Source organism: Pedobacter sp. AC464, assembly GCF_979253075.1.
On sequence record NZ_CEEDBV010000002.1, the window covers coordinates 57,672 to 173,014 of the forward strand.

A 115,343-nucleotide genomic window follows, 5' to 3' on the forward strand; every position below is an offset into this window, starting at 1 on the left:
ATTGCTTCAAAAGCGAAATCACCAGTTCCGGTAGCCACATCGAGCATAATTCTCGGATGGATGGAAACCAATTCTTTAATCGCTTTCTTACGCCATAAAACATCAATTCCGAGCGAAAGGAAATGATTCAAAAAATCGTAAGTGCCAGAAATGTTATTGAACATGGCTGCAACCTGCTCTTTTTTAGTTGCATCCTCTACTTGGTATGGTGTAATATTCTGATTCATGTTGTGTGGCAAAGATAACTTTATTGTTTAACTGTTTAAATTGTTTTAATCGGTGAAATGTCAAATGCGCAGCAGTAAAGCAGTTAAAAAACATCAAACGTTAACCATCCTCTCAAAATTACTACCTTTGTAACATGATTATCAAAACGGCAACATTTGTTTGCAGCAACACCCAAATCTCGGCTTTACCAGCGCCAACAATGCCCGAGTACGCATTTATCGGCCGCTCTAACGTGGGTAAATCTTCTCTAATTAACATGTTGGTTAACCACCACGGACTTGCAAAAACTTCCCAGCGCCCCGGCAAAACACAATTAATAAATCACTTCTTAATTAACGAAGCCTGGTACATTGTGGATTTGCCCGGCTACGGTTATGCCAAAGTTTCAAAAACCAGCAGAGAGAAATGGGAAAAATTTATCCGTGCATACATCACCAAAAGAGAGAGCCTTCAATGTGTTTTTGTTTTGATAGATAGTCGTTTAACACCGCAGCAAATAGATATTGAGTTCTGTTACTGGTTAGGTGAAAAACAAATTCCTTTTGCGCTTCTATTTACCAAAGCAGATAAGCAAGGCATGAATGAATCGCTGAAAAATGTTGCTGCTTTTAAGAAAAAGCTGGGCGAGTTTTTTGAAGAAATTCCAACCACTATTGTAACATCCGCAGAGAAACAAACCGGAAAGGAAGACGTTTTGAATTTCATTTATGAAGTGAATAAAGACTTTGTAAAACCTGTTATCAGCAAATTTTAAGCAGTCTGCCGCTCCATAAATTTCGTACATATATAAAAATGAAGAAATACTTTTCACTTGTACTTTTCGCACACTCGGTATTCGCGCTACCGTTTGCCATGATTGGATTTTTTTTAGGTGTTACCACAACAGATGCCCCTTTTAGATGGGAAAAACTACTATTGGTTTTGCTTTGTATGGTCTTCGCACGCAATTCGGCTATGGCCTTTAACCGCTATCTGGATAGAAATATTGATGCAAAAAACCCACGGACTAAAATGCGTGATATTCCGGCCGGAAAAGTATCGGCCAATGAAGCGTTAATCTTTGTTATCGCCAATTGTGTATTGTTTGCCGTAACAACATATTTTATAAATCCGCTTTGCTTTTATCTATCGCCTGTTGCGTTATTTGTTGTTTTGTTTTACAGCTATACAAAAAGATTTACTGCGCTTTGCCATTTGGTGTTGGGCCTGGGTTTATCGTTAGCGCCAATTGGTGCATATATTGCTGTTACAGGTCATTTTGCCATAGTTCCCGTTTTATATTCTTTAGCAGTACTTTTCTGGGTTAGCGGTTTCGATATTATTTATGCCTTGCAGGATGAAGATTTCGACCGTGAAGAAAAGCTGCACTCTATTCCATCTGCGCTTGGTATAAAAAACGCATTAAATGTTTCTGTTTTATTGCACATATTTTCAGCCTTGTGCGTAATCTTACCAATATTTTTTACTGAATTTAGCTGGGTTTATTACGTAGGCATTGTATTTTTCTGTTCAATGCTGGTTTATCAGCACCTGCTTGTAAAACCGAACGACATCAGTAAGGTAAACAGGGCGTTTCAAACCTTAAACGGCTATGCATCAGTAGTATTTGCAATTTGCTTTTTAATAGATGCGTATATAAGAAACAAATGATGAAATGAGCGGATGTTTTCCACCCTTTACAAAGCTTTGCTCCATCATTCAAAAATCACTTATTCAATAGTTTTAAAATTATGATTATCAATAAAAAACCCCGAACATATATTCCCGAAAATTTAACCATTACCTGGGAAGCCTTGGAACCACTTTTTACCGAATTGAAAAACCGGGAAATCAACAGTGCTGATGAATTGGAGCATTGGTTAAAAGATCGGTCAGAATTAGAAGCGGCCTTAGAAGAAGATTTCGCCTGGAGGTACATAAAAATGAGCTGCGACACAGCAAACGAAGAGTTGGTTAAGAATTTTCAATACTTTGCTGAAGAAATAGAGCCAAAAATTTCGCCTTTATCCAATGAATTAAATAAGAAATTTGTTGATAATCCTTTTATGGATGATTTGGACAAAGAAAAATTCTTCGTTTACAGCCGGGCAATTAAAAAAGCACTCGAGCTTTATCGCAGTGAAAATATTGAATTATTTACGGAATTACAGGTAAAGCAGCAGAAATATCAGGGCATAACCGGTGCAATGAGTGTAGAAATTAACGGGCAGGAATATACGCTTGAACAAGCTTCGATTTTTTTAAAGGATTTAAGCCGCGAGGTGCGTGAAAATGCCTGGAAAACTATTCAACAAAGAAGGCTTATCGATAAAGATGATTTGAATATTCTTTTTGATGAATTGATAAAGTTAAGAAATCAGGTTGCGCTGAATGCCGGTTTTGAAAACTACCGTGATTATATGTTTCAGGCTTTGGGGCGATTTGACTACACACCGCAGGATTGTTACGACTTTGCAAACGCAATTGAAAAAGAAATTGTTCCGATTTTAAGAGAGCAGGCCGAAAAACGCCGCGAAGCTTTAGGATTAGAAGTGCTAAATCCCTGGGATTTGGAAGTTAGCGTAAGCGGAAAGCCTGCTTTGAAACCTTTTAATAATGGCGAGGAGCTTATTGATAAAAGTATTGCCTGTTTTGACGCGATTGATACAAAGCTTGGCGAGAAACTTGCAACCATGAAAGCGAACAAGCTTTTTGATGTTGAGAGCAGAAAGGGAAAAGCACCAGGTGGCTATAACTATCCTTTGGCCGAAACAGGTGCACCTTTTATCTTCATGAACTCAGCTAATTCACTTCGAGATTTAACGACAATGGTTCATGAAGGCGGCCATGCAATACACACCTTTTTAACGGCGAATTTGGAGTTGAACGATTTCAAACATTGCCCATCGGAAGTAGCCGAACTCGCATCGATGAGTATGGAACTGATATCAATGGATAACTGGAATGTTTATTTCGATAATGAAGAAGATTTAATCCGTGCTAAAAGAGAACAACTTGCCGACGTTTTGAAAACATTGCCTTGGGTGGCCGTGATAGATCAGTTTCAACATTGGATTTATACAAACCCAAACCATACAGCAGCCGACAGAGAGGAAACTTTTAAGCAAATTTACAATCGTTTTGGTGCGGGTTTCGCCGATTGGACAGATTTAGAGCAGGAGTTCAGAAATGGTTGGCAGAAACAACTGCATTTATTTGAGGTTCCTTTCTATTATATCGAATATGCAATCGCTCAGCTTGGTGCCATCGCCGTTTGGAAAAATTATAAGGAAAATCCTGCTAAAGCGCTAGATCAGTACCTTGCTGCACTCGCATTGGGTTACACCAAACCGATGAATGAAATTTATGAAACAGCGAGCATAAAGTTCGACTTCAGCGCTGAATACGTAAAAGAGTTAGCTGCTTTTGTGAAAGAAGAACTTGAAAAATTAGGCTAGAACAGTCAATTTTTAATAGAAAAGTCGCGTTGTGCTAACGCGACTTTTTTTGTGGGCTAATTTTTTGTGATTTCGTATTTGTGCTGAAGGTTTAGAATAGCCGCCATCGGGCGATGTATGTTCAGGGTTAATTTCCCGCTGATTAAAAAATCAGCTAACTAATCTTCGGCTTCATCCTGTCTTCTGGTTTTCATAATTAAAAACATCACCAAAACTGAAATCACAATCATCACCAGATAACTAAAACTAAGGTTCCTTTCATCCTTTGCCGGAAACATATTAACAATACCATAACTCAGAAATGACACGATTACGTAGGTGATCCCTCCGGTTAAACCGCCGGCGATTCCAGCATTTTTGGGGAATTTGCTCAGACAAAAGGTAAAATAATTGTTAAATGTAAATCCTGCGCCAATGTGAATAATGAAGGCGAAAAAAATTAACGAAAAGAGGTTGCTAACAAAGTTTAAGCTTAAAATCATTAAAATAACGAAAGCCAACTGAAGTGCAGAATTAATAGCTAAACGTTTAAAAAAGGGACGGTTAATTGTAGCCTTGCCAATAAAACCACCTACCATCCAGGCAAAGCCCAAAACCAAAGAGCTGTACCCGGCAATAACCGGAGAAAATTTTAACTCATGCTCGATTATAAATGGCCCGGTCATGTTGTAAACCATAACCATGCAGTAGGCCAACCCGAGCATTACAATACCCAAGGTAAAACTTGTGGTTTTAATCATATCGGTATAAATGCTGATAATTTTTCGCAGCTGAAAATCGGTGAAGTGACTTAGGGTTTCGCCACTAAAAACATACTCGAGAATAGCGAAAACTAAGGCAAAACCGGCCAAAAAGTAAAAGTTAGATTCCCAACCGAAAGCGGTTTGTAAATAACCACCTACAAAGGGCGCCACAATTGGGCCGGTAGACCATATAATCGAAAACAGACTTAGGTAATGTTTCAGTTTATCGCCCGAAAAAAGATCTACAAAATAGGCACGTTTGGCCACCACAATTGCACCCACAGAAAGGCCGTGGATAATTCTCATCAAATAAATTAGATAAATGTTATGAGTTGTTGCAATAATAATACTGGCTGCAGTAAATATCAATAAGCTGTACAAGCAAATTTTGTATCTACCGAAACTATCGAGAATACTACCAACAAAAAGTTGCGCTACCCCATAACTTATCAAAAAAATACTCAGTGTAAGTTGCACCTGAACGCTGCTAACGCCCATTTCTCCTGACATTGTCGGTAATGAAGGTATGTAAATGTCGGTAGCGAAACCAGATAAAGGAATTAGAGCGAACGCTAAAATTGTAGCAATGCCCTGGTTTTTCTCTTTAATGTAGGATGTTTGTTTAGTAACCATTTCGGAATATGTTTAAAATCAAACAGAAGAATCTTTAAAAACTCCCTTCTGATTTAATTCTACGGCAAAAGTATACTTTTAGTTAATTCGACAATTATGCCATTCAAATAATCGCTTATGCTTTGCAAATATTCTGGAATTTTTACATTGCAACAATAAAAATGTCCTCCTAAGGGACGCTTTGCGAAGCTCCAAAAGAAATTTATATCCTGCTTTAAACGTTTTTAACTGATATTTTTTTAAGTTTGAGGAATACAACAAACCAAAACAGATGTTCGAGAAGCTATTCAGGAAGAAATCAATTTCCAAGATATTACAAGATGCAGCAAAAGGTTATGGCGACCATGAAAGTTCGTTGCATAAAACACTTGGCGTTCGCGATTTAACTGCTTTCGGCATTGCCGCTATTATTGGTGCGGGCATTTTTAGTACCATTGGTAAAGCCAGTGCAGATGGTGGTCCGGCGGTAATTTTTCTGTTTATTTTCACGGCAGTTGCCTGTAGTTTTGCTGCTTTTGCCTATGCAGAGTTTGCCTCAATGGTGCCGGTTTCTGGCAGTGCATATACCTATTCGTACGTTGCTTTTGGCGAATTAGTAGCCTGGATTATTGGCTGGTCGCTGATTATGGAATATGCAATCGGAAATATTACGGTCGCAATTTCATGGTCTGATTATTTCACGGGGCTACTCTCCTCCATCCGAATACCGGCATTAGGCATAGACGGAATTAATATCCCCGATTGGGCAACAATGGATTACCTGACTGCATTTAATGGCCATAAGCACGCCGAAGCGCTACTAGCAGCAGGTAAGAATATTGGCGGACTAGACGCTGCCACTGCGGTTGCAAATAACGCCTGGTTAACTGCTCCAAAAATTGGTAATTTTCACCTAGTTGCCGATTTACCCGCATTGGGAATAATCATCTTTATAACCGCTTTAGTTTACCGGGGCATGAAAGAAAGCAGAAATGCAAGTAACGCAATGGTTGTTGTAAAGCTTGCGGTTATTCTGTTGGTTTTATCAGTGGGCATCTTTTACATCGATACGAAAAACTGGAATCCATTTGCGCCTAATGGCGTTTCTGGAATATTGAAAGGCGTTTCTGCTGTGTTTTTTGCGTACATCGGTTTCGATGCAATTTCTACAACCGCAGAGGAATGCAAAAACCCACAACGTGATTTACCCCGAGGGATGATGTGGGCAATTATTATTTGCACAGTTTTGTATGTTGCAATTGCCCTGGTTTTAACTGGCATTGTAAAATCAGATACGCTCGCAGTTGGCGACCCGCTGGCATTCGTTTTCGACCAGATAGACATGAAATTGATGAGCGGAATTATTGCAGTTAGTGCCGTGTTTGCAATGGCAAGTGTTTTATTGGTGTTTCAAATGGGGCAGCCCCGCATTTGGATGAGCATGAGTCGCGATGGTTTACTTCCGAAATCATTTTCAAAGATTCATCCAAAATACAAAACGCCATCTTTCGCAACTATTGTTGTGGGTTTTGTTGTCGCCGTACCATCACTGTTTATGAACTTAACCATCGTAACCGACCTTTGTTCTATAGGTACTCTATTTGCCTTCGTGCTGGTTTGCGCCGGAGTTTTAGTACTTCAAAACAGGCCTGATGTACAACGCGGAAAGTTCAAAATACCTTATGTAAACAGTAAATTCATAGTTCCGTTAGCTTTTATCGCGGCTATCGCTTTCGCGTTTATAAAGTATAATAAAGAAACCAAAGCATTTATATTAAACACTCCAAAAACAATTGAAACGGTAACTTTTGTTACTTCATTAAATGGAGATGAGCTAAAAATTATCAAAGAGGAGATTGTGAAAAACGTGGCGCCGCAAATTATCCTTACAGAGAAAGTTGATGCAGAATCATATTTGAGTAATTTACCTGCCGATAAATATGAGCAGTTTATTTCTGCTTCAAATATTCCGGTAGAAAAGAAGTATGAAAGTGGCTGGAGCTTGTTCAAACACAAAATACCGATGTGGATTTTTCTCATCATTTGCGTGTTTATCGCATACTTCAGCATTACTAAAAATCTATCTCTCATCCCTGTTTTAGGCTTAATTAGTTGCCTTTACATGATGTGCGAACTTGGAATTTCAAACTGGATAGGTTTTAGCATCTGGCTTGTAATTGGGTTAGTGGTCTACTTTGCTTATGGCTTTAAACATAGTAAACTGGGCCAGGAAGCCATCAGTTAATATTTTGTTAGTATAATCACAAAAAAAATCCCTCATGCTTTTAAGCCTGAGGGATTTTTGTTTTACAAGAACTTATCAAACTTTCTTCTTTACAAAGGCCATAACTGTTATCAGCACCAGACCAGCAAATGAGGCAATAATATATTTGTCTTCATTTGGCCAATGCAAAACCTTTGCCGCAGGGCCGATAAGAAAAAGGCAAATCGCAAGAATTAAAAAAACGCTCCTCATTTAAACCGGCAATCTGTGTAATTCAATATCATCCGGAGTTACAAAAATTAGAGGCACTTTTTCTACATCTACGTAACTGCTATCCAAGCCAAAACTTCTTTCTTCGGATAAACTTAACTTCTTCAAAATGAAGTAATAATCCATAATCTGGCGCTCATAGAAACTTAGTTTCGTAAACTTAGATAAGTGTTTTTCCAGGAGGACAAAGCGGAAATCACCCGCAATTTTATGTTTGTTTAATGAGGTGTATTGACTCGTAATATCGATTTCGCCATTCTTAACCAGTTCTTCTACAACTTTACGGTAAAGCAAATTCACACGTTGTTCTATACGGAAACCTAATCTAAAATCAATACGGATCAATTTACCCGGAATCAGGAATTCTACCTTATAATCGAGGGTATAGGGCTCATCCATTACATCTACGTGTACCAACCAATAAACATCAGCACGCTTAGGTTCTTTTTGTATAATCGAATAAATAATTTTCGATTCTATTTCTGTTTTGAAGTTCGCACTTGTTAAATAAACCAGCTGTGAAGAATATTTTGGAACCGATTCATCACTACTCAATTCGGTTAAAATCTGATAGTAATCTTCAATTTCGACATATTTAACAAAACGATTCTTAATTTTTCTGGCTACGAACCAACTCCACATTATCGTAAACAATAACGAACCAATCATTACTGTAACCCAACCGCCGTGCAAAAATTTGGTTAGATTACTGATCAGGAAAGTGCCTTCAATAATAACATACGTAAAAAAGAAAGTCGCTATTAAATACTTAGGAAAACGCTTACTCCGCAAATAGAAACTCACCAGAATGGTTGTCATGAGCATGGCAATCGTTATCGATAAACCATAAGCCGCATCCATCCTTTCTGCCTTTTGAAAAAGCAGAACAATTCCACAGCATCCAATCCAAAGCATCCAGTTTATAGACGGCACATACAGTTGCCCTTTAGAAACTGAAGGATAAACAATTCTGATTTTTGGCCAAAGGTTTAAGCGAACGGCTTCGGCAATAAGCGTAAACGACCCGCTTATTAAAGCCTGACTGGCAATAACAGCTGCCATCGTTGCCAAAATAACCATTGGTACCTGAAAATGGCCCGGCACAATTTGGAAAAAAGGGTTCATTTTGGCACCCGGAATATAAGTTCCGCTATTTTGAAGAATCCAAACACCTTGGCCAAGGTAATTTAAAATCAGGGTCAGTTTCACAAAAATCCAGCTGATGCGAATGTTATTTCTACCGCAATGACCTAAATCGGAATACAATGCTTCCGCCCCTGTAGTACAAAGAAAAACGCCACCAAGAATTAAGAAAGCAAGTTGATTGGTAACTAATAAGTGTATCGCATAATAAGGATTAAATGCTTTAAGGATACTGAAATCCTTTACAATAAAAGAAATACCCAACACGCCCAAAACGGCAAACCACACAAACATTACCGGCCCAAAGAGCTTACCTACCAGGTTGGTACCAAACTGTTGGATGATGAAGAGAATTGTTAAAATGGTGAGTACAATTGGTATTACAGGTACATCAAATTTGTTTGTTAAGCCTTCAATTGCCGAGGTTACGGTAATACTCGGCGTTATAATTCCATCGGCAAGCAACGCACAACCACCAACAACTGCGGGTACAACCAGCCATTTGGCTTTTTTCCTTACCAACGAAAAAAGTGAAAATATGCCCCCTTCACCTTTGTTATCTGCCCTTAGGGTAATTATAACATACTTTATTGTGGTTTGTAAAGTTAGTGTCCAAATGATGCAGGAAAGCACACCCAATACATTTGTTGGATTTATATCTTGCTTTCCTCCAAGTATCGTGGTAAAAATCGCGTTTAGTGTATATAGTGGTGAAGTACCGATGTCGCCGAAAACAATTCCTAAACTAATCAGAACTCCGCCGGCAGTTAGCGCATTTACATTTTTATGATTTGACACTTCTTTATATTTTTAGTGCGGCAAAAGTAAACTAACTATAACAATTTAACAACCAATTTATTGTGTATTTTACACACCATGAAATTTAAAATTTATTGTTAAATTGTGTTAAATAATGGCTTTTAAACAAAATGTTTAATTTCTTTGTTTTAAATTAATACATTTGCTATACAATTTGATGAAACTCTACCCAAAGATAACGCTTCTCTCAACAATTGCCTGCATTCTGTGCATGCTAATGTTCTGCGGGATGAATTCTTGGGCTCAACAAACCGACAGCATCCGGATTAGCCTCAAAACGAGGACAAAAAAAGCAAGTAAAATTCCAGAGATAAAAGCCAATATCCAGCCTTATAAACCTTTGTATATGTCGGTTGCCGGCGGGAGTATGTTTAATAGTTACTCTGCAACAAGCAAAAGTACGGCCTTAGTTTCTAAGGATAAGTTGTTAACTATCGTAAAAATTTATCCAAATCCGGTTGAAGACCAATTGAACATCATCTTATCAATTGGAAAAGATGGAACACAAACAACCATCAAAATAATTGATTTATTGGGCAATGAAGTTGTTACGCTAGCCAACGAACGATTAAACTCTGGTGAGCAAACCAAAAGTTTTGTCATCCCATCCCGCCTAAATGCAGGCATCTACTTTTTAAGGGTAGTAGCCGGATCAGAAAGTCAGGTTAAACGCATATCTGTTTTATAACACCATTTTCTTTTCTATTTTTGAGTCGATTTGAAGATTTCAACTCACCATTAAATTTCATATCCAAAGCAAATGAAGATAATCGCCATTGGCCGAAATTACGCCGAACACGCAAAAGAATTAAACAATCCTGTTCCAACCACGCCTGTAATATTTTTAAAACCAGATACCGCTTTATTAAAAGACAATAAGCCATTCTATCATCCCGATTTCTCTGAAGATGTTCATTACGAACTGGAAGTTGTTCTAAAAATTTGCAAGGAAGGTAAACACATTGCCGAAAAATTTGCCGCAAATTATTACGATGAAATTGGTTTGGGCATTGATTTCACTGCCCGCGATATTCAGGCAAAACACAAAGAAAAAGGTCTGCCCTGGGAACTGGCGAAAGCTTTTGATAACTCTGCTCCCGTTAGCATCTTCTTACCGAAAACAGATTTCGAAGATATGTATAATTTAAGTTTCGAGCTAAAAGTTAATGGCGGGAGCAAACAAAACGGGCATACTAAAGACCTGTTGTTCTCGTTCGAAAAGATAATCAGCTTTGTTTCCAAATACATTACACTAAAAAAAGGCGACCTGATTTTCACCGGAACGCCGGCTGGTGTTGGAAAAGTTAACAGAGGTGATAAATTGGAAGCTTGGCTTGAGGGCAAGCAAATGTTAAACTTCGATGTTAAATAACCGGATGCAAAAAAAACCGATTTCTACTTTTAAATACTACGCTTCCATTTTTTGTTTTTTGCTTTCTGCGACTTCAACTTATGCTCAACAAATATTTAGTTCCAACAAATATCCGCTAACTTATTTCAGGCAACCGCTGGACATTGCACCGCCGGCACTTGCTGGTTCTTTCGGCGAAATTAGAGGGAATCATTTCCACTCCGGCATCGATTTCAGAACCAATCAACGTGAAGGCTATCCTGTTTATGCAGTGGCAGATGGGTACATTGCACGACTTAGGGTTCAAAACAGTGGTTTTGGACAGGCGCTCTACATTAACCATCCAAATGGCTTTACCTCTGTGTACGGGCATTTACAGAGATTTGCACCAAAAATTGCAACGATTGTAAAAAACCTGGAGTATGAAAAAAAATCATTCGAGATTGACGAATTCCCTAATGAGACTTTAATTCCCGTTCGTAAAGGCGAGGTAATTGCCTGGTCGGGCAACAGAGGCAGCTCGGGTGGCCCGCATTTACATTTCGAAATAAGAGATACAAAAACCGAAGAAACCATAAACCCGCAATTTTTTGGCATTGATATTCCTGATAACATTCCGCCGGTTATTTATAGTTTGTACGCTTACCGCCTAAATGGGAAGGTTTTTAATGAATCTACACCCAAACAGGCAATTGCAATTAGTGGTTCGAACGGCACTTACAAAGCAACTGCGCCAATAATCCTCACCGGCGAAGTTGGCTTCGGAGTGGTAACAACCGACAGGCACAACGGTTTATCGGGCACCAATGGCGTTTATTCCATCCAATTAGAACTTGATGGCAAAATGATTTATACTTCGGCACTGGAGCGCTTTGCTTTCGAAGATAGCAAGGCCATTAACTCCCATATCGATTATCCCACCTATCTTAATACGAAGAGAAGTATACAAAAAAGCTTCGTAGAGCCGGGTAATCCACTAAGCATTTACAGCAACCTGGTAAACAGCGGACGGATAAATTTTAATGATGGTGAAATTCATCAACTTCGCTACATCATAACTGATTCGAAGGGAAATCCATCGACACTATCCTTTTCTGTGCACGCAGGTTCGGCACCAGCGATTTCGCCGGTTGTTCAACCCGGTATCATTTATCCTTATAACAAAACAAACGAATTTAATACTGACGATATCAAAGTAGTTTTCCCGAAAGGAACCTTATACAGTGATTTGAATTTTACGTACAAAAAGTTGCCCAAACCGCAGGCAAATGCTTTTTCAAGCCTACATCAAATCCATAACCGCTATACACCGCTGCATATTGGTTTCGACTTATGGATTAAAGCTGACAACCTGCCCGAAGGCTTGAGAAGCAAGGCGCTCATCGCAAATTCAAATGGCTCATCGCAAGGCGGAAACTTTGAGAATGGTTACGTTAAGGCGACACCGAGAAATTTTGGAAATTTCTACATTGCTGTTGATACAATTGCGCCGAGAATTGTTCCGGTTAACATTTCTGATGGGAAAAATATGGCAGGATTGTCGAAAATAATATTGCGACTAAGTGATAATCTTTCGGGTATCAAAAGTTTTAACGGCTACATAGATGGGAAATGGGCGCTAATGGAGTTCGACACTAAAACGGCAACCCTGTGGCATACGTTCGACGAGCGCACCACCTCGGGCAAGCATCTGCTCGAGCTTGTTGTTGTTGATATGAAAGACAATACAAGAAAGTATTCAGTAAGCTTCTACCGGTAAAAAAGGAAGATTCTAGAAATTTGTGCGCTGGGAATATTCTTTAAAACCATCATTTTATGATTATATATGATAAACTTAAAACTGTCATATTTTAAATAACGATGAACACAATAATGACTTAAACTGTTTACATTGCAAATTGAACCAATTACCTATTCAGAAATCAATAAAACAAATATGGCAGAGTTAAAAGAAGGTGATGTTGCTCCTGCAATTACCTCGAAAGACCAGAATGGAGCAGAAGTTTCTTTAACGGATTATAAAGGACAAACTGTTGTTTTGTATTTTTACCCAAAAGATGACACACCCGGTTGCACTGCCGAAGCATGCGATTTCAGAGACAACTATCAAGGTTTGCAAGCTAAAGGAATTGTTGTTTTGGGCGTTAGTGTTGATGATGAAAAGTCGCACCAAAAATTTGTTACGAAACACAACCTGCCCTTTACTTTACTTGCAGATACCGACCAAAAAATTGTGAACGATTACGGTGTTTGGGCGGAGAAAAACATGTATGGAAAGAAATATATGGGTACAGTTCGAACAACTTTCATTATCGATGGCGAGGGAAAAATTTCGTACATTATTAAAAAGGTTGATACAAAAAACTCAACTCAACAGGTACTCGATTTAATCAATAACTAATTATGATATAGCAGGTAAAATATTACCTTTGCTATGTAACACAACTCTTATTTTAATGAAACATACGATAAAAGAATTAGAAGATATTGCTTCGCAGATAAGACGAGATATTGTAAGAATGGTTCACGGATGCCAGTCTGGCCACCCAGGTGGTTCATTAGGCTGCGCCGATTTTTTTACAGCGCTATATTTCGAAGTTCTAAACTACAATACAGATTTTAAAATGGATGGCGTTGGCGAAGATTTGTTCTTCCTGTCTAACGGCCACATTTCACCTGTGTGGTACAGTACATTGGCACATGCAGGCTTTTTCGATAAAAGTGAATTGGCAACTTTCCGCAAGTTAGATTCAAGATTGCAGGGCCACCCAACTACGCACGAAGGCTTACCAGGCATTCGTGTAGCTTCAGGGTCGTTGGGCCAAGGCATGTCTGTAGCCATTGGTGCAGCGTTAACGAAACGTTTAAATGGTGATAAATCTTATGTTTTCACTTTGCATGGTGATGGTGAGTTACAAGAGGGTCAAAACTGGGAGGCTGCAATGTTTGCGCCTTTTCATGAATTAGACACCTTAATTTGTAGCGTGGATTATAACGGACAGCAGATTGACGGGCCTACTAAAAAGGTACTTTCGTTAGATAGCTTACAGGCTAAATTCGAGGCTTTTGGATGGCATGTAATCAATACAGACGGCAACGATATGCAGGCGATAGTTGAAGGCTTACATTATGCGAAAACCTTAACAGGAAAAGGCAAGCCAATTTTAAACCTGATGAGTACCCAAATGGGTGCTGGTGTAGATTATATGATGGGTTCTCATAAATGGCACGGAACGGCGCCTAATGATGAGCAATTAGCGGCTGCATTAGCGCAATTACCAGAAACTTTAGGAGATTATTAATTTCCCCAATCTCCGCTAATGGGGATAAAAAATTTACATTTTACACTAACAAATAAAGCTCCTTTAGGGGTTGGGTTTATGAAAAACTGCGAGGCAAACTTGTAACGCAGATAATTTAAAAATATAAAACCGTGAAAAAATACACATATACAGAGAAAAAAGATACACGTTCAGGTTTTGGTGCCGGTTTACACGAAGCTGGTAAAAAAAATGAAAATGTTGTTGCTTTGTGTGCCGATTTAGTTGGTTCATTAAAAATGGATGCTTTTATCAAAGATTTTCCCGAGCGCTTTACACAAGTGGGTATTGCTGAAGCAAATATGATTGGTATTGCCGCAGGTATGACAATTGGCGGAAAAATTCCATTTACAGGAACTTTTGCCAATTTCTCTACAGGTCGTGTTTATGATCAAATTCGCCAGTCGGTAGCATACTCAAATAAGAATGTTAAAATTTGTGCATCACATGCTGGTTTAACTTTGGGCGAAGACGGTGCAACGCACCAGATTTTAGAAGATATTGGTTTAATGAAAATGTTGCCGGGCATGGTGGTTATTAATCCTTGCGATTACAACCAAACAAAGGCAGCAACCCTCGCAATTGCAGAATACGAAGGCCCGGTTTATTTAAGATTCGGTCGCCCGGTAATCCCGGTATTTACCGATCCTGACCAAAAATTCGAAATCGGAAAAGCCTGGATGGTTAATGAAGGCACAGATGTAACCATTATTGCAACCGGCCATATGGTTTGGAAGGCAATCGAAGCTGGCGAAAAGTTGGCAGAGCTTGGTATCGATGCAGAAATAATCAACATTCATACCATTAAGCCTTTGGATGATGAAGCGATCTTAAAATCGGTTAAAAAAACAGGTTGTGTAGTTACCTGCGAAGAGCATAACAAATTTGGCGGGTTAGGCGAAAGCGTTGCCCGTTTACTAACTACTGAACTACCTACGCCACAGGAGTTTGTTGCTACAAATGATACTTTTGGAGAAAGCGGAACGCCTGACCAGCTGATGTCTAAATATGGTTTAGATGCAGTAAACATTGTGGAAGCCGCTCAGAAAGTAATCGGCAGAAAGAAATAATATATAAACAGCCTACGTTAAAGACATAAAGAACACAAGGAAATATCCAAACCTTTGTGTACTTTGTGTCTTTATTATTTAATTCCTAATCGTTTTTAATGAAACAAGTTGAAGATTCAGAAATTCTCGCAATGTTTGCCGTAGAGCGTACTCGCAATGAAGCTTTTAATTTGTTATTAAAAAAATACCAGCAAAAAATATATTGGCACATTCGGCGTTTGGTTCTAAATCATGATGATTGCGATGATTTGATACAGGAGGTTTTTGTTAAAGTTTGGAAAAACCTCGATAAATTCCGGTCAGATTCCCAGCTTTACACCTGGATTTACCGAATTGCAACAAATGAATCCATTACCTTTTTAAATAAGCAAAAGCAGCGAAATAATACACCTATGGACGAGGTTTCTGCTGAGCTTGCTGAGAATTTGGTCGCTTCCTCCTACTTTAATGGTGATAAGCTGGAATTGAAACTTCAAAAAGCAATTCTTACCCTACCCGAAAAACAGCGAATTATTTTCAATATGAAATATTTTGACGACATGAAGTATGAGGAAATCTCTGAAGTCCTCGGAACGTCGGTAGGTGCCTTAAAAGCATCATTTCACATCGCTGCTAAAAAAATCGAAGCTTTTATCACAAATGATGAAATAGACTATTAAACCTTTTCACTTTAATTGTATCATATATCTGTGATGAATGAAAATTTAGAAAATAACGATTGGATTAAAGATGCGCCTACCCTTGCCGCAATGGCGAGGCGCAATCCCTTCTCCATTCCTGCCGGCTATTTCGACAATTGTGAGGAGGCTTTTTCCAGCTACATTTATTTAGATGGCTTGAAACGAAATACTACTGAAAATGCATTCCTTGTTCCGGAAAATTATTTTGAGGAGCTGACGGAAATGATTGAGACCCGGATTGCTATTGAGCATTCGCTTAAAGCGGATAATAAATTTGCAGTGCCGGAAAATTACTTCGAAACTTTACAAAGCAGAATTACTGCTAAAATTGAATCAGAGCAGATCATTAACAAAGAAGCGAAAATTATTCCATTATGGCGACGAAGCTTTGTTAAATATGCAAGCGCAGCTTGTTTTGTAGTGATTTCTTCATTTGGCGTTTATTTTTATCAAAACAACCAAACGGAAGCTAATGTTAATATTCCGCAAATGCAGTCTGCCGACTTAGCTAGCGAACAAATGCTTTACGATATCGATGAGACTACAATCATAGATCATTTAGAGGCACAAAATATATCAAATACAAATACAACTTCTGCCTCAGATACAGAAGTGGAAAACTACATCCTGAATAATTATTCGTCGACGGATTTGGCTCAGGAATTATAAAAATTACTAAAAATGAGAAATTTATTTTTCGCCGCTCTATTGTTTCTTTTACCATCAATGCTTTGGGCACAAAGGCCCCGGGGCGAGGAAATAGAATCGTTGAAGATTGCTTTTTTCACTAAGAAATTAGACCTTTCGCCAGACGAAGCAAAAGTTTTCTGGCCTATTTATAATGATATGCAGGCAGAACAAAACGGGCTTCGTAAAGAACGTTTTCAAAAAATGATTTCGTTTAGAAAAGTTACAGAAATTGATAATTTAACTGATGCGCAAATTCAAAGCTTAATTACCAGCGAATTCGATTTCAGACAACGCGATTTAAACATTGAGAAGAAATATTACAATAAATTTAAAGCAGTATTGCCAATTAAAATTATAGGTAAATACTATCGGGCTCAGGAAGCGTTTAAGCGAGAATTGCTGAACCGTTTTAAGGATAAACAATAGATAAAAGTTCTTGCAGGTAAATCTGTAAGACTTTTTTTTTCTAGTGCCTAAAGTGCTTTATTGAATTATACTCATTAATCTCTTCCTGCTTTTTTAATTCAGGATATTTCAACGATAAACACTTGGTGTTGAAAAACAATTTCATCATTCCCGTCGGCGGAAACTACAGAGCTTTGTTTTCAAAATTAATAAAGAAAAACTAATCAACCGCAAAACAGAATTCCATTTCATTTTCCGTATTTTTGCATCATGTTAACACAACGCCAGTTGTTTCTGCAACACAATGCACAAACGTCTCCAGAGCCATTAATGCTCGAATTTGTAAAAGCCAGCGGTGTTTATATTTATGATGCACAAGGCAAAAAACACCTGGATTTAATTGCAGGCATTGGGGTAAGCAATGTTGGACATTGCCATCCGGCAGTGGTTAAAGCAATACAGCAGCAGGCGGAAACCTATATGCATTTAATGGTGTACGGAGAGTACATTCAAAGCCCGCAGGTTAATTTCGCAAAGGCTTTGGCCGATATATTACCCGAAAGCTTAAGCTGTACTTATTTTTTAAATTCGGGAACTGAAGCTGTTGAAGGCGCCATGAAATTAGCTAAGCGTTACACGGGAAGAAAAGGGTTTATAGCTTGTAAAAATGCTTACCACGGCAGCACGCACGGGGCGGAAAGCTTGATGGAAAGCGAATTTTACTCTTCAGGATATGGTCCTTTTTTACCAAACGTTAGCTTTATCGAGCATAATAATTGCTCCGATTTAGACAAAATTACCACAGACATTGCTGCTGTTTTTATCGAACCTATTCAGGGCGAGGCCGGCATCCGGGTTGCAGATTTAGCTTACATGCAGGCGCTGAGGGATAAATGCAATGAAACCAAAACGCTGTTAATTTTTGATGAAATTCAATCAGGTTTCGGGCGGAGCGGTAAAATGTTTGCATTTGAACACTATAACGTTGTGCCAGATGTTTTGCTTTTAGCTAAGGGGATTGGCGGCGGAATGCCGATTGGAGCATTTATCAGCTCGCTCGAAATTATGTCGGTACTCTCTCATACGCCCATTTTGGGCCATATGACAACCTTTGGCGGTCACCCGGTATGTTGTGCAGCCGGTTTGGCAACTTTGAGAACTTTGGTCGACAATAAAATAGTTGATGAAGTTGAAGAGAAAGGCCAGCTTTTTAAAAAATTGCTTATTCATCCGGAAATTAAAGAAATTAGAGGCAAAGGCTTAATGCTGGCGGTAGAATTTGAAAACTTCGAAATCAACAAAAAAATTATAGATGCCTGTATTTTAGATGGGCTACTTTCTGATTGGTTTTTACACTGCAGTAATTCTATGCGGATAGCTCCCCCATTAATTATAACAAAAGCAGAAATCGAAGAAGCTTGCCAAATCATCCTTAAAAATATTAACTTAGTTCTGGAAAAAAAGTGATCAATCGGTGTTAAGAGCCAAAGTTATGTAATAACCGGAAAGACTTTTAATATCCTGCTCGTGATACCAAACACCTGACACTAAACACCCGTACCTGATACTTAACACCAAATACTTGATGCTAAAATGAACGTTCTAATAGTTGAAGATGAAAAGAGCCTGGCGCTCGAAATGGATGAGTTTTTAAGTAATGAAGGGTTTATTATAGAGCACGCCTGGAAAAAATCGTCGGCAGAAGAGAAAATTTTCGTTAACAGTTACGATTTTATTCTGTTGGATTTGGGTTTGCCAGATGGTGATGGGTTTGAAATTCTGAAACAGCTTAAAGCACTTAAAGATCGAGATGACGCGGTTATTATTTTAACAGCCAGAAGTGCGGTAGATGATAGAATAAAAGGTTTGGATGAAGGTGCTGATGATTACTTGCCGAAGCCATTTTCATTAAACGAATTGTTGGCCAGGATGCACGCAATTATCCGCAGAAAGCATAAACTCGAGAAAAACGAAGTCGACATTCATGGGTTTCTACTCAATATTCAAAACAGAACCGTTTCATTTTCTGATGAGCGCCTTAATCTTACTAAAAAGGAGTTCGAGATTTTTAATTACCTCGTGTTAAACAAAAACCGGGTGGTTTCGAGAATGAGTTTAACCGAGCATGTTTGGGGCGACATACTTGAAGTAAATTCCGATTCAAATTTCGTTGATGTTCACGTTAAAAATCTGCGTAAAAAATTATCAGCCGTTAACCAAACCGAGTGGTTCGAAACCGTTAGAAGTATCGGTTACCGGATAAACTGTTAGCTGGTAAGTTAATGAAACTACAAATCAAGTTTTCCTTATACAATGCAATCACTAAAATAGCCATTATTTTGGTGTTGGGCGCCATTATATTGTTTTCATTGGATAAGATTGCTTACAATCAGCTCGACAATCGTTTAATAAAGAAAAAGGGGAAAATTATTAAAAACCTTAACGACGCAGAAATTGATAGCCTGCTTAGTAACGAACAGAGTTTTACTGATTATAACATTTTAAAGGAAGAATTTATAATACTTACAGATATCCCCGACAACCAGATAGATTCAGTAGCAAAAATAATTACCGAAAAGCGGGAGATTGAAGGCGATGTTGAATTTTATCGAATTTTAAATTACAAGTTTCTTTATCATACAAACTGGTATAAACTGGAGCTGGGAGAAAGTATGACCGCAATGCAGTCTATAAAAAACTCGATAAGGTTTTATATGCTGGTTGTGCTTTGCGCCTCGCTACTGGTTACACTTTTAACCGATTTTGCTTTTACAAATTTTCTGCTTAAACCGTTTTATCTAATAATTGATAAAAAGATTAACAAGGTTGACGACCCAACTCATTTTAATTATCAGAACATTAGAACAAATACTGATGATTTTAAAATTTTAGATAACAGTATAAACTCGCTGATGCGGAAGATAAATACACTTTTCGCTTTAGAAAAACAGTTTATCGCTAATGTTTCTCATGAGCTTTTAACACCGATTTCGATTCTAAGTACAAGGTTCGAAAACATGTTAAGTACGCCCAACATTCCGGTAGAACACGAAAATAAAATTTTCGCATCATTAAAAACACTGAACCGGTTGAAGGTTATCATCAACAGTTTGCTTTTAATTTCAAAAGTTGAAAACAATCAATATTTAAAAACTGAAAAAATAAACATCAGGGAAGAGCTAAACGATATTTATGATGATTTGGAAGATAGAATCATTGATAAAAATTTAAAGTACAACATAGATTTGAAAGGCGAATTCAGTTTTAATGGCAATAAGGCACTTATGCACACCTTGCTCGTTAATATTTTAAACAATGCCATCAAATACAATAACGATGGCGGCGAAATCAATGTTCAGGGCGAAAGCAAAAATGCCCGCTATAATTTAACAATAGCAGACAGTGGCAAAGGGATGAGTGATGATTTACTCCAGAATGCCTTCGACCGATTTAAGAGAGGCAACACCGAAGAAAATGGCTTTGGCTTAGGTTTGGCAATTGTACAGAGTATCGCGAAGTTTCACAAAATAGACGTGGAAATTAATTCAATTGAAAATCAGGGAACAAGCATAAATTTGATTTTCCCCGAGACGGTATAAATCAGCAAACGTTAAATTTTTAGAGCGCAGGTTCTAAAAAGTCTCATCAGCAATGTTCGTTTTATAATCCGTTTGCGCATTTTTTTTTATCTTGCAGAACCTTCTAATTATAAATCACCCTAAAGCGAATGAAGAAATTTGTAGCAGCAATTGCGATAATCACCTCAATAATGGCATCTTGCCAAAGCGATGATAAAAAATATACAACGGTAGATTCTACAATAATGAGTGAACAACAAGGTGATTACAAAGCGCCAGATGAGTGTTTCACTTATAAAGATAAAGACGGCGGAACTGCATCGCTGGTAATTTACGGTACCGGATCAAACAAAGTATTAGGCAAATTAAACTATATACTTGCCGGCAAAGATAGAAACGATGGGCAGTTCTACGGTTTTATGAAAGGCGATACGATAATTGTTGATTACAAATTCGAGTCAGAAGGCGTATTTTCTACCAGGCAGGTAGTTTGGCTTAGACAGGGCGATAAGATTTTGGAAGGTTTCGGCGATGTTTATGAAGCTAACGGAAATGTTAAGTTCAAAAATATAAAGAAATTAACGTTTGGTAAATCTATAATTTTCGAAAAAACTGATTGCAAATAAGCAGGCTTACAAATTTTCAAACCGCTCCCAAAATCCATCAATAGGGAGTTTTGCAAAAATATTTACCGGTTCTTTTTTAACCGGGTGCAAAAACCGCAACCGCCTTGCATGGAGGCAGATGCTGCCTTTTCTACTGCCTCTTGGGTAGCCATATTTGTTATCGCCCACTATCGGGCAGCCCATTGATGATAGCTGAACTCTGATTTGATGTGAGCGGCCGGTAAGTGGATCAACTTCTATCAAAAAATATTCGCCAACCTGGGCCAAAAGCCGGTAAGAAAGTTCGGCCCGTTGCGAACCCTGTACTTCTGTATTGTAATAAGTTACTACATTCTTCTGAGGATTTTTAACCAGCCAGTGAACCAGCGTTCCCGATTCGTTTGCGGGTTTATTTTTTACAACGGCCCAATAAGTTTTCTTAACCTCGCGGTTTTTAAAAACGGCGTTCATGCGTTCTAATGCCTTGCTGGTTTTTGCGAAAAGGATTACGCCACTAACAGGCCTGTCAAGCCGGTGTACTACGCCCAAAAAGGCACCGTTCGGCTTACTGTATTTTTTAGCGATGTATTTTTTTACCTGCTCATCCAGGGGCTCATCACCCGTTTCATCAACCTGTACAATATCGCCAGCCCTTTTATTAATGGCGATTAGGTGGTTATCCTCAAAAAGTATGTCTGTATCGTTAATTGGCATTATTGGCTAATGGCTTTATCTGCTTGTTAGTGTTTAAACAGAAAACTAAACTTAATATTGTTCTTTTTCGTTAGGGAAGTCATTTGCTTTAACATCGCGGATATAAGACTGTGCAGCACCTAAAATTTCATCATATAAATTAATATACTGCCTTAAAAAGCGGGGCTTAAATCCCTTGGTTAAACCAATCATATCGTTCACAACCAGAACCTGCCCGTCGCAATCTCCCCCAGCGCCGATACCGATTGTTGGAATATTTAAACTTTGCGAAACCTCTTTACCAAGCGCCGCTGGTATTTTTTCGAGTACTATAGCAAAACAGCCTGCCGCTTGCAGGGCAAGCACATCTGTTTTTAACTTATTTGCCTCTTCTTCTTCCTTTGCACGTACGGTATAGGTTCCAAATTTGTAAATCGATTGAGGCGTTAAACCTAAATGCCCCATTACAGGAATACCCGCAGTGATGATTCGCTGAACAGATTCGATAATTTCTTCACCTCCCTCCAGTTTCACCCCGTGCGCACCAGATTCTTTCATAATTCTGATTGCCGAATTTAAGGCTTCTTTAGAATTTCCCTGGTAAGAACCGAAAGGTAAATCGACTACAACGAAAGCACGCTTTACCGCTCTTATTACCGATGCAGCATGATAAATCATCTGATCTAATGTTATGGGCAAAGTGGTTTCATGGCCTGCCATAACGTTTGAAGCAGAATCTCCAACAAGTAAAACATCCAGTCCGGCATCATCCAAAATGGTTGCCATAGAATAATCGTAGGCAGTTAACATTGATATTTTTTCTCCCCGCTGTTTCATCTCTTGCAAAATGTGCGTGGTAATGCGTTTAATTTCCTTATGTACCGACATGGACTTTATTTTGTTGAGCCAAAAGTATAAAGTTATAATTTAAATTATGCAGTTTAACTTGTGTTAAAATTTAATTGTTAGTGTTGTTACAAAAAACTGATGAAAACTTTAAACTTTTATCGTCGAAAACGCTATCTTTGTACCCCGAAATGGAAGGGATTTATTCATCTTTTTTTGCCCCTAGCAAACACGGCTCTTATGCCGAAAGCCTCCCGTTTTTTAAGTCTTTTTTAAATCATAATCCATATTGTAATTACCATGACTAACTACACCAAGTTACCTGCGATTCTATTACTTGCCGATGGCACGGTTTTTTACGGCAAAGCCGCCGGAAAAATTGGCACTACAACCGGCGAAATTTGTTTTAATACAGGGATGACAGGTTACCAGGAAATTTTTACTGATCCGAGCTACTTCGGGCAGATTATGGTTACCACAAATTCGCACATCGGAAACTATGGTATTCAAAAAGAAGAAATTGAATCTGACTCGATTAAAATTGCTGGTTTGGTTTGCAAAAACTACAACATCGTTTACAGTCGCAAGCAAGCTACAGAGTCTATTCAGGATTACTTTCAAAATGATAACCTTGTAGCCATTTCAGACATCGATACACGGGCTTTAGTTCGTCATATCAGAGATAAGGGCGCAATGAATGCGATAATTTCTTCTGAGATTACTGATTTAGACGAATTGAAAAAGAAGCTTGCCGAAGTGCCTTCAATGGAAGGTTTGGAGCTTTCGTCGAAAGTAAGTACAACAGAACCGTATTTTTATGGCAATCCTGAAGCGAGCTTAAAAGTTGCAGCTTTAGATTTAGGTATCAAGAAAAACATTCTACGCAGTTTCGAGAACCGCGATATATATGTGCAGGTTTTTCCGGCTAAAACAAAGTTTGCTGAAATGGAAAAATTCAGTCCCGATGGCTATTTCATTTCAAATGGCCCTGGCGACCCATCGGTAATGCCATATGCAGTAGAAACAATTAAAGAAATACTCGCCGAAGACAAACCGTTGTTTGGTATTTGTTTAGGTCATCAGTTATTGGCAGAAGCCAACGATATTGGCACAATGAAAATGTTTAATGGCCACCGCGGTTTAAATCACCCGGTTAAAAACATCATTAAAAACCACTGCGAGGTAACTTCTCAAAACCACGGCTTTGGTGTAATTCCTGATGAGGTTAGAAACTCTGACAAAGTGGAAATTACACATGTAAACCTGAACGATAAATCTATCGAAGGTATCCGTGTTAAAGGAAAAAAAGCATTTTCAGTTCAATATCACCCAGAATCTTCACCTGGTCCGCATGATTCCCGTTACCTTTTCGATGATTTTGTTGATGTAATGAAGGGCGAATTGGTTTGGTAAAACTGAATCGGGACTGGCTGGTTTTCAAAGACTGCGCAATTACCGGAACCAGTAACAAATATTAATAAAAATGCGAACCGACAGAGGTTCGCATTTTTATTTTACGCAGCGTTCACCTGCTGAAAACATCATTTTACCGACATTTTAAAAGTTTGTAAATAAATTAATTTCAAAGGTTATTACATTCGCAGTATGGAAAAAAACAAAGCCATCATCAGTGTTAAAAACCTGGTAAAAAAATACGACGATTTTGTAGCTGTACAGGATTTAACTTTTGATGTTTTTGAGAATGAAATTTTTGGTCTGCTCGGCCCAAACGGCGCAGGCAAAACAACTACACTCGAGATAATAGAGACTTTACGCGACAAAACCTCAGGCGAAATCATTGTTGATGGCTTTTCGGTTGATAAGCAGGCACATGAAATTAAGCAAATTATCGGTGTACAACTCCAGGCAGCCGGCTATTACCCAAACCTTAACTTAATCGAACTAATCGAACTTTTTGCGGGCCTTTACGGTGCCAGCATTAAGCCAATGGATATGTTGGAAAAGGTAAATCTTCAGGATAAGGCAAAGGCAAAATACAAAGCCCTCTCTGGAGGCCAAAAACAACGTTTCTCCATTGCAACAACATTAATTAACCAGCCAAAAGTTATCTTTCTCGACGAACCAACCACCGGCTTAGACCCGCAGGCCAGGCGCAACCTTTGGGATCTGATTACCGAGATAAGAAACCAGGGCACAACCGTCGTAATCACTACACACTACATGGATGAAGCCGAGCAGCTTTGCGACAGGGTTGCTTTTGTAGAACGCGGAAAACTTATCGCCCTGGATACACCCGATAATTTAATAGATAAACTTGTAGCTTCAGGTTTTGAACGTAAAAAAGAAGTAAAAAAAGCCAATCTGGAAGATGTTTTTATCAATTTGACAGGTAAAGAGTGGAGAGAATAGTGATTTTAAATTTCTTTGAAAAGCACTGCCAGCATTTCATTTAAAGCCACTCCCGCTTTTTGCTATAGTCCCGATGAAAAATCGGGAGCTGCCGCTTCAATCGGGTTTAACAAAATAAAACAGTACAACTATTACAAAACTTACATGCAAAAATACAGCAATACAACAGCAACATTAGCATTGGCGAAGGCGAGTTTCCGCTCTATTATGCGCAGTCCATCGGCAGTGGTTTTTACATTGGCTTTTCCCATAATATTTATTGTAGTTTTTGGCTTTCTTGGTGGTAAAGGTACACACATCGATGTTGGCATTGCCCCTGGCTCGGATGTAAACAATCCTATAACGGCCATGCTGGAGAAGACAGGAATGATAAGGCTGGTAAAAAATAAATCGAAAGCCGATTTTGACAAGCTGTTGGAAAAAGGGAATGTTGATGCGATGATCGACATACACAAAAAACTAAACTCTGTTGCCTACTCTGTTAATGTTGTTTACACATCCGCATCTATGGATAAAGGGAACATTCTGAAATCTGTTTTAAACAATCTTTTTTACAACAAAACATTAAAGCCATCAGTAGCTGAAATAAAAGAAAGCACGGTTCATGGCCGGGAATACAAAACCATCGATTTTATTTTGCCCGGTCAGTTAGGGTTTTCGCTGCTAAGTACAGGTGTTTTCGGAACTGCATTTGTGTTTTTAAGCCTACGCCAAACGCTGGTAATTAAGCGGTTTTTTGCTACGCCCGTGAAGCGTTCGAGCATCGTTATTGGCGAAGGCGTAGCCAGAATAGGCTTTGCATTACTCGGCGCATTGTTTATCATAACGTTAGGTCACATATTTTTCGGTTTTACCCTGGTTCATGGCGTACTCACCGTTGTGAACATGCTTATTTTAGCAACGCTCGGTATAATTGTGTTTATGGGCTTTGGTTTCATAATATCAGGCATCGCAAAGAATGAAAGCATGGTTCCGCCAATATCCAATATTGTAACGTTGCCTCAGTTTCTGTTATCAGGAACTTTTTTTTCAATAGACGCTTTTCCAGGCTGGCTACAACCAATAAGTAGAGCACTACCACTAACCTACTTAAATGATGCAATGCGGAAAGTGGCCTTTGAAGGCTTAAACTTGTGGGATGTTAAATTCCAGATAATGATTTTAGTAATTTGGGGAATAGCAATTTACGCAGTTGCCGTAAAAGTATTTAGGTGGGAATAGCAAGGTTCTTGTATTAAAAAAGGGGATAATGCAACAAGCATTATCCCCTTTTTTGATTTTGTAATGTACTAAAGTGCTGCCTTCACCAAGAAAGGTAATATTTCCTTCTGGAAACTTACAAAGTTCTTACGCACGTCAGAATCACTAACGGATGTAAATGCAAAAGAGAAAACAATGCTTTTGCTCGCCTTGAGTAAAAAGGCTAAACCTTCTCTTCTGGCCGGGTTATTTTTGAAATTATCGAGTTGTAAATATGCTGCCAGTAATAATGCTTCTAACTGATCGGACAGGTGCTTTAAAAATTCCTGAGAGTTGGCATTTTCGCGAACAAAATCCCAACCTATAAATTCGTTACAAGCCGTAAAAGAAAGTCGGCTGGTTTTCATAACCAGCGCCTTTAAATGCTCTTCTTCTGAAGCATAACTTACCTTGTTCTGCAATATTTCGTGTAAGTTCTGATCCAGATAATCCATCAGGATACTATCCAGAACCTGTTCTTTACTTTCAAAATATTTATAAATTGTTGCTTTCGCGATGCGGGCTTTTTTAGCAATTTCGTTTACACTCGTTTTGTGGTAACCATATTTTCTAAACAGTTCTTTCGCTGCTTTTTTTACAGTCTCCTTAATCTTTTCGGCTTCCATTTTAGTTAGTTACATGTAAATTAAGACCGGAAATGGCCACTGTATATTGTTTTAATCCTCTAACGGCCGGCGCTTTTACCGGACTACCATCCTCAAGTAAAAACTTAGCGCCAGAGCATTGATCGGTAACCGTTAACGTTGGGTCATCTAAAGTTACGGCGCATTTTTGTTCGGGATTAACCGTACTGCAACGATCGAATGCAACGTAACCATTGTCCGTTCTGCGGTAAAGCACTAAACCAGCAACACCATAGCCACTTATTAAAACTGCCCCACCAGGACTGCTTAATCTGCTTAAACGCGGATCAGTTAGTGGCAAACTGAAATTCACCCCAACCTCTGGAATATATCCTGTGTCTTTTCCGCAACCTGTTAAAAGCACAAGAACAAATAAAAAGCTATATACTCGCTTCATCATTAAATTAAAGCAGATTTATATTGCTTAAGGAAACGGACATCATTCTCAGAAAACAATCGCAAATCTTTAATCACATATTTTAAATTCGCGATGCGTTCAATACCCATTCCGAATGCAAAACCACTATATTTTTTTGAATCTATACCGCAGTTTTCTAAAACATTCGGATCGACCATTCCGCAGCCTAAAATCTCTACCCATCCGCTATGCTTACACAACTGGCAGCCGGCTCCGTTACAAATGGTACAGGAAATATCCATTTCGGCTGATGGCTCTGTGAACGGGAAATATGAAGGGCGGAAACGAACCTTGGTACCTTCGCCATAAAGCTCCTGCACAAAATAAAATAAGGTTTGTTTCAAATCCGCGAAGGAAACATTTTCATCAACATATAAACCTTCTATCTGGTGGAAAAAGCAATGCGCCCTTGCTGATATCGCTTCATTACGGTACACCCTGCCGGGCATAATTGCCCTAAAAGGCGGTTGCCCCTGCTCCATCATACGCACCTGAACGGAGGATGTGTGTGTACGCAAAGCAATGTCGCCCTTTTCACCACCTTTTTTAATAAAGAACGTATCTTGCATGTCTCTTGCAGGGTGCTCTTCGGGGAAATTTAAAGCAGAAAAGTTATGCCAGTCATCTTCGATTTCAGGTCCTTCGGCTACTGTAAAGCCAAGTTTTGCAAAAATCTCTACAATTTCCCGGCGTACCAAAGCCAAAGGATGGCGTGAACCGATTTCAAAACCTTCGCCAGGCAATGTTAAATCCTGGGTATGTGTAGCGCCCTGAACTTGTGAGGCTTCAGCTGCTTCTTTTAGAGTTAAGTATTTCGATTCTGCAAGCTGTTTAAACTCGTTAAGTACTTTTCCTAACGATTTCTTTTCCTCAACAGAAACAGATTTGAAGTCGTCAAAAATTTCTTTAATTACGCCCTTGCTTCCTAAATACTTGATACGAAACTGTTCTAATTCATCTGCTTTTTCTGTTACGAAAGCATTAATTTCTTCAGTGTATTGTGTTATTTTATCCTGTAACATGGCTTCAAATATACGTCAAATTATCTTATATTTTAAATGTGTGCCGGTTCAAAAAATCTGTTTACAATACCATTATAAAAGAAAATGAACCCGAAAACAAAAAAAGCCGCAAATTACTGCGGCTTCAAAAATCTCTTAGAGTTATCAGGAATTAAATTACGCCTAATTCTTTGCCAACTTTAGTAAAGGCTGCAATTGCGGTGTCTAAGTGGTGCTGTTCGTGGGCTGCCGATAACTGCACACGAATTCTTGCTTTTCCCTGTGGTACAACAGGATAGAAAAATCCTATCACATATATACCTTCATCGAGCATTTTTGCAGCAAATTCCTGTGCAACCTTCGCATCGTAAAGCATAACCGGAACAATTGGATGGAAGCCTGGCTTGATGTCGAAACCTGCTTCGGTCATTTTTTCGCGGAAATATTTTGTATTTGCCTCCAATTTATCTCTCAATGATGTGGTTTCGCTTAACATATCCAATACCGCAATGGATGCACCCGCAATTGCCGGGGCCAAAGTGTTTGAGAACAAATACGGACGGGAACGTTGGCGTAGCATAGCGATGATTTCTTTTTTACCCGAAGTAAAACCACCCGACGCACCACCTAAAGCTTTACCCAATGTGCCAGTAATAATATCTATCCTATCCATCACATTGAAATGCTCGTGCGTACCACGACCATTTTTACCAATAAAACCAGTACAATGCGATTCATCAATCATAATCAGCGCTTCATATTTATCGGCCAAATCGGCAATTTTATCCAAAGGCGCAACAGAGCCATCCATAGAGAATGCGCCATCTGTAACAATGATTCTGTGTCTGCAGTCTTTCGCGGCAATCAACTGCCTTTCCAAATCTTCCATGTCGGCATTTTTATAACGGAAACGTTGCGCCTTGCACAAGCGTACGCCATCAATAATAGATGCATGATTTAGTTCATCAGAAATAATTGCGTCTTCAGCATTAAACAAAGGCTCAAAAACACCACCATTGGCATCAAAGGCAGCGGCATATAAAATTGTATCTTCAGTACCTAAAAACTCAGAAATTTTTGCCTCCAGCTCTTTGTGTACATCCTGTGTTCCACAAATAAACCGAACAGACGACATGCCATAACCATGATTATCGATTGCCTTTTTTGCAGCTTCGATAACTTTTGGATGGGAAGAAAGCCCTAAATAGTTGTTTGCACAAAAATTAATTACTTCTGCACCACTGCTAACTTTTATATCTGCGCCCTGTGGCGTAACAATAATTCTTTCGCGTTTAAATAATCCTGCGTTTTCAATTTCTTCTAACTCTTTTTGAAGTACAGGTTGTAATGTTTTATACATGGCCTTAATGTGTTGATTGCTTTCAAAGTTATAAAAATGCCGGAAGAAAAAGGGTCGAAAATGAAAAATGGGCATTGTGTGCTCAAAATTTCCGGCTGAAAACCGAATGCCTGCTTACATTTATTTCTATATTAACAAACTTTAACACCTGCCTGTATGTATAGTGTAAAAACTTATTCGATATTTATAGCTTAACCGGTAAACACCTATGATAAAATTCTGCGCACTCGTAATCTTTTGTTCCATTACCAGCTTTGTTTTTGCACAACAATTTACAATTGCAGGCACCATAAAAGATATCAGCGGGCAACCGGTTCCTTTCGCATCTGTTTACATCAAAAGTACCACTAAGGGCACCTCGGCCAATGTGGACGGCAAATACGAAATCAAATTAAACAAAGGTGAGTACACGCTAACTTTTAGGGCTGTAGGCTATAAACAGCAGGAACACATCCTAAGGGTTGCAGAATCGTCAACGCTAAACGTTTCTTTAACATCAGAAAGCTATACCTTAGAGAATGTTACCATTCGGGGCAATGCTGAAGACCCAGCTTATGAAATTATCCGCAAGGCGATAAAACAGCGGAAAGTACACTTAGAGGAAGTAAACGCTTTTACCTGCGATGTTTACATTAAAGGTGTGCAACGTTTAAAAAGCGCACCAAAAAAGTTTATGGGTCGCGATATCAGGAAGGTAATGGAACTCGATACAAACCGACAGGGCATTATCTATTTATCCGAATCGCAAAGTAAATTCAGCTTTAAGAGGCCAAATGAAGTGCACGAAGAGATGATTTCATCTAAAGTAGCCGGGAGAAACAATGCCTTCAGTTTTAATAAGGCATCTGATTTGATTATCAATTTTTATGATAATTACCTGCTCGAAAACAAACTCAGTGCCCGAGGCTTCATTTCGCCAATTGCAGACAATGCTCTTTTTTATTATAAATACAAATTACTTGGTCAAACGCAGGAAAATGGCGAAACCGTAAACAAAATTGAAGTTATTCCCCGCCGCCCAAACGACCCGGTGTTTAGAGGTATCATTTATATTATTGATGGCAGCTGGCGGATCTACAGCACAGATTTATTCCTCACTAAAAATGCCGGAATCAACTTTATCGATACCCTGAGCATAAACCAGGAATTTACCAAAGTAAATGAAGCTTACATGCCAACAGCTGTAAATTTTCAATTTAATGGAAATGTGCTGGGGTTTAAGTTTGCAGGCTATTATGTTGGTATTTACAGCAATTACAACATCTCCCCTGTGTTTCCAAAAAACTTTTTCAGCGGTGAAATTTTAAAGATTACGAAACTGGTTAACAAAAAAGATTCTATTTACTGGAATACAAACAGGCCGATTCCGCTCACTCCCGACGAAAAAATTAATTATGTTGTGAAAGACAGCATTGCAAAAAGAAAGGAGTCGAAAACTTACCTAGACTCGCTGGAAAAGGAAAACAACAAATTTGGTGTCGGAAAGCTTTTATTGAGGGGTTACAGCATCAACGACAGATATGACAGCGTTTACATTTCGTTTGACCCAGTATTGCGCTCTTTGTTTTACAACACGGTAGAAGGCTTTGCAATTAAATATGGTGTTACCTATCGAAAAGTATTTGGCGACAGACGTTCGTACAGCATAAGGCCAGAACTGCGCTATGGTTTCGCAAACCAGAAACTCACCGGGAGCCTCACCGGAAGTTATTTCTATGATCCGCTTAAGCGGGCAAGCATCGGTGCTTCCTTTGGTAACGGTATTTTCGATCTTAATAATTTAGGCTCGATGACCTTACTTGGCAATACGATTAACACCTTGTTGTATGAAAAAAACTTTCCGAAGTTCTACGAAAAATCGTTTTTCAACTTTAACACAACCAGGGAAATTGCGAGCGGGCTGCAGGCATCTGTAAGTTTCGATTATACCAGAAACCACACGCTCACAAATACTACCGATTTTAAACTCTTCGACAATAAAGAACGGGAATTTACCTCAAATAATCCCTTTTATCCAAATACTGAAACACCACTGTTTCCAACGTATACCTCGGCAAGTGCTTCAGCCAGCCTAACATACACCATTGGCCAAAAGTATATCACCCGGCCTGATGGGAAATTTTATACAGAATCACGATTTCCCCGGATAACAGTTTTATATAAGAAAGGCTTTAACGGATTACTGGGCAGCAATATCGATTACGACTTTGTAAAAGCAGAAATTTATCAGGACAGAATTGGCTTGGGCTTATGGGGATATACGTCGTTTCTTGTTGGAGCAGGGAAGTTCTTAAACAACGCTAAAATGTATTATCCTGAATACAAACATTTTGCCGGTAACATTTCTACAATTTTTCCTCCAAACTTAAGAAAGTTTCAATACCTGGAATTTTATCAGTTTAGTACCAATCAGCAATATTTCGAGGCGCACCTTGAACACAATTTCGCAGGTTTTTTCTTAAACAAAGTTCCATTATTACGCAAAGCGAAGCTTGAAGAATTTGTTGGTGGAGGATATTTGTCATCGCCCGAAAAGAGAAATTACAAAGAGTTTTATTTTGGTTTGCAGCGCCTTGTTTTAAGGGTAAGTTATGGTTTCGCTTATGATGGTGCCAAGAAAATATCGCAGGGTTTTAGAATCAGTTACGGCTTTTAAGTTTTAGGAGTAAGTTTCAAAGCCTTTAGCTTCTACCTTTTTTTATTATCTTTGTAACGCTTTAAACGCCGTTTGCAACGGTATCAATGCGTTATGAAAAAATATCAGACACTACTTTACTATTGCTATAGTTACATAGCAGACGCGGAACAATTTGCCGCCGACCACTTAAAATTTTGTAAATCGTTAGATTTAGTTGGCAGAATCATCGTGGCCGACGAAGGTTTAAATGGTACTGTTTCGGGTACGGCGGAAGCTTGCCAGGCTTATATGGAAGCCATACATGCCGACCCCCGTTTCGCTAAAACTGAATTCAAAATTGATGATGTGGAAGGACCTTCTTTCCTTAAAATGCATTGTCGTTATAAATCAGAGATAGTCTATTCAGGTTTAAGAGATACGTCCATTATTAATCCAAATGAGAAAACCGGCAAACATCTCGAGCCAGTCGATTTTATGAAAATGAAAGATGATGATGATGTTGTTATCTTGGATGTACGTTCTAATTATGAGCATAACTTAGGGAAATTTAAAAATGCAATAACACTTGATATTGAAAATTTCCGAGATTTCCCTGAACAGATAAACCAGTTGGCCCAGTACAAAGACAAAAAGATTTTAACCTATTGCACAGGAGGCATTAAGTGCGAAAAAGCATCTGCATTGTTGCTTCACCACGGATTTAATGACGTATACCAGTTACACGGCGGAATCATAAAATACGGTAAAGAAGCCGGCGGTAAAGATTTCGAAGGTAAATGCTACGTATTTGATAACAGAATCGCTGTAGATGTTAATGCAGTCAATCCGTCAATTGTTTCGGTTTGCTTTAATTGCGGAAAAACGACGCCAAAGATGATAAACTGCGCAAACCCCGAATGCAATGAACACATTACGCAGTGCGATGATTGTGGCGAAACCTTAAAAGGCTGTTGCTCCATTGCCTGCACAACCAATCCACGCAAACGATCATATGATGGCACTGGCTATTACGTAAAAGTTCCTCAACCGGTAACAAAAAAAGCTGAAATTGTAGGGTAAGCCTGCTCCTGCTTTATTTACACCGATGACCTTACATTAGTTTTCAATCGTATGTAACTATCAGTCTAAAAAGAAGATTTCAGCACGAGCCTTTTTTTAACGGGTTTAACGCAGATTGTGCTAAAAACTTAAGCCTCGTTTGCATTCATTACTTGTTAAGCCTAAATTGCACACGATAATTCGGCTGGCAATGCCCGTTTAGAAATATTTGATTTTAATGACTTCCCTACATTTTCATTTTTTTGGTAAAAAAGGTGTTGACGAAAATTTATAAATGCGAAAGATACTGAGTTGCCTTTTCTTATTTTTAATCCTCATTGCAAAAACTTATGCCGCTGACATAAAAAGCATCGGTGTGCCTTACATAGAAAATTACCCTAAAGCCGTATACGCATCTGGCAACCAAAACTGGAGTATTGCAAAAGATAAAAATGGTGTGATGTATTTCGGCAATGCCGAAGGCCTTCTAACCTATGATGGCCGCTACTGGCAAAAGTATAAAATGCCGAACAACCAAATTGTTCGCTCGGTTGCAACAGATGAAAATGGAAAAATTTTTACGGGTGGCTTTGGCGACTTTGGCTACTGGTCTTTCAAACACAATAAACTAACATACACATCACTAACCAAGCTCATTCCCAAAGCTAATCAGTTAAAAGATGAGATTTGGAAAATTCATATCTACGGCAATAAAGTTATTTTTCAGTCTTTCAGCACCATTTACATATATGCGAACGGGAAAATTACAGTCTTGAAAAATGCCAGCAATTTTCTGTTTTCTTATAAAATTGGTAATCGCTTTATTGTTGAAGACAAAGGCTTGTATGAACTAAAAGGCACTAAACTCGAATTTATTCCGGGCAGCGATGTAATATGCAAAACCGGGGTGCTTTCCATCCTGCCATTTAAAGAGAATACGTTACTTATCGGTACAGGCAAAAACGGATTGTTTTTATTCGACGGGAAAACATTTAAGCCTTTCAATACACCGGCAAATTCATTTTTATCGGCATTTCAATTAAACAACGGGGCGAAAATTCTCGATAAATATTATGCTTATGGAACCATTTTAAATGGCATAATCATTATCGATGAGGCAGGAAATATCATCCAGAGGATTAATAAATCGAGCGGACTGCAAAATAACACAGTTTTAAGCCTGTATAGCGACAATGAGCAAAATCTTTGGGCTGGTTTAGATAACGGCATCGACAGGATTGAACTTAACTCGCCCCTATACTTCTACCTGGATAAAACCGGCGTTTTCGGAACCGTTTATTCGAGTGTTATTTTCAAAGGAAAAATTTATCTTGGCACAAATCAAGGCTTGTTTTACAGCGAATGGAAAGATGCTGGCCAGTTTTCCGATTTAAGCTTCAGGCTTATACCTAATTCTCAAGGGCAGGTTTGGGAGTTAAACATTATCGATGACCAGTTGCTTTGCGGCCATAATAATGGAACCTTTAATGTAGTGGGCGATAAAATCGAAAAACTAACCACTTACAGCGGTGGCTGGACAATTAAAAAATTAAACAGTAACCCAAATTTACTTATCCAGGGAACTTACACGGGCTTGTTGCTCTTCAATAAAAATGCATCAGGAAAGTGGCAGTTTTTCAAGAAAATCGCGAATTTCAGCGTTCCATCCAGGTATGTTGAACAAGACAATAAAGGAGAAATTTGGGTTAGCCACGCCTACAAAGGCCTTTACAAGCTGAAATTGAGCAGTGATTACAGTGCTGTTGTATCAAACAAGTATTATGATGAAAAAAGCGGCTTGCCCACAAACTATAATCTAAACCTTTTTAATTTAGAAGATAAAATTGTTTTTGCCAGTGAAGCCGGATTTTACACCTACGACAACTTAAGCGATCGGTTTTCGAAATATACGGTATTAAACAAAGCACTAGGATCTTTCGCCTCTTCGAACAAAATTATCGATGCGGGCTCAAAAAAATATTGGTTTATTAACCATGGCAAAACTGCCCTTGCCAATTTTGGTGTGCCGGGTAAAATTTCCATAGACTCTAATCGCTTTAGTGTGCTTGATGGTAAAATGGTTCAATACTATGAAAACATAAGTCGGATTAGCAGTTCAATCTATTTAATTAGCGTAGATGATGGATTTGTGTTCTACAATGCAAATCAAAAGATACAGTCGCAAGCCAATAGACTTCTACAAAATGTATTAATAAGACGTATAGAAGACATAACCGACAAATATTCGATAATAAGCGAAAATGGAAATGACGGTTCTGAAATTGAAATTAAAAACAACAGAAACAACATCCGGATTTCTTTCTCATTACCTTATTACAGGCAAGCGAAAATAAAATTCCAATACTACCTGGAAGGCTACTCCAAGGATTGGTCTGACTGGAGTTATGCAACTCAAAAAGATTTTACAAACTTGAGTAGCGGAAAGTATAAGTTTATGGTTCGGGCTAAAATAAACGATTCTTCGGTTACTGAAGTTACAACTTTCGAATTCAGAATCCTGCGTCCATGGTATTTTAGTAACCTGGCGCTGCTGTTTTATGCACTAATAATTATCGTAGCCTTAATAATGGGTAAAAGAATTTACGAAGCAAAATTGCGGAGAGACAGTCAAAAAATAAGCGACAGATTACAGGCCGAGCAGGATGAAATTTTGAAGCAGGAATCGGAAGCGAATGAAAAGCAGATTACCAGGTTACAAACGGAAAAGTTGCAGGCAGAGCTGGCCTCAAAAAACCGCGAGCTGGCTAATTCTGCTATGACTCTGGTGTACAAAAATGAGTTGTTGCAAAAACTAAGTGAAGAAATCCTAAAACTTAAAGATGAAAATGGCAAAAAGCTGGCTGATGAACAGGTTCGAAGAATTCAAAAAGTTATAAACGACGGCATGAATGATGAACGTGACTGGCATTTGTTTGAAAACAGCTTTAACGAAGCACATGAAAGTTTCTTTAAGAAACTAAAAATCGGTCACCCTGATTTAGTTCCGAACGACCTCAAACTGTGCGCATACCTGAGGATGAATATGAGCAGTAAAGAAATGTCGTCATTGCTAAACATCACCCTTCGAGGCGTCGAAATTCGCAGATATCGCCTGCGGAAAAAACTGAATGTTCCTCACGACAAAAACCTTACAGAATTTTTGATGGAACTTTAATCATCAACTATTTCCGCTTGAAAAGTTCATCGGTCAGAAATACACAACTCAGATTTTTAACAGCGATTTAACATCTTTCATCATTTCAACACTACATCATTACCTCTCATAACAAGTTTTCAACCCTTTCAAAACACTTCGTGTACATTCTACACTTGTGTAGTCGTAATTAATCAGTTACAATCCAGAAAAGTGCGTTTTCAGGCTGTTTCGGCAATTGGTATATCAGTTTGAGATACTACACATTCACGTATGATGTATTAATGTAGAGGTGCAATTGCTTGCACAAGCGGAAAAACAACCTCACATTTATCCTAACAATTAAACTAAATTTTAATAAAGCATGAAAAGAATTTTTACAAGAATTTCTGTTCTGGCCGGAATTTGTTTACTCGCAATTAACGTAGCATTTGCGCAAAACATTACCGTAAAAGGTAGGGTTACAGATGGAGGCGACAAAACCACCATCCCGAGCGTAAGCGTGTTAGTAAAAGGGACACAAATTGGCACTCAAACAGATGCATCAGGAGCGTACAGCATTAGCGCACCGGCAAATGCAACTTTAGTATTTCAATACTTAGGTTACACCCCGCAGGAGATACCTGTTAATAACCGGACAACCATTAATGTAGAATTGGCATCATCCTCACAGCAGCTCGATCAGGTTGTTGTGGTTGGTTATGGTACACAGCGCAAAATTGATGTGACTGGTTCTGTTGCAACAGTAAAAGGTGATGACATCGCTAAGCAGGCCTCAACAAATGCCATTAGTGCCTTGCAAGGTAAAGTGGCCGGTGTATCTATCACGAACAACGGTGCACCAGGTTCTTCGCCTCAAATTACCATTCGTGGTACAGGTACAATTTATGGTAACACAGGTGTACTTTATGTTGTTGATGGTGTTTGGTACGATGAAATTAGCTTTTTAAACCCTGCTGATATCGAAAACTTAAGTATTTTGAAAGATGCATCGTCTCAATCTATTTATGGTATCAGAGCGGCAAACGGTGTTGTATTAATTACAACCAGAAAAGGTAAAACCGGCGAACCTGTAATCAGCTACAATGGATCAATCGGATTTAAAGCGGTGACAAACCAGGTAGAGATGGCCAATGCGACTGAATATGCAACCATCATCAATGAATTATCTGCTTCTAACGGCGCAAATGCATTATTTGCAAATCCTTCATCTTTCGGTACAGGAACTAATTGGTACAACCAGGCATTTAGAAATGCATTGCAAACCAATCACCAGGTTTCAGTAAACGGTGGAACGGAAAAAACAACTTATAACTTCTCATTAGGTTACACAAATGAGGATGGTATTGTTAAAACGCAGAATTACCAACGTTATACTGCAAAACTTTCTAATGATTTTCAGCTTGCAAAACCTTTGAAAGTTGGTTACACAGTTTCAGGAACTGCTATCAACACAAACGATATCGATGGCGGTATTTTCCGTCAGTTATATGCGGCCGGCCCAGTAGTTCCAGTTTATTATGCTGATGGTAGCTATGGCGATGCGAATGATTTTAGTTTAGGCGGTGGTAACAACTTCAACCCTCAGGTTACGCTGGATTATTTTAACCAGAAATCTAAAAATTATAGAATGACTGGTAACGTTTATGCAGAATTAACATTCTTGAAAAACTTTACTTTCAGAACCAGCGCTGGTGGCGATTTCGGCCAAAATGAAGTAAGAGGCTACACACCTGTTTATTCAGCAACACAAGGGCAGAGAACAACACAAAGCACCCTAAACATTAACAGGTCTGAAACCAGAAACTGGATTTTAGAAAACACGCTAACCTATAAAAACACTTTCGGCGACCACAACATCACCGTTTTAGCAGGTACAACGGCTCAACGTAGAAAATCATATTTCATCAATTCTACTGCATTCGACGTTCCTTACACAAGTGATGGTGATTTGTATCTTTCTTTAGGTACAGCGGCAACCCGAACAGTTGTTGATGGTGGTAGTTTAGCTACATCGAACTCTTATTTCGGTCGTGTAAATTACTCTTATAAAGATAAATATTTGTTAAATGCGACACTTCGTGGTGATGCCGCTTCACAATTTTTCGGTGGTGGCGACCTTTGGGGTTACTTTCCTGCAATCGGTGCTGGCTGGGTAATTACAAACGAAAATTTCATGAAAGACCAAAAAGTAGTTAACTATTTAAAGCTAAAAGGTTCTTGGGGTAAAGTAGGTAACGCAGGTGTACCGGTTAACCCAACTACTTTAACGGTAGCGCAGGGCGGTAATTTGGTTGCCTTCTTTAATGGTGTAGGTTATACTGGCGCTAATGTTAACTCTTTGGTACCTTCTTTCTTAAATTGGGAGCGCACAACCGGTACAGATATCGGCATTGAAGCCAGATTCCTCGATAATAAGTTAAGTATTGAAACAGGTGTTTACAATAAAAAAACCGAGCAGGCGATTTTCGCAATTCCAATCTTATCGTCTATTGGAACAAGTTCTGGTACTCAGATTGGTAATCAGGCAGATTTTCAAAATCGTGGTTTCGAATTTTTAGCTACCTATGCTGATAAGACAAAAAGTGGCTTCAGCTATTCAGTTAGTGGTAATATTGGGATAAACAATAACAAAGTTCTTTCAGTTGTTACAGGCTTAAACCCAATTTACGCTGGTGGAGCGGGTATTGCAAATGGTGCTTTGGCAACACGTACCATTCAAGGTGGTGCAATTGGTGAATTTTACGGTTATAAAGTGGCTGGAATTTTCCAAACCGCAGCAGAAGTTACTTCTTCAGCGCAACCTGGCGCTAAACCTGGCGATTTTAGATACATTGACCAAAATGGCGATGGTGTAATTGATGGAAAAGACCGCGTTGTGTTAGGTAATCCAAATCCAAAATTTAACTACGGCATCAACACAACCTTCGGCTACAAAAACTTTGATTTAACAGTAGATATCCAAGGTGTTGCGGGCGTTGATGTTTACAATGCAAATATCGCTTACCGTTTTGGTAATGAAAATTTCAGCAAAGACTTTTATGATAACAGATGGCATGGTGCTGGAACTTCTACTACCTATCCTTCTGCTAATGTAGGGTCTAACTCAAACTCGGCTCCAAACTCATTCTATGTAGAAGATGGTTCATATATCCGTGTGAGAAACATCCAGCTAGGTTATGCATTACCGTCAATGTTAATGAGCAAATGGAAAATACAAAGAGTTAGGGTTTTTGTTGATGCACAAAATGCGATAAACATATTCGGTTACAAAGGCTTCACTCCAGAAATTGGTGGTACGCCAACCAATGCAGGAATTGATGCAAGTGTTTATCCTTTGTCAGCCATTTATAGATTCGGTCTACAAGTTACTTTCTAATAAACAAAGCAATGAAAATTTATAAAAATAATTATATACAAAAGATAGGCCTTATTGCTTTATGCTCTGGTCTGTTGATATTGCCTGCATGTAAAAAAAGCTTTTTAGATGTAGACCCACAAGCACAACAACCTGCTGTTAGTTTTTGGAAAACACAGGATGATGCAACTAAAGCGGTAAATTCTATCTATGCCAACTTAAGAAGCTGGGAAAATACAGCATTCCCGGCACTTGCAGTTGAAAGCATTGCAGGTGATGACGCTGAAAAAGGAAGTTCTGCAAATGATGCAAGCTATCTAAATGGCTTCGATTCGTTTACAGTTACATCAACCGAAGGCCAGTTGCAAGGTTTCTGGACAGGTCAGTATCAAAACATCAACCTTTGCAACCAGGTTTTGGATAACATTCCGGCAATCACCATGGATGCGAACCTTAAGGCCCGCTATATCGCGGAAGCTAAATTTGTTCGTGCTTATTCGTACTTCAGGTTAGTGCGTGCTTTTGGTGACGTGCCTTTGCGTTTAAAAGTACCAAAAGATGCAACTGAATTTAACATCCCAAGAACACCTAAGGCGCAAGTTTGGGCTGCTATTGAGCAAGATTTGAACGATGCTGCAGCAACTCTGCCACAAACCTATCCGGCAACAGATTTAGGTAGGGCAACAAAAGGTGCCGCACTGGCTTTACATGCAAAAGTTGCTATGTATCAGCAAAAATGGGCAGATGTACTTGCTTATACCAATACAGTTATGACCATGGGTTACGGTCTTGTTCCAAATTATGAGCAAAGTTTCCGTTTGAACAATGAAAACAGTGTTGAATCTGTTTTCGAAATTCAGTGTGAAATCAGACCGGCGATTGCAGGTTCAGCAACTTCTCAGTATAGCCAGGTGCAAGGCGTAAGAGGTAGCGTTGGAGGTTGGGGTTTCAATGTACCTACCGCCGCATTAGCTGCAGCTTACGAACCAGGCGATACAAGAAGAGATGGAACAATTATTTTCAGAGGTGAAACTACTCCTGAGGGTGACGCCATTGACCCAACTGGTGATAATCCAATGTATAACCAAAAATCTTACGTTCCGTTTAGTTTAATTATAACTGGCTTTAACGAAGGTGCACAACAAAATGTGCGGGTTTTACGCTACGCAGATGTTCTGTTAATGAACGCTGAGGCTGCTAATGAGCAAGGCAATCCAACTTTAGCTAAATCATCTTTAAATCTGGTTCGTGCACGTGCCAGAGGTGGTGTAGCAGGCGTTTTGCCTGATGTTACCACATCTGATAAAGATGCGCTACGTACCGCTATACAAAAAGAGAGACAAGTTGAACTGGCAATGGAATCCGATCGTTATTTCGATGTAATCCGTCAGGGCCGTGCGGCCGCGGTATTTGGTCCGAAAGGCTGGAAAGCTAACAAAAATGAAGTATGGCCAATTCCTTCAACAGAAATTGATTTAAGTGCAGGTACTTTAACACAAAACCCAGGTTATTAATCGCTTAATTTAAAAAAATGAAAACAAAATATTTTTTATTGATGGCTGCTGTAGCCCTGGGCTTATCATCTTGCCAAAAAGAATTTGAGCCGTCTAGTTATGCGCCAGCTTTAAATATTGGTGGTTACACCAGTGCAAAACAAGTTGCGCCCAGCAGTTTAGCTGCTTACTGGGCTTTCGACGGAAGTTTGATTGATAGCGTATCAAACGGTGGAGGAACTAACACTGGAACGAGTTTTGGAACAGGCATCAAAGGTAAATCTCTACAAGGCGCTGCCAATAGCTATGTGCTTAGTGCGCCATCTGCAAAAGTAACGGGGCTTACAAGTTTCACCTTAACAGAGTGGATTAATACCCCGCCACCTTCAAATGGTATTGTTGGTTTATTCAGCCTTTCAAACAAATCTGAATTCTGGGGAAATATTGAAGTCTTCGTGGAAAACGGAAGTACCAACGAAAATGGAAAATTAAGAATCCACATTAACAAAGGCGGAGATAAAACTTACGCTGCCGATAATGTATTAAACCTTTTCGGAAAATGGACAGCTTTAGCCATTTCTTACGATGCAACTACAGGTTCGGTTAAAGTTTATGTAAATGGTTCGAGAGTTAGCGCTGGTACAGTTACTGGCTTAACTGGGCCGTTAGCTTTTACCAATTCAGGTAATCTGGTTTTCGGAACGGTTCAATTTCAAACCAATCCAAGCCAAACAACAGGCACGGGTAAACAAGACTGGGCTAGTTTCTTAACAGGCCAGATTGATGAGGTTAGGTTATACAATAAAGCATTATCTGACGAAGAAGTTGGATACCTTTCGAAATTAGAAGCAAGAGGCAAATAATTCTTTTATCACTCAAGCTGAAGGCAATTAAACAATGAAGGGTTGTCAAAATTGACAACCCTTTTTAATTCTACACCATGACAAAAACATTTCCTTATTTACTGGTTGTCTTACTTTTTGTTTTTGGATGCAAAAAAGGAAGTACGCCAACACCAGTCGATCCACCCGTTACACCCACGTCTTTTTCGTTCTCCGACTTGAAAGTAAACGGCACTTTTACCGGCTTTACTTACTATGGATTAAACAATTCCCCTGTCGTTAAAATAACCTTTTCATCTCCTATCAATCTTTCTTCCGTTGCCGGCAACGTTACATTTACCGACGCAGCAGGAACGGCAATTTCCTTTACCTCAACTTTAGAAAACAACGATAATACGGTTGTGATTACCCCAACTGCGGCTTTACAACCCATTACAAAATATACTTTAACGGCCACAACAAATCTACTGTCGAAAACCGGAAGTAAGCTTCAAAGCAGTGTAGCCGTTAACTTAATTACAGCAATTGATGAAACCGATAAATTTGCCAGAATAAGCGATGATGAATTGCTAACCCTGGTTCAAAAGCAAACCTTTAAATACTTTTGGGATTTTGGTCACCCAACAAGCGGACTTGCACGCGAACGGAATACCGCTGGCAACATGGTTACTTCCGGCGGTTCTGGATTTGGTATAATGGCCATAGTTACGGGCATTAGTCGGAATTTCATTAGCCGTGCCGATGGTTTGGCGAGGCTGCAAAAAATGGTCGCTTTCTTAAAAACTGCTGAACGATTCCACGGCGCCTATCCACACTGGCTAGATGGAAATACTGGAAAAGTTATTCCTTTTAGCACAAAAGATAACGGTGGAGATTTGGTAGAAACATCTTATCTGATGGCAGGGTTGATAACTGCCCGTCAGTTTTTTAACGGCGCAGACGGCAACGAAACCGCTTTAAGAGCTGATATCAACAACATTTACAATGGTGTAGAATGGAGCTGGTATCGCAAAGATAACAGTAGCACACTTTACTGGCATTGGAGCCCAAATTATAACTGGGATATGAATTTGCCAATAAAAGGCTGGAACGAGTGCCTGGTTACTTATGTTATGGCTGCTGCCTCGCCTACTTTTTCAATTCCAAAAACTGTTTATGATGCCGGTTGGGCCCAGAATGGTGGCATGAAAAACGGAAATACCTATTACGGCGTTCAACTTCCATTAGGGCCAGCCAATGGCGGTCCGTTATTTTTCTCGCATTACTCATTTATGGGCATCAACCCAAAGGGATTGGCGGACGCCTATGCAAATTATGAAATCCAAACCAAAGCCCACACTCAAATCAATTATAACTACTGCGTTGCAAACCCACTGGCATATTATGGATATGGACCGAACTGTTGGGGTTTAACTGCAAGCGACATCAAGGGAGGCTATACAGCAAGTGCACCCGGAAATGATGTGGGCGTTATTGCCCCTACTGCAGCACTTTCGTCTTTTCCATACACACCTACTGAATCTATGCAGGCGCTAAAATATTTCTATTACAAACTTGGCAATAAAACCTGGGGCGATTATGGCTTCTATGATGCCTTTTCTCTGCAGGATCAGTGGTTTGCTTCATCTACTCTTGCTATAGATCAGGGACCAATTATTGTCATGATAGAAAATTACCGTACAAATTTAATCTGGAATCTATTCATGAGTGCGCCTGAAGTAAAGACCGGGATGCGTAATTTAGGTTTCAGTAGTCCAAACCTTTAAAATACCTTCTACCAAATGAAATTTATATTCAGAACTCTTTTCGTTATTTTAATTACTTCAGGTATTCAATGCACAACCAATGCACAAACCTTTGAAACGATAAAAACTGCACCTCCAATTAAAAAAGGTTTATCAGACGATGCTTTGCTTGATGTAGTTCAAAAACAAACCTTCCAGTACTTTTGGGATGGCGCCGAACCCAACTCTGGCGCTGGCCGGGAACGGTATCACGCAGATAACATTTACCCCGACAACGATAAAGGTACGGTTGCAACAGGTTCTACCGGCTTCGGTTTAATGGCTATTTTGAGCGGAATACATAGAGGCTATGTAACTAAACAACAGGGTTTTGAGCGTTTAAACAAAATCCTGAGTTTCCTTGAAAAAGCAGATCGTTTCCATGGCGCCTGGCCACACTGGATAGAAGGGCGCACTGGTAAAGTTCGTCCGTTCGGTAAGAAAGACAACGGCGGCGATTTGGTAGAAACTTCCTTCGTTGCCCAGGCATTAATCTGCATAAAAGAGTATTACAAAAACGGAACATCACAAGAAAAAATGCTTTCTGAAAAAGCTAATGAACTTTTTAGAGGTATCGATTTCAGCTGGTATCGCAATGGCGGACAAAATGTGCTTTACTGGCATTGGTCGCCGGCATATGCCTGGGAAATGAATTTCCCGGTTAAAGGTTACAACGAATGCTTAATTATGTATGTAATGGCGGCGGCCTCTCCTACACATACCATACCTGCAGAAGTTTACCACGAAGGCTGGGGCAGAAATGGTGAAATTAAAGCAAAATTTAGTGTGTATGGCCATCCATTCACAATGGACTACCAGGGGCAAAAAAATTCCGTCGGACCGCTATTTTGGGCCCATTACTCATACTTGGGTCTAAATCCGAAAGGTTTAAAAGACAGCTACGCAAACTACTGGGAAAATAACGTTAACCACACGCTCGCCATCCACGATTATTGCGTTGCCAACCCTAAACATTTTAAAGGTTACGGCGAAAACAGCTGGGGCTTAACAGCAAGTTACTCGGTTAGAGGCTACGCAGCGCACAATCCTCAGGAAGATTTTGGTGTGATTTCGCCGACAGCGGCAATTTCGTCAATTCCATATACACCAAAAGAATCTATAAAATTTATCAGGCATCTTTACGAAGATTTAGGTGATAAAGTTTGGGGTAAATATGGTTTTTATGATGCTTATTCTGAAACCGACAATTGGTATCCAAAAAGATATTTGGGAATAGACCAGGGACCAATGGTTGTGATGATGGAAAACTATAGATCTGGTTTGCTTTGGAAGTTATTTATGCAAAACCAGGATGTAAAAAATGGTTTAACAAAACTCGGATTTGAGCACCCAACATTAAAAAAATAGCATGAAGAAAACGTTGCTCTTACTTTCAGTTACGCTGATTTGTTTTATAGCCGCGGCTCAAAAACAGAAAACATACTGCAACCCAATCAACATTGATTATGGTTACACGCCTTTCGAATCTTTTACGGAATGGGGAAAGCATCGTGCAACTGCCGATCCTGTAATTGTTAATTACAAAGGCGATTTTTACCTGTTCAGCACCAACCAATGGGGCTACTGGCATAGCCCGGATATGTTGAACTGGAAATTTGAAGAAAGAAAGTTTCTTCGCCCATGGAATAAAACGAAAGATGAACTTTGTGCACCTGCTGTTGGTATCCTCGGCGATACAATGGTTGTTTTCGGTAGCACTTATACAAAAAATTTCACCCTGTGGATGAGTACAAATCCGAAAGGAAATGAATGGAAACCGCTGGTAGATTCATTGGAAATTGGCGGTTGGGACCCTGCTTTTTTTACTGATGATGACGGACGCTTTTACATGTACAATGGCAGCAGTAACAACTATCCGGTTTATGGTGTAGAGCTTGATAGAAAAACTTTTAAACCCATCGGAACGCGAATGCCGATGTACATTTTAGAATCCTGGCGCTATGGCTGGCAGCGTTTTGGAGAAAATATGGATAATACTTTTCTCGATCCTTTTATTGAAGGCGCCTGGATGACTAAGCACAATGGAAAATATTATTTTCAATATGGGGCACCCGGAACCGAATTTAGTGGCTATGCCGATGGTGTTGTAGTTGGCTCTAAACCATTGTTTTACGATACTCAATTTACGCCACAATCAGACCCGCTGAGCTTCAAAGCGGGCGGCTTTTCTCGAGGGGCCGGGCACGGCGCAACCTTTGAAGATAACAGCAAGCAATACTGGCACGTTTCTACGAGCATTATCTGTGTTAAAAATACCTGGGAACGCAGAATAGGAATCTGGCCGACAGGCTTTGATAAGGACGATGTGATGTGGACGAATACCGCCTTCGGCGATTACCCGCTTTACCTTCCTTCTGAAAGAAAAGAAGGCGGTGCGGCAGGGCCGGGATGGATGCTAATTAACTATAAAAAGCCGGTAACCGTTTCTTCAACATTAGGTTCTTTCAATGCAAATAACGCAGTAGACGAAAGCATAAAAACATATTGGAGTGCAAAAACCGCAAATAATGGAGAGTGGATTCAAACAGATTTGGGAAGTTTGGCCACAGTAAATGCAATCCAGATTAACTATGCAGACCAGGATGCAGAATTTATTGGCAAACAAACCGGAATATACCATCAATACAAGATTTTATCATCAACTGATGGAAAAAAATGGACTACTTTGGTTGATAAAAGCAAGAACAAAACTGATGTTCCTCATGACTATATCGAGTTGGAGCAACCAGTAAAAACCAGATTTATCAAAATGGTAAACATCCATATGCCAACAGGCAAATTCGCCATTAGCGGATTAAGAATTTTCGGCAATGGAAATGGTGCCAAACCCGGTGAGGTTAAAAATCTGATTGTGCTGAGAACCGAAAAAGATAAACGAAGTGCTTATATCAAATGGCAACCGGTTGATAATGCTTTTGCATACAATCTTTATTACGGCACCGCACCAGATAAACTTTACAACTGCATCATGATTCATGATTTAAATGAATATTGGTTTAAAGCAATGGATCTGAAAAAAACATACTATTTCAGCATTGAAGCAATTAATGAAAATGGCGTTTCAAAAAAGACTGACGTAAAAACAGTTGAATAAATTTAAAAGAACAAACACACGAATACTAATGAGAAAAGCGAACATCCTATTTATTTTACTTGCGGCTATAGCCGTTAGTTCTTCAGCGCAAACCAAAAAACCCATTTCCGACGATGAGGCAAAAATGAACACTTTTATTTCTAACCTGATGGCGAAAATGACCGTCGATGAAAAAATCGGTCAGCTAAATTTACCGAGCTCGGGCGACATTACCACCGGACAGGCGAATAGCAGCGATATTGGAAAAAAAATAAGGGCCGGACAGGTTGGTGGATTGTTTAACATTAAAGGTGTCGACAAAATTTCAGCCGTTCAAAAGATTGCGGTTGAAGAAAGCAGAATGAAAATCCCTTTGCTTTTTGGGATGGACGTTATTCACGGCTACAACACCGTCTTTCCTATTCCGTTGGGCATGAGTGCAACCTGGGATATGTATGCGGTTGAAAAATCTGCAAGAATTGCAGCAGTTGAAGCGAGCGCAAGCGGTATAAACTGGACATTTTCTCCAATGGTTGATATATCCCGCGATCCGCGTTGGGGCCGTATATCTGAGGGCAATGGTGAAGATGCTTTTTTAGGTTCTGCGATAGCTAAAGCTATGGTTAAAGGTTATCAGGGCGATCTTAAAGCGAACAACCAGATTCTGGCCTGCGTAAAACATTACGCACTATACGGTGCAGCAGAAGCCGGTCGCGATTACAACACCACTGATATGAGCAAGGTTAGAATGTATAACGAATATTTACCGCCATACAAAGCCGCTGTTGACGCCGGCGCAGCAAGTATCATGGCTTCATTTAACGAAGTTGATGGCATTCCGGCAACCGGAAGCAAATGGTTAATGACCGAGGTTTTGCGCAATCAATGGGGTTTCAAAGGTTTCGTGGTGACAGATTATACAGGTATCCCTGAAATGATTGCACACGGTATGGGCGATTTACAAACCGTTTCTGCCCTGGCTTTAAACGCAGGTGTAGATATGGATATGGTGGGTGAAGGTTTTCTGGGAACGCTTAAAAAATCTTTAGCAGAGAAAAAAGTAACAATTGAACAGATTAACAGTGCCTGCAGATTAATTTTACAGGCAAAATACAAGCTTGGATTATTTCAAAATCCATACAAATTTTGTGATCCGAAACGTGCAGAAACAGAGGTTTTTACTCCGCAAAACCGCCAGGCTGCAAGAGAAATTGCTGCAGAAAGTTTTGTTTTGTTAAAAAATCAAAATAATACTTTGCCACTAAAAAAATCAGGCACAATTGGTTTAATTGGCCCGCTTACAGATAATACAGCCAACATGTATGGAACCTGGAGTGTTGCTGCATTATTCGATAAATCGGTAACGGTTTTGCAGGGCATGAAAAATGCTTTGGGTGAAAATGCTAAAATTTTAACCGCTCGTGGTTCTAATTTCCTGGCAGATTCGGTTGCAGAACATCGTTACGTTAACATACACAACAATACTTATACCCGCGATTCGAGAACTGAAGAAGAACTGATTAAGGAAGCCGTTAATGTTGCTAAAAAATCCGACGTGGTCGTTGCTGTGTTGGGAGAAGGCTCGGAATTTACCGGCGAAAGCAGTAGCGTTACTGACATTCAGATTCCGCAGACGCAAAAGAATTTGTTAAAAGCCCTGGCACAAACGGGCAAACCGATAGTATTGGTTTTATTTACCGGGCGGCCTTTGGCTTTAAACTGGGAAAATGAAAATATTCCTGCAATATTAAATGTTTGGTTTCCTGGAAGTGAAGCCGGAAATGCCATTTCCGATGTCCTTTTCGGTGATGTAAATCCATCAGGAAAACTTAGCGCAACTTTTCCTCAAAATGTTGGTCAGGTGCCAATTTTTTACGCACACAAGAACACGGGGCGCCCACTTGCAGAAGGCAAATGGTTCGAAAAATTCCGCTCCAATTATTTAGACGTAAGTAATGAGCCACTTTATCCGTTCGGCTACGGCTTAAGTTATACAACTTTTACCTATGGTGATATTAAGTTAAGCTCAAATACGTTAACGAAGGGCAAAAGCATAACCGCGACAGTAGCAGTTACAAATAATGGCTCTGTTGGTGGTAAAGAGGTTGTGCAACTTTACACCAGAGATTTAGTCGGCAGCATCACCAGACCGGTTAAAGAACTGAAAGGTTTTCAAAAAATATACTTCAAAGCAGGGGAAACTAAAAATGTAACCTTCTCCATTTCTGAACAAGATTTGAAGTTCTATAATTCAGATTTAAAATTTGTAGCAGAACCAGGAGACTTTAAAGTCTTTATTGGTTCAAACTCCAGAGATGTTAAAGAGGCATCTTTTTCATTTAAGTAAAGCGTTAAAGAATGGTTAGTTAAACCCCAGACTATTGCAAAATGGCTGGGGTTTTTTAATTTTGTGTATGATGAAAACATTTCTAACCTTATTTCTGCTATCATTTGTACTTTCTACTAAAGCACAGGATTTTAACAAATACGAAAAAGGAAGTTACATAAAAGGGAGCGATTCGATCTATTACAGAGTTCTTTTCCCGGAGCAATTTGACCCGTCTAAAAAATATCCGATACTATTTTTTCTACATGGAAGTGGCGAAAGAGGAAACGATAACGAAAGTCAGCTGGTTCACGGTGGCAAACTATTTCTTAAGGATGAGGTTAGAAAAAACTTCCCGGCGATTATTGTCTTTCCTCAATGCCCCGCAAATGATTATTGGGCAAATGTAATAATCGCACCAAATGCCCAGGGCAAAAGAAGTTTCAGTTTCGTTGAAGCGGGCAGGCCTACAAAAGCCATGCATGCATTGCAGGCAATGGTGAAAGATTTTCTCAAAAAACCTTTTGTAAACAGAAATCAGGTTTATGTTGGTGGGCTATCTATGGGAGGAATGGGAACTTATGAATTGTTGAGAAGGCAGAGAAAAACTTTTGCTGCTGCCATCGCCATTTGTGGTGGTGACAACACTAATAACATCAACAAATACAAAACCGTGCCTTTATGGATTTTCCATGGCGCAAAAGATGATGTTGTTGATCCGGCCTTTTCAATCGCAATTTCTGAGCGGTTAAAAGTAGTGGGCGATGAGGTAAAATTTACGCTGTATCCGTTAGCTAACCACAACAGCTGGGATAGTGCATTTGCCGAACCGGAGCTATTGCCCTGGTTATTTTCGCACAAAAAAAATTAGGAAACAAAAAAAGCTCCGGAGATCAATAATTCTGGAGCTTTTTTTCTTTGATTTGGTTAATCTATTCTGCCATGTTATGGTAAACAGCCTGAACGTCGTCGTCTTCTTCAAGCTTATCGATTAATTTCAAAACATCAGCGGCCTGTTCTTCAGTTACCTCGTGGTGCGACAATGCAATACGCTCCAGTTTTGAACTTTTCAATTCAATGCCTTTTTCTTCAATGGCTTTTTGAAGCGAACCAAAGTTTTCGAAAGCACCCTGAGCAACTGCAACATCGTTTCCATCTTCATCAGCCTCTACGTACAATTCCTCCAGGCCGGCGTCAATTAGCTCAAACTCTAATTCTTCAAGGTCGAGCCCTTCTGCAGGTACAAAACGGAAAACAGATTTACGGTTAAAAACGAAATCCAAAGAACCTGTTTTACCTAAAGAACCATCGGTTTTATTAAAATAGCTACGAACATTCGCAACGGTACGGTTGGTATTATCAGTTGCGGTTTCTATTAATACAGCAACACCATGTGGCGCATATCCTTCGTAAACAATTTCTTCATAATTAGCCATCGATTTATCGGAAGCACGCTTAATAGCCGCCTCTACCCTATCCTTAGGCATATTTACAGCCTTGGCATTTTGCATTGCTGTACGTAAACGCGAGTTAGTTTCAGGATTTGGACCCGATTCTTTAACAGCCATTACAATGTCTTTACCAATTCGGGTAAATTGTACAGCCATTTTAGACCAACGTTTAAATTTTCTTTCTTTTCTAAATTCGAATGCTCTTCCCATTTTTTAGTATCACTATTTGGTATTTAGTATCAGCTCGTTGGCATCAGGTATCGGTTAAACTCGCTAAGCCTTTTACCCAAAACCATTTACCCTATTTTTTTAAGTTATTTAACATGTCAATAGTTAGTTTCGATAAATCGAATGCCGGTTTCCAGTTCCAGTCATTCCTTGCCACGCTGTCATCTATAGAACGTGGCCAGCTATCGGCAATTTGCTGACGTGGATCTTTGTCGCTGTAAGTTAATTTAAATTGAGGAATATGTTTCCTGATTTCGGCAGCTAAAATTTCTGGCGTGAAGCTTACACCGCCGAAATTGTAACTGCTTCTAACCGAAATCTGGTCTGCAGGCGCATCCATCAATTCGATTGTTCCTCTAATTGCGTCTTCCATGTACATCATCGGCAGTTCGGAACCGGCATTTAAAAAACTTTGATAATTACCTTTTTTCAATGCATCATGGAAAATATGGATTGCGTAATCTGTTGTCCCTCCACCCGGAGCTGCTTTCCAGCTAATTAAACCGGGATAACGAATGCTTCGTACATCCAAACCGTATTTCTGATGATAATACTCACACCAACGTTCTCCTGCAAGTTTACTAATACCATAAACCGTATTAGGATCCATAGTGCAATATTGCGGGGTACCATCTTTTGGCGAATTCGGACCGAAAACAGCGATAGAACTTGGCCAATAAACTTTTGCAGTTTTATACTCTAATGCTAAATCTAAAACATTTAGCAAACCGTTCATATTTAAATCCCAGGCAAGTTTGGGGTTTTGCTCACCAGTTGCAGATAATAATGCAGCGAGCAGATAAACCTGAGTTGGTTTATATTTTTGGAAAATGCCTTTAATCATTTCCTTATCTAACACGTTAACGAACTCAAACGGTGCCGAGTTTTTGATATCATAATCTGGCCGGCGAATGTCGCAGGCAACAACATGATCATCACCATATATTTTACGTAACATGGTAACCAATTCCGTTCCAATTTGCCCGTTAGAACCTAAAACAACTATATTTTCCTGCATATTTTTTCTAAAACTTGAGCAAAGGTAAAAAATTGAGATAAAAGCACTGTAAAATATTTAAAGTAAGTAGATCCTTCACATCTATTTTTTCCAATAAGCCACCGGAAACATTTTAAAAGCGTTTCTACGCAATAAATAAAGTCCAGAAGAAAGAATTTAGTACACTTACTTAGAGTCAAATATAATACGAGACCTCTTCAACCCGAAGATTTTACAGATTTAGTAAATCGCCTTAAGTTAGGAGAAGTGGCTACGTATGGAAAGATTTTATTAAGTTTCAGTTCAGAATAATTCTCGCAGGCATACCAAAAAACGGGAGATAAGATTATTACCCGGGAACCTGTTGAAAACATTTTTATTTCGTTGTAGGAAAAACTTGAAACCGCAGCCATAAAAGAAATTACTTGTTTGGAGCCTTAAAATTAGTGGTGAAAAACCACATAAGAGCCGAAGTAATTGCCAACAAGTGAATCGAACGTGAACAAATTGCTTACAGGCAAAACAGCCTCAAAAACCGCAGGTATAGAATAAATTTTTGCAGAAAAGGATTTAGTGAGAAAAGACGTTTATCAAAGCATTACGGAAAGCTACAATCACATTAAAAATTAGTTGTTAGTTTAGCAGCCTGAGCATGTTAATTAAACGAAGGGAAATTTATTAGTAAACTATAATTTCATTAGCGCTAAATGTAATTTTTACACCAAGTTAAGATTGTTCAAAAAGGCCTTTAAAGATAGTTTAGAGCAAATAATTTTTTGCTATTTAGAACAATTCCATTCGGTAACAATCGCATTGCAGACAAGTAATTTACCAAAATTTTAACAGTATTTATCCCATATTTTCATTAATATTACCAACCAGTATATAGATAATAAATATATAAAATACACATAAACGATGCATAGAAGAGAAGCACTAAAAAACGTTGCATTTCTACTTGGAGGAGCGATTTCTGCAAGTACGATGGGCGTTTTGTTCGAAAGTTTTACGCTCCCTGAAAACGAAAAGAACTTCGTATCCTATTCTTTACAGGATGAAAAGATTTTTGCCGAATTTGCCGATGTAATTGTTCCCGCTACTAAATCATCTGGCGGAGCGAAAGCTGCAGGATTGGGCAAATTTATTCCAATGATGATGCAGGATTGTTACCCGAAAACGATGCAAACATCGTTCGCTAACGGCTTCAAAGCGCTTCAGGAAAAATCGATGAAAGATTTTAAGAAAAGTTACGCAACATTAACAGCTGCTGAACGAACCAAACTGATGGTTGATTTAAGAACAATGGCATTGGCGCAAAAAGAAACTAAATCAGAAGAAAACAAGGATTTGGTCTATTTCTTCGTTACCGCCAGGGATTTGACTTTATTAGGTTACTATTCTTCAGAAATTGGCTGTACTAAGGCACGCGAGTATGTGCTTATTCCTGGTCGCTATGATGGTAGTGCACCATTAAAGCCAGGCCAAAAATCCTGGGCTACTTAATTTCTAACCACAACAACAAACATCATGAATTTAAATACAAATTTAAAAGCTGAAAATACTTACGATGCTATTGTTATAGGATCGGGGATTAGTGGCGGCTGGGCTGCAAAAGAACTTACAGAAAAGGGCCTGCGTGTTTTAATGCTCGAGAGAGGAATGAATATCGAGCACATTACGGGATACGAAACTGCAATGAAAAATCCATGGGATTTTAAACATGCCGGTAGGTTAACCGAAGAACAAAAACGCACACACCCTGTTCAGAAACGAGATTACCCATACCAGGAGGCGAATGAAAAATGGTGGGTAAACGATTTAGAATGTCCATATACAGAAGATAAAAGATTCGACTGGTATCGTGGTTTTCACGTTGGTGGAAAATCATTAATGTGGGGACGCCAGAGTTATCGCCTTAGTGATCATAACTTTGAAGATAATGCTAAAGACGGGCATGGCAGTGACTGGCCTCTTCGTTATGCAGAGCTTTCACCATGGTACGATTACGCGGAAAAATTTGCGGGAATCAGCGGCTCAAAAGAAAACTGGCCAACCTGCCCTGATGGCGAATTCTTACCACCAATGGATTTAAACGTAGTTGAAAAATCGGTTAAAGCCCGCGTGGAAGAGCATTATAAAAGAGAAAGAATTATTATGATAGGCCGGGTTGCAAATTTAACCGTGCCGCATAAAGGCCGTGGCAACTGCCAATATCGTAATCTATGTAGCCGTGGCTGTCCTTTCGGTGCCTATTTCAGCACACAGTCTTCTACACTTCCTGCGGCAATGGCAACAAAGCGGTTAACCTTAAGGCCATATTCTATCGTGAACCACATCATTTATGATAAGGACACTAAGAAAGCTAAAGGGGTAATGGTAATTGATGCGGAAACCAACAAAACGATGGAATTTTATGCAAAAATCATCTTTGTAAACGGGTCTACATTAGGTACTACATTCGTTTTGTTAAATTCCACTTCAGAAGCACATCCAAACGGATTGGGTAATTCAAGCGGCCAGTTGGGTCACAATTTAATGGATCACCACTTCCGCTGCGGCGCATCTGGCGAGGCAGAAGGTTTCGACGATAAATACACTTATGGCCGCCGTGCCAACGGAATTTATGTTCCAAGATATCAAAATATTGGTAATGATAAACGCGATTACCTGCGTGGCTTTGGCTATCAGGGCGGCGCCAGCCGTTCAAACTGGCAAAGCGATGTTGCGGAACTTTCGTTTGGTGCAGGCCTGAAAGAGAAAATGACCACACCAGGAAACTGGACAATGGGCTTGGGTGGTTTCGGCGAAATGTTGCCTTATTACGAAAACAAGGTTTACATCGACAAAACTAAAAAAGACAAATGGGGACAGCCGGTATTGGCAATTGATTGCGAATACAAAGAGAATGAGAAAAAAATGCGTATTGATATGATGAACGATGCTGCTGAAATGCTGGAAGCTGCGGGAATGAAAAACATCAAAACGTATGATAACGGCTGCTATCCAGGCATGGCAATCCACGAGCAAGGCACAGCAAGAATGGGTAACGACCCGAAAACTTCTGTACTCAATAAATGGAATCAGATGCACGAAGTAAATAATGTTTTTGTTACCGATGGAGCATGTATGCCATCTATTGCATGCCAAAATCCATCATTAACATTTATGGCCCTAACTGCACGTGCGGCAGATTATGCAGTAAAAGAATTAAAGAAAAATAACATTTAACAAAAAGTTCAATGCAAAAGGTTTAAGGTTTGTGGAAGCGTTCCATTTACCTTAAGCCTTTTGTCATTATCTTATACCTTATGCAAAGAAAACTTAGAATGGGCATGATAGGCGGTGGAAAAGACGCCTTTATCGGGGCCGTACATCGCCTTGCAGCTAACATGGATGGTTTAATTGAACTATCTGCGGGTGCTTTAAGTGTAAATCCTGAAGTTGGATACGAATCAGGTAAAATGCTGTTCCTTCCTGACAGCAGAATTTACAAAAACTATGAAGAAATGTTGTCTAAAGAAAGTGAATTGCCTGCCGGTGAGCGCATTGACTTTGTGACAATAGTTACCCCGAATTTCGCACATTTTGCACCCGCAATGATGGCGCTGGATTTAGGCTTCAACGTAGTTATAGAAAAACCTATGACCTTGACCCTGGAAGAGGCTAAACAACTTGACGCCAAAGTTAAAGAAACTGGCCTGACACTTTGTTTAACTCATACCTACTCTGGCTATCCAATGGTTAAGCAAGCAAAACAGATGGTTAGCGAAGGCATGCTAGGGGCTGTTAGAAAGATTGTTGTGGAATACCCTCAGGGATGGCTAAGTACACTTTCCGAAAGAGAAGGAAATGCACAAGCCGCCTGGAGAACTGACCCGTCAAAAACCGGAAAAAGTGGTAGCATGGGCGATATTGGTACACACGCAGCACATCTGGCTGAATACATATCAGGACTAAAAATTGCTAAAATCTGTGCTGATTTAAGCATCGTAGTACCTGGAAGAGCAATAGACGACGATGGAAATGTTTTGCTCAAATTCGACAACGGCTCAAACGGCGTTTTAATTGCTTCACAAATTGCAGCTGGAGAAGAAAACGCATTAAGGATTAAAGTATACGGTGAAAAAGGCGGCTTGGAATGGCATCAAATGGAACCAAATACCTTGATTGTTAGATGGTTAAACGAGCCGGCTCAGATTTATAGAACAGGTAACGGATATATGGGCAGCTTCGCTAAGCACAATACACGTACGCCAGGTGGACACCCTGAGGGTTATTTGGAAGCCTTCGCAAATATTTATAGAAATTTTGCGTTAACAGTTGATGCTAAGTTGAATAACCAGCAACCAACACCAGAAATGTTGGACTTTCCGAATACCGAAGATGGTGTCAGAGGAATGGCTTTTATCGAAAATGTGGTAAATTCCAGTAATGCTGACCAAAAATGGTGGGACTATAAAATTTAATTGATTATGACTACAATAAAAGGACCTGCAGTATTTTTGGCTCAGTTTATTAGTGATGAAGCTCCCTTTAATTCATTAGAAAGTATCTGCGAGTGGGCAAAAGGATTAGGTTTTAAAGGTATCCAGATGCCAACACTAGATTCGAGGTTTATCGATTTACAGAAGGCTGCAGAAAGTAAAACTTATGCAGACGAGCTTAAAGGTAAAATTGCGTCGTATGGTTTGGAAATTACTGAACTATCTACACACCTTCAAGGCCAGTTGGTTGCCGTTCATCCGGCATACGATGATTTATTCGATGCCTTTGCGCCGAAGGCTGTTCATAAAAATCCTGCTGCAAGAAAAGAATGGGCTGTGCAACAGATGAAATATGCAGCAAAAGCATCACAAAACTTAGGCTTAAACGCACACGCTACTTTTAGCGGATCGTTGCTCTGGCAATACTTTCACCCCTGGCCTCAGCGCCCGGCGGGATTAGTTGAGGAAGGTTTTGCTGAACTGGCAAAAAGGTGGACACCAATTTTAAACGAATTCGATAATTGCGGGGTTGACGTTTGTTACGAAATTCACCCCGGAGAGGACTTATTCGACGGAGAAACATACGAAATGTTTCTTTCTGCTGTGAACAATCATCCTCGGGCATGCTTATTGTATGATCCTTCTCACTTTGTGTTGCAACAATTAGATTACATTCAATACATCGATTTTTACCACGAAAGAATCAAGGCTTTCCACGTTAAAGATGCAGAATTTAATCCTACAGGCAAACAAGGCACTTTTGGTGGATACCAAAGTTGGGCAAACCGTGCCGGCAGATACCGTTCGCCTGGTGATGGCCAGGTTGCTTTTAAAACCATTTTTAGTAAATTAGCTCAATATGATTTTAAAGGCTGGGCTGTTATGGAGTGGGAATGCTGCATAAAAAATCAACAGGATGGTGCCCGAGAGGGTGCAGAATTTATCAAAAACCACATTATCAAAGTAACTGATAAGGCTTTTGACGATTTCGCAGCATCTGGAAGCGACGCTGAATTCAACAAAAAAATATTAGGTTTATAAATAAAATAGAAAACACACACAATGAAAACTTGCAAAATCCTTTTTTATAAAACGATTTAGGCAAGCTGAATACCTTTAAAAACAATACACACACATGAAAAAAACATTTTTAATTTTAGGCGCAGTGGTCATCTTCATGGCGTCTTTCTCGAAAGCAGATTTAACAAAGGAAAAGGCTGTTGCAGCAATCGCAACAAAAAGCAACCATGCTGTTTTTCAGGTATCACCTGGCGAAAAACTCATTAACAAGTCGGATTGCCTGGGATGCCACAACAAGACCAATAAAATTATAGGTCCGGCTTATGTAGACGTTGCAAAGAAATATCCTGCAACAGAAAAAAACATAAATTATTTAGCTGATAAAATTATTAAGGGCGGAACAGGTGTTTGGGGTACAATGCCAATGACAGCGCATGCAACCTTAAAAAAGGAAGATGCTAAATTAATGGCAAAATACATTTTATCATTAAAAAAGTAACAACCTGATAACAAACCCTATTGAATAATGAAAACAGAGCAAGAAAATAAAAACACGGGTAACCGCCGTGATTTTATTAAAACCAGCGCCATCGCTGCCGCTGCATTTATGATTGTTCCACGCCATGTTTTAGGTGGAAGAGGATTTTTAGCACCAAGCGATCGCTTACTCGTTGCCGGTATCGGTGCGGGTGGTAAAGGGCAAAGTGATATCGCAATGTTTGCGAAAAGCGGCAAGGCCGATATCGCCTTCTTATGTGATGTTGATGATAGAAGAGCTGCAGCAAGTGTAAAAGCTTTTCCGAAGGCAAAATATTATAAAGACTGGAGAGAATTGCTAGATAAAGAACATAAAAACTTTGATGCAGTTTCCGTTTCTACGCCTGATCATAACCATGCCGTTCAAGCTCTGGCGGCGATGCAGCTGGGTAAGCACGTGTACGTGCAAAAGCCACTAACACACGATATTTACGAAGCTCGTATTTTAACCGCAGCAGCAAAAAAATACAAAGTAGTAACTCAAATGGGTAATCAGGGTGCATCTAATGATGGTCCCCGCCAAATGAAGGAGTGGTATGAAGCCGGGCTTATTGGCGATGTACACACGGTTTACGCATGGACAAATCGTCCGGTTTGGCCTCAAGGTATTCCTTGGCCCGATAAAAAAGCAGAAATTCCAAAAGAACTGGACTGGAACTTATGGCTTGGAACGGCTCCTGAGAAAGACTATGTTGATAAACTGGTTCCATTTAACTGGCGTGGCTGGTGGGATTACGGAACCGGCGCTTTAGGCGATATGGGCTGCCACCTGATTGAGGCTCCATTTAGTGTATTAAATTTAAAGTATGCAAAAGAAGTTGAAGCCAGCGTTGGCTCTGTTTACGTTGATGAGTTTAAACGCGGTTACTTTCCGGAAAGCTGCCCGCCTTCTAGCCATGTAACTTTAAAATTCCCTAAAACCAATAAAACCAAAGGCGATGTAACATTGCATTGGATGGACGGGGGTATCCAACCAGAACGGCCTCAAGAGCTTGAAGCAAACGAAACCTTTGGCGATGGTGGAAACGGTACACTGTTTATCGGTACGAAAGGTAAAATGATGAGCGAAACGTACAGTGCAAATCCGAAACTTTTACCGCTAAGCAGAAATAACGACATCAAAGTAGCCGCAAAATATGCACGAGTTCCCGATGGCGCAAACGGACACTATAAACAATGGGTAGAAGCTGCAATTGCTGGTTACGGCAAGCAGGAAGTTAGTTCTCCATTTGAAATTGCCGGCCCGTTAACAGAAGCATTACTAATGGCGAATTTAGCGATTAGAAGTTTCGATATTCAAAAAACCGTAAACGGGAAAGTTACCTATCCTGGTCGTTACATGAAAATGCTTTGGGATAATGATAACATGAAAATTACCAATTTCGACGAAGCCAACCAGTTCGTGAAACGCGAATATCGTAAAGGCTGGAATAGTTTAACACTTTAATAAAACCACCTTATTTACAACTTACCGGGCAACCTAACTTTATTTTTGCCCGGTAAATTGTAGTAACAGTAAATAAATTACAATGAAAAAAATATTGTTTTCTGCCTGTATTTTATTGGCAGTAACCCAAATATCGCGTGCTCAAAAAGGCTTTAAGCCATTATTTGATGGCAAAACGACTACCGGCTGGCATACTTATAACAAAGCCACCGTGGGCAGTGCATGGCAAGTTCAAGATGGCGTATTGCATCTCGATTTAGCCACAAAAGGTAAAGATGGCGGCGGCGATTTGGTTACAAATAAAGCCTACGGAGATTTTCACCTGAAGTATGATTGGAAAGTTGCTCCAAAAGCGAACAGCGGTTTAATCTTTTATGTTCACGAAGATCCTAAGTTTGGCGCAACCTATTCAACTGGTTTGGAAATGCAGGTTATCGACAACGATGGCCATCCAGATGGAAAAATTACAAAACACCGTTCAGGTGATTTATACGATTTAGTTAAAAGTTCTTCTGAGCCCGTTAAGCCAGTTGGCGAATGGAACTCTGCAGAAATCATAAGCAAAAAAGGTAATTTAACCTTGATATTGAATGGCGTTACCGTTGTAAAAACCACATTGTGGGATGACAACTGGAAAGCGCTGGTTTCAGGAAGTAAATTTGCAACCTGGAAAGATTGGGGCACTTTTAAAACAGGCAAAATCGCCCTGCAAGATCATGGCGACGAAGTTTGGTATAAAAACATTTCAATAAAAGAACTATAACAAAGACATTTAAGTGGCGGTGCTCATAAACTGAGTTGCCGCCCTTATACCTCTATTAACTTTTTCTAAACCAAATAACCAAATGAATAGCACTACTCGCTTTAAACTCTCTTTTATGATGTTCCTGGAATTTTTTATCTGGGGCGCATGGTTTGTTACTTTAGGCACTTTTCTGGGTAACAACTTAAAAGCAACCGGTGCTGAAACCGGCGCTGTATTTTCAACGCAATCCTGGGGGGCAATTATTGCGCCTTTTATTGTCGGCTTAATTGCTGATAGATATTTTAATGCAGAAAGAATTTTAGGTGTTTTACACATTATTGGTGCAATTTTGATGTATCAAATGTATAATGCCACGGAAATTAGCGTCTTTTATCCTTACGTTTTAGGTTACATGATTTTGTTTATGCCTACACTCGCACTGGTTAATTCTGTTTCATTTAATCAGATGAAAGACCCGGAAAAAGAGTTTTCTAACATTCGCATCTGGGGAACTATCGGCTGGATTGCAGCTGGATTACTTATCAGCTTTTTCTTCCACTGGGATTCGAAAGAAGGAACTGAATCGGGACTGTTGAGAAACACGTTTCTAATGGCTGGCATCGTGTCGTTGGTTTTAGGACTATTCAGCTTTACGCTGCCTAAAACACCACCAAAAGTTACTGGCGAAAAAATTACGGTTTCTGATGTGTTAGGCTTAGATGCATTGAAACTATTGAAAGACAAAAACTTTCTAATCTTCTTCATTTCATCGATATTGATTTGTATCCCGCTTGCTTTCTATTACCAAAATGCCAACCCATTCCTATCGGATATCGGTATGGATAATCCAACCGGAAAAATGACGATTGGTCAGGCGTCGGAGGTAATTTTCTTATTATTTATACCAGTGTTCTTTAAGCGGTTCGGCTTTAAAATGACCATTTTGGTTGGTATGTTGGCCTGGGCGGTACGTTATGCCTTGTTTGCCTACGGAAACGCCGGAGAATTAAGCTTTATGCTAATTTTAGGGATTGCTTTACATGGTGTTTGTTATGATTTCTTCTTTGTATCCGGCCAGATTTATACCAACTCTAAAGCCGGCGAACGCTTTAAAAGTTCTGCGCAAGGCTTAATTACGCTGGCTACATATGGTGTTGGCATGCTTATCGGATTTGCCGTGGCAGGAAAAATTTCAGATGCCTATAAATCAGCCGAAGGTGTTATCGATTGGAAAATGGTTTGGATAATCCCGGCCGGTATCGCTTTGTTAGTATTTATACTTTTCGCATTGGTTTTTAATGATAAAACTAAAGCCGAAATAGAGCCTAAAACAATTTAAAAATGCAATCGAAATTAAACAGAAGAAACGCCTTGAAAAATATCATTGCCGGTACAGCCGCAATAGGTGTTACTTCCGGTTTTTCTGCATTGGCTATGGCTGAAGAAGATTTAACTACACAATCCAGATTGAAAGGAAACATTAATCACGCTGTTTGCAGGTGGTGTTTCAGTAGTCTGGATGTGGAAACACTTTGCATTGAAGCAAAAAAGCTCGGTATAACCGGAATAGACTTGGTTGGACCTAAGGATTGGCCTACGTTGAAAAAGCATGGCTTAACATCGAGTATGTGTAATGGCGCAGAAATCAACCTTGTTGATGGTTTTAACGATAAGAAATTTCATGACCAGCTAATTGCCAGTTATACGGAGATGATCCCGTTGGTGGCGGCTGCAGGTTACAAAAATCTGATTTGCTTCAGTGGAAATCGCCGGGGCAAAGATGATGAAACGGGATGGAACAATTGCGCTGAGGGATTGAAAAAGCTAATGCCACTCGCCGAAAAACATGGTGTTATTTTAGTGATGGAGCTTTTAAATAGCAAGGTTAACCATAAAGATTATCAATGCGATACTACACCATGGGGCGTAGAACTCTGTAAACGTGTAGGTTCTGAGAACTTTAAACTGCTATACGATATCTATCACATGCAAATTGATGAAGGTAATGTTATCAGTACAATCAAAAGCAGCCATAATTACATTGCTCATTACCACACGGCCGGCGTTCCTGGCAGAAATGAAATTGATGATACCCAGGAACTTTACTACCCCGCAATAATGAAAGCCATATTCGAAACAGGCTTCAAAGGTTTCGTAGCACAAGAATTTATACCTAAAAATGCAGATAAACTGGCTTCGCTAAAAAAAGCCATTTCAATTTGCGATATTTAAAAATTATGATATCCAGAAGAAATTTTTTACTAAATAGCAGCATGGTGGCTGCAGCTGCACTTTTAGCGCCTTCATTTGCATTTGCTGCACGCGAACAGGTTGTCGGACTTCAATTGTACTCACTTCGTGATGATCTTCCAAAAGATGTAAAAGGTGTTCTGGAAAAAGTAGCTAAAGCTGGGTTTAAGGAAGTAGAAACTTACGGTTTTTCTATAAAAGATCAATTTTGGGGCTTAACGCCTCAGGAATTAAAAAAAATCCTGGACGACAACGGTCTGAAAGCTGTTAGTGGCCATTATAGTTATCTAATTAATGATAATGAAGCAGAACTTAATGCCGCGATAGCCGCTGCAAAAGTTTTAGGAAGTGAATATGTTACTGTTCCATGGTTGGATGAAAGCATTAGAAAAACGGCCGACGACTATAAAAAATTAGCAATAAAAATTAATAAAGCCGGGCAGGTTTGCAAAGATGCAGGAATTCGTTTGGCCTACCATAACCACAACTTCGAGTTTGATAAACATGGAGACACAACTGGTTATGAGATTTTATTAACCGGAACCGATAAAAGCCTTGTTGATTTTGAACTGGATTTGTACTGGGTTGTCCGCTCTGGAAAAGATCCGATAAAACTTTTTCAGGAAAACCCGGGCCGCTTTACCATGTGGCATGTTAAAGACATGGATAAAAACAAAAAAGAGTGGAACACCGAGGTTGGTCAAGGTTCTATTAACTTTAAAAGCATTTTCGCCGCAGCAAAGCTTTCCGGCATGAAGCATTTCTTTGTAGAGCACGAAACCAATTATAAGCCAAATCCAATCGAATCCGTTGCTGCCAGTTGTGCCTACATAAAAAAAGAACTGATTTAATTTAAGCCTACCATGAATTCTAGAAGAACATTTATAAAACAGGCCGGCTTAGCGGCAGGCGCAGCATTGCTGATACCATCTTTCGCATTTGATAAAGTGAAGAAAAATGTTGGCTTGCAATTATATTCTTTGCGCAAAGAGTTACCTAATGATGTACGGGGTGTAATTGAAAAAGTTGCGCAGGCTGGTTTTAAGGAAGTTGAAACCTATGGGTTTGCTAATGGAAAATTTTGGGGTTTAACACCTAAAGAGTTCAAAACTTTGTTAAAGGACAACGGTTTGAAAGCACCTAGCGGCCATTACGGTATGGATGAATTCAGCAAAACCGGCAATACAGATAAACTTAAAGCTGATATAGAATCTTCAGCTGCACTTGGTGGAAAATACTTCACCATTGCTGGTGCGCATGTAGATATGGCTAAGGGCATCGATGGTTTTAAAAAAGTAGCAGATGATTTTAACAAAGTTGCTGCCTTGGCAAAGGAATCGGGACTGAAGTTTGCATATCACAACCACGATTTTGAATTCAAAAAGCTTGGTGATACAACAGGTTATGATGTTTATTTAACCGAAACAGATAAGAATCTTGTTAATTTCGAGCTTGATTTGTACTGGGCCGTACGCTCTGGAAACGATCCGCTTGCGTTGTTTAAAAAATATCCGGGTCGCTTTACGATGTGGCACGTTAAAGATATGGACAAGGCAAAACCGGAATGGAACACTGAAATCGGTAAGGGTTCGATTGATTTTAAGGCAATCTTTGCTGAGGCAAAACTCTCGGGCATGCAACACTATTTTGTAGAGCACGAAACAAATTATAACCCAAATCCTATTGTATCAGTTGCTGCGAGCTGCGCATACATTAAAGCTAATCTAATATAATATTGATTACTTTGAGGAGTTTGCAGTTGCGTCGGCAATGCAAACTCCTTAAAAATTAATAATTTGGCTAGCTTGCAAATCTGAATGCTACTTGTTTAATTTTCCTGCCAACACACAGGTATTTTTAAAGCGATGCGTGTTCCCATTCAGATCGAAAATATCAAACAGTACAACATAAATTCCAATCGGTGCCGCCTGGCCGGTATCCGTAAAGCCATCCCATCTTAAAATGCCTTTCGTACCGATGCTTTGATTTCTCAGCAAACTTTTTACTAAGCGCCCTTTGTCTGAATAGACAGCGACAGTTGCAAAAGTAGAATTTTCGGCGACTTGATAATCGAGAACCAGTACATCTTCAAAATTATCGCCATCGGGCGAAAAGGTTTTACTCAAAAGTTTAACGAATCGCTCCTCTCCATTTGTTTTCTGTGAATTTTTGTAAGTTGGTGTACCAAACCCTGCTGATGCAGCAGCAGATGTAAAATTTCCCGGCTCATTTGCGCCTCTTGTAAACGAAATCCGTTCTAAAGACACACCGTTCGGGTCTTGCAGCAACGCAATGTGCATATTTTCTGTGTAGTCAAATCTATCGAGCTGAAGATTATTGCTTAATAAAACTACAGACCCTTTATCATTATTATAAGATGGGAGCGCATTTAACTGGACAAAATTGTCGGGGTTTTCGCAGGTGTAGCCAGCCTTAACGCTACTCGTATTCGTACTTGCAACCCAGTAGGTTTTTGGCAACATAAGTGTAGTTTTAACAGATAAATTTTTAATGTTGGCCGCCTTCCCATCGGCACCGAGATTAGCTAGTTGCACGTCTTTTAAGTCCAGGACTTGATTTGAATTATTGTAAATTTCTACAAAGTCTACACCTCCAACTTTTGGATTGAACAGCACCTCAGAAAGCAGAATATCATTTAAAGCAATCTTCTTTGCTATGAAGAGTTTTGCTGTATTTTCTGTTGCACTAATAACATTCCCGGCGCAGTCTGTAAGTTTTGTAAGCGTTAATGTATGCTCTACTCCTCTTGTGATTTGAGACGAAAATTTGAGGATTGCCACATTAAAGCCGGCTTCAATTGTGGCAGACTTTGGGTTGCCAATACCATTGTTTATTGAATAACTAGCAGGATTAGCTGCCGACAAGCTGTCGATAGCCTTGGAAAACTCTACCCTGACGGTTATACTATCGATTACGCTTGCCGACAATAATTTTGGAATTTCGCTGCTTATCTGGCTACGGTAAACCGAGTTCGGTTTTCCGGGGGTGCCACCCGAAACATCATTTGAGGCCGACCAGTTTTGCGTGCCACCACAAACATTTTTCGGGTCGACTAGCTCTAAGCTATAGCCGCCCTTTTTCTTTTGCTCATCTTTATACCAAATATCGAAGTAAGCAACTTTATCAATAAGTTTACCCGTGTTGTCAGTTAGAGTAAGTACATCTTTGTCATTATTTAAACTTGGCCATGGCGAAATTCCAATGGTTTTCCCATAAGGTTTAAATAGCAATTCATCGGCTTGTGCCGTAAGAATAAAGTGTTGATTTGGCTTAATCGTGTCGCGAAGAAAAGTATAGGTTGAGGTTTGGTCGGCGTATTTCCAACCTGCTGGCAAAATGTATTCACTTGTAGTATTCCAGATTTCAACAAATTCTTTCTGCGGCAAGGAAGGGCTTCCCGAGGGATTGGCAAATATTTCGTTAATAACTAAATCGCCATATTTTGGCGTGTAAGTTTTAATGTGAAAAAAGTTGATTAAACTATTTGCCGCAATCCCATTACCGGTTACATCTTTTACATTATTAACCCCCAACGTATAGTTGCCAGAAATTAATTCTTTCGGGAAAGTTAGCCTGTAAACATTGGCTAATGCAGTAGAACTAGCACTTGTTGGAACACCATAAGCACCAGATAAGTTATAGTTAATTGCAGCGCTGGCCGAACTTAAATCGACAGGTTTGGAGAAAGTAATATCCAGATTGAAACCATCAACAACAGATACGCTTTTAATTGTTGGCGGTGTTGTATTCGCAGTTAAATCATCGATGCTAAAATCGTCAAATATGAACTGGTTGTATCTCGATGCGGTGGCATATCTGCAAACGAGACCTGAGAAGCTCGAGGTTACGAAACTTTTGTCGACCACACTTTTATCGAGGGTGAAGTTATTGCCACCGGTTATGTCGGTGAATAAATCCCATTTACCAAACGCGTCTCTGGTCACTTTTATCCTTGCTAAAAAAACACTCGCACTCGCCCTGGTTTTTTGATTTCCTGTAAGGATACGTACGGTAGAGGTTCCCGTTTGCTTGTACAAGTGGCAGGCATCGGCCGCTCCCGTCTCCCCTATCTGAATAAAATAACCATTTAAGCTGCCCTTCAGGTTTTCTTTGTCGGAACTGAGGTAAATCCGTACAAAATTAGTTGTGCTCGGGTTAAAATTTAACCGCACTAAAAAGGTCCAGCTTGCGTTTAAACTTAATTGATTTGCCGTGGAAAGCGAAATGGATTGCGAGGCAAGCTGTTGCCCTTGCGATTGCAATTGCTTTTGAGGATTAACCTGAAAGTAACTTACATCACCGTTCCAGTGTGGATTTTGAGAGAAATTGCCGTCAGAAAATGAATCATTAACCTGGCAAAAGATAGTTTTGGAAAATAACAATAGGGATATAAGCAGAATTTTCTTCATATTTGGGCTTATATCAAATGTTTAATAAATATAATAATTAAAATCAAGAATGAAAGTAGCAGTAGTTGGTGCAACCGGTTTGGTTGGTACCGTAATGTTAAAAGTATTGGAGGAAAGAAATTTCCCTTTAACAGAGTTAATTCCCGTAGCATCAGAAAAGAGTGTTGGTAAGGAAATTACTTTTAAGGGTAAGAAGTTTCCAATCGTTAGCATGGATACTGCTATTGGCATGCGGCCAGACATCGCTTTGTTCTCTGCCGGTGGAAATACATCGTTAGAACATGCGCCACGGTTTAAAGAAGCCGGAACAACAGTTATTGATAACTCTTCTGCATGGAGAATGGACCCGGCGATTAAATTAATTGTACCGGAAGTAAATGCGCACGAGCTTTCTATCGACAATAAAATTATTGCGAACCCAAACTGTTCTACCATCCAAATGGTAGTGGTTTTAAAACCGCTGCACGACAAATACAAAATTAAACGTGTTGTGGTTTCTACCTATCAATCGGTTACCGGAACAGGAGTTAAAGCGGTTGAGCAATTGATGAACGAACGTAAAGGAATTGATGGACCTAAAGCTTACGCCTACGAAATCGACTTAAACGTACTTCCGCATATTGATGTTTTCATGGACAATGGATATACCAAAGAAGAGATGAAAATGGTTAAGGAAACGAATAAAATCATGAGCGATGACAGCATTAAAGTTACCGCAACTACTGTTCGTATTCCAGTAATGGGTGGTCACTCAGAATCGGTAAATATTGAATTTGAAAACGATTTTGACTTAGCAGAAGTGCGTAGTATTTTAGAGAAATCACCTGGTATTATCGTTGTGGATGATGTTGCAAATCTAAAATATCCTATGCCAAAAGATGCTCATGAAAAAGATGAGGTTTTTGTTGGCCGTATTCGTAGAGATGAATCTGCACCGAAAGCACTAAACCTTTGGATTGTTGCCGATAATTTACGTAAAGGAGCTGCAACCAATGCGGTTCAAATTGCAGAATATTTAATTCAGAAGGAATTAGTTTAATTTTTCTAAGCCCGAAGGTTTCGAAAATCATTAATAAGTAATTACCAAAGTGATGTGTTTGTTACACATCACTTTTTTTATTTCATTTATTTTTGCCACATGAAGTTTTTTAAGCCTGCATTATTTTTTATTTTCTTCTCTGTCACTTGCTTTGCTCAAAATAGAATTCAAAACCTGGAACGGGCTTTCAATACGTTATTGGCTGATGAACAGGCAAAACATGCCATCACATCACTTTGTGTTTTAGACGCCAACACGGGCAAAACACTGTTTGCTAAAAATGACCAAATCGGTTTAGCCACAGCATCAACCTTAAAAACCATTACCGCTGCCACTGCCTTTAGTATTCTTGGTAAAGATTTTCAGTTTCAAACAACCCTTGCGTACAGCGGAAATATCACCACCGACGGAACGTTGAAAGGAAACTTAATCATCATCGGTAGCGGCGACCCGACTTTAGGTTCGTGGCGTTACCAAAATAAAGAGAATGCAGTTTTAACGCAGTGGGTTTCCGCAATAAAAGCTGCTGGCATAAAAAAAATTGAAGGCGCTATAATTGGCGACGACAGGATTTTTGGCACACAAACTACGCCCGAGGGTTGGGTTTGGCAAGATATTGGAAATTATTATGGAGCAGGTACTTCCGGTTTAGCCTGGCGGGAAAATCAATTCGACATACACCTAAAACCAGGTGCGAGCACAGCGAACGAAGTTAAAGTGGTTAAAGCCGTGCCAGAAACTCCTTATATAAAAATTGTTAATGAGTTAAAAACTGGTTCTTCGGGCAGTGGCGACAGAACCTATGCCTTCCTCCCGCCGTATAGCAACGTTGCTTATTTACGCGGCAGTTGGGGAATGGGGATTACCAAGGCGGGTATTTCGGTAGCACTACCAGACCCTGCTTTTGACTGTGCGTACCGCCTGCAGGATACGTTGAAAAGACTGGGAATTCCCGCTGTGCAACCCGCTACAACAACGCGGTTAATGGCGTTGAATAATCAGGAAATACCTGCCATAACTCAAAAAATAAATACAATCAGTTCTCCCAATTTAAGTGAGATAAGCTATTGGTTTCTCAAGAAAAGTATCAACTTATATGGCGAAACGCTTTTGAAAACTATTGCGTTAAAAGACGGAAAGGCCGCTTCAACATCAAAAGGAGCAGAAACGGAAATAAGTTACTGGTCAGAAAAAGGAATTGATAAATCTGCACTAAATATTATCGATGGTAGCGGATTGTCGCCCGGCGACAGAATTACGACTTCGGCAATGGCTGGTATTTTATTTCAAATTCAAAAGGAAAATTGGTTTCCCTACTTCTACAAAGCCTTACCCGAATACAATGGCATGAAAATAAAGAGCGGAACCATAAACGATGTTTCTGCTTTCGCTGGCTATCATACCGATTCTGCAGGAAATAAGTATGTAATTGTTATAAACATTAACAACTACAGCGGCAGCGGCATTAATAAAAAGTTGTTCCGCGTGTTAGATGAACTGAAATAAGGAAATCGGGTTGCGCTTAATAGGGTAAGTGCTTAGCTTAACGGCCTTACCTGAAGATTAATTCCGGCTTCGCTTAAAACGCTCTTTACATCAATCATTGCCTCTGTTCGCACCTCGCCCGATACAGATAAATCGGCAACCCACAATAATGTACGTATGCCAATTGCGTATTCGCCAAAATCCTGAACAATAATCACGGGTTTTGGTAATGGGAGAATCCGCTGGTTTTTTGCCAGTTTGTCTGCGATTAAGTTCCTCACCAGTTCAATGTCAGTTTCGTAAGGGATGCCAACGATAAACTCGACGCGTTTGCTCCTGTCCTGCATGGTCCAGTTAATTAAATGTTGCGACAATAAATCTCCATTTGGAACAATGATATCCGAACCTTCAGCACTGTGTATTTTGCTGGAACGAACGCCGATTTCTTTTACAACACCAGCTTTTGTTCCAATCTCAATCTGGTCGCCAATTTGAATCGGCCGTTCAAAAGCGATGATTACACCCGAAACGAGATTATTTACGATGTTTTGCAAGCCAAAACCTATACCAACACCCAAAGCACCTAACATTATCGATAGCTTATCAATCGGGATACCAGCTGCGGCAACTGCCACTAAAAAACCAATCGTCCAGATGGCCAGTCTAATCAGCAACATCATGGAGTTTAGGCTATTCCGTTTACCGCCTGCAACTGCTTTTTCGTGTCCAAAGAAGAAGCTTATAAAGCTCGAAATGATTGATGAAAGCCAGATAATGCAAATAAATATAGCAATGCTTGCAAAGGTAAATTTGTAGCTGCCAATACTTCTGATTTCGTTAAAAAACTGCGATGTAGCGCTGGTTAATAAATCGTACAGGGTGATGTTTCTAACAAATGAGACGAAAAACACAACAGCAGCAATAAACCATAAATACCGCTGCAAACGAAACTGTAGTTCCTTATAGTTGATGAAATCAGAGAACCGGCTGGATTGATAAGCCTCTGTTTGGAGGTAAATTGCTTCTAAAACCAGTGTGCAAAAAACTTTAAGTGTTACGCCCAGCATCAAACATTGGATTGCGCTTACCCCGAAAATTTTTGCTAATGATAATCGTCCTGTCAAGTTGAAAACCAGCGACAATAAAATCTGGAAAATGGTAAAATACACCAAAGCTTTTGTTGCCGGTGACGCCTCTATTTTAACAAACAAATTGGTTTTGCTTCTGATGATTTGAACGCATATTGCCAGGAGTAACAGTGCTGCAATAAATAGCGCCCATCGTTCGCCAAATGCCGAATCGAGCAAGATATCATCTAATGCGAAAAACACCCACAGCGTGGATAAGGAAAACCAGATTAAGCGGCGGAACTTTGTTAAGAAAGGTATTAAGAGGTAAGATAGGGCTAGTAAACGGCATAGCTCTAAGGCATGGAGCATGGACATGGTGGGGTTACCGAAAAGAAACGGCACGTACGTAAAAAAAGCAAAGAGTGAAGCAATTAAGACGTTCCTTTTTAAAAATTGAACCTGAGCTAAAATGCTTTCTTTTTCATCAAGCTTTTTAACCCGCCGCATGTTTGACACCATCCACGCGGTTAAAATGGCAAGAATTAATAAACTGAGTACCACAACGCCAATTTTCCCTGCGAGGTAAATAAAAATAATTTTTCCTGAGCGCTCAAAAGCCTTTAAAATTACCTGCGAAAAAGAACTATCATATTGCCCAGGTTTTGCTTTAAATAATGGCGCCTCCTCCTGCGACCACATATTTATTTTCTTGGAAATAGACAGATAAACCATATCTGAAGAAAGGTTTTTTGTTTGCAAAAGGTTAACTGATATGTGGCTGCTTAGCAGATTAATATTTGCCAAAATTTTCTTTTGAGTAAAGTTCAGTTTATTTCCCTCTACCAAAACATCGGCTATTTGAGCTTTCAAAGTAGAATCTTCAACATCAGCCTTTAAACTCTTGTCCGTTAATATCTTGTTTAAATCGGTTTGGGTTTTATTAAGCTGTAGGCAGTATTCGGCGAGTATTGCCTTGTAAGTTGTTAAGTTATCAGCTACCTCTGCAAGCATAATCACAGAGCTGTTTAAACTGCGCAGGTTCATGTTGCTGCCGTTTTTCTCAAACCTTGCTTTAAATCCCTTTACCTTTTTTTCGATGGCAGGTAAGGCATCTTGTATTTTACTGACATCAAAACCTCGTTGTAAAATAAATTTACTTCTATCAATAGTAAAATTATAAGTCTCGATTTTTGTAACCAATAGCGGAATTTGCGCCTCATCTATCTGCTTTGCTGGTTTATTTAGTAGCGAATCTTTCTTCTGCTGACAAATGCCCCGGGCTGAACACACCAGCATGAATACGACAGAAAAAGCGATGAAACTGCTCTTCTTTAAACTTGTTAAAGACATATATCTATTTTAAAAATCTTGGAGATGTATTATGTTTATGATGACAGGGAAAGCAAAAGTAAGATTTATAACGACACAAATTTCCGATTTAACCTTTCAACACATGAAATAATTTGTAGATTGAAAAACAAATTAAACTACATGTTAAAGCACTTCTTGTTTCTCAGCCTGCTAGTACCAATCCTTTCGTCTGCTCAGATTAAAATTACACTTAAGATCAGCATTCCGAAAAAAACCACCGACAGCTTGTTCGTTGCAGGCAACTTTAACGATTGGAACCCGAAAAACGAGGCTTTCAGACTCAAACAAAAGGATAGCTTAAATTATACCATAGCACTAAATTTACCTAAGGGCAGCCATGAATTTAAAATTACGAGAGGAAGTTGGGAGAAGGTAGAATGCGAAAAAAATGGCAAAGCTATTGAAAACAGAAATTTGAATTTGAGTGTTGATACCAGTATGAGTGTTAATGTTGCAAACTGGGCGGATAACTTTAAACAAGTGAAACAAGAATATCATTACGGCGACCATGTGCAGGTGGTGGACTCGGCGTTTTTTATACCGCAGTTAAACAAGCATCGGCAAATCTGGATTTATTTACCGAAAGGTTATTCAAAATCAACAAAGAAGTATCCTGTGATCTACATGCATGATGGACAAACTTTGTTTCATGCAAACCCGCCCCGTGCTGATGAATGGGCAGCAGATTCTGTAATGGATAGCCTGATACGTGATGGTTTGAAGGAGATGATAATTGTGGGAATAGACAATGATGAGCACGACAGGCTTAGAGAATATAATCCATACGATAGCAAATATGGTAAAGGAGAAGGCAAAGGTTATGTTTCTTTTTTAGTTGAAACCCTGAAACCTTTTATAGATGCCAGGTACAGAACCTTTAAAGATGCTAAGAATACAGCCATTGCCGGAAGCTCTATGGGCGGATTAATTTCTATGTACGCCATATTGAAATATCCGGAAGTGTTCGGTTCGGCAGGCGTTTTCAGTCCTTCGTTTTGGATAGCGCCAGAGATATACGCAGACGTTAGTGCTAATTTATCCCGCTTAAAAAACAATAAAATATTTTTTGTGGCCGGCGATTTGGAAGGGTCGGAAATGATTGAGGATATGAAAAAGGTTCATTCCATTTTGAACCCTGATGGTTTAAATAAAAACATGATTTTAGTTGAAAAGGAAGACGGCAAACACAAGCAATGGTTTTGGCACCGTGAATTTGTGCCTTTTTTAAAGTTCATAGCAAAATAATTTCGTTGAATGTTGATGATGGCAACTCTATGCTAACTGGTTAGAAACATTCGCTCGCCGAAGAATTACCGTATTTAAGTTATTTAAACCCGATTGCAGTGAAAACCAAAAGCTTTTTCTGCTTTTGTTGTAACAAAAAGCGGGGCTGGATAAACCCAAAAGCTTCAGTAATTGCTTTCCAAAATATTGATGTCAACTCAAAACCTGAGCACTCGTCAGGCTTAATTTAGTATCGTAACATTAACGCCCAAAACGCTTTTATTAATTAAAAAATATACTAACTTTGGTGTTAAGCTTAGTAATTGTATTTTATACACTAAGCAGGTTAAAAATCAACAAAAAATCAAATAAAATGAGCATAATCGTTAATGTCCATGCCAGACAAATCCTCGATTCGAGAGGCAATCCAACAGTTGAAGTTGAAGTAGTTACAGAAGCAGGCGCTTTTGGCCGTGCAGCTGTACCAAGCGGTGCATCTACCGGACAATATGAGGCTGTTGAGTTACGTGACGGGGATAAATCTACATATTTAGGTAAAGGCGTTTTAAAAGCTGTTGAAAATGTGAATACCAAAATTGCTTCGGCTTTGAGAGGTATTGATGTTTTTGAGCAAAATGCAATTGATAAACTGATGTTGGAGCTTGATGGTACTGAAAACAAAGGTAACTTAGGCGCCAATGCAATTTTAGGCGTTTCTTTAGCCGTGGCTAAAGCTGCTGCGGATGAAATTGGCCAACCACTATACCGTTATATTGGTGGCGTTAACGCAAATACTTTGCCTATTCCGATGATGAATATCATTAATGGTGGTTCTCACTCTGATGCGCCTATCGCCTTCCAGGAGTTTATGATTATGCCTGTTGGCGCACCGTCTTTTTCTGAGGCATTACGTTGGGGAACAGAAGTTTTCCATAACCTGAAAAAAATTCTTCACGACAGAGGCTTATCTACTGCTGTAGGAGATGAAGGTGGTTTTGCACCAACATTTGATGGTACTGAAGATGCGATTGAAACGGTTTTAAAGGCAATAGAAACTGCTGGTTACAAGCCAGGTTCTCAAATCTGTTTAGCTTTGGATTGTGCTTCATCTGAGTTTTACAAAGATGGTAAATACGATTATACGAAGTTTGAAGGTGCTACCGGCGTAATTCGTTCAAGCGAAGAGCAGGCTCAATATTTAGCCGACCTTTCTGCAAAATATCCAATTATTTCTATTGAAGATGGTATGGATGAAAATGACTGGACTGGCTGGAAAAGCTTAACAGATAAAATTGGCGACCACGTTCAGTTGGTTGGTGATGATTTATTTGTTACGAATGTTACCCGTTTACAACGTGGAATTGATGAGGCTACTGCAAACTCAATCCTGGTAAAAGTTAACCAGATTGGTTCTTTAACTGAAACTATTAATGCTGTAACTTTGGCTCAAAACAACGGTTACACTTCGGTAATGAGTCACCGTTCTGGAGAAACTGAAGATGTTACCATTGCTGATTTAGCTGTTGCATTAAACTGCGGACAAATTAAAACCGGTTCTGCATCCCGTTCTGACAGGATTGCAAAATACAATCAACTATTACGTATTGAAGAAGAATTGGGTGAAAATGCTCGTTTCATCGGTTCAAAATTTAAATACGCTAAAAAATAAACAGATGTTATTGAGCTTTTGCGGGGACTTTTATTAAAATGTTTCTGCAGGCTTAACCTGACATATAGTTTTAATGTTAACAAGTTGAAAAACTTATTTGTGGAACATCCGGAGATTTTAAATCTTCGGATGTTTTTTTATACATTTACGCCGTCAATATCTTAATATGAAACGTTTAATAGACCTTTTCCGCAATAAGTATTTCCTGGCTACGGCTGCTTTTGCGGTGTGGATGCTGTTTTTCGATAAAAATGATATGATGTCGCAATACGAATACCGTAGCCAGGCGAACAAGTTGCAGGAAGAAAAAGAATATTTCGAAAAGGAAACCGCCCAGGTTAAAAAGGATTTAAACGAATTAAGCACAAATTTAAATACCGCCGAAAAGTTTGCCCGAGAAAAGTATTTCATGAAAAAAGATAACGAAGATGTCTTTGTTATTATTCATGAAGAGAAAAAAGACTAATCAGAATGGTTAGGAGTTCAGGATAGACTTCGAACGATTAACCCGCTCTATGCTCCACATTTTATACATCATCGCAATTACGGCCGAGGCTATGACTGCAGCGCTTTCTGCTGGCAGAAGAGATATGGATTGGGTTGGTGTGTGTATTATTGCCTGGGTTACGGCTTTGGGCGGTGGTACGGTTAGAAACGTGTTATTCGGCCACTATCCTATGAGTTGGGTTGAACATCCTGAATATTTGGTTATTACAGCCGTAGCAGCGCTATTTGCTGCTTTCATCGCATCTGTTATGACGAAACTCAAAAAACTATTTCTTTTTCTTGATGCGATGGGCCTTGTTGTTTTCACGATTATTGGTTGCCAGGTTGCACAACAAATTCACTTGCCATACTTAATTGTTTTGTTTAGCGGCATGATAACGGGTTGTGCGGGCGGGGTTTTACGTGATGTATTGTGTAATGAAGTTCCATTCTTGTTCCGCAAGGAAATTTATGCAAGTGCCGCAATTGTAACCGGAGCCGTTTATATTGGGATAGAACATTTCCATGGAAGTGAGTTTTTAGCCACTATCCTGGCTGCAGTTATTGGTTTAACGCTGCGCTTGCTGTCCATAAAATATGAATGGCACATGCCTAAGTTTGTGTATAAAGACGAATGGCATTAAAGATTAAAGGCTAATTAGCGAAGCTGGCTGTACCAAATGTAAATTAATTTCACTTTACCTCAGCTTTGCTAGAACACGACTGGATGAAGCATTTTGAAATTACAGTTCGCCGTTTCTTTTCCTTAAAAACCATTCGATGCTTAACAAAGCCACAATGAATGCGAACAACCATTTAAAATTGATAAGATCATCATATTTACGGTCTTCATAGCTGATGGTTTTTATGTTTTCATTCTTTAAAATTTCATCTGCAATCTTCAATAAATCGGCAGGCATAAAAAGCTTTCCGTTGCTCTGTTTCGATATGGTATTAAGCAACTGATGATTGGCGGTTGTCTGCTGGTATTCTGCAATTAAGGCATTTACATAAAAACTTCCGGCGGCACTAAACTTTTGTCCGCCTAGAGAAGTATTTGCTAAATAAGAATAATTCCCTGCGGGCATGGGCCCTGCATCGAGTTGATAGGCATTTTCTGTCTTCGAAAACACGTAATTGAATATTTTTCCAGCATCGCTTTTTATCTGCAAGCTAACTTCCGGTTGGTTAACCGGCTGATAACTTTCATTATAAAGTGTTGCATTAAACTGGATATTTTCATTTTCATCAAAGGCGGATTTTGAGGCGAAAACCTTGAATCTTCTTTTGTCGTCTTTTACGGAAAGGTATTGCACCGTGTTAACAATCAAATTGTTCAGGCTAGATTGTTCCGTTTCGTTCTCTGCAACTGAAAGCTTCCAGCGCCACAACCCTTCCCCCATTAAATACCCCGCTTTTAAACCATTCTCGCTGGTAAAAAACAATAATGGCTGTTGCGTACTTACTTTACCAATTCGCTGATTAAAAATTATAGATGCACTTGCACTTAAGGTTAATCTGCCAAATGGCATTAACAGAGGGTCGAAAGTGGAGACTTGCTTTTTGTCTTCTTCAGATAAATTAAAACTGGTGAAATTGTTCGCAAAATCAGGATAAACTTCCTGAATCGAGCCGTTGGTTGAACTCAAATTTACCTGATTCTGAAGTTGGTTGAAAGCATTGACGTTGCTTTGCGCACCCAAAATGTACCAAACGGGCTTCTTTAAAGTTTTAACTCTTTGTAAAAAAGAAGCCGAAAGATTTTGAACATCCGGCAACTGGTATAACACAATTAAATCAAATTTAGAAGGATCTATTGCATTCAACTCATCTGCCAGCGCAAGTTTCGCCTCATAATGTTTGTTAAGTTTAATGGCTTCTCTTAAAATCCCCAAATCGGGATGCGGGGCAGCCGCGGCCAGCAGCACTTTTTGCCGGCCATCAATCACCTCGACATAAAAAGTTTGTGAATTATTTTTCGTGGTGATTTCATTTGGTACCGTCCCTAGTTGAACGGAATACTTTTGAACACCAATTTTGTTTGCATGTAATTTTACCGGAATCGTTTTTAAAAAGGAATTTCCATTGATGGTAATGTTCTGCTGCCCGACTTTTGCACCATTCTTACTAATGGTTAAAGCCGTGTTTTCGTTATTATTTTGGAAGGCCTGAACCTGCACTTCAACGGTAAAATCATCATCAAGGTAAACAATGTCGTTGTAATTCACATTTGAAATCAAAACATCACGCTTCGGAACGCTATCGCCAAGGGCAATGCTATACACCGGCGCATTAATTTGGTTGATGTTATATAAGGGATTTCCGCCGTGGTTGAAGATACCATCGGTTGCTAAAACAACTGCACCAACGTTTCTATTGGTATATTCATCTCTAATTTTTTGAAAAAAGGCAGAAGCGTCTGTTAATTTTCCCTGGTTCTTAAAATCAAAGCCATTACTAACTGAATCGCCAAAACTGTAGGTTTTTACTTCATACTTATCCGAAAGTTTATCCTGTAAAGCCTTAAGGTTTTGTTCGTACAATTTTTGGTTGAAACCGGCCGGTCTAATCTGACCAACAGAAAGAGAATTATCATGACCGATAATGATGACAGGTTTATCTAAGGTGTAATTCAGTGTTTTAATTAATGGCGCAAATAGTAGCCAGGCAATAGCGGTTACAGCAAAAATTCTGGCGGCGGTTAAAGCATATTGTAACTTTTTATCGAGGTTTTTATTACCCCTGTAAAGTAACCATGCAGATAAAATACCTAATGCGAGGCAACCCAGAAAATACAAAATAGAAGTACCGGCAAAAAAGCTATTCATATTTTATAAAGATGCTAATTTTGATTTTAACCGCAAAGAAAGGTGCAAAAGCTTTTATTATTGGAAATTTTAGCCGTTGATTTTTGCCAGTGAAATACTTTAAGTACATAAAAACGGTTTACACCAAATTCAAATGATCATTTTCGTGGCAAGCTTTGCAAATAAATATTTAGCTTTAGCCAAAGCAAGTTTATGAAAATACTCTTTTTAACGTTTCTGCTATCACTTAGCATTATGGCCAATGCACAAAACAATTTTAAAGCAAACCAAATTAAATTCGAAAGGGTAGCAAATGCATATGGCGGGAAGTGGGAAAGTTTGAAGAAATCTATCCAACAGGCTGGTTATGGAACTGATTTTTCGATGCTGATAAATGCTTACAAAGCCGAAGGAAAATTAGAAGTTTGGCTGAAAGCTAAATCAGACAAACAATATTCACGCTTTAAAACTTACGATTTTTGCGCACATTCGGGCACTTTAGGTCCAAAAGTTATTGAAGGCGACGGACAAACGCCAGAGGGGTTTTATTACATCAACGTTTTTAATCCCATGAGTAGTTTTCACTTATCCCTTGGTGTAAATTACCCAAATTCAGTTGACTCAGCGAGAACTGGAGCAGGCCGAAAAACAGGAGGAGACATTTACATTCACGGGAATTGTGTAACGGTAGGTTGCATTCCCTTAACTGACGATAAGATAGATGAAGTTTACATTTTAGCTGTAGAGGCAAGGAATTCTGGTCAGGATAAAATTCCGGTTAATATTTATCCGTTCAAAATGACAGCCGCGAACATACAAAAGTATTCAACCCAATTTCCTGCACAGCTTAGCTTTTGGAAAAGCTTACAGCCAGGTTATTTAGCTTTTGAGAAGCACAGAAATATGGCAGATGTTAAAGAAGTAAAAGGGAAATACATTTTGAGGTAAAAGCTAAAAGGCGTAAGGCTTAGGATAAAAACCCACCTTACGCCCATCTATATTTTTAATAGCTCTGGGAAAGAAAACCCCCTTCTCATAACCATCATAGAAACTATAAAAGGTGGAAAGTAAAGCCTCCACCTAAAACCTTAAAACCCTCTACCTTTCTTTTACAGCATACCACCGCAAACGGAAAGCGTTTGCCCGGTTACGTAAGCGCTCATATCTGATGCGAGGAACACACAAACATTTGCAATATCTTCTGTTTCGCCAGCACGTTTTAATGGGATATCCTTTTCCCAGCCTGCAACAACTGCCGGGTCTAAAACCTCAGTCATCTCTGTGCGGATAAAACCTGGTGCAACCACATTAGCACGAATATTTCTTGAACCCAATTCTTTAGCTACAGATTTTGTAAAACCAATAATACCGGCTTTTGATGCCGCGTAATTCGCTTGTCCGGCGTTACCTGTAACCCCAACAACCGAACTCATGTTAATAAAAACACCTTTGCGGGCTTTCATCATCACTTTAGAAGCAGCCTTGGTTACATTGAAGATAGATTTTAGGTTGATATTGATTACATCATCCCAATTTTCTTCGCTCATACGCATGAGCAAACCATCTTTGGTAATGCCCGCATTATTTACAACGATATCAATTGTTCCAAATTCTGCAACTATATCATTTATTAATTGCTCGGCCTGGTCGAATTTTGAAGCATCTGAACGGTAACCTTTAACTTTTGTACCAAAGCTTTGTAATTCCTGCTCCAAAGCCTCGCCTTTTTCTACTGATGATAAATATGTAAATGCTACGTTTGCACCTTGCTCAGCAAATTTTTCGGCTATTTTACGACCAATACCTTTAGATGCACCTGTAATTAATGCTGTTTTTCCTTCTAGTAATTTCATTTTTTTTATTTTGTTTGTCAGTCTCTATATTGTTGTCAGTCTGAACTAGCAGAAGACCATTAAGTAATCTTCGTTAAAGACATTACCAATTTCACTTTTTTAAATTTAAGAATCTCACAATTTCTTCCTAATTCTCCTTAAGCAATGCTTCTTTATTGAGGTTACTGAATTTATTGCTCTTCACTACGCTTTCTTTGTCTTTTTGAGTTTTAAGAAATATCAATTTCCCGTCCACAAGCTCAGAAAGCAAGATAGTTAGTTTAAACCGCCGGTTCCTGCTGACTCAAACAGTGAAAGCTGCCCAGCCCCCAGATAATATCTACAGAATTAATACCAATTACTTTCCTATCCGGGAAACAACCCTGAATAATTTCCAAAGCTTTGCCGTCGTTAACATCATCAAAAACAGGAACAATTACGGCAGCGTTTGCGATGTAAAAATTGGCGTAAGATGCGGGCAAACGCGTATCATCGTAAATTACCGGCGAAGGCATTGGCAGTTCAACAATATTAAGCTTACGGCCATCTTTTAGTTTCATTGCTCTCAAAGCCACTAAATTTTCCTGCAATAACAGATAATTTTCATCCAACGGATTACTTTCAACGGCTGTTAAAACGGTATCTTCATTCACGAAGCGGGTAATATCGTCTATATGTCCATCAGTATCGTCGCCTACAATTCCATCTCCCAGCCACAAAACCTGGTCTTGCCCATAATATTCAAGCAAGTATTTTTCAATCTGCTCTTTGTTTAAATGCGGATTCCGATTTTCGTTAAGTAAACAAGCCGTTGTGGTTAAAACTGTACCGGCACCATTAAACTCTACCGAGCCGCCTTCCATAACAATATCAGGGTTAAACAATGGCAAGCTGAAGTGTTTTGCGATCTTTGTGGGTATAACATCGTCCAAATCATAGGGAGGATATTTTCCGCCCCAGGCATTATAGCCCCAATCAACTACAACCTTTTCGTTACCCTTCTTTAAAAAAGCAGGGCCATGGTCTCGGCACCATGCATCATTTGTTTCGTTAAAATAAAATTCAATCTGCGATAAGTCTGTCTCTACTTTAGAAAGTTCAGCAATGGCTGAAGCTTTCATCTCTTCATCCTTAACGTTAATGCGCACTTTTTCACCTTCGGCAATGGCTTTAATAAACTCGCAGTAAGGGCCATATATTGCCTCAATTTTCCCTGGCCAACTCGCCTCTTTATGTGGCCAGCTTAACCAGGTTGCTTCGTGTTTTTCCCACTCTGCAGGAAAAACATACCCCTGTTTTTTGGGCGAATAATCGAATTGATTGAGTTCTAAATAGTTTTTTGGAGGGAAATTTGACATTTCGTTTCGTCTTGTAAGTTTAGAGGTTTCACTTGGCGCCTGTCGAATTTTCTTCTTCGATGTGGCTTGGCTAATGACCAGATAAGCTTTTAGGTTTACCTATTTAATCTCCGTCAATATATCTTTTAGTAATTGGCTGGTAAGAGTCAATCCTTCTATCCCTTAAAAATGGCCAGTGTTTACGCATAAAATCGCTTTGATCTAAATCCAGCTCAACAACTTCCGTTTCCTCCTTATCGTGCGATGCCAGATAAAGCAGCTTGCCTTGTGCATTCGTTGCAAAACTTCCGCCCCAAAACTTCATTCTGCCTTCCTGTTCAAAACCAACGCGGTTTACACTTACAACAGGAACGCCATTTGCAACCGAATGTGAGCGTTGAATGGTTTGCCATGCGTTATATTGGTCCTGGTTTGTTTCTTCATCCTGAGTTGTATCCCAACCAATTGCGGTTGGGTAAAACATAATATCTGCCCCCATTAAAGCTGTAATGCGAGAAGCTTCAGGATACCATTGATCCCAGCAAATCAGGATACCAATTTTAGCAAACTTCGTTTCAAAAACTTTATAGCCCAAATCGCCCGGTGTAAAATAGAATTTCTCGTAATAAGCCGGGTCGTCTGGAATGTGCATTTTACGATACTTACCCAGATAGGTGCCATCAGCATCTAAAACTGCCGTTGTATTGTGGTACAAACCTTCCGCACGTTTCTCAAATAACGAAGCGATAACAACAACACCTAATTCTTTAGCCACAAGTTGCAAAGCGTTAGTAGATGGACCCGGAATCGCCTCAGCTAAGTCGAAATTGTCATAATCTTCAACATCGCAAAAATACAAAGACGTGAAGAGCTCCTGCAAACACACAATTTGTGCGCCTTTGGCAGCTGCTTCCCTAACTTTTACAATCGCTTTATCTAAATTCTCCTGCTTATCTTTAGTACAAGTCATTTGCACCAAACCAACCTTTACTTTCTTCATTTCTTTAAATTTTATGAGAGATTAATAGTATGAGTGAGTTTGCAAAGCATTCAATCATTCATAATCCGGTCATTCTAAATTAGGCTGCAAAGTTACTATTTTGTTTAAAATTAGAACGGCATATTTATGTAATTGTTTTTCCGAAAAGCAAGGGCAGCATTTCAAACCTTCGCCAGTCGGGCTATCCGTTTTAGCTATTGCTACCCTTCGGCTGCGCTCAGGAAAGCAATAGGCTGCCACTTCTATCCCGTTTAGAGATGCCCGGATACTGCCCCTATCTCAAGTTGCACGCTGTTCAATTTTGCTAAAGCCACTCTATATATTCAGGCAGCTAAAGCAGCCTGCAATAAATAATCAAACTGCATTTCATTACCGTCTGGCTTCAGCCGACGGAAATGAAAAAAGGGGCATTGATTTTCATCAAGCCCCTTTCACAATAAAAATTAAATTACGGGTTAATATTATCTCGTTTAGGCTTAGGTTTTGTTTCCACAATTTCGGCAACTGCTACAACCTCTTTTCTTTTTTGTTGCGGGTCCATCAGTTCCATTAATTTCAAGCCTAACAAGCCATCCATCGCAGAACCACCGTTGTTGGCACCATTACCACCAATCAATACATCAGGTATTAATTTCACGTTACCTTTTGATAGTTCTTCGGTGATTTTATAACGGGTAAAGTTTTCGCCACCCAAAGCTTTCACGGCCAATTCATAAGCTTCGGCGGTGGATTTACCAACTGCGAGAATTTTTCCGGCTTCGGCGTCGCCCGTTAGCGAAATTTGTTCAGCCTCTGCAGATGCCCGGAGTTTAATGGCTTCAGAATCGGCCTGCGCTCTAGCTTTTGTTGCTTCGGCTTCTGCATGGGCCCTCATTTTAGTCGCTTCAGCCTCTGCGCCAACGGCAAGTTTTACACCGGCGGCATCACCTTCAGATTTTTTAACCGTAGCACTGGCTGTACGCTCTGCTATTTCGACACTTTGCTGTGCTTTAACAATGTCTTTTTGCATATCGGCAATTGCGGTTTCTTTTTCCATTCCCTGGCGGGTTTCCTGCGCTTGCTTTTGCGTTTCGTAAGTTACCTTTTGCTCCTCAGCAATTTTACGGTCGGTTAAAGTTTTCATTAAAGATTCTGGCGGAACAATATCACCGATCAGGGTGTCAACGGCGTTTACATTATATTCATCAAGCACTTTGCGAATATGTTCTTTTGCCGATTCCTGACGTTCTTTACGTGTACTTAAAAAAGCAATAACGTCACTGCCCTGCGCTGAGTTACGGAAGTAATTACCAATGGTCGGTTCTAAAACCTGCGAAACCAAATTTACCATGTTGCCGAAGCGGGCAATAACTTTAGGCGCTTCGGTAGTTGGTACGTGGATAATTTGTGCCACATCTAAATTAAACGGGAAACCATCTCTTGAGCGCACGGTAATGGTTGATAAGTTCTTATCGAGGTTATGGGCTTCACTCCGGGCTGAAGCCCAGTTTAAAACAAGGTTAGTCGTTGGCACCAATTCAACTTTCATAATGTACTTGTTAATTGGGTACTTACCCGGACCAAGCGGCTCAAGCCATACACCTTTTGAGCCTTTAGCCACAATATTGCCATGTTTAAAATCAGCACCGGTTAAATCACTTCCCTCTGTACCAATAAAAGAAATTACAACACCTACATATCCGATTGCGATTTCAGTCATCGGGATTTCTTCCAGCTGAATTGCCCAGGGATTAAGGTTGTATGAACCTGCCAGAATTACTTGGGGCTGCAAACCGCGGTTGCCACCGTGTTTAATAAAAGCATCGAAATCCTGAAAATTGTTGTGGCCTTCAACAAGTTTACCCGCAATCTGATTGGCCTCTATTGGCAAACCATCAAGTGTGGTTACAATACCCACCATGCTTTCCTGAATGCGAATCATATCGGTAACCGAAACCTGAAAAAGCATGGTATTGATACGATAAGAGCCGGAAGTGATGTAAGAAGTTTGCCGACCCCGTTGACCACCATTCTCAAGAAACTTAACAGCATCCTGAAAATTATCAGACTCTACCCTTTGTCCGAGGATGTTTCCTGTCGGAATTTCCGAGCCATCTTTGGCCATGATGAGTCCGATTTTACCTTCCGGTATTACGGTAAATTGTTCCATGGTTACACTATATTGCCAAAACCACATTCCAAAATACAAGCCTGGCGCCAGTGATTTTCCCTGAAAACCAGCTTCGCCTTTTACCGCAATTATACGTCCATCGGGCAGTTCTCTTGCTGCGCCAAATAACACAAACTTTTTGGTAATTAAGCCAATTCTATCTTCGGGAACAATAACCATCCCGAACAAGAATCGTAAAATATATTTGTATAAAACGATGCACAACAGTGCCACTAAAACCCACCAGTAACTAGAAATGAGCGCTTCCATAATGATATGTATTTTCTATTTTTTTTATGCTGATAAACCATTTATCAAGCATTACATTGATAGCAAAACAAGTGCTTTGTTACGCTTTTTAGACCCTTTTTTGAATATATATTTTCATGGCATTTAAGGCCTTAAAGAAAGACCAAGGGAGCGTTTCGCATCCAGGCCACCTGCACTTGACAGTTATGAAGATCATCAATTAGAGCCAATAAAAAACTCATCTCCATCAATTTTGTAATTACTCTATTTAAGTAGGGAAAACTTGAAACTGTACTGTCCTTTTAGACGTAAAAAATGTCCTGTTTGCAGCATATCATCTTGACTAATAAAATAGACATTTTGTTTTTGTATGGAGCCTGGCAAAGGGACTGTTGTAATTAAACCCGATTGAACGGACGCCAATTTTTTTCTAATTGGCTGGAGAGAAAGCGGGGCAGGTGATTACTAAGTGAACAGAACCCTGCTTTCCAAAAAAAAAATTGTCTTAAGTTAGGATTAATTACACCCCTATTTCTTCCCTATATTCCTGTTGCAATTCGAACAGGCATTTGGCACACAGACAGCCATCGTAAAGTTCGGAGATGTACTGCACTTCGTTGATGCTTAGCTGAACTACGCTGCACTGGCATTTGGTGTAAGCATTTGCCTTGCACTCAATAGCGGTGCCGCATCGCTCGCAGGGAATGATTTCGTGTTTGCTATGTTTCAAAAGGTTGTTCATTGGTTCACTGCTCAGTAGTTCATTGGTATCAGGCGCATTGAAAACTAATGAACCAATGGCTAATGAACCATTAAACTAAATCAAAAGTAAGTACAAAAAATAAGGTTTTGAGCTTTTGCCCAAAACCTTATAAATTTATTGCTTTACAATGTTCAAGTTTGCTGGCGGATTGAAAACTAACGAACCAACGGCTGATGAACGATTGATTTGATTAACCTGAACAGCTGATACAGCCTTCTTCCATTGAGCAAACTGGCCCGTCTACGATTTCTTCCGCAACCTGGTCTTGCGTCATCTCAGCCGGAATAACCGCCTCGATAGCTTTACCACCCTGGTTTTCTACTGTAAACTTAACTGCCTGCGATGCCGCCTGGGTACGCAGGTAATACATACCTGTTTTCAAGCCTTTCTCCCATGCATAAAAGTGCATTGAAGTTAATTTCGACGTATTTGGAGCATTTACAAATAAGTTTAGGGATTGCGATTGACAGATGTATGCACCACGATCTGCAGCCATATCGATGATGTTACGCATCTTAATTTCCCAAACAGTTTTGTACAGTTCTTTAATATAGTCAGGAATTGATGGAATAGCCTGGATTGAACCGTTGGCCAATATGATTTGATTTTTCATATCGTTGTTCCACAAACCTAGCGCTACTAAATCTTTCAGCAAGTGTTTATTTACAACAACGAACTCTCCACTTAACACGCGACGGGTATAGATGTTTGAAGTATATGGCTCGAAACATTCGTTGTTACCTAAAATTTGAGAAGTAGAGGCTGTTGGCATTGGCGCAACTAATAAAGAGTTGTATACTCCATCTTTAACTACTTTTTTGCGTAAGGCACTCCAATCCCAACGGCCGCTGTCTGGCGTTACATTCCATAAGTCGAACTGGAATTGACCTTTTGATAATGGCGAACCTTTAAACGTTTGGTAAGGGCCATGTTTTACAGCTAAATCGTTAGAAGCTGTCATCGAAGCGAAATAAATCGTTTCGAAAATATCTTTGTTTAAGCGTTTTGCTTCATCGCTTTCGAACGGTAAACGCAACAAGATAAATGCATCAGCTAAACCCTGCACACCTAAACCAACCGGACGGTGGCGCATGTTCGAGTTCTCCGCTTCCTGAACCGGGTAATAGTTATGGTCGATGATTTTATTCAGGTTTAAAGTAGCCTGATAAGTTACATCGTATAATTTTTGGTGGTCGAAAGCACCGTTAATTACGAAACGAGGCAAAGCAAGCGACGCTAAATTACAAACCGCAACCTCATCTTTAGAAGTGTATTCTATAATTTCAGTACATAAGTTAGAACTCTTAATTGTACCTAAGTTTTGTTGGTTTGATTTACTGTTCGCTGCATCTTTAAACAACATGTAAGGCGTACCAGTTTCAATCTGCGAATCTAAAATCGCGAACCAAAGCTCCTGCGCTTTAATTGTTTTACGTCCACGGCCTTCAGCTTCGTATTTAGTATATAAATCTTCGAATTCTTTTCCAAAACAATCTGCCAAACCTGGTGCTTCGTGCGGACAGAACAAGGTCCATTCGCCGTTATCTTTAACACGCTGCATAAACAAATCGTTAATCCACAGGGCGTAAAATAAATCGCGGGCACGCATTTCTTCTTTACCGTGGTTTTTACGTAAATCTAAAAACTCGAAAACATCGGCATGCCAAGGCTCTAGATAAATTGCAAATGCGCCTTTACGCTTACCTCCACCTTGATCTACGTAACGGGCTGTATCGTTAAATACACGTAACATTGGAATGATACCATTACTTGTACCGTTTGTACCGCCAATGTAAGAACCAGTAGCACGTATGTTGTGGATGCTTAAACCAATACCGCCAGCACTTTGTGAGATTTTAGCAGTCTGTTTCAACGTATCATAAATCCCCTCGATACTATCATCTTGCATGGTTAACAAGAAACATGATGACATTTGTGGTTTTGGGGTAGCAGCATTAAATAAGGTTGGTGTAGCGTGTGTAAACCAACGCTCGCTCATTAAGTTATACGTTTTGATTGCACTTTCGATATCTTCTTTATGGATACCAACAGAAACACGCATGAACAAATGCTGAGGACGTTCTACAATTTTGTTGTTTACCTTTAAAAGGTAAGACTTTTCTAAAGTTTTGAAACCGAAATAATCGAATCCGAAATCGCGATCGTAAATGATAGAACTGTCTAAAATGTCCTTATTCTTTTCAATAATCTCATAAACATCATCAGCGATAAGCGGTGCCGCTTTCTGTGCTTTCGGGTCGAAATATTCGTACAACATTTTCATTGTACCCGAGAATGACTTAGTTGTGTTTTTATGCAGGTTGGAAACCGCGATACGCGATGCGAGCAAAGCATAATCTGGGTGTTTTGTGGTTAATGATGCAGCAGTTTCTGCGGCAAGATTATCCAACTCTGAAGTAGTTACACCATCATATAAACCTTCGATTACCTTTTTGGCAACGTCGATCGGGTCTACGAGTTCTGGATTTAAACCATAGCACAGCTTTTGAATCCTAGCCGTGATTTTGTCGAATTGCACCGCCTCTTTGCGGCCATCTCTTTTTAGTACGAACATAGTTTACGAGATTTTTAAGCCCATCCCAACCCTCCACAAGAGGAGGCCCTTTCAAGGCGAATTTTATATTTAGTAGCGGGTATCAAGCATCAACACTTGCGCTCGCGTATGTAATTTGTTTATTTTTATTTTGCATTAAGCTTACCTCGTCCCTCGCCATGACGGCGACTGGAAGCTTTCTGCTTTAACCTTTGTGCTTTAAGCTTTTCTTAAAAGTCTTCATCCAAAGAGAACGCTTGTTTATTATTATCTGCAGATGTTAACACACCGCTTTTTTGATAATCGCCAACGCGTTTCTCGAAGAAATTTGTTTTTCCCTGTAATGAAATCATTTCCATGAAATCGAACGGGTTTGTTGCATTGTATATCTTTTTGTAGCCCAATTCCTGTAACCATCTATCGGCTACGAATTCGATGTATTGGCTCATTAACTTTGCGTTCATACCAATCAGCGCAACTGGCAAGGCATCGGTTATAAATTCCTTTTCAATTTCTACTGCATCGCTGATGATTCCGTGAACGGCTTCCTCACTCAATTTGTTGCTCAACATACTGTAAAGCAGGCAGGCAAACTCGCAGTGCGAGCCTTCATCTCTTGATATTAATTCATTACTGAAAGTTAAGCCTGGCATTAGGCCACGTTTCTTTAACCAGAAAATAGAGCAGAAACTTCCACTGAAGAAAATGCCTTCAACGGCAGCAAAAGCTACTAAACGCTCTGCGAAAGTTCCGTTTTCAATCCACCGCAATGCCCATTCAGCCTTTCTTTTTACTGCCGGAACAGTATCAATAGCATGGAACAAACGGTCTTTTTCTTCAGGGTCTTTAATGTAAGTATCGATAAGTAAAGCATAGGTTTCTGCGTGGATATTCTCCATCATAATCTGGAAACCATAGAAACAGCGGGCTTCTGGCAATTGCACTTCGCTCATGAAGTTTACTGCAAGGTTTTCGTTAACAATACCATCACTAGCAGAAAAGAAAGCGAGAATGTGAGAGATGAAATGTCTTTCGCCATCATTCAGGTTATCCCAGTGTTTCTGGTCATCAGAAAGATCAATTTCTTCTGCGGTCCAAAAACTAGCCTCGGTCTTTTTATACATCTCCCATATTTTAGGGTACTTTATGGGTAAAAGCACAAATCGGTCTTTGTTTTCTTGTAGTAGTAATTCCTGTTCCATACGCTGATATTTTTTAATCTCATTATAAACAGAGCCGACAAAACCACGCATCCATCAATTTTATATGATGATTGTAACGTCTTTTATCAAAACTCTTTTAGTGAAAGTGCTAACTCCGTCGCCTTGCAAACAACTTGTTTTTTAGTTTGGGAAATTTCACATCCGCAATAGAGAAATGCATTTGTAAATTCCTAAAAATTAAGCTTTTGTAACTGTTTTAAAGGGTAAGAAGTTAAAGAACTTTGTTATAACAAATATATATACCGCAGCCCTTTTTCGATGATCAAAGTTGTTAACACTAACAAGATTTTAGTGGATAAATGCATCAGCTAAATATCATTTTCAGGCGAAAAAAAAGCTAATCATTTCTTTTTAAGGGTTTAGGAAACCTAAATGATTGTTAATAACTTAAATTGGGGGTTAAATTAAGGCCGAAATTCAGTATTACTAATACTACTCCAATGTATAACTGAGTTTAACTCTGGCAACGCCTTTGGTAAAGATACCAATCTGTTTAGCAGCACGTTCAGACAAATCGATAGCCAGCTTTTTAGAGAATGGTCCGCGGTCGTTCACCTTTACAATTACCGATTTGCCATTGTCTGGATTGGTTACAGTAATTAACGTACCTAGTGGCAAAGTACGATGTGCGGCAGTAAGTTTTTTTGCTCTGTATTTTGCGCCGCTTGTGGTTCGGCGCCCTTCAAATTTTCTGTGGTAGTAAGTTGCTAGAACTGTTTTTTTAACGCTATCTGGTTCATTTAACGACCCAGAATTTTGTGCTTTACCTTGTAAAAACAAAAAACAAAAACTTAATAACAGAAAATATTTCATAGGCTAAAATTTCATTACCGAGCCTGCAAATATAAGCATTTAGTTTATAATCAATAATTTGTGGAAAAACTGCAGCCTAATGGGCCTAAATCCCAATAGCGAAAACACCAAATTATTAATAGAAAACCAACGAATTTCTTTAACCGAAAGCTCAAAGAAATTTAATAAAAAAGGCGTACAACTTATCGCTGTACGCCCTTACCTAACCTCACTATACCCACCTTATTTTTTATCGGCAACAAAATTCATTGAGATAGAATTTACACAATGACGGGTGTCTTTATTGGTAAATCCTTCGCCCAAAAATACGTGCCCTAAATGTGCGCCGCAGTTAGCACAAACAATTTCTGTACGCGAACCATCCGGATCAGGAATTCTTTTTACAGCACCTTTAATTTCATCATCAAAAGCAGGCCACCCGCAGTGTGCATCAAACTTACTTTCCGAACGGTACAATGCAGCATTGCAACGTTTGCAGGTATAGGTGCCTTTATCTGTTGTGTGTTCGTATTTGCCGGTACCAGGATACTCGGTTCCTTTATTTACAATTACTCTTTCTTCTTCGGGTGTTAATGGATTCCAGTTCATTTTCTTCTTCGGTGTAATATTTTCTGATTGCTCGGCTTGCTTTACTTCTTTTCTGTCTTGCTTTTGAGCGCAGGCTGATAATCCCGTAATTAAGACAACAGCCGAGACCAAAAATAGTTTATTTAACAACGTTTTCATACTCCAATATACGCTACAAATTTCATTTTGGTTTGCTGGCCTTGCCGATTGCTTTAGTGTTTACAAACTGATGATAAATAATGGCACTTAAGGATTGGTAACCGCTGTTTTGTGATGCAGTAATGCTTCCAATCTGCAAATCGATCACTTTGAGAAGCGGGACAGCAGAAATTAGCCAGCGCAACAACTGTGACGGGGCGAGGCCAAAAAAAAGCGTCTCGGGATTAACCGAAACGCTTTCTCTTTATAGATGTTTTGAAATCTTATTTTGCTAATTCTTCTGCCATTGCAGCACCAATTTCTGCAGGACTTTCAACAACGCGAATTCCGCACTCACGCATGATTTTCATTTTTGCAGCAGCTGTATCATCGGCACCGCCAACAATAGCACCAGCATGGCCCATTCTACGTCCTGGAGGCGCAGTTTGCCCAGCAATAAAACCAACTACTGGTTTTGTACCATGTTCTTTAATCCAACGGGCAGCTTCAGCTTCCATACCACCGCCAATTTCACCAATCATGATGATACCATGGGTTTCCGGGTCATTCATTAATAATTTAACCGCTTCAACTGTTGGCGTGCCAATAATTGGGTCGCCGCCAATGCCAATAGCAGTGGTAATGCCCAAGCCAGCTTTAACAACCTGGTCTACAGCCTCATATGTTAACGTTCCGGATTTAGAAACTACACCAACATTACCTTTTTTGAAGATAAATCCTGGCATAATACCAATTTTAGCTTCATCAGCAGTAATAATTCCTGGACAGTTCGGACCAATCAAAGTCACATCGCGGTCTGCAATATATTCTTTCACCTGAATCATATCCTTTGTTGGGATACCTTCAGTAATACAAACAATCACTTTAATACCACCTTCGGCAGCCTCCATAATCGCATCAGCAGCAAAAGCAGGTGGAACGAAAATGATAGATACATTTGCTCCTGTTTTATCAACAGCATCTTTAACAGTATTAAAAACAGGCTTATCTAAATGTAATTGCCCACCTTTGCCAGGCGTAACACCACCAACTACGTTTGTACCGTATGCAAGCATCTGCTCAGCATGGTAAGTTCCTTCGTTTCCGGTAAAACCCTGAACGATAACCTTAGAATCTTTATTTACTAAAACGCTCATGTATCAATTTTTTTGTGCAAAGCTAATATTATTGACTGGAAAGTCAAGCCTAAAAATAGATTATTTAGCCCGTTTTTTCAGGAAAATGTAAGTAATTTATTTATGGCGACTACAGCCCTGCTTTACACTACAATACTTTTCAACCAAACAGGTTTTGCAAACCTTTTCGGTTTTGTAAAAGCATTTTCGTTGCAATCAGGTTTATTCAACAAAAGTAATTCGCTTTTGGCAACAACCATACAAAACGCTTAAATTTACTCGAGCCGAGAGCGGAATGGCTGAAGCGAAGAACTTGGAGCTCAAAGCAAAAAGGTTAAAGCAGAAAGGTTGAAGCGAAAACCTTTGCGGCTAGGCCTGTAAGGGCCCAAGAATTTTTAATTTTTAGGTGGAAAAGTTATGAAAATACAAATTACATTTATAATCATGCTTCTCTCGGCGCTTATTTGCACCGGGCTAAAAGCACAAACACCCGACACGGCAAAATACATTTTACAAAACGATGCCGAAGTGGCAAAAACAGAACCGGGAACGCATAACGGGGGTGGCGAAACCATCGGTTACAATTTCTTTGGCGAGGCTAAGAATCTCAAAACAGCTTTCCGAAAAAGGGTTTTAAAGCCTGGGTCATCCATTGGTTATCACCTCCAGAAAGAAGATGAACTTTATTACGTTCTCAGTGGCAACGGCACCATGCAAATGAACGGCAAAACCATTGCGGTAAAACCTGGCGACGCCATTTTAACAAGGCCGGGAAGTTCGCATAGCATTAAGCCGAATGATGATAATGATCTCACCATCTTAATTGTTTACGAGAAAAAGTAGCTCAATTTAAGGACTAAAAATCCTTTGTTAAGTGGTCGGCATTGCTAATCCCGAACAGCAAAAATGAAGTAAATCGACATAAAAAAAGCCGAACCAATGAAAAATTGGTTCGGCTATGGGTATATTTTTTTTATTTTAAACGGCTTTATCTTCCGTTTTTGGTTTCGGTTCCGCTTTCCAGCCTTTAGCCCACTCGGCCTGAGCAGCTTCATCGTGGAAAGTCCATGCCACAAAGCGGCTAACTTTTTGTCCCTGGCTCATTTGAACTGTTGTAACTTCGAAAGCCTTGGCCTTAATTAGCGCACTGTAAATGCTTTTTAAGTTTGCACTTTTAGACACCAGCGACGTAAACCATAAACACTGATTGGAAATTTGAGCACTTTGAATAATCATCTGCTCTACAAAAGCACGCTCACCACCAGGGCACCAAAGTTCTGCTTTGTTTCCACCGAAGTTTAAAACATGTTTTACTTCTTTTTCGTTGCCACCAAGGTTGCGCCATTTTTGTCGGGTTCCCTGCTCTGCTTCTTTTAAAGATGAGTGAAATGGTGGATTACACACCACTGCATCAAATTTTTCTCGGGCGCCTACAACACCTCTAAAAATCCCCATTTTTGAAGGCTGCAAACGAATTTCAACCGCACCTTGTAAAGATTTGTTGGCATCAACAATGCGCTTCGCTGATTCTATTGAAAGCGGATCGATATCAGAGCCAACAAAGTTCCAGCCATACTCCTGATGACCAATAATCGGGTAAATACAATTTGCGCCAACGCCAACATCAAGCACTTTAATATTGCTGCCTTTCGGAAGTTTTCCATTATTGCTCGAACCTAAAAGGTCGGCCACGTAGTGAATGTAATCTGCCCGGCCAGGTATTGGCGGACAAAGATAATCTTTTGGAATATCCCATTGCGGAATATTATAAAAGTGCTTCAACAACGCCTTGTTCAAAGCTTTTACCGCACTTTGATCTGCGAAATCTATTGAATCGTCGTCATGTTCATTCTTAAAAACAAAGCGTTTCAATTCTTTTGATGTTCCGATAAGTTGTTTAAAATTGTAACGCGAACGGTGTTTGTTGCGTGGGTGTAGCTCGCTTTTCTCCGAGCGGGCATTTTCTTTCTGAGCCAATGTGCTGTAATTTAATTAAACAAGCTGTGTGCTTATTTCTGCCTCAAAGATACAGAAAAGAGTTGGGAGTAATTCTACCGCCAAAACAGCTATACTTCTTCTGCTTTCTCTATTGATGCCGGCTGAATCGCTTTCAGGTATTTTTCATGGTCGAACTGGTTCTCGCTTTTTGCAATAACTATTGTTGCAACACCGTTACCGATAACGTTAGTAATTGCCCTGGCTTCACTCATAAATCTATCCACACCAATTAAAATTGAAATGTGTTCTATCGGCATTATCTTTAATGCGGTAAGGGTGGAAACCAGTACAATAAAACCACTCCCGGTTACGCCAGCCGCCCCTTTAGAGGTTACCATAAGCACGCCTAAAACCGTAATTTGCTGGCCGAGAGACAAATCTACATGGAAAACCTGGCAAAGAAAAATCACCGCCATCGCAAGGTAAATCGCCGTTCCATCCAGGTTAAAAGAATAACCGGTCGGGATTACCAAACCAACTACAGATTTTTCGCAACCTATGGCTTCCATTTTCTGCATCATGCTCGGCAAAGCAGATTCTGATGATGAGGTGCCAAGTACAATCAGAATCTCCTGACGGATAAATTTAAGGTATTGCCATAGGCTGAAATTATAATACCGGCAAATGCCATTCAGCACAATAAAAATGAATAAAATGCAGGTAAGGTAAACAGAGCCCATCAGCTTTGCCATACCAACAATGCTTTGTAAACCATGCGTACCAATGCTGAAAGCCATACCGCCAAAGGCACCAATTGGCGCTAAACGCATAATCACTTTCATAATTTTGAATAAAACCTTTGAGATTTTATCGAAAGCGTTTAACACAGAGGTGCCTTCGCCACCCAGCTTGTTTAAACCATAGCCAAATAAGATTGCAAAAAGCAAAATCTGTAAAATGTTTCCCTCTGCAAAGGCTGCAATAACATTATGCGGAATGATATGAAGAAAAAACTCTGCCCAATTCATGTCTTTCGCCTGTTCGGCGTAACCAGCAATCTTTGTGGTATCGCCGGCTTTGGCAATCATCCCTGCCCCTGGCTTAAGCACATTTGCAACCACAAGGCCAATAGCAATTGCAACAGTGCTAACAATTTCAAAGTACAAAAGCGCTTTCCCGCCAACACGACCAACCTTTTTCATATCACCCATGTGCGCAATGCCCAAAACGATAGTAAAAAAAATTATTGGTGCGATTAACATGCTTATCAGGTTTATAAAGCCCTGACTAATAAGTTTTGCTGTTGGCGCAAAACCAGGAAAGTAAGTACCCACAAATATGCCTATGGCTATAGCCAGGATAACCTGAAATGTGAGGTTAGAAAATACCTGCTTTATTTTTTTTATAGAAATCATTACCCGATGTAAAAGAGTGAAAATTTTTTGCGTCTAAAATGGATTATGGTAATATGTCGATAACGTCGCCAGCGGTAAAAATCCCGAAATCAGCATGGTTAAACTTAATTAAATTTTTATCCGATACTTTTAAATTTTGAGGTCTTGCCATTCGTATTACCTGACTTTCGCCCACAACAGCTGCTTTACTTTCATGAACGATTATGGCTGTACTTTCATCAATCCCAACGCATACCAAATCAGGGTGCGCTGCCAGTGCAGAAATTAGTCTGTTGTATCTGTTTCGTTTTAGAAAATGCTGATCAATTATGGTATTTTGAAGTAAGCCCAATCCCTGTTCAAACTCAATATTTTTATCCCAAAGCTTATTAAAGGTTTCTTTATAAACGGTATCTAAAAGTTGCTTTCCGGTAATCATAAACCTACTCATCACCGCCGCACCAGCGCTGGTACCGGCAATTGTGGAACCGCTTTTGTAGGCCTGGTGAATTGCATTGTAAACTGGCGTATTTAAAACAGCTTGCATGAAACGGCTTTGGTCACCGCCCAAAATGTAAATAAGTTTTGCAGATGTAAGTGAGTCAATCCATTTTTTATCATTCACATTATGCTTGCTGAAATTGAAATTTCGCACCTGATAGCTACCTATTTTCTTGAGTTGAGCGGCTATGCTTTTGAAACCCGAATCCGGAATTGTGCTGGCCATTGGCAATACAATAATATAATCACTTTGATTTAGACCTGCCGTTTTCAGCATTTCCTCCATTAAAGCATCTGAGCGGTTGCCGCCCCCAATTATGAACAAACTGCCCTTACTTTGAGCTTTAATCGTAAGGACACTGATGCATAAAAAAAGTGATACCAGAAGTATTCTCATTACTTGTAGATGTTAACCTCTATTTTTCCATCCGCGGTGATAGCCCCTCTGTACATCCCTTCAGTATTAAATGGCATAGTTATGTTTCCTTTCTTATCCAAGGCAATTAAGCCACCATCGCCACCCATTTTCCCAACTTTTTCCAATACAATTTTTGATGCCTCTGCAACACTCAAACCTTTGTACTCCATCAAATCGGAAATGGTTTTTGCAACTACGTTCCGGATGTAGTATTCTCCCCAGCCGGTACAAGAGACCCCGGCTGTTTCGTTGTTGCAATAAGTACCGGCGCCAATAATCGGAGCATCTCCAACACGTCCGTATTTTTTATTGGTCATGCCACCTGTTGAAGTTCCTGCTGCCAAATTGCCGGCCTTATCCAAAGCGACGCAACCAACGGTACCGAATTTATAATCGTGATTTTTACTTCCAAGAAGCTCTGTTTTTTTGCTGCCATGATCTAAAACTGCCTTAGTAGAATCTTCCTTAATTGCTTGTTGCAAGCCATCCCAACGCTCTTTTGTCCAAAAATAATTCGGATCAACAATTTCCAGACCCGCATCTTTAGCAAACTGATCAGCACCCGAGCCAACCATCATTACATGTTCAGATTTTTCCATAACCGCACGTGCAGCTGAAATTGGGTTCTTAACTGTCGTAACGCCCGCTACGGCACCTGCCATCAATGTTTTCCCGTCCATTATTGCGGCATCAAGTTCATTTCGGCCATCATGCGTAAAAACTGCTCCCTTCCCTGCATTAAAATGAGGGTCGTTTTCCATTACATGGATTGTAGCCTCTACAGCATCCAAACTGCTTTTTCCAGCCTGAATCTGAGCATAACCGGCTTTCAAAGCCTGGGTTAAAACCGCTATGTAAGCTGCTTCCTTTTCAGGCGTCATATTTTTCTTCAAAATAGTTCCGGCACCACCATGAATAACCATAACATACTTTTTCTGCTGGGCAGAAATATTTAGAACTAAAAGGGAAAAAAGTAGCGTTGCAAAAATTTTTAAAGACTTCATCTTCTATCGGATTTTAAAAGATGTTAAATTAAGAAATTAATCGAAATATTAGATTAGGCTTTGGCAATACCTTCAGAAGAAAACTGCAAATCGTACAACTTTTTGTAATAGCCGTTCAGTTTTAGCAATTGCTGATGCGTACCCTTTTCCTTTATTTCACCCTTATCAAGCACGATAATCTGGTCAGCTTTTTGAATTGTAGATAGGCGGTGGGCAATTACAATAGAAGTTCGACCTTCCATCAAGTTGTCGATAGCTTTTTGAATGAGCAGTTCTGTTTCCGTATCAACCGATGAAGTTGCTTCATCCAAAACTAAAATTGCGGGATTGTGAACCAAAGCCCTGATAAAAGAGATGAGCTGTGCCTGCCCAGCCGAAAGCGTAGAACCTCTTTCCATCACATTATATTGGTAGCCGCCCGGTAAACGTTCAATAAAATCGTGGGCACCCACTTTTTTCGCTGCGTTTACAACCTCTTCAATTTTTATCTGAGCATTATTTAAAGTGATGTTATTCAAAATTGTATCCGAAAAAAGAAAAACATCCTGGAGCACTGTTGCAATATGGCTTCGAAGGTAATCGAGCTTAAAATCGTGGATATCGATGCCATCGACAGTAATTTCGCCCTTTTTAACTTCGTAAAACCTGTTTAAAATATTTATTGTTGATGATTTTCCGGCACCGGTTGCCCCAACTAAAGCAACAGTTTCACCGGCCTTTACTTCGAAAGTTAAATCTTTGAGAACATAATTTTCATCGTTATAAGCAAACCAAACATTTTTAAATTTGATATCGCCTTCTAATTTTAGCGGAGCAGCTGTACCGGTATCAGGGGTTCGCTCATCGGTATCTAAAACTTTAAATACCCGCTCTGCACCCACCATACCCATTTGCAAGGTGTTAAACTTATCTGCCAGCTGGCGGATAGGTGTGTAAACCATTCCCAAATACATGATGAACTGGGTGATGGTACCCGGAGTAACATCTATCGGATTAGAAAGGATGCTCTTTGCACCAAACCAGATGAGCAGACCTAAAGACATGGCAGAGATTAACTCAACTACCGGAAAAAAAATAGAATAGTACCAGTTAGAACGGATATTCGCATCGCGATACCGCTTATTAATAGCATAGAACTTTTTGTATTCCTGACGTTCGCGGGCAAAATACTGCACAATTGAAACGCCTGTAATGTGTTCCTGCAAAAAGGTATTCAGGTTAGATACCTCGTTTCGAATTTCCTGAAATGCTACCTTGATGGCTTTCTGAAATTTGCGTGTAGCCATAATTAATAGCGGAACAGGCAAAAGTACTACTAAACTCAGTTCCCAATCGGTATAAAGCATAACGCCAATTATCACAATAACCTGCAGGGTATCGCCAATCATGGATATTAAGCCTTCTGAAAAGATATCGGCAATGGTTTCCAGGTCCGAAACGGTTCGTGTAATTAATTGACCAATAGGTGTTTTATCAAAAAACTTTAGCTTTAATTTTGTAATGTGATTGAAGACATTGATTCTTAAATCGCGAATAACCGATTGACCTAGAGTATTGGTTAACAAGGTATGGTTGTACTGAATCAGCGTTTGCAATAGCAACATCACAACCATTAAAATTGTCATATTCACCAGTCCGGAGTATTTGCCGGTGAGGATGTAATTATCTAAGGTATATTTTATTAAAAAAGGCCGTACCGGAGAAATTGCAGCGAGTAAAATTGTTAGAACAACCGACCAAACAAACACAGCACGGTAAGGCTTTACGTATTGAAAAATACGTTTCAGCAATCCTGTATTATATACTTCGCCTGTTACTGCCATGATTTTAATTTTTGAATGGTTGTTTTGAATCGGTGAATGGCTCCTCACCTCATCCAAAAAGCAATCACGCTTTACTGCTTACATTTATATATGGGTACTTAACGCTAACCAGATACAAGCCGCAAGCCGGTACAGATTGCCCTGCATTGCTCCTGTTTTTACTGTCTATTATATTTTTAAAATCTTTTATCCCAATTTCTCTTTTACCTACCCGCACCAAAGTACCCACAATGGCCCGAACCATGTTTCGAAGAAAGCGGTCGGCCTCGATCGTGAAAACGAGTCCTTCATTTTGCGTTTCGAAACCTGCTTGCATAATTTTACAATTATTGGTAAAAGTTTGCGTATTCGATTTACTAAAGCAAGAAAAATCAGTATAATTTAACAATTCTTCTGCCGCCTTATTCATTAAACCGATATCCAACCTGTCTTTCATTAGCCAGGATCGGTTTATTTTAAAAGGGTCCTTATCAAAATGAAGGTAATATTTGTAGGCTCTTGCTGTCGCATCAAACCTGGCATGTGCATCATTATGCACCGGCAAAATTCGTTTAACCGCAATTTGATAAGGAAGCATTGCATTTATACCGGCTACCGCAGCCAAAACTTTTTCTTCAGCGCAGTTTTCGACATCGAAGTGTGCAAAAAACTCAGTAGCATGCACCCCTGAATCTGTTCTTCCACAGCCCAAAGTTTCAACTGGTTGCCTAAAAAAAACCGACATGGCTTTGTCGAGCAGCTCCTGAACGGTTACGGCATTCGGTTGAGTTTGCCAGCCGTGATATAAGCTGCCATCATAAGCAATTTGTATGAAATACCTTTTTTTAGTCAAAGCGATGCAAAAATACTTTTTCCTTTTATTAGATAAGCTTGCAAAATGGAATTAAATATATATTTGTACAATTTATTAAATTAACATGATACAAAGAGTACAATCTATCTGGCTTTTATTGGCAACAATTGCTTTAGTTTTGATGCTGTTTTTACCCATTGCGGCAAAAGAAACAAATAGTTCTGAATCGGAAATTTTTACAAATGGTCTTCACCAAACATTTGCTACCAAAGGCGGTAAAACTTTAGAGACGCATACGTTTCTTCCACTTTTAATTACAAATATTGCCGTTGCCGTAATGTGTTTTGCTAACATTTTCAATTTCAGAAAAAGAAGTTTGCAGAAGAGATTAGTGATTTTTACAATTGCAGCAATTGCAGGTTTCGCTTTTTGGTGCAGCGTTTATGCCAAACAACTTCCTGGTGGCGTTGATGGTGCAATTTTCGAGGTCGGTGCCTACATGCCCGCATTGGCGATTTTGTTTTGCGTTTTGGCAATTTTTGGGATTAATAAAGACGAAAGATTGATACGCTCTGCTGAAAGGTTGCGTTAAGATGTATTCTGTTTTTGCCCTTTAAACCCGATTGTAGCGAAAATACTTTTACCCCTCAACAGCTAGTGTGAATTAAGGGGTAAAAGATTGCAGCGTAAAGCGGGGCTGCTTTAACCGATATCAAGAGGCTTTGATTTTCAAAAATTTAATGAATATCTCTTAACATTGTGACTGCCGATTTGTATCTCAGTCATCATCATTTAGCCTTGGTGCCTTTTCCATCATTCCTTTCTTCCTTATTTTCAAATATTTAGCTTAAAAAAGTATTTATTTAACGAGCAAGAAAATACGAATTATTAACCGTACCTTTGCGGCTTAAATAAATAAAAGACGAATGACAAACCCATTTCAATTATTGGGGATAAGTGATGACGTCGTTAATGCCGTAAAGGACCTTGGATTTGAAACTCCAACGCCTATTCAGGAGCAAAGTATTCCTGTACTGTTAGAAGGCACTAATGATTTTGTTGGTTTGGCCCAAACAGGAACAGGAAAAACAGCCGCATTTGGTTTGCCGCTGTTAGAACTAATCGATTTTAAAGTAACAAAACCGCAGGCATTAATTTTATGCCCAACGCGTGAGTTATGTTTACAAATCGCTAACGACCTTAAAAACTTTTCTAAAAACGTTGCTAATGCACATGTTGTTGCCGTTTACGGTGGCGCAAACATTATGCAACAGCTACGCGAAATACGCCAAGGCGTTCAAATCGTAGTGGCCACGCCCGGCCGTATGTTGGATATCATTGGCCGTAAAGCCATCGATTTTTCAAATGTTAAATATGTTGTGCTTGATGAAGCCGACGAAATGTTAAACATGGGTTTCCAGGATGACATTAACGACATTTTATCAACCACTCCTGATGACAAAAAAACCTGGTTATTCTCGGCAACAATGCCTGCAGAAGTTCGCCGTATAGCAAAAAACTATATGGATAACCCTGTAGAATTAACTATGGGCACAAAAAATACAGGTAACGTAAACATTGAACACGAATATTATATTGTTCGTGCCCGTGATAAATACGCTGCCTTGAAACGTATTGTAGATTTTAACCCTGAAATTTTTGCAGTAGTATTTTGTAAAACCAAACTGGATACACAAGATGTTGCCGAGCATTTAATAAAGGATGGCTATAATGCTGATGCTTTACACGGCGATTTATCGCAACAACAACGTGATAAAGTGATGCAACGTTTCCGTGAGCGTAACATGCAGTTGCTAATTGCTACCGATGTTGCTGCACGTGGTATAGATGTAAACAATGTAACACACGTAATTAATTACTCTCTACCTGATGAGATTGAAAGTTATACCCACCGCTCTGGCCGTACCGGCCGTGCTGGTAAAACTGGTATTTCGATCTGTATTATCAACTCAAAAGAGGTAGGTAAAATCCGTCAGCTGGAACGTATAATTGGTAAACAGTTTACTAAGGCTGAATTACCTACAGGATTTGATGTTTGCGAAAAACAATTATTCTCGTTAGTACACAAAGTACATAACGTAGAGGTTAATGTGGAGCAAATTGACCAGTACATTCCTCGTATTATGGATGAATTTAAAGATTTATCTAAAGAAGATGTAATTAAACGTTTTGCTTCATTAGAGTTTAACCGCTTTTTGGATTACTATTCTAAAGCACCAGATTTAAATGCAGCAGTTGGCGATGACCGTGGCGAAAGAGGTGAGCGTGGCGAAAGACGTGGACGTGGTAGCGATGGTTACACCCGTTTATTTATCAACTTAGGTTCGGTAGATGAATTTACCCGTGGCGATATGTTATCTTTTATCTGTAATAATGGTAAAATTGCTGGCAAAAGCGTTGGTAAAATAGATTTAAAAGGTGTTTTCTCTTTCTTTGAAGTTGAAGATGCTGTTGCTGATAAAGTATTTGAAGGCTTTAAAGCTGTTGAATTTAATGGTCGTCAGGTTCGCATTGAAAAAAGCGGAGATGGCGGTCGCGGAGAAGGTGCAGGCGAAAGACGCGGTGGCGGTGAAAGACGTAGCGGTGGTTTCGGCGGCGAACGCAGAAGCGGCGGTGGCGGTGGTTACCGTGGCGGAAGTGGAAGTGGCGAGAGAAGAAGCTCTGGTGGTAGCGGCAGACGTGAAGGTGGAAACAGCGGCGGTGGTTTCAGAGATTTCTCTGGTCGTAGCCGTGACGAAAAAGGCGGAAGCCGTGAAGGCGGAAGTGGTCGCAAAGAAGGTGGAAATCGTGAGGGTGGTAGCGGCGAACGTCGTAAAAAGTGGTAAATCACTAAAACCAAATATTTTAGGAGCCGTTCTGTTAATTCAGAGCGGCTTTTTTTATTTATGAAAGATATCCCCCGAAACTTAATTCCACGCCATCAAATTGAAATGCCTCCTGCTTTGAAAACCATCCACATTTTAATTGAAAGCTAGCAGTTATGCCCTATCTTATAAGCGACAGAATATGAAAAAATTCATCATTAACAGAATGTGAATATTATATTTAACAATTATATCTACCATCTTATGCGTTATTTAAAGCTTGCGATTCTATTGATGCCTTTCCTAATGGGAAATCGTCTTTCTGCACAACAAAATTCACGTGATCAAAAAATGCAATGGTTTGCTGATGCGAAGCTTGGTATTTTCATCCATTGGGGCATTTATTCTGTAAACGGTATTTCCGAATCGTGGGCTTTTTATAATAACTACATCAATCACGATGCTTATATGAAGCAGCTTGAAGGTTTCGACGCTTCGAAATATAATCCGCAGGAATGGGCTGATTTGATTAAAGAAAGCGGCGCAAAATACGCTGTTATTACCACAAAGCATCATGATGGCGTTTCCCTATGGGATACAAAAGCACCTAATGCAACCGCCACACTTGCGAATAGTGCGGCAAAAAAAGACTTGATTACACCATTTATAAGCAGCCTGAAAAGAACCGGCTTAAAAACCGGCTTATATTTTTCGTTACCCGATTGGAGTTATCAGGATTACAATATTTTTACCCGCGAACGAAGCCGGTACGACATTAAAAAAGAGCCAAACCGATGGAACAAATTTTTAAACTATTACCAGGCGCAGGTTAGTGAACTTTCTAATTTGTATCATCCAGATTTGCTCTGGTTTGATGGCGATTGGGAACACAGCCCGGCAGAATGGCAAACCGATAAAGTAAGAAACCTGCTAACAGCGGATAATCCTGATGTGATCATAAATTCCCGGTTAGACAGTCATGGCGATTATGCAACGCCGGAACAAGGTGTGCCCGTGGTTAAACCACAAGCCAGATTCTGGGAATTATGTTATACGATGAATGATTCCTGGGGTTATCAGCCATACGACAATCATTATAAAACTTCTAACATGATAATCCGCACGCTTGTAGACTGTATAAGCATGGGTGGAAATTTGTTGTTAGATATTGGACCGAAAGCTGACGGCACTATTGCGCCCGAACAGGTAAAAATTTTGAAAGACCTGGGCAGGTGGACCAACAAACATGCAGAAGCCATGTACGAAACACAGGCTGGAATTCCGGCTGGCCATTTCGCGGGTAAAAGCACTCTGTCGAAAAATAAGCAGGTTCTCTACCTCTATCTTGATTATAAAAGCAAAAACGGCGTTTTGCTCAGCGGCTTAAAATCTAAAATAACAAATGTGGAACTGGTTGGAAATAATGCGCCGGTAAATGTGACAAAGTTGAATGAAACTGATTACAACTTTAGCTTAAAAGAGGATGGTTTTGATAGCGATGTCACCGTTCTGAAAGTGTCACTAAATGAGCCAATCGAACTTTCAGCAGCAAAACAAAAACCGGTATCGATAAATACCTTACTTGCTGATGCCGGGAAATCAGTCAATTTAACTAGAGTCAGCATCGATTTAAATAACGGTATAAATATTTTTCAAGGTACTAATCTGGCTGCTGATGGATTAAATTTCAAATCAGGCGTTAAAAATTTTAATGCCGAGGTAAACGACTGGATAATTAAAAATGCTGAGGCTTTATATAAAACCACTGCCGGCATTCCTGAAGGGCATTATCAGGGAAGAACGGCCTTATCTGCAGATAAGCAAACTTTATATTTGTTTGTTGAAGGCGAACCTACCGGACCGATTGCGATTAAAGGGTTGAAAAATAATATCAGCAGAATCAGGGTAGTAGGTGAAGGAACTATGCTTCCGCATGAAATTTATAATAAGTTATACTGGAGCAAAATTCCTGGAATCGTGTACATCCCAATTCCGAAAGATAAGCTCGACAAAAACCTCACAGTTATTGCCGTGCTCTTAGATGGACCTGTTAGCTTATATCGCGAAGAAGTTGGGGCCATAGAAAGCAATTTGTGATTATTTAAAAATTGTAAAATAGTTATTCAGCTTTATGATTATTCTTAAATTGCATTACTTTCGCTAATTATGCAGGCAAAATACATTTCCTACCAGGAAACCGGTTCCTTTTCGAAGTTAGTTTTAGATTATATTAACAACGAAGAGGCGCTCAAAGCTTTTTACAGTTACCGGCCCGACATGGAAGGCCTGGCTGAAGCGATTGAAAAACGAAAGTTTCTGGGCGATAGAAATGTTTTGGCTGATGTACTAAAACATCAATACAGGCATATTGCAGCCAACAAATCTGTAACAAAAAATATTGAGCTTCTCGCATCAGATAACACTTTTACAGTAACTACCGGCCACCAATTAAACCTTTTTACCGGTCCGCTTTATTTTATTTATAAAATTGTAACAGCCATAAATTTGGCCATCGAACTGAAAATAGCACACCCGGATAAAAATTTTGTTCCTGTTTATTGGATGGCAACAGAAGACCATGATTTCGACGAGATTAACCATGTAAGTGTTGATGAAAAAAATATTAGTTGGATACAAAATACCAACGGCGCTACCGGCAGATTAAGCACAAAAACGGTTGCCGCAGCCGTGTTGGCTTATCAGGGTTACCTTGGCATTTCTAAAAATGGAAAACGGATTGCAAAACTCGTTCAACAAGCTTATTTACAACATGATAACCTTGCAGATGCCACCAGATATTTAGTTAATAATCTCTTCGAAAAATACGGCCTCGTTATTGTTAACGCAGATGAGCCTTCGCTAAAAAAACTGTTTTCGGGCTTTGTTACCGCCGATATTACTCAGCATAACAGTTCAAAAAACATTAGCGAAAGCTCTGCTGAACTCGAATCATTAGGTTATAAAAGCCAGGTTAACGGCCGGGATATAAATTTCTTTTACCTTAAAGACGAACTCCGCGAGCGACTGATTTTTGAAAATGGGCAATATAAGGTGAATCATACTGATATCAGTTTTTCTGAAGAGGAGTTAAAAGCTGAAATTAGTAACCATCCCGAAAGATTTAGTCCGAATGTGGTAATGCGCCCGATGTACCAGGAAGTTATTTTGCCAAACATCGCCTACATTGGTGGTGGGGCTGAAGTTGCTTACTGGATGCAATTGAAGGCTAATTTCGATTTCTATAAGGTTGATTTTCCGGTATTGCTGCTCAGAAATTCGGCGTTACTTATCGATAAACGGAGTGCCGAAAACCTGTATAATTTAGGTTTTGCACTGGAAGACATTTTCTTGCCGGTTGAAGAGTTAAAAAACATCTGGGTGAGACGCAACTCTACTGCTCAACTCGCCCTGGCGGATGAAACGAGGGCTATAAACAGCATTTTTGACCAAATAAAGCTTAATGCTTACAAAATTGACAAAACGCTTTCGGTTTCAACAGATACAGCGAAGCAAAAAACGAATCACCTTTTAGCTAATCTTGAAAAGAAATTATTCAGGGCAGAAAAGCGTAAACATGAAACTGCTTTGATGCAGATTGAAAATGTAAAGAAAAGGCTTTTTCCAAACGGAACGCTTCAAGAGAGGATTTTAAACATTGCGCCTATGTATGTAAATTATGGTGAAGATTTTCTGTCATCCTGTATAGAAAATTTCGAACCATTGGGTGGCGATTTTACGCTACTTTTACCATAAAGAAATATAACAGCTGTAATATTCAACTTTAGCCAATAACATAAAGGCGTTATATTAAAAAGCTAAGCGTTGTAATTTATGCTGTGTTCCTTAATCAACAAATAAGAATGAACTTTATAACCTTTACCGAAACCAACCTTAGGGCTTTTACCTACAGCGTTTTCAAAAAAATGGGTTGTTCTGATGAACATGCCGAGTTGGCAACCGATGTTTTGGTGCGCTCAGATTTACGTGGAATTGATTCTCATGGCGTTGCTCGCTTAAGTGGTTATGTAAGGTTATGGGAGAAAAATAGAATTAATGCAACGCCTGATATCAGAATTGTACATGAAACGCCAACAACCGCTACCGTTGATGGTGATGCCGGTTTAGGCTTGGTTGTGGCACCTTTTGCAATGAAAGTAGCAATCGAGAAGGCTGAAAAATATGGTACTGGCTGGGTTTCAGTTAAAAATTCAAACCACTTTGGCATTGCCGGTTACCATGCTTTAATGGCTGTAGAGAAAGATATGATAGGCATCAGTATGACGAACGCCAGTCCGCTGGTTGCGCCAACTTACGCCAACGAAAGGTTGTTGGGTACAAACCCAATGTGTTATGCTTTCCCGGCCGGAAAAAATCCTGCTGTAGTTGTAGATATGGCTACAGCTGCCGCCGCAAATGGTAAACTGGAAATTGCCCAGCGGGCAAATAAAAGTATTCCTGACGGCTGGGTTCAGGATAAAAATGGAGAAAACTCAAACGACCCGAATGAATTAAAAAATGGCGGTTCGCTGTTACCTTTAGGGAGTGATAAAGACCACGGCAGCCACAAAGGTTATGGATTGAGTGCAACAGTCGATATTTTATCGGCAGTGCTTTCGGGCGCAAATTATGGCCCCTGGGTACCGCCTTTTGTTGCCTTTTTAGAACCGTCGGCAAACCCTGTTGGCGAAGGGCTTGGCCACTTTTTAGGTGCAATGCGTGTAGACGGTTTCCGACCTGCGGCCGACTTTAAAGAACATTTAGACAATTGGATATATCGTTTTAAAAGTGCAAAAACAGTAGATGCCGATAAAAAAGTAATTATTCCGGGTGAGCCTGAACATAAGTTTGAAGAGGAAAGAAAGGTAAACGGAATCCCTCTAATTGATGTTGTAGTAAACGATTTAAATGAACTTGCCCAGAAATTAAAAATTGAAGGCTTAAAATAATTTTTTATTTTTCGACCGTCAGATTAGCTTTCAACTGTAAATCCTTGCTAGATGAACCGATCATTATTCTGAAGTCGCTAGGTTCAATTTCCCATTTCAATTGCTTATTGAGTATCTGAAATGCCTCAGGGCCTAGCTCGAGTGTAACTTCCTGCTCCTCTCCGGCTTTAAGGTAAACTCTTTTAAAATTTTTAAGCGCCAAAACGGGTTGTGCAACGCTCGACAAAATATCCCGGAGGTATAGCTGAACCACTTCAGTGCCGTCATAATTGCCTGTGTTTTTAAGTTTGAACTTTACATAAACCTTGTCGCCAGCCTTAATTCTTTTTTTCTCAAGCGTTAATTCGCTATACTTAAACTGAGTATAACTTAAACCGTAGCCAAACGGAAACAGTGCTTCACCACTTAAATTATTGTAATCATCGCCACGGCCAGTTGGTTTATGGTTATATACCAGCGGCAATTGCGCTTCATGTACGGGGTAAGTTATAGGAAGTTTTCCAGATGGATTGGAATTGCCGAACAAGGTTTCAGCGACGGCAGTTCCACCAGCCTCACCGGGGTACCAGACATTTAAAATCGCCGGTACATCTTCAATCCAGTTTTGCATGTTTATCGCGCTCCCGCCAACCAGTAAAACAACTATCGGCTTGCCTGTTTTTGCCATTTCCTTAATCAGTTTCTCCTGGTTTCCGGGTAAATTCAGCATTGCCCTGTCGAGAAACTCACCTTCTTTTATACCAGCTGCAATTACAACTATGTCGGCATCTTTAGCCAGATTTTTCGCTTTTTCAAGCTCAGAAAATGCTTTATCTTCAACCTCGTAGTTCCAAACCAACTTAATGTGCGCATTTCCTTTAGGTTCCCTAAATTCAATTTTAACCGGATAAGATTTGTTCCCCTCGAATGTAAAATCTGCCAACCTTGTGTGGTAAGAACGCTTATCCCACTGGTCTATAAGCAAATTGCCATTGATAAATAAGCGGTAACCATCGTTTCCTTCCAAACCGATTTTATAGGTTCCTGATTTGGGGGCCTTTAAGTCACCCTGCCATCGAACAGAATAATTGTCGCTACTCAAATGCTCATCAGGAGCATAGAGCGTCCACATAAAATCCACTCGTTTATCAATTCTTTTAAACACGGGCGCTCCCGATAAATCTGTAGAATTAAAATATTCTGCTGATAAACCCTTCTTACCGCCTGAAAACAAAAAAGTTGAATCTATTACCACATAATCTTGAATGGTGCGAAAACTTCCCTGCGTATAATTAACGACCACATTTTTTGCGTAACTTTTGATACCATCCAAAATACTGATTTTCCCTTTTCCTGTGCCACTGTATCCACCCAAACGAGCTTCAGTTGCATCTTCACCTAATACCAAAATGTTTGATTGTTGCTTTAAAGGCAAAACCTGTTTGTTGTTTTTTAGCAAAACAAAAGATTCCAAAGCCGCTTGTTTAACCAGTTTTTTATTAGAAAAATCAGTTAGCGAAGCCTTGGCATCGCTTTCAGAAACGTAAGGATTTTCAAAAAGACCTAACTCGAATTTTGCACGCAATACCCTTGAAACAGCATCGTCTATTCTTTTCTGAGGGATGCTACCATTTAGAAAGGGAGGAATGAAAAGCTTGTAATGGTCATACTCAACCTGAAAAATAACATCGAGGCCACCGTTAAACGCTTGTACCGTTGCTTCTTCATAATTAGCTGCAGTGTTGTGGAGCACATTCGCCCCTCCTACTGCGCCGGCATCCGAAATTACAAAACCCTTGAAACCCCATTGCTTTTTTAAAACATCCGTTAAAAGCCAGTGATTTGACGTAGCGGGCGTTCCATCAACGCTGTTGTAAGAAGTCATCACCGAACGAATGTTTACATTTTCAACCGCATCCTTAAATGCCGGGAAATGAATTTCCTCTAAAAATCTTTCATTCTTTTCTATTGGGTAACTGTCCCGGCCACCATCTCCAACATTAGCAATGAAATGCTTCGGCGTTACGACCACATTTTCCCTTTCTATTGCATTCATGAAAGCGTGCCCGAGTACCTTTGTTAAATATGGATCTTCGCCATAAGTTTCTTCCGTTCTCCCCCAACGCACATCATCGGCAATGTTGATAACAGGCGCTAACACATCTCGAATACCCCTTAATTTCGCTTCCTTGGCGATGGATTTGCCTATTTGGGCCATCATTAAGGTGTCAAAGGTAGCTGCAAGACCAATCGACTGAGGAAAAGCTGTTGCGCCTTGTCGTACTAAACCATGTAAAGCCTCGTCGAAAACGAGCATTGGAATGCCAAGCCTTGTCTCTTTTAAAAAATAACGCTGAAGCTGATTTACTTTTTTCGCGAGCGTAAAGGCATTCTCAGTTGAATTGTAACTCAACATTTGCTGGGCTTCGCCGCCACCGCCCGACTGTGCACTAATTTGAAGTCCAAAAATTCCGTTTTTATAGATACCATTTTTTATTCCGTTAACATCGCCCGGAACCATAAATAGCTGCCAGAATTTTTCCTCAGGCGTCATCCTCGATAAAAGATCCTTTACCCGTTCATCGATACCTATTTTTGGATTTTTATAATTTGCCTGCGTATTGATTTTGTTTTGCTGGGCAAATAAGCTACCATTTAAAGTAATTAAAATAAGGAGGATGATAACGGTTTGGGATTTCATTTTATAATTTTAATATTAGTTTTGAGGACTAAACTCAAAAGCCAGAGCAGAATTTGAATTTATATTTTTTGGAATCTCTAAACTAACAGTTCCGTTCGCTTCCTTCCATTTTACGTTTTTACCCGTCGAAATTAGTTTAACATCCGATCCTTTCTTTGGTACATTCCCGCTCCAGTTAATTTTAGCTGGCAACTTCTCATCAGCTGTTAAGCAATAGATTGCAAAAAGTTTTTTACCATCCTTAGCCTGTGTAAACCAGGTTTGCCCGCTGTGGTAGTTTTTTGCAGCCCTTGTATTGTAAATGGCCTTACCATTGATGGAGGTCCACTTTCCAATATCTTCTAGTTTTTTTGTCACCTCAGCAGGAAAAGTTCCGTCAGGTTTTGGCCCGACGCCTAGCAGCAAGCTGCCACCTTTTGCTACAATTTCCACCAACTTATTAATAACTTCCGAAGCAGATTTGTAGTTGTCGTTTGGCACAAATCCCCATGCCCCACCCAACGTCATGCAACTTTCCCAAGGATAGTCTAACTGTTTTTCGGGAATCTTTTGTTCAGGAGTTTGGTAATTTTCATAGGGCCCGTGAACGGTTCTATCCACCATAATTAAACCAGGCTGCGCTTTTCGTGCCATGTCTGCAATTTTTGGCATATCAATGTCCTGACTCCATTTTGGGATATTTGCGCCCCAGGACAAAACTTCTGCATTAACGGATTCGAGTGGACGAACCCAGCCACCATCAAGCCACAAAATATCTACGTTACCATAATTGTGCATCAGCTCGCCGATTTGGTTGTAGGTGAAATCCTTAAATTTATTCCATCTCCACGGATATTTTCTTATGTCGTAATTGTTGTTTCTGTCCGCCGTAGCGTATTTCTGCCACCAATAATATTGAGAATGCCAGTCGGGTTTAGAGAAGTAAGCACCAATCATAAAACCTTCCTTTCTAAAAGCGTCGAAAACATATTTAGCAACATCAGCTTTAGGGTTGTTGGCAAATGGGCCTTTAGCTATACTAAAATCAGATTGTTTTGTATCAAACATGGCAAAACCGTCGTGGTGCTTGGTTGTAAATACGAGGTATTTCATGCCTGCGTCCTTTCCTGCTTTTGCCCACTGGGTTGGGTCGAACTTTGTAGGATTAAACTTTTTGCTAAAATCCCAGTACCATTTCTTGTAGTCATCATAAGAGATAGTCGAGTCTCGCTCAATCCAATCTTCAGAACAAATAGACCATGATTCTATAATACCTGGAACTGCATACAATCCCCAATGAATAATCATTCCAAACTTTTTATCCTGCCAGTTATCTAATTTCTTTTTCACTAATGGATCAGCCGGCGCTTCGTAATGCGAAGATTGTGGCATAATGTCGTTTTGCTGGGCGCTTGCAAGCTTAGCTATTGCAATTAAACTTGTTAATAAAATGTATTTTACCTTCATTACATTTTTGAATTATTTTTTTTCATTTTTACATTTTGCAGCTGGTAAGCGGCTATAGCCCTACCCTGCACTTGCCCGTTTTCTATTGCAGGCCTATAATGAATGCCGCCGTACAGCCTGCTTATAGCCGCTTCATTTGCAGCATCATTAAACGAAGCAAACTTTCTTACGGGCAGGCCATAGTCGATTTCGGTATTGTCGTCAAAGTTAAAATTATCGCCAAAAATTTTGGTTAAAACCACCGCCGCAGCTGTAGATGCAACGCTATGTCCGCTTGGATATTCGGGAAAAGGTGGTGTTTGTAGAATAGGTTGCCAGCTTTCATCAATATTGGCATTTATAAAAGTTTCAGGCCTGATGTAATTACGCCTGTATTTTTCATCCCAACAACTGATAAAGGCATCGAAAAGCGAAATGCATGTAGCAGTATAAGTGTAGCTGCTTTGCGCATAGCTTAGTTTTTTCGTTCTGCAGGCAATGCCGGCAATGGATATCCAATGTGCCCCTGGCGATATCTTTTTCGTTGCATAATTCATGTGCCCGTTTACATTTAAAAAAAACGGGTTACAATCCCAAAATTTGGCAATACTTAGATTCTGACTATTTAGATTCTTAACCGTGAGGTATACCTCGTTAGCGTTTGCATAAAACGGACTGTCTTTATCTTTGCTGTAAACTGGTGGAGCGGCAGGTTTAAACTGATCAGCTGTTTTTAAAAAAAGTGGCCTGATCTTATTCCAGTAAGGTTCAACGGCAGGCATATAGCCCGGAGGCGTTGGCGCCCAGTTACCTTCTTTTTTTACAATGCTGTAGCGTCTTGATTTTCGGGTTTCCTTATAATTATCTTTATCAACCCAGAATAAAATAGAATCGGCAACTGTTTTTCCATACGCCATAGAATTTTCTACAACATCGTCCGGATAACCTTTCGTTTTATACCATTTTAATATGCTGTTTAGGCTATCGAGCGCTACCGCATCAGAAAAAACAAGCCTTTTAGCAACCTGCCAATATGCATAAGTTGATGACAATGAATAGCTTATCTGCTTGGGACTGAGATTCGGTATACCGCTAAAACCGTTTAACTGGCCGGTTAAAGACAATAACTGCTTATCTTTTTTAGCTTGAACCTCATAGGCGGCTATGTTTGCGTAAACAAAAATCCGGCTCGCAACGGGAGGTGAAAATATATCATTTACAATAACATCAGACAGCGCTTTTTGCGACCTGTGCAAAGGTGTTGGGTCGCTTTCACTACTTTGCCATTGGGCATTTACAGTTATGTGAATACAAAAAAACAAAAGGGTTAAACAGGTTTTCATGATTCAGTTTATTAGTTATTAACTTTAATTACTTGTGCTTCATCGTTGTTTTTGACTACAATGATTCGCTTTGAAGGGCCATTAATTTCGAGCATATTGCGAACATCGCCATCAATATACAGCCCCGATTCATAGGGAGAGACAGCTTTGAAGTTCCCTTTTCCATCGCCAGTTAAAAGCAAACCCAAACTTGCATCAGCCTGCCCGAGCTGAACCCTGTAAGGATAAAAATTCCCGCTCAACACGATATCTTTTATGCCGTCTTTATCAAAATCATCGATCACAATTCCCCAAACTCTCGAAAATTGAGCTTCAACAGGTAAGGGTTTTACAGAGAATTTTCCATTACCGTCATTAATCAGTATAAGTGATTGAAGCTGTTTGCAATAAAATTTTTGACTTTTATCTATTTGCTCAGGAGTGAACAGCTGATCTATAGAAACCTCAGCGTAAGACCGATAATTTAAGAATTTCTTTTTGAACTGAACCATCTGGTCGAGTAGTTCGTCTCTCGAAGCCATCGGGTAGTTTTTGCCTTGTATATAGTAGCACATGATGGGATCTAAAACGCCGTCTTTATTAAAATCGGCAGCAAAAATCGTCATTGGTTGTTCTTGCGTTGTTTTGTATTGATTATTTATGCCGCAATTGCCTACCACAAAGTCCATCTTACCATCGCCATTTACGTCCATGGCAGAAATCTTGCTCCACATCCCTTCGGTATTTTTTAACCCAGCATCTTCATCTTGTTTTAAGCTGCCCTTACTATTTTTAAATATCATCAACGGCATCCAATCGCCCCCTATTAAAAGTTCGGGGTAACCATCTTTATTTAAGTCTTGCCAGAGTGCCGTAACCACCATCCCGGGATATTCCAATTCTGGTGCAAGTTCTTTGGTTATATCTATAAATTTGACAACACCGTTTGCGGTTTCATTTTTAAGCAAGAAACTTTTGCTGCATAAGGGAAACGACCCCGGTTTACTCATACCACCGACAAAAACATCTATTTTTCCGTCGTTATCAAAATCACCGGTAGAAATTGCCTGCTTACTACTTAACATTTTAGGTAAAGCGCCTTTAGCTTTGCTAAAATTGCCTTTACCATCGTTTAAATATAGGCGGTCCTGATATTCAGGCGCACCGTCGTCATATTCATTGCCACCACTTACAACCCATAAATCAACTGACCCATCGCCATTGGCATCGAAAAAAACGGCGTTTACATCTTCGCTTTGTGCATCTTCTTCCCAACATTTGGAATCAGCAACATTGAAACTTCCATCTTTCTGCGCTATAAATAACTTTCCCGGTTGGCCGATTGCGCCGCCAATAAAGACATCTTCAAGTCCGTCCTTATTAACGTCTGCTTTAGCCATAGCCGGACCAAATTTCGACAACTGGTAAGGCAACAGGGTTTCCCCTTTAAAATCAATAAATTCATTTTCTACATGCTTGTATTGTAAATGAGATTGCACTGTTACATCAGTAAAAACAGGCTTTTTCGCAACAGCATCATTTTTTATGATTTTGGCTTCCTCGTATCTGATCGTGAGCAATTGATTGGATTTTACGTTTTGTAGCAAACTTTCCTTCCCATCTGGCCAAACAACTCTAACGCGATCTGCCTTATTTTGGCTTCCCAACCCGAAGCAGTTTATTGGATCTACGCTTGATTGGTAACCACGTACGACATATTTTTCCTGGTATTGCGAGTTCTCTGCCGACTTTATATAAATTTTGGCACCCAAAGCTTCCGTATTTAATCCAAAACCTACTAATTTGATTTTTAAATAATTGGATTTGGATTGTTCTGCGTTATTTTTATAGACCATTACAGGAGCGTTAATGGTACAAATTATCAAATCCAAATCTCCATCATTATCCAAATCTGCGTAGGCAGAACCATTAGATACAGAAGGTGCAGAAATACCCCAATCTATTGTTTTATTGGTAAAGGTTAAGTTTCGGTTATTGGAAAAAATATAATTAGAAATTTGATTCGAAGGCATTTTTTTCACCAAATCGAATGTCTGAAATTTCAAATTTCCCTGCTTTAACGACTCCTTTTGCGCATTTGAAACCGTATATTTTAGAAAATCCATATCGGTAAAATCCCTCAGATAGCCATTGGATATAAATAAATCTTTCCAACCATCATTGTCAAAATCGGCAAAAAGTGGTGCCCAGCTCCAATCGGTATTGGAAACACCAGCCAGCTGCCCGATTTCACTAAAGCGCAAATACCCATCCTCTGCGGTACCTTCATTTAAATGCAG

General features: G+C 39.6%; 89 protein-coding genes (2 of these 89 cut by a window edge). 55 read left to right on the forward strand and 34 right to left on the reverse strand.

The window, feature by feature from the left end:
* Positions 1-227, reverse strand: the beginning of a protein-coding gene (ubiE, locus tag AC0IWT_RS10985) for a bifunctional demethylmenaquinone methyltransferase/2-methoxy-6-polyprenyl-1,4-benzoquinol methylase UbiE (RefSeq protein ID WP_471797249.1). It extends 505 nt beyond the left edge of the window; the window shows 227 of its 732 coding nt (coding positions 1-227); it begins with the start codon at positions 225-227; its stop codon lies beyond the left edge, outside the window.
* Between the two features lie 134 nt (positions 228-361).
* Here ubiE and yihA point away from each other — a divergent pair, with 134 nt between their 5' ends.
* The 3 genes from yihA (at position 362) to AC0IWT_RS11000 (ending at position 3,665) form a co-directional block, all read left to right on the forward strand.
* A complete protein-coding gene (gene yihA, locus AC0IWT_RS10990) occupies positions 362-982 on the forward strand; it encodes a ribosome biogenesis GTP-binding protein YihA/YsxC (protein ID WP_471797250.1) in 621 nt (206 codons plus the stop codon).
* Between the two features lie 38 nt (positions 983-1,020).
* The gene (locus AC0IWT_RS10995) at positions 1,021-1,878 is read left to right on the forward strand and encodes a UbiA-like polyprenyltransferase (protein WP_471797251.1); all 858 of its coding nucleotides are present in this window, start codon (positions 1,021-1,023) and stop codon (positions 1,876-1,878) included.
* Between the two features lie 80 nt (positions 1,879-1,958).
* A complete protein-coding gene (locus AC0IWT_RS11000; protein WP_471797252.1) occupies positions 1,959-3,665 on the forward strand; it encodes a M3 family oligoendopeptidase in 1,707 nt (568 codons plus the stop codon).
* A gap of 158 nt (positions 3,666-3,823) precedes the next feature.
* On the opposite strand, the gene AC0IWT_RS11005 is transcribed toward AC0IWT_RS11000, so the two are convergent.
* Positions 3,824-5,041, reverse strand: coding sequence for an MFS transporter (locus AC0IWT_RS11005; protein WP_471797253.1), 1,218 nt, complete (start codon positions 5,039-5,041; stop codon positions 3,824-3,826).
* Between the two features lie 271 nt (positions 5,042-5,312).
* On the opposite strand from AC0IWT_RS11005, the gene AC0IWT_RS11010 reads away from it, so the two are divergent.
* Positions 5,313-7,265, forward strand: a complete 1,953-nt coding sequence (locus AC0IWT_RS11010; protein ID WP_471797254.1) for an amino acid permease — start codon at positions 5,313-5,315, stop codon at positions 7,263-7,265.
* A gap of 231 nt (positions 7,266-7,496) precedes the next feature.
* Here AC0IWT_RS11010 and AC0IWT_RS11015 read toward each other — a convergent pair whose 3' ends face one another.
* On the reverse strand, positions 7,497-9,455 hold the full coding sequence (locus tag AC0IWT_RS11015) for a KUP/HAK/KT family potassium transporter (RefSeq protein WP_056870122.1): 1,959 nt from the start codon (positions 9,453-9,455) through the stop codon (positions 7,497-7,499).
* A 178-nt stretch (positions 9,456-9,633) separates the two neighbouring features.
* Between AC0IWT_RS11015 and AC0IWT_RS11020 the strand changes: the two genes are divergently transcribed.
* From AC0IWT_RS11020 to AC0IWT_RS11080, 13 genes are all read left to right on the forward strand, one after another.
* Positions 9,634-10,164 (forward strand): T9SS type A sorting domain-containing protein, encoded by a 531-nt coding sequence (locus AC0IWT_RS11020; protein WP_471797255.1) that lies wholly within the window; start codon positions 9,634-9,636, stop codon positions 10,162-10,164.
* 72 nt (positions 10,165-10,236) lie between these two features.
* Positions 10,237-10,848 (forward strand): fumarylacetoacetate hydrolase family protein, encoded by a 612-nt coding sequence (locus AC0IWT_RS11025; RefSeq protein ID WP_471797256.1) that lies wholly within the window; start codon positions 10,237-10,239, stop codon positions 10,846-10,848.
* A 4-nt stretch (positions 10,849-10,852) separates the two neighbouring features.
* Positions 10,853-12,586: a M23 family metallopeptidase gene (locus tag AC0IWT_RS11030; RefSeq protein ID WP_471797257.1), complete on the forward strand. Its 1,734-nt coding sequence runs from the start codon at positions 10,853-10,855 to the stop codon at positions 12,584-12,586.
* A 177-nt stretch (positions 12,587-12,763) separates the two neighbouring features.
* On the forward strand, positions 12,764-13,228 hold the full coding sequence (bcp, locus tag AC0IWT_RS11035; protein WP_471797258.1) for a thioredoxin-dependent thiol peroxidase: 465 nt from the start codon (positions 12,764-12,766) through the stop codon (positions 13,226-13,228).
* A gap of 55 nt (positions 13,229-13,283) precedes the next feature.
* Positions 13,284-14,129 carry a transketolase gene (locus AC0IWT_RS11040; protein ID WP_471797259.1) on the forward strand — a complete coding sequence of 282 codons (846 nt, stop codon included), beginning with the start codon at positions 13,284-13,286 and terminating at the stop codon, positions 14,127-14,129.
* A gap of 131 nt (positions 14,130-14,260) precedes the next feature.
* The gene (locus AC0IWT_RS11045) at positions 14,261-15,217 is read left to right on the forward strand and encodes a transketolase family protein (protein ID WP_056094733.1); all 957 of its coding nucleotides are present in this window, start codon (positions 14,261-14,263) and stop codon (positions 15,215-15,217) included.
* A 98-nt stretch (positions 15,218-15,315) separates the two neighbouring features.
* Positions 15,316-15,876, forward strand: coding sequence for an RNA polymerase sigma factor (locus AC0IWT_RS11050; RefSeq protein WP_056870119.1), 561 nt, complete (start codon positions 15,316-15,318; stop codon positions 15,874-15,876).
* Positions 15,877-15,909: 33 nt separating this feature from the next.
* Positions 15,910-16,566 carry a hypothetical protein gene (locus AC0IWT_RS11055; RefSeq protein WP_471797260.1) on the forward strand — a complete coding sequence of 219 codons (657 nt, stop codon included), beginning with the start codon at positions 15,910-15,912 and terminating at the stop codon, positions 16,564-16,566.
* Between the two features lie 12 nt (positions 16,567-16,578).
* Positions 16,579-17,013 (forward strand): hypothetical protein, encoded by a 435-nt coding sequence (locus AC0IWT_RS11060; protein WP_056870117.1) that lies wholly within the window; start codon positions 16,579-16,581, stop codon positions 17,011-17,013.
* Between the two features lie 249 nt (positions 17,014-17,262).
* Entirely contained in the window at positions 17,263-18,459 is a 1,197-nt protein-coding gene (locus AC0IWT_RS11065) for an aspartate aminotransferase family protein (protein ID WP_471797261.1), read from the forward strand.
* 126 nt (positions 18,460-18,585) lie between these two features.
* Positions 18,586-19,263, forward strand: coding sequence for a response regulator transcription factor (locus AC0IWT_RS11070; protein ID WP_471797262.1), 678 nt, complete (start codon positions 18,586-18,588; stop codon positions 19,261-19,263).
* Between the two features lie 11 nt (positions 19,264-19,274).
* Positions 19,275-20,591 carry an ATP-binding protein gene (locus tag AC0IWT_RS11075; protein WP_471797263.1) on the forward strand — a complete coding sequence of 439 codons (1,317 nt, stop codon included), beginning with the start codon at positions 19,275-19,277 and terminating at the stop codon, positions 20,589-20,591.
* 128 nt (positions 20,592-20,719) lie between these two features.
* Positions 20,720-21,196: a hypothetical protein gene (locus AC0IWT_RS11080; RefSeq protein WP_471797264.1), complete on the forward strand. Its 477-nt coding sequence runs from the start codon at positions 20,720-20,722 to the stop codon at positions 21,194-21,196.
* Between the two features lie 6 nt (positions 21,197-21,202).
* On the opposite strand, the gene AC0IWT_RS11085 is transcribed toward AC0IWT_RS11080, so the two are convergent.
* Together AC0IWT_RS11085 and panB are read right to left on the reverse strand one after the other, a co-directional pair.
* Positions 21,203-21,889 carry an RluA family pseudouridine synthase gene (locus tag AC0IWT_RS11085; RefSeq protein ID WP_471797265.1) on the reverse strand — a complete coding sequence of 229 codons (687 nt, stop codon included), beginning with the start codon at positions 21,887-21,889 and terminating at the stop codon, positions 21,203-21,205.
* A gap of 51 nt (positions 21,890-21,940) precedes the next feature.
* Positions 21,941-22,756, reverse strand: a complete 816-nt coding sequence (panB, locus tag AC0IWT_RS11090; RefSeq protein WP_056870111.1) for a 3-methyl-2-oxobutanoate hydroxymethyltransferase — start codon at positions 22,754-22,756, stop codon at positions 21,941-21,943.
* Positions 22,757-23,014: 258 nt separating this feature from the next.
* On the opposite strand from panB, the gene carA reads away from it, so the two are divergent.
* The 3 genes from carA (at position 23,015) to AC0IWT_RS11105 (ending at position 26,305) form a co-directional block, all read left to right on the forward strand.
* Complete coding sequence (carA, locus tag AC0IWT_RS11095; RefSeq protein ID WP_471797266.1) at positions 23,015-24,127, forward strand: glutamine-hydrolyzing carbamoyl-phosphate synthase small subunit; 1,113 nt, start codon at positions 23,015-23,017, stop codon at positions 24,125-24,127.
* A 192-nt stretch (positions 24,128-24,319) separates the two neighbouring features.
* Positions 24,320-25,084 carry an ABC transporter ATP-binding protein gene (locus AC0IWT_RS11100; RefSeq protein ID WP_056870109.1) on the forward strand — a complete coding sequence of 255 codons (765 nt, stop codon included), beginning with the start codon at positions 24,320-24,322 and terminating at the stop codon, positions 25,082-25,084.
* A 15-nt stretch (positions 25,085-25,099) separates the two neighbouring features.
* Positions 25,100-26,305, forward strand: a complete 1,206-nt coding sequence (locus AC0IWT_RS11105; RefSeq protein WP_471797267.1) for an ABC transporter permease — start codon at positions 25,100-25,102, stop codon at positions 26,303-26,305.
* A 68-nt stretch (positions 26,306-26,373) separates the two neighbouring features.
* Here the strand turns inward: AC0IWT_RS11105 and AC0IWT_RS11110 are convergent, their stop codons facing one another.
* From AC0IWT_RS11110 to kbl, 4 genes are all read right to left on the reverse strand, one after another.
* Positions 26,374-26,949 (reverse strand): TetR/AcrR family transcriptional regulator, encoded by a 576-nt coding sequence (locus tag AC0IWT_RS11110; RefSeq protein WP_056870108.1) that lies wholly within the window; start codon positions 26,947-26,949, stop codon positions 26,374-26,376.
* Between the two features lies 1 nt (position 26,950).
* On the reverse strand, positions 26,951-27,367 hold the full coding sequence (locus AC0IWT_RS11115) for a Rieske (2Fe-2S) protein (RefSeq protein WP_471797268.1): 417 nt from the start codon (positions 27,365-27,367) through the stop codon (positions 26,951-26,953).
* On the reverse strand, positions 27,367-28,407 hold the full coding sequence (gene pheS / locus AC0IWT_RS11120) for a phenylalanine--tRNA ligase subunit alpha (protein ID WP_471797269.1): 1,041 nt from the start codon (positions 28,405-28,407) through the stop codon (positions 27,367-27,369). The genes AC0IWT_RS11115 and pheS overlap by 1 nt, the downstream gene beginning before the upstream one ends.
* A gap of 151 nt (positions 28,408-28,558) precedes the next feature.
* On the reverse strand, positions 28,559-29,746 hold the full coding sequence (gene kbl / locus AC0IWT_RS11125) for a glycine C-acetyltransferase (RefSeq protein WP_471797270.1): 1,188 nt from the start codon (positions 29,744-29,746) through the stop codon (positions 28,559-28,561).
* A 208-nt stretch (positions 29,747-29,954) separates the two neighbouring features.
* On the opposite strand from kbl, the gene AC0IWT_RS11130 reads away from it, so the two are divergent.
* The 11 genes from AC0IWT_RS11130 to AC0IWT_RS11180 all read left to right on the forward strand — a co-directional run bounded on the left by AC0IWT_RS11130 (position 29,955) and on the right by AC0IWT_RS11180 (position 50,344).
* Complete coding sequence (locus AC0IWT_RS11130) at positions 29,955-32,402, forward strand: DUF5686 and carboxypeptidase regulatory-like domain-containing protein (protein ID WP_471797271.1); 2,448 nt, start codon at positions 29,955-29,957, stop codon at positions 32,400-32,402.
* Between the two features lie 93 nt (positions 32,403-32,495).
* Positions 32,496-33,443, forward strand: a complete 948-nt coding sequence (gene trhO / locus AC0IWT_RS11135) for an oxygen-dependent tRNA uridine(34) hydroxylase TrhO (RefSeq protein WP_471797272.1) — start codon at positions 32,496-32,498, stop codon at positions 33,441-33,443.
* A 274-nt stretch (positions 33,444-33,717) separates the two neighbouring features.
* Entirely contained in the window at positions 33,718-36,597 is a 2,880-nt protein-coding gene (locus AC0IWT_RS11140; protein ID WP_471797273.1) for a triple tyrosine motif-containing protein, read from the forward strand.
* A gap of 343 nt (positions 36,598-36,940) precedes the next feature.
* Positions 36,941-39,955, forward strand: a complete 3,015-nt coding sequence (locus AC0IWT_RS11145) for a SusC/RagA family TonB-linked outer membrane protein (protein ID WP_056870101.1) — start codon at positions 36,941-36,943, stop codon at positions 39,953-39,955.
* Between the two features lie 11 nt (positions 39,956-39,966).
* The gene (locus tag AC0IWT_RS11150) at positions 39,967-41,448 is read left to right on the forward strand and encodes a RagB/SusD family nutrient uptake outer membrane protein (protein WP_056870100.1); all 1,482 of its coding nucleotides are present in this window, start codon (positions 39,967-39,969) and stop codon (positions 41,446-41,448) included.
* A 17-nt stretch (positions 41,449-41,465) separates the two neighbouring features.
* On the forward strand, positions 41,466-42,290 hold the full coding sequence (locus AC0IWT_RS11155; protein ID WP_471797274.1) for a LamG domain-containing protein: 825 nt from the start codon (positions 41,466-41,468) through the stop codon (positions 42,288-42,290).
* 77 nt (positions 42,291-42,367) lie between these two features.
* Positions 42,368-44,035 carry a glucoamylase family protein gene (locus tag AC0IWT_RS11160; protein ID WP_471797275.1) on the forward strand — a complete coding sequence of 556 codons (1,668 nt, stop codon included), beginning with the start codon at positions 42,368-42,370 and terminating at the stop codon, positions 44,033-44,035.
* A gap of 15 nt (positions 44,036-44,050) precedes the next feature.
* Positions 44,051-45,421, forward strand: coding sequence for a glucoamylase family protein (locus AC0IWT_RS11165; RefSeq protein WP_471797276.1), 1,371 nt, complete (start codon positions 44,051-44,053; stop codon positions 45,419-45,421).
* 1 nt (position 45,422) lies between these two features.
* Positions 45,423-47,168, forward strand: a complete 1,746-nt coding sequence (locus AC0IWT_RS11170; RefSeq protein ID WP_471797277.1) for a discoidin domain-containing protein — start codon at positions 45,423-45,425, stop codon at positions 47,166-47,168.
* A gap of 28 nt (positions 47,169-47,196) precedes the next feature.
* On the forward strand, positions 47,197-49,494 hold the full coding sequence (bglX, locus tag AC0IWT_RS11175) for a beta-glucosidase BglX (RefSeq protein WP_471797278.1): 2,298 nt from the start codon (positions 47,197-47,199) through the stop codon (positions 49,492-49,494).
* A gap of 67 nt (positions 49,495-49,561) precedes the next feature.
* Positions 49,562-50,344: a carboxylesterase family protein gene (locus AC0IWT_RS11180; protein WP_471797279.1), complete on the forward strand. Its 783-nt coding sequence runs from the start codon at positions 49,562-49,564 to the stop codon at positions 50,342-50,344.
* Positions 50,345-50,405: 61 nt separating this feature from the next.
* On the opposite strand, the gene AC0IWT_RS11185 is transcribed toward AC0IWT_RS11180, so the two are convergent.
* Both AC0IWT_RS11185 and AC0IWT_RS11190 read right to left on the reverse strand, forming a co-directional pair.
* Positions 50,406-51,134 carry a YebC/PmpR family DNA-binding transcriptional regulator gene (locus tag AC0IWT_RS11185; protein WP_471797280.1) on the reverse strand — a complete coding sequence of 243 codons (729 nt, stop codon included), beginning with the start codon at positions 51,132-51,134 and terminating at the stop codon, positions 50,406-50,408.
* 91 nt (positions 51,135-51,225) lie between these two features.
* Complete coding sequence (locus AC0IWT_RS11190) at positions 51,226-52,170, reverse strand: NAD-dependent epimerase/dehydratase family protein (RefSeq protein WP_471797281.1); 945 nt, start codon at positions 52,168-52,170, stop codon at positions 51,226-51,228.
* A gap of 897 nt (positions 52,171-53,067) precedes the next feature.
* On the opposite strand from AC0IWT_RS11190, the gene AC0IWT_RS11195 reads away from it, so the two are divergent.
* From AC0IWT_RS11195 to AC0IWT_RS11245, 11 genes are all read left to right on the forward strand, one after another.
* Positions 53,068-53,652 carry a gluconate 2-dehydrogenase subunit 3 family protein gene (locus AC0IWT_RS11195; protein WP_471797282.1) on the forward strand — a complete coding sequence of 195 codons (585 nt, stop codon included), beginning with the start codon at positions 53,068-53,070 and terminating at the stop codon, positions 53,650-53,652.
* Positions 53,653-53,676: 24 nt separating this feature from the next.
* Complete coding sequence (locus AC0IWT_RS11200; protein WP_200940317.1) at positions 53,677-55,377, forward strand: GMC oxidoreductase; 1,701 nt, start codon at positions 53,677-53,679, stop codon at positions 55,375-55,377.
* Positions 55,378-55,457: 80 nt separating this feature from the next.
* Positions 55,458-56,615, forward strand: coding sequence for a Gfo/Idh/MocA family protein (locus AC0IWT_RS11205; protein WP_471797283.1), 1,158 nt, complete (start codon positions 55,458-55,460; stop codon positions 56,613-56,615).
* Between the two features lie 6 nt (positions 56,616-56,621).
* Positions 56,622-57,674, forward strand: coding sequence for a sugar phosphate isomerase/epimerase family protein (locus AC0IWT_RS11210; RefSeq protein ID WP_471797284.1), 1,053 nt, complete (start codon positions 56,622-56,624; stop codon positions 57,672-57,674).
* Between the two features lie 94 nt (positions 57,675-57,768).
* Positions 57,769-58,152, forward strand: coding sequence for a c-type cytochrome (locus tag AC0IWT_RS11215; protein WP_056870086.1), 384 nt, complete (start codon positions 57,769-57,771; stop codon positions 58,150-58,152).
* A gap of 27 nt (positions 58,153-58,179) precedes the next feature.
* Positions 58,180-59,637: a Gfo/Idh/MocA family protein gene (locus tag AC0IWT_RS11220; RefSeq protein ID WP_056870085.1), complete on the forward strand. Its 1,458-nt coding sequence runs from the start codon at positions 58,180-58,182 to the stop codon at positions 59,635-59,637.
* Positions 59,638-59,719: 82 nt separating this feature from the next.
* Positions 59,720-60,400, forward strand: a complete 681-nt coding sequence (locus tag AC0IWT_RS11225; RefSeq protein WP_471797285.1) for a 3-keto-disaccharide hydrolase — start codon at positions 59,720-59,722, stop codon at positions 60,398-60,400.
* Between the two features lie 82 nt (positions 60,401-60,482).
* Positions 60,483-61,721: a nucleoside permease gene (locus AC0IWT_RS11230; protein ID WP_056870083.1), complete on the forward strand. Its 1,239-nt coding sequence runs from the start codon at positions 60,483-60,485 to the stop codon at positions 61,719-61,721.
* 2 nt (positions 61,722-61,723) lie between these two features.
* Positions 61,724-62,614 (forward strand): hydroxypyruvate isomerase family protein, encoded by an 891-nt coding sequence (locus AC0IWT_RS11235; RefSeq protein ID WP_471797286.1) that lies wholly within the window; start codon positions 61,724-61,726, stop codon positions 62,612-62,614.
* A 5-nt stretch (positions 62,615-62,619) separates the two neighbouring features.
* Positions 62,620-63,483, forward strand: a complete 864-nt coding sequence (locus tag AC0IWT_RS11240; RefSeq protein ID WP_056870081.1) for a TIM barrel protein — start codon at positions 62,620-62,622, stop codon at positions 63,481-63,483.
* 12 nt (positions 63,484-63,495) lie between these two features.
* A complete protein-coding gene (locus AC0IWT_RS11245) occupies positions 63,496-64,365 on the forward strand; it encodes a sugar phosphate isomerase/epimerase family protein (RefSeq protein ID WP_471797287.1) in 870 nt (289 codons plus the stop codon).
* An 87-nt stretch (positions 64,366-64,452) separates the two neighbouring features.
* Here the strand turns inward: AC0IWT_RS11245 and AC0IWT_RS11250 are convergent, their stop codons facing one another.
* The gene (locus tag AC0IWT_RS11250; protein ID WP_471797288.1) at positions 64,453-67,062 is read right to left on the reverse strand and encodes a lamin tail domain-containing protein; all 2,610 of its coding nucleotides are present in this window, start codon (positions 67,060-67,062) and stop codon (positions 64,453-64,455) included.
* Positions 67,063-67,111: 49 nt separating this feature from the next.
* Between AC0IWT_RS11250 and AC0IWT_RS11255 the strand changes: the two genes are divergently transcribed.
* Positions 67,112-68,101, forward strand: a complete 990-nt coding sequence (locus AC0IWT_RS11255) for an aspartate-semialdehyde dehydrogenase (RefSeq protein ID WP_056870077.1) — start codon at positions 67,112-67,114, stop codon at positions 68,099-68,101.
* A 99-nt stretch (positions 68,102-68,200) separates the two neighbouring features.
* The gene (gene dacB, locus AC0IWT_RS11260; protein WP_471797289.1) at positions 68,201-69,607 is read left to right on the forward strand and encodes a D-alanyl-D-alanine carboxypeptidase/D-alanyl-D-alanine endopeptidase; all 1,407 of its coding nucleotides are present in this window, start codon (positions 68,201-68,203) and stop codon (positions 69,605-69,607) included.
* Positions 69,608-69,639: 32 nt separating this feature from the next.
* Here the strand turns inward: dacB and AC0IWT_RS11265 are convergent, their stop codons facing one another.
* Entirely contained in the window at positions 69,640-72,006 is a 2,367-nt protein-coding gene (locus AC0IWT_RS11265) for a mechanosensitive ion channel family protein (protein ID WP_471797290.1), read from the reverse strand.
* A gap of 141 nt (positions 72,007-72,147) precedes the next feature.
* Here AC0IWT_RS11265 and AC0IWT_RS11270 point away from each other — a divergent pair, with 141 nt between their 5' ends.
* The 4 genes from AC0IWT_RS11270 to AC0IWT_RS11285 all read left to right on the forward strand — a co-directional run bounded on the left by AC0IWT_RS11270 (position 72,148) and on the right by AC0IWT_RS11285 (position 76,050).
* A complete protein-coding gene (locus AC0IWT_RS11270; RefSeq protein ID WP_471797291.1) occupies positions 72,148-73,272 on the forward strand; it encodes an alpha/beta hydrolase-fold protein in 1,125 nt (374 codons plus the stop codon).
* A gap of 352 nt (positions 73,273-73,624) precedes the next feature.
* Positions 73,625-74,920: a phosphopyruvate hydratase gene (eno, locus tag AC0IWT_RS11275; RefSeq protein ID WP_056870264.1), complete on the forward strand. Its 1,296-nt coding sequence runs from the start codon at positions 73,625-73,627 to the stop codon at positions 74,918-74,920.
* Positions 74,921-75,086: 166 nt separating this feature from the next.
* Positions 75,087-75,386, forward strand: a complete 300-nt coding sequence (locus AC0IWT_RS11280) for an FtsB family cell division protein (protein ID WP_056870073.1) — start codon at positions 75,087-75,089, stop codon at positions 75,384-75,386.
* Positions 75,387-75,435: 49 nt separating this feature from the next.
* Positions 75,436-76,050, forward strand: coding sequence for a trimeric intracellular cation channel family protein (locus tag AC0IWT_RS11285; protein ID WP_471797292.1), 615 nt, complete (start codon positions 75,436-75,438; stop codon positions 76,048-76,050).
* A gap of 99 nt (positions 76,051-76,149) precedes the next feature.
* On the opposite strand, the gene AC0IWT_RS11290 is transcribed toward AC0IWT_RS11285, so the two are convergent.
* A complete protein-coding gene (locus tag AC0IWT_RS11290) occupies positions 76,150-78,234 on the reverse strand; it encodes a hypothetical protein (RefSeq protein ID WP_471797293.1) in 2,085 nt (694 codons plus the stop codon).
* A 192-nt stretch (positions 78,235-78,426) separates the two neighbouring features.
* Between AC0IWT_RS11290 and AC0IWT_RS11295 the strand changes: the two genes are divergently transcribed.
* Positions 78,427-79,161 carry a L,D-transpeptidase family protein gene (locus AC0IWT_RS11295; RefSeq protein ID WP_471797294.1) on the forward strand — a complete coding sequence of 245 codons (735 nt, stop codon included), beginning with the start codon at positions 78,427-78,429 and terminating at the stop codon, positions 79,159-79,161.
* A gap of 161 nt (positions 79,162-79,322) precedes the next feature.
* On the opposite strand, the gene fabG is transcribed toward AC0IWT_RS11295, so the two are convergent.
* The 10 genes from fabG to sucD form a co-directional block, all read right to left on the reverse strand.
* Positions 79,323-80,066 carry a 3-oxoacyl-[acyl-carrier-protein] reductase gene (gene fabG / locus AC0IWT_RS11300; RefSeq protein ID WP_056870069.1) on the reverse strand — a complete coding sequence of 248 codons (744 nt, stop codon included), beginning with the start codon at positions 80,064-80,066 and terminating at the stop codon, positions 79,323-79,325.
* 260 nt (positions 80,067-80,326) lie between these two features.
* Positions 80,327-81,403 carry an agmatine deiminase family protein gene (locus tag AC0IWT_RS11305; protein WP_471797295.1) on the reverse strand — a complete coding sequence of 359 codons (1,077 nt, stop codon included), beginning with the start codon at positions 81,401-81,403 and terminating at the stop codon, positions 80,327-80,329.
* A 103-nt stretch (positions 81,404-81,506) separates the two neighbouring features.
* Positions 81,507-82,382, reverse strand: a complete 876-nt coding sequence (locus AC0IWT_RS11310) for a carbon-nitrogen hydrolase (protein ID WP_056870067.1) — start codon at positions 82,380-82,382, stop codon at positions 81,507-81,509.
* Between the two features lie 448 nt (positions 82,383-82,830).
* On the reverse strand, positions 82,831-84,801 hold the full coding sequence (locus AC0IWT_RS11315; protein ID WP_471797296.1) for an SPFH domain-containing protein: 1,971 nt from the start codon (positions 84,799-84,801) through the stop codon (positions 82,831-82,833).
* A gap of 499 nt (positions 84,802-85,300) precedes the next feature.
* Positions 85,301-85,522 (reverse strand): cysteine-rich CWC family protein, encoded by a 222-nt coding sequence (locus AC0IWT_RS11320; RefSeq protein ID WP_082491372.1) that lies wholly within the window; start codon positions 85,520-85,522, stop codon positions 85,301-85,303.
* Positions 85,523-85,733: 211 nt separating this feature from the next.
* Positions 85,734-88,118, reverse strand: a complete 2,385-nt coding sequence (locus AC0IWT_RS11325) for a ribonucleoside-diphosphate reductase subunit alpha (protein ID WP_056870065.1) — start codon at positions 88,116-88,118, stop codon at positions 85,734-85,736.
* A 209-nt stretch (positions 88,119-88,327) separates the two neighbouring features.
* Complete coding sequence (locus AC0IWT_RS11330; RefSeq protein ID WP_471797297.1) at positions 88,328-89,299, reverse strand: ribonucleoside-diphosphate reductase small subunit; 972 nt, start codon at positions 89,297-89,299, stop codon at positions 88,328-88,330.
* 453 nt (positions 89,300-89,752) lie between these two features.
* The gene (locus AC0IWT_RS11335) at positions 89,753-90,133 is read right to left on the reverse strand and encodes a septal ring lytic transglycosylase RlpA family protein (protein ID WP_056870064.1); all 381 of its coding nucleotides are present in this window, start codon (positions 90,131-90,133) and stop codon (positions 89,753-89,755) included.
* A 222-nt stretch (positions 90,134-90,355) separates the two neighbouring features.
* Complete coding sequence (locus AC0IWT_RS11340; protein ID WP_056870062.1) at positions 90,356-90,859, reverse strand: methionine-R-sulfoxide reductase; 504 nt, start codon at positions 90,857-90,859, stop codon at positions 90,356-90,358.
* A gap of 263 nt (positions 90,860-91,122) precedes the next feature.
* Positions 91,123-91,995 (reverse strand): succinate--CoA ligase subunit alpha, encoded by an 873-nt coding sequence (gene sucD / locus AC0IWT_RS11345; RefSeq protein WP_056870061.1) that lies wholly within the window; start codon positions 91,993-91,995, stop codon positions 91,123-91,125.
* Between the two features lie 396 nt (positions 91,996-92,391).
* Here sucD and AC0IWT_RS11350 point away from each other — a divergent pair, with 396 nt between their 5' ends.
* Positions 92,392-92,817 carry a cupin domain-containing protein gene (locus AC0IWT_RS11350; RefSeq protein WP_471797298.1) on the forward strand — a complete coding sequence of 142 codons (426 nt, stop codon included), beginning with the start codon at positions 92,392-92,394 and terminating at the stop codon, positions 92,815-92,817.
* Positions 92,818-92,952: 135 nt separating this feature from the next.
* Here AC0IWT_RS11350 and rlmF read toward each other — a convergent pair whose 3' ends face one another.
* The 6 genes from rlmF to truA all read right to left on the reverse strand — a co-directional run bounded on the left by rlmF (position 92,953) and on the right by truA (position 99,884).
* Positions 92,953-93,951 carry a 23S rRNA (adenine(1618)-N(6))-methyltransferase RlmF gene (gene rlmF, locus AC0IWT_RS11355; RefSeq protein ID WP_471797299.1) on the reverse strand — a complete coding sequence of 333 codons (999 nt, stop codon included), beginning with the start codon at positions 93,949-93,951 and terminating at the stop codon, positions 92,953-92,955.
* A gap of 89 nt (positions 93,952-94,040) precedes the next feature.
* Positions 94,041-95,327 carry a C4-dicarboxylate transporter DctA gene (gene dctA / locus AC0IWT_RS11360; protein WP_471797300.1) on the reverse strand — a complete coding sequence of 429 codons (1,287 nt, stop codon included), beginning with the start codon at positions 95,325-95,327 and terminating at the stop codon, positions 94,041-94,043.
* Positions 95,328-95,370: 43 nt separating this feature from the next.
* The gene (locus AC0IWT_RS11365) at positions 95,371-96,204 is read right to left on the reverse strand and encodes a cyanophycinase (RefSeq protein WP_471797301.1); all 834 of its coding nucleotides are present in this window, start codon (positions 96,202-96,204) and stop codon (positions 95,371-95,373) included.
* Positions 96,204-97,229, reverse strand: a complete 1,026-nt coding sequence (locus tag AC0IWT_RS11370) for an isoaspartyl peptidase/L-asparaginase family protein (RefSeq protein WP_471797302.1) — start codon at positions 97,227-97,229, stop codon at positions 96,204-96,206. The genes AC0IWT_RS11365 and AC0IWT_RS11370 overlap by 1 nt, the downstream gene beginning before the upstream one ends.
* 53 nt (positions 97,230-97,282) lie before the next feature.
* Positions 97,283-99,052, reverse strand: coding sequence for an ABC transporter ATP-binding protein (locus tag AC0IWT_RS11375; RefSeq protein ID WP_471797303.1), 1,770 nt, complete (start codon positions 99,050-99,052; stop codon positions 97,283-97,285).
* A gap of 64 nt (positions 99,053-99,116) precedes the next feature.
* Positions 99,117-99,884: a tRNA pseudouridine(38-40) synthase TruA gene (gene truA, locus AC0IWT_RS11380; protein WP_471797304.1), complete on the reverse strand. Its 768-nt coding sequence runs from the start codon at positions 99,882-99,884 to the stop codon at positions 99,117-99,119.
* Positions 99,885-99,969: 85 nt separating this feature from the next.
* On the opposite strand from truA, the gene AC0IWT_RS11385 reads away from it, so the two are divergent.
* The 5 genes from AC0IWT_RS11385 to AC0IWT_RS11405 all read left to right on the forward strand — a co-directional run bounded on the left by AC0IWT_RS11385 (position 99,970) and on the right by AC0IWT_RS11405 (position 107,616).
* Entirely contained in the window at positions 99,970-100,437 is a 468-nt protein-coding gene (locus tag AC0IWT_RS11385; RefSeq protein WP_056870054.1) for a DUF4293 domain-containing protein, read from the forward strand.
* 334 nt (positions 100,438-100,771) lie between these two features.
* The gene (locus tag AC0IWT_RS11390) at positions 100,772-102,691 is read left to right on the forward strand and encodes a DEAD/DEAH box helicase (RefSeq protein ID WP_056870053.1); all 1,920 of its coding nucleotides are present in this window, start codon (positions 100,772-100,774) and stop codon (positions 102,689-102,691) included.
* 330 nt (positions 102,692-103,021) lie between these two features.
* Positions 103,022-104,767 carry an alpha-L-fucosidase gene (locus AC0IWT_RS11395; protein ID WP_471797305.1) on the forward strand — a complete coding sequence of 582 codons (1,746 nt, stop codon included), beginning with the start codon at positions 103,022-103,024 and terminating at the stop codon, positions 104,765-104,767.
* Between the two features lie 69 nt (positions 104,768-104,836).
* Positions 104,837-106,423: a bacillithiol biosynthesis cysteine-adding enzyme BshC gene (gene bshC, locus AC0IWT_RS11400; protein ID WP_471797306.1), complete on the forward strand. Its 1,587-nt coding sequence runs from the start codon at positions 104,837-104,839 to the stop codon at positions 106,421-106,423.
* 107 nt (positions 106,424-106,530) lie between these two features.
* Positions 106,531-107,616: an Ldh family oxidoreductase gene (locus tag AC0IWT_RS11405; RefSeq protein ID WP_471797307.1), complete on the forward strand. Its 1,086-nt coding sequence runs from the start codon at positions 106,531-106,533 to the stop codon at positions 107,614-107,616.
* Positions 107,617-107,620: 4 nt separating this feature from the next.
* Here AC0IWT_RS11405 and AC0IWT_RS11410 read toward each other — a convergent pair whose 3' ends face one another.
* The 4 genes in view from AC0IWT_RS11410 to AC0IWT_RS11425 are tightly spaced (at most 15 nt apart) and all read right to left on the reverse strand, a layout consistent with a single transcriptional unit that may run on beyond the window.
* Complete coding sequence (locus AC0IWT_RS11410; protein ID WP_471797308.1) at positions 107,621-110,296, reverse strand: glycoside hydrolase family 3 N-terminal domain-containing protein; 2,676 nt, start codon at positions 110,294-110,296, stop codon at positions 107,621-107,623.
* Between the two features lie 15 nt (positions 110,297-110,311).
* Positions 110,312-111,742, reverse strand: coding sequence for an alpha-L-fucosidase (locus tag AC0IWT_RS11415; RefSeq protein ID WP_471797309.1), 1,431 nt, complete (start codon positions 111,740-111,742; stop codon positions 110,312-110,314).
* Positions 111,742-113,064, reverse strand: coding sequence for a vanadium-dependent haloperoxidase (locus AC0IWT_RS11420; RefSeq protein ID WP_471797310.1), 1,323 nt, complete (start codon positions 113,062-113,064; stop codon positions 111,742-111,744). The genes AC0IWT_RS11415 and AC0IWT_RS11420 overlap by 1 nt, the downstream gene beginning before the upstream one ends.
* A gap of 11 nt (positions 113,065-113,075) precedes the next feature.
* Positions 113,076-115,343: the 3' portion of a VCBS repeat-containing protein gene (locus AC0IWT_RS11425; protein WP_471797311.1), read on the reverse strand. The gene runs 1,080 nt beyond the window's last position; only the last 2,268 of its 3,348 coding nucleotides appear in the window; its start codon lies beyond the right edge, outside the window — the gene reads right to left on this strand; its stop codon occupies positions 113,076-113,078.

Bases quoted from the DNA above. Each gene is read 5' to 3' on its own strand.
- panB (WP_056870111.1), bottom strand. From the start codon at position 22,756: ATGTCGGTACATAAGGAAATTAAACGCATTACCACGCACATTTTGCAA.
- AC0IWT_RS11210 (WP_471797284.1), top strand. From the start codon at position 56,622: ATGACTACAATAAAAGGACCTGCAGTATTTTTGGCTCAGTTTATTAGT.
- AC0IWT_RS11165 (WP_471797276.1), top strand. From the start codon at position 44,051: ATGAAATTTATATTCAGAACTCTTTTCGTTATTTTAATTACTTCAGGT.
- kbl (WP_471797270.1), bottom strand. From the start codon at position 29,746: ATGTATAAAACATTACAACCTGTACTTCAAAAAGAGTTAGAAGAAATT.
- AC0IWT_RS11050 (WP_056870119.1), top strand. From the start codon at position 15,316: ATGAAACAAGTTGAAGATTCAGAAATTCTCGCAATGTTTGCCGTAGAG.
- AC0IWT_RS11070 (WP_471797262.1), top strand. From the start codon at position 18,586: ATGAACGTTCTAATAGTTGAAGATGAAAAGAGCCTGGCGCTCGAAATG.
- AC0IWT_RS11185 (WP_471797280.1), bottom strand. From the start codon at position 51,134: ATGGGAAGAGCATTCGAATTTAGAAAAGAAAGAAAATTTAAACGTTGG.
- AC0IWT_RS11410 (WP_471797308.1), bottom strand. From the start codon at position 110,296: ATGAAATCCCAAACCGTTATCATCCTCCTTATTTTAATTACTTTAAAT.
- AC0IWT_RS11415 (WP_471797309.1), bottom strand. From the start codon at position 111,742: ATGAAGGTAAAATACATTTTATTAACAAGTTTAATTGCAATAGCTAAG.
- AC0IWT_RS11420 (WP_471797310.1), bottom strand. From the start codon at position 113,064: ATGAAAACCTGTTTAACCCTTTTGTTTTTTTGTATTCACATAACTGTA.
- AC0IWT_RS11030 (WP_471797257.1), top strand. From the start codon at position 10,853: ATGCAAAAAAAACCGATTTCTACTTTTAAATACTACGCTTCCATTTTT.
- eno (WP_056870264.1), top strand. From the start codon at position 73,625: ATGAGCATAATCGTTAATGTCCATGCCAGACAAATCCTCGATTCGAGA.
- AC0IWT_RS11155 (WP_471797274.1), top strand. From the start codon at position 41,466: ATGAAAACAAAATATTTTTTATTGATGGCTGCTGTAGCCCTGGGCTTA.
- AC0IWT_RS11375 (WP_471797303.1), bottom strand. From the start codon at position 99,052: ATGGCAGTAACAGGCGAAGTATATAATACAGGATTGCTGAAACGTATT.
- carA (WP_471797266.1), top strand. From the start codon at position 23,015: ATGACTAACTACACCAAGTTACCTGCGATTCTATTACTTGCCGATGGC.
- AC0IWT_RS11320 (WP_082491372.1), bottom strand. From the start codon at position 85,522: ATGAACAACCTTTTGAAACATAGCAAACACGAAATCATTCCCTGCGAG.
- AC0IWT_RS11365 (WP_471797301.1), bottom strand. From the start codon at position 96,204: ATGAGAATACTTCTGGTATCACTTTTTTTATGCATCAGTGTCCTTACG.
- AC0IWT_RS11145 (WP_056870101.1), top strand. From the start codon at position 36,941: ATGAAAAGAATTTTTACAAGAATTTCTGTTCTGGCCGGAATTTGTTTA.
- AC0IWT_RS11235 (WP_471797286.1), top strand. From the start codon at position 61,724: ATGCAATCGAAATTAAACAGAAGAAACGCCTTGAAAAATATCATTGCC.
- bshC (WP_471797306.1), top strand. From the start codon at position 104,837: ATGCAGGCAAAATACATTTCCTACCAGGAAACCGGTTCCTTTTCGAAG.
- AC0IWT_RS11280 (WP_056870073.1), top strand. From the start codon at position 75,087: ATGAAACGTTTAATAGACCTTTTCCGCAATAAGTATTTCCTGGCTACG.
- AC0IWT_RS11385 (WP_056870054.1), top strand. From the start codon at position 99,970: ATGATACAAAGAGTACAATCTATCTGGCTTTTATTGGCAACAATTGCT.
- AC0IWT_RS11325 (WP_056870065.1), bottom strand. From the start codon at position 88,118: ATGTTCGTACTAAAAAGAGATGGCCGCAAAGAGGCGGTGCAATTCGAC.
- dctA (WP_471797300.1), bottom strand. From the start codon at position 95,327: ATGATTTCTATAAAAAAAATAAAGCAGGTATTTTCTAACCTCACATTT.
- AC0IWT_RS11295 (WP_471797294.1), top strand. From the start codon at position 78,427: ATGAAAATACTCTTTTTAACGTTTCTGCTATCACTTAGCATTATGGCC.
- AC0IWT_RS11085 (WP_471797265.1), bottom strand. From the start codon at position 21,889: ATGCCAATTAACGATACAGACATACTTTTTGAGGATAACCACCTAATC.
- AC0IWT_RS11395 (WP_471797305.1), top strand. From the start codon at position 103,022: ATGCAATGGTTTGCTGATGCGAAGCTTGGTATTTTCATCCATTGGGGC.
- AC0IWT_RS11265 (WP_471797290.1), bottom strand. From the start codon at position 72,006: ATGTCTTTAACAAGTTTAAAGAAGAGCAGTTTCATCGCTTTTTCTGTC.
- AC0IWT_RS11330 (WP_471797297.1), bottom strand. From the start codon at position 89,299: ATGGAACAGGAATTACTACTACAAGAAAACAAAGACCGATTTGTGCTT.
- AC0IWT_RS11250 (WP_471797288.1), bottom strand. From the start codon at position 67,062: ATGAAGAAAATTCTGCTTATATCCCTATTGTTATTTTCCAAAACTATC.
- AC0IWT_RS11160 (WP_471797275.1), top strand. From the start codon at position 42,368: ATGACAAAAACATTTCCTTATTTACTGGTTGTCTTACTTTTTGTTTTT.
- AC0IWT_RS11005 (WP_471797253.1), bottom strand. From the start codon at position 5,041: ATGGTTACTAAACAAACATCCTACATTAAAGAGAAAAACCAGGGCATT.
- AC0IWT_RS11075 (WP_471797263.1), top strand. From the start codon at position 19,275: ATGAAACTACAAATCAAGTTTTCCTTATACAATGCAATCACTAAAATA.
- AC0IWT_RS11000 (WP_471797252.1), top strand. From the start codon at position 1,959: ATGATTATCAATAAAAAACCCCGAACATATATTCCCGAAAATTTAACC.
- AC0IWT_RS11065 (WP_471797261.1), top strand. From the start codon at position 17,263: ATGTTAACACAACGCCAGTTGTTTCTGCAACACAATGCACAAACGTCT.
- AC0IWT_RS11315 (WP_471797296.1), bottom strand. From the start codon at position 84,801: ATGGAAGCGCTCATTTCTAGTTACTGGTGGGTTTTAGTGGCACTGTTG.
- AC0IWT_RS11245 (WP_471797287.1), top strand. From the start codon at position 63,496: ATGAATTCTAGAAGAACATTTATAAAACAGGCCGGCTTAGCGGCAGGC.
- AC0IWT_RS11115 (WP_471797268.1), bottom strand. From the start codon at position 27,367: ATGATGAAGCGAGTATATAGCTTTTTATTTGTTCTTGTGCTTTTAACA.
- AC0IWT_RS11020 (WP_471797255.1), top strand. From the start codon at position 9,634: ATGAAACTCTACCCAAAGATAACGCTTCTCTCAACAATTGCCTGCATT.
- AC0IWT_RS11255 (WP_056870077.1), top strand. From the start codon at position 67,112: ATGAAAGTAGCAGTAGTTGGTGCAACCGGTTTGGTTGGTACCGTAATG.
- AC0IWT_RS11170 (WP_471797277.1), top strand. From the start codon at position 45,423: ATGAAGAAAACGTTGCTCTTACTTTCAGTTACGCTGATTTGTTTTATA.
- AC0IWT_RS11205 (WP_471797283.1), top strand. From the start codon at position 55,458: ATGCAAAGAAAACTTAGAATGGGCATGATAGGCGGTGGAAAAGACGCC.
- AC0IWT_RS11270 (WP_471797291.1), top strand. From the start codon at position 72,148: ATGTTAAAGCACTTCTTGTTTCTCAGCCTGCTAGTACCAATCCTTTCG.
- AC0IWT_RS11110 (WP_056870108.1), bottom strand. From the start codon at position 26,949: ATGGAAGCCGAAAAGATTAAGGAGACTGTAAAAAAAGCAGCGAAAGAA.
- dacB (WP_471797289.1), top strand. From the start codon at position 68,201: ATGAAGTTTTTTAAGCCTGCATTATTTTTTATTTTCTTCTCTGTCACT.
- yihA (WP_471797250.1), top strand. From the start codon at position 362: ATGATTATCAAAACGGCAACATTTGTTTGCAGCAACACCCAAATCTCG.
- AC0IWT_RS11190 (WP_471797281.1), bottom strand. From the start codon at position 52,170: ATGCAGGAAAATATAGTTGTTTTAGGTTCTAACGGGCAAATTGGAACG.
- AC0IWT_RS11340 (WP_056870062.1), bottom strand. From the start codon at position 90,859: ATGAAAACGTTGTTAAATAAACTATTTTTGGTCTCGGCTGTTGTCTTA.
- AC0IWT_RS11130 (WP_471797271.1), top strand. From the start codon at position 29,955: ATGATAAAATTCTGCGCACTCGTAATCTTTTGTTCCATTACCAGCTTT.
- AC0IWT_RS11335 (WP_056870064.1), bottom strand. From the start codon at position 90,133: ATGAAATATTTTCTGTTATTAAGTTTTTGTTTTTTGTTTTTACAAGGT.
- AC0IWT_RS11405 (WP_471797307.1), top strand. From the start codon at position 106,531: ATGAACTTTATAACCTTTACCGAAACCAACCTTAGGGCTTTTACCTAC.
- AC0IWT_RS11350 (WP_471797298.1), top strand. From the start codon at position 92,392: ATGAAAATACAAATTACATTTATAATCATGCTTCTCTCGGCGCTTATT.
- AC0IWT_RS10995 (WP_471797251.1), top strand. From the start codon at position 1,021: ATGAAGAAATACTTTTCACTTGTACTTTTCGCACACTCGGTATTCGCG.
- AC0IWT_RS11140 (WP_471797273.1), top strand. From the start codon at position 33,718: ATGCGAAAGATACTGAGTTGCCTTTTCTTATTTTTAATCCTCATTGCA.
- AC0IWT_RS11040 (WP_471797259.1), top strand. From the start codon at position 13,284: ATGAAACATACGATAAAAGAATTAGAAGATATTGCTTCGCAGATAAGA.
- AC0IWT_RS11180 (WP_471797279.1), top strand. From the start codon at position 49,562: ATGATGAAAACATTTCTAACCTTATTTCTGCTATCATTTGTACTTTCT.
- AC0IWT_RS11060 (WP_056870117.1), top strand. From the start codon at position 16,579: ATGAGAAATTTATTTTTCGCCGCTCTATTGTTTCTTTTACCATCAATG.
- AC0IWT_RS11080 (WP_471797264.1), top strand. From the start codon at position 20,720: ATGAAGAAATTTGTAGCAGCAATTGCGATAATCACCTCAATAATGGCA.
- AC0IWT_RS11025 (WP_471797256.1), top strand. From the start codon at position 10,237: ATGAAGATAATCGCCATTGGCCGAAATTACGCCGAACACGCAAAAGAA.
- fabG (WP_056870069.1), bottom strand. From the start codon at position 80,066: ATGAAATTACTAGAAGGAAAAACAGCATTAATTACAGGTGCATCTAAA.
- AC0IWT_RS11230 (WP_056870083.1), top strand. From the start codon at position 60,483: ATGAATAGCACTACTCGCTTTAAACTCTCTTTTATGATGTTCCTGGAA.
- pheS (WP_471797269.1), bottom strand. From the start codon at position 28,407: ATGTTACAGGATAAAATAACACAATACACTGAAGAAATTAATGCTTTC.
- AC0IWT_RS11055 (WP_471797260.1), top strand. From the start codon at position 15,910: ATGAATGAAAATTTAGAAAATAACGATTGGATTAAAGATGCGCCTACC.
- bcp (WP_471797258.1), top strand. From the start codon at position 12,764: ATGGCAGAGTTAAAAGAAGGTGATGTTGCTCCTGCAATTACCTCGAAA.
- AC0IWT_RS11215 (WP_056870086.1), top strand. From the start codon at position 57,769: ATGAAAAAAACATTTTTAATTTTAGGCGCAGTGGTCATCTTCATGGCG.
- AC0IWT_RS11370 (WP_471797302.1), bottom strand. From the start codon at position 97,229: ATGAAGTCTTTAAAAATTTTTGCAACGCTACTTTTTTCCCTTTTAGTT.
- AC0IWT_RS11290 (WP_471797293.1), bottom strand. From the start codon at position 78,234: ATGAATAGCTTTTTTGCCGGTACTTCTATTTTGTATTTTCTGGGTTGC.
- AC0IWT_RS11100 (WP_056870109.1), top strand. From the start codon at position 24,320: ATGGAAAAAAACAAAGCCATCATCAGTGTTAAAAACCTGGTAAAAAAA.
- sucD (WP_056870061.1), bottom strand. From the start codon at position 91,995: ATGAGCGTTTTAGTAAATAAAGATTCTAAGGTTATCGTTCAGGGTTTT.
- AC0IWT_RS11225 (WP_471797285.1), top strand. From the start codon at position 59,720: ATGAAAAAAATATTGTTTTCTGCCTGTATTTTATTGGCAGTAACCCAA.
- AC0IWT_RS11220 (WP_056870085.1), top strand. From the start codon at position 58,180: ATGAAAACAGAGCAAGAAAATAAAAACACGGGTAACCGCCGTGATTTT.
- AC0IWT_RS11150 (WP_056870100.1), top strand. From the start codon at position 39,967: ATGAAAATTTATAAAAATAATTATATACAAAAGATAGGCCTTATTGCT.
- AC0IWT_RS11195 (WP_471797282.1), top strand. From the start codon at position 53,068: ATGCATAGAAGAGAAGCACTAAAAAACGTTGCATTTCTACTTGGAGGA.
- AC0IWT_RS11285 (WP_471797292.1), top strand. From the start codon at position 75,436: ATGCTCCACATTTTATACATCATCGCAATTACGGCCGAGGCTATGACT.
- AC0IWT_RS11305 (WP_471797295.1), bottom strand. From the start codon at position 81,403: ATGTCAAATTTCCCTCCAAAAAACTATTTAGAACTCAATCAATTCGAT.
- AC0IWT_RS11200 (WP_200940317.1), top strand. From the start codon at position 53,677: ATGAATTTAAATACAAATTTAAAAGCTGAAAATACTTACGATGCTATT.
- AC0IWT_RS11010 (WP_471797254.1), top strand. From the start codon at position 5,313: ATGTTCGAGAAGCTATTCAGGAAGAAATCAATTTCCAAGATATTACAA.
- bglX (WP_471797278.1), top strand. From the start codon at position 47,197: ATGAGAAAAGCGAACATCCTATTTATTTTACTTGCGGCTATAGCCGTT.
- AC0IWT_RS11310 (WP_056870067.1), bottom strand. From the start codon at position 82,382: ATGAAGAAAGTAAAGGTTGGTTTGGTGCAAATGACTTGTACTAAAGAT.
- AC0IWT_RS11240 (WP_056870081.1), top strand. From the start codon at position 62,620: ATGATATCCAGAAGAAATTTTTTACTAAATAGCAGCATGGTGGCTGCA.
- AC0IWT_RS11390 (WP_056870053.1), top strand. From the start codon at position 100,772: ATGACAAACCCATTTCAATTATTGGGGATAAGTGATGACGTCGTTAAT.
- trhO (WP_471797272.1), top strand. From the start codon at position 32,496: ATGAAAAAATATCAGACACTACTTTACTATTGCTATAGTTACATAGCA.